Here is a 115,343-nt window from a genome sequence, read left to right on the forward strand (position 1 = left end):
CTGGAATCGCTAGTAATCGCGGATCAGCATGCCGCGGTGAATACGTTCCCGGGCCTTGTACACACCGCCCGTCACACCACGAGAGTTTGCAACACCCGAAGTCGGTGAGGTAACCTTTATGGAGCCAGCCGCCGAAGGTGGGGCAGATGATTGGGGTGAAGTCGTAACAAGGTAGCCGTATCGGAAGGTGCGGCTGGATCACCTCCTTTCTAAGGATATATGGAGCAGCGTACGTTTTTCGTCTTGTTTAGTTTTGAAGGATCATTCCTTCAAACATGTCTCTAGCGAGACAGGATTGTTCTTTGAAAACTAGATAACAATAAGTAATACATTCACATTGAATGCAATGCAAAGTTCATCACACATAGTGATTCTTTCTAAAGTAAGAAATGGTTAAGTTAGAAAGGGCGCACGGTGGATGCCTTGGCACTAGGAGCCGATGAAGGACGGGACGAACACCGATATGCTTCGGGGAGCTGTAAGCAAGCTTTGATCCGGAGATTTCCGAATGGGGAAACCCACTGCTCGTAATGGAGTAGTATCCATACTTGAATACATAGAGTATGAGAAGGCATACCCGGGGAACTGAAACATCTAAGTACCCGGAGGAAGAGAAAGCAAATGCGATTCCCTGAGTAGCGGCGAGCGAAACGGGAACAGCCCAAACCAAGAGGCTTGCCTCTTGGGGTTGTAGGACACTCTATACGGAGTTACAAAGGAACGATATAAGCGAAGAGGTCTGGAAAGGCCCGCCAAAGAAGGTAACAGCCCTGTAACTGAAATGTTGTTCTCTCCAGAGTGGATCCTGAGTACGGCGGAACACGTGAAATTCCGTCGGAATCCGGGAGGACCATCTCCCAAGGCTAAATACTCCCTAGTGACCGATAGTGAACCAGTACCGTGAGGGAAAGGTGAAAAGCACCCCGGAAGGGGAGTGAAATAGATCCTGAAACCGTGTGCCTACAAGTAGTCAGAGCCCGTTAACGGGTGATGGCGTGCCTTTTGTAGAATGAACCGGCGAGTTACGATCCCGTGCAAGGTTAAGCAGAAGATGCGGAGCCGCAGCGAAAGCGAGTCTGAATAGGGCGCATGAGTACGTGGTCGTAGACCCGAAACCAGGTGATCTACCCATGTCCAGGGTGAAGTTCAGGTAACACTGAATGGAGGCCCGAACCCACGCACGTTGAAAAGTGCGGGGATGAGGTGTGGGTAGGGGTGAAATGCCAATCGAACCTGGAGATAGCTGGTTCTCTCCGAAATAGCTTTAGGGCTAGCCTCAAGGTAAGAGTCTCGGAGGTAGAGCACTGATTGGACTAGGGGCCCCTACCGGGTTACCGAATTCAGTCAAACTCCGAATGCCGATGACTTATCCTTGGGAGTCAGACTGCGAGTGATAAGATCCGTAGTCGAAAGGGAAACAGCCCAGACCGCCAGCTAAGGTCCCAAAGTATACGTTAAGTGGAAAAGGATGTGGAGTTGCTTAGACAACCAGGATGTTGGCTTAGAAGCAGCCACCATTTAAAGAGTGCGTAATAGCTCACTGGTCGAGTGACTCTGCGCCGAAAATGTACCGGGGCTAAACGTATCACCGAAGCTGCGGACTGTTCTTACGAACAGTGGTAGGAGAGCGTTCTAAGTGCAGTGAAGTCAGACCGGAAGGACTGGTGGAGCGCTTAGAAGTGAGAATGCCGGTATGAGTAGCGAAAGACGGGTGAGAATCCCGTCCACCGAATGCCTAAGGTTTCCTGAGGAAGGCTCGTCCGCTCAGGGTTAGTCGGGACCTAAGCCGAGGCCGAAAGGCGTAGGCGATGGACAACAGGTTGATATTCCTGTACCACCTCCTCACCATTTGAGCAATGGGGGGACGCAGGAGGATAGGGTAAGCGCGGTATTGGATATCCGCGTCCAAGCAGTTAGGCTGGGAAATAGGCAAATCCGTTTCCCGTGAAGGCTGAGCTGTGATGGCGAGCGAAATTTAGTAGCGAAGTTCCTGATTCCACACTGCCAAGAAAAGCCTCTAGCGAGGTGAGAGGTGCCCGTACCGCAAACCGACACAGGTAGGCGAGGAGAGAATCCTAAGGTGATCGAGAGAACTCTCGTTAAGGAACTCGGCAAAATGACCCCGTAACTTCGGGAGAAGGGGTGCTTCTTAGGGTGTTAAAGCCCCGAGAAGCCGCAGTGAATAGGCCCAGGCGACTGTTTAGCAAAAACACAGGTCTCTGCGAAGCCGTAAGGCGAAGTATAGGGGCTGACGCCTGCCCGGTGCTGGAAGGTTAAGAGGAGCGCTTAGCGTAAGCGAAGGTGCGAATTGAAGCCCCAGTAAACGGCGGCCGTAACTATAACGGTCCTAAGGTAGCGAAATTCCTTGTCGGGTAAGTTCCGACCCGCACGAAAGGCGCAACGATCTGGGCACTGTCTCAACGAGAGACTCGGTGAAATTATAGTACCTGTGAAGATGCAGGTTACCCGCGACAGGACGGAAAGACCCCGTGGAGCTTTACTGCAGCCTGATATTGAATGTTGGTACAGCTTGTACAGGATAGGTAGGAGCCTTGGAAACCGGAGCGCTAGCTTCGGTGGAGGCATCGGTGGGATACTACCCTGGCTGTATTGACCTTCTAACCCGCTGCCCTTATCGGGCAGGGAGACAGTGTCAGGTGGGCAGTTTGACTGGGGCGGTCGCCTCCTAAAATGTAACGGAGGCGCCCAAAGGTTCCCTCAGAATGGTTGGAAATCATTCGCAGAGTGTAAAGGCACAAGGGAGCTTGACTGCGAGACCTACAAGTCGAGCAGGGACGAAAGTCGGGCTTAGTGATCCGGTGGTTCCGCATGGAAGGGCCATCGCTCAACGGATAAAAGCTACCCCGGGGATAACAGGCTTATCTCCCCCAAGAGTCCACATCGACGGGGAGGTTTGGCACCTCGATGTCGGCTCATCGCATCCTGGGGCTGTAGTCGGTCCCAAGGGTTGGGCTGTTCGCCCATTAAAGCGGTACGCGAGCTGGGTTCAGAACGTCGTGAGACAGTTCGGTCCCTATCCGTCGCGGGCGCAGGAAATTTGAGAGGAGCTGTCCTTAGTACGAGAGGACCGGGATGGACGCACCGCTGGTGTACCAGTTGTTCTGCCAAGGGCATCGCTGGGTAGCTATGTGCGGACGGGATAAGTGCTGAAAGCATCTAAGCATGAAGCCCCCCTCAAGATGAGATTTCCCATTCCGCAAGGAAGTAAGATCCCTGAAAGATGATCAGGTTGATAGGTCTGAGGTGGAAGCGTGGTGACACGTGGAGCTGACAGATACTAATAGATCGAGGACTTAACCTATATTCTAATGTGAAAAATGAACATTGTTATCTAGTTTTGAGAGAACATTTTTCAAAAATCTCTTGATTTATTTGTAATACATAGTATAATATCTTTTGTCACTAAATTGTCTGGTGATGATGGCGAAGAGGTCACACCCGTTCCCATACCGAACACGGAAGTTAAGCTCTTCAGCGCCGATGGTAGTTGGGGGTTTCCCCCTGTGAGAGTAGGACATCGCCAGGCTTTCTTCATTCCGCAGTAGCTCAGTGGTAGAGCTATCGGCTGTTAACCGATCGGTCGTAGGTTCGAATCCTACCTGCGGAGCCAATTTGGAGAGCTGTCCGAGTGGCCGAAGGAGCACGATTGGAAATCGTGTAGGCGGTAACCCCGTCTCAAGGGTTCGAATCCCTTGCTCTCCGCCACAATTTACATAATAAAGGGCCCGTTGGTCAAGCGGTTAAGACACCGCCCTTTCACGGCGGTAACACGGGTTCGAATCCCGTACGGGTCACCATTTTTATAGAAATACATACCAGCATTTTATTCGGAGGATTAGCTCAGCTGGGAGAGCATCTGCCTTACAAGCAGAGGGTCGGCGGTTCGAGCCCGTCATCCTCCACCATATCTTTTATATCGTCGCGGGGTGGAGCAGTTCGGTAGCTCGTCGGGCTCATAACCCGAAGGTCGCAGGTTCAAATCCTGCCCCCGCAACCAAATTTATCTTTATTGGTCCGGTAGTTCAGTTGGTTAGAATGCCTGCCTGTCACGCAGGAGGTCGCGGGTTCGAGTCCCGTCCGGACCGCCATTTTTTAAAAAGAATACTTGGCTCGGTAGCTCAGTTGGTAGAGCAACGGACTGAAAATCCGTGTGTCGGCGGTTCGATTCCGTCCCGAGCCACCACTATTTGCCGGTGTAGCTCAATTGGTAGAGCAACTGACTTGTAATCAGTAGGTTGGGGGTTCAAGTCCTCTTGCCGGCACTGTTTTTCAAATGTGGAGGGGTAGCGAAGTGGCTAAACGCGGCGGACTGTAAATCCGCTCCCTCCGGGTTCGGCGGTTCGAATCCGCCCCCCTCCACCATTTTTATTTTCATAGGGGCATAGTTTAACGGTAGAACAGAGGTCTCCAAAACCTCCGGTGTGGGTTCGATTCCTACTGCCCCTGCCAATTATATGATTCATAACATCTATGGCGGTTGTGGCGAAGTGGTTAACGCACCAGATTGTGGCTCTGGCACTCGTGGGTTCGATTCCCATCAATCGCCCCATTTTATTATTGGGCTATAGCCAAGCGGTAAGGCAACGGACTTTGACTCCGTCATGCGTTGGTTCGAATCCAGCTAGCCCAGTTGATATGCGGAAGTAGTTCAGTGGTAGAACACCACCTTGCCAAGGTGGGGGTCGCGGGTTCGAATCCCGTCTTCCGCTCCAATTATGGCGGCATAGCCAAGTGGTAAGGCAGAGGTCTGCAAAACCTTTATCCCCGGTTCAAATCCGGGTGTCGCCTTTTTTGAAAAGACTGCCGGGGTGGTGGAATTGGCAGACACACAGGACTTAAAATCCTGCGGTAGGTGACTACCGTGCCGGTTCAAGTCCGGCCCTCGGCACCATTTTTTATTTATTATAAGTTGCGCTCTTTAATGATCATGCCGGTGTGGCGGAATTGGCAGACGCGCACGACTCAAAATCGTGTTCCTCACGGAGTGCCGGTTCGACCCCGGCCACCGGTATCTAGTTTAAGATATTCTTTATTATCGTCAATTACAGAAGAATTAAGGAATATTAACGTTTAAAACGTCTTTCTACAAATTGTAGGAGGGCGTTTTTTATTTGTTGTTTAGCTGATTTTTCACACGGAAAAATTACTTCAAATCGTGTTCAAAGGAGATTAACTTTTACTTTATTGATGGTTACCTTATGATTAAACTAAAGGGGCAGGACAATTGAAGATGGATTGGATCAATTGTACATAGGAGGTGTTGTAATGATTACGGTTAAAAATGCTGAAAGTTATCTTAAAGATAGCATCGGTGAAGATACCGATGAGATAAATAAGGTTTGGGAAACATTTAAGGCTTTTTCAAAGGAGGCCGTTGAGGGCGAAGAAGATAAAGAAATTTTATTTCAGTGTGGTGTCTATGATTTTACAGGAGAGGAACTATTTCATCTTGATTTTGTACGTCAGTTTACAATTTATGAAGAAGATGATTATTCTCACATGGAACAACTGCACTGTGAATTTTTATTTAAACCAACAAGCGAGTTAAAAAAGTTAAAGGTAGTAGAAGAATGGTCAATGGATTATGACGATATAGATTATTTTTTTCATCATATTGAAAGTATTCATGAGTTTAAAATTCCTTTGACTTTAAAGCCGATAAAATCAGCAATATATCAAGAAGAACTTTAATTCTTATTTCATTAACAGGTGCTTTACTTTAAGAGGGTATACCTTGCCTTTTTGGAATCATTTATCACGGAGTGTCGGTTCGACTCCGGCCACCGGTATCTATTAAAAGTTTGGTTTTTACCGTGAACCCAACGTTTCACCCTCGTGGTGAAACGTTATTTTGTGGTTTAAATGAGTTATTTAGATGAAAATAGAATCCTATTAGAACAGAATGAGCATGTACTACTTTTAACAGAATAAACTTTAGATGATTTGCAACATTTGGTACGATACATTTAACCATATAAGGAAACAGAATGGATTGGCGCATTCACATAAAACAGTGAATTACCTTTGTGTAACTAAATGAATATTTGTGGGTACATGCACATCTTTAGCTGGCATCATCATTGTGACCCAGTTTGGGGGAGAATTTATGAAAAAACAAAATGATCATGAAGAGTTATTGACAGGTGGAAATGTCTCCAACGTATATCGTTCGGGAGATACGGTTCGCAGAGAGGGAAAGTCAGACAATATGAATATACAAAAGCTGCTAAAGCATTTAGAAAAAAAGAATTTCTCCTATGCTCCAACGTTTTTAGGGGTTGATGAAAAAGGTAGAGAGATCTTGTCCTTCATTGAAGGTGTGGCCGGTTATGATCCCTTAAAAGAATACATGTGCTCTCACAATGCTTTAAAAGAAATAGCGAAAATGCTTAGACTGTATCATGATGCTGTTTGTGATTTTCCCATTTCAGACGATTGGGAACGAATGGACAATACGCCTAACAACATAGAGGTTGTGTGCCATAATGATTTTGCGATGTACAATATTATTTTCAAAAATAAAAAGCCAGTGGGAATCATTGATTTTGATGTAGCTGCCCCTGGTCCAAGGCTTTGGGATATTGCATATACTCTCTATACTTGTGTCCCTCTCAGTAGGTTTTTTCGTACTGAAACAGGGGAGGTCGTAAATTATCATACATTAGAGCATGCAGCCCATATAAAGTATAGAGTCAAACTGTTTTTTGAAGCTTATGGTGAGGAAATACCAGAAGATTATGTGGACATGGTGTTACTGCGTTTAGAAGGTCTATGTCAATACATGAAGCGAAAAGCGAGTGAAGGGGATAGAGCTTTTCAAAAAATGATTCATGAGGGGCACCTTGAACATTATCAAAAAGACATACAATTCATTCATGAACACAGAAAAGAATGGATTTGAGGATGCCAAGGGTTTTATAAAAGAAAAAGGACAACTCATCTTTTTACTAGTTTCATGTGGATGTTACAATTGGTTATAATAGTTCAATAGAATGAATGTAAAGAGGCGGAGTTGTTATCTTGCAAACGAAGACGATACTACAGACTATTATTGAAGATGAGCGATCACATGATTATCCGCTTTTTAGACAGTACTGTGTCAGGAAAGAACAGGGTCTGCGTAAAGATGCGTTAAAGGTTCTTCAGTCTTTTGTTGAAGAGATGAATAAGAACGAATTTACAGCACGGCGTTCATTTGTTGCTTGGCTGTTTGATTACATTGAACGTTTTGAGGATGGTCATCATTTGCTTGTGTATCCATTGGTAAATGGGGTGATCCGCCCTGTTCTTCAAGAGTGGGAAAATATTGATCCAATGGATGTGAGACCGTATCGCTGGCAAGGCTTGTTTGTGCATCAGGGGGAAGGGCTGCCCTATTTATTGAAGGCACTAGAGCTGGGAGGCAGCAAAGAGCAGCGAGTGATTGTTCAAATTTGCGAAACCTATTTCTCGGCTTTGTGGTATTCGTTTCATCATATACATGAAGATCTTTATTTAAGCACCTATGAGAAAGATCATGAGCGAATTCAAGGGATTCAAGATGTCATGAAACTGATCGAAGATAAAAAGGTTCAAACCAATGTTGAAAAACTAGCAGTCTACTATAACCAGCTTTTATCGGACTGGAAGGAATTTCAGCAGACGGAGACAAGAGGCTTTGTGAAATGGTGTGCGGATCGTAATAAGCCCTATGAGTGGGTACAGACATTTTACTATCACCGATAGTTGTTTTTCATAAGAAAAAGGCTGGGGTCAACCCTGCCTTTTTTATTTATGCCATATTCTTTCTATTTCTACATGGTCTGCTTTAAAATATTTCAGGATGTAGACATCTGGATTGCTTAGTTGTTCCCACTCCTTGAATCCAATTGCGGGATCGGCGTATTTTAGAAGCAGGCTCATAATATTGCCATGAGTGGCGAATAAAGTATGATCTCTTCCTAATTTTATTTGTTCATAGAGTGCCTCTACAATACGATTCATCGCTTCTTGGCTCGACTCTCCGCCTTCACAGGTCATATGCATGTCCGAAAAACTGAGCTTTAGTTTTTCATACCAATCTTCCATTGGTTTTCTGCTTAACTTACGTTCAGAGAGACGCTTATCAATTTGTACCTTGATCTGTTTGGCATGAGCAAGGGGCTCAGCGGTTTGGATCGCTCGTTTATAAGGACTTGAGATGATCTGATTGAGCTGAATGCCGGAAAAAAGCTGTGCGAGTTCATGCGATTGTGTGATGCCTTGAGTCGTTAAAGACGCATCCTCGGATTGTCCATCTGCTTGACAGTGTCTGACGAAATAATATGTCTTCATAGGGTGTACACCTTCCTCTAAGTATAAAAAAATCATCCAATATTGGATGAGGGTTCACGAAAGTTTAGGTTCTATTTGTTCGTGTCTGCTTCTTTGTATGGATCTATGAGTTTGGAGGTTAGGTCTAAGTTGAACAAAAAATCATCTATGGTGTCTGTGCCAAAGGGAAGGGTGGAAAAATTAATTGGGATGCTGTCTTCTTGCGTATCTGAAGTAATCGGCTGTTTGTGCTGCTTTTTTCTCCAGTTCTTAAACAAGCGCATGTGAGGCCCCCTTTTCTAAAAAAAGATGGATTTATACATAATATACGGGGAGAGTTGTCCGAGCGTCAATTGTTTTCTTCAAAAGGATTTATTACATTTGTACGGAAAGAGCCACAGCTAAGTGCGGATCTTTCCGTGTTTTGACGTGGCACGGTGTATGGCTTGTTGTACCTTTCGTTCGCATCTGATGTTGTATGGCTTCTTATGGAGTTTACTCGTCTTAAATTGACCAATTACACGGCGGACTCCTTGATCATAAATGATCAGCTCTCTGTTCGTTTGATCATTTAATAACGCTTGAAACCAGCTGTGTTTTTTTAGCTGTGCTGCATTCCGTGATATATCTTCTTCATCTACCTGTAGAAAAGGGATATACAGAGCAAGATTGAAGATGTCTAAAATGAATCCCATATCACTAGCCCCCTTCATATCGTTTATTACGTTTAGAAAGGGGAATGGTTCCTTTCAATTGGTTTTAAAAACAATCCCAGTGCATGAACCATTCTTTATTGTCTTTGTCGTAATAGAAATACATCGTGCCGTTATCACCAATCATGAACCGAGGTTTTTCTTCTGAGGCGATTTGTAGCATGAATTCTCCTGACATCTGGTGGGGAGGAGATTGGATGTAAGCTCCGTATCCACCGATTTTTGTGAACGAGTAATTTGAGTAATGCTCGAAGAAATGATCTGTCGCTTCTTCACTTTCATTAACCTCTGATAAGTCAACGTATGACCAAGCTTCCTCCCAGCATGGATAATCCGGTTGTTCCCCTTCGAGCCACTCTATCTGGAAAGGTTTCATTCCTTTCACTTCTTCAGGGGTCTCAGCGATTTCTAATCCTTCCATTGATGAATATTCAATGAGTTTCCAGCCCTCACCGTTTTTGGCGATATCGATCGGAAGGGTTTTCTTGTTGATGAAAATTTGAATCAACTTACATTCATCAAAGCCGTTCATTCCCCCTGGTACTTCGGGTAAATACATTTGTAAAATGGGGATCATAGCTCCATCTTGATCTGCCGGCCACCCTTTATCACGTTGGATGAAAAAATGACCAGCAAACCAGCTGTACTTAGATGGATCAGGGCGAAACCCGCCTATTTTGGCTACAATAGGTGTTTTTCCTAGTTGATTTAATTCGTCAAAAGCTTTGATCTTCATTTATCCATCCCCCATTCTTTAGCCAGCAATGTGTGCATCTTGGAACGTTCCATTCATATTGCCAGAGACAATGATGACATGTCCCCAAAATAAATCTCCGTCATGATAGTAGGCTTCGAATTCTCCATTTGGATAAGCATGGAGGCTTTCAAGTGAGATGCGGCTGATAAATTGATCCGGTGTGATCTCTTTTGAATTTTCAGCGGAGTCGTCTTGTTCCTGCCAATCTTTTGCTAGTTCAATCAGCTGATTTGCTGCATATGACTTCATGGAGGCATCCCATGTCGTCTGCTCTTCTACGAGTTGTCTAGCCGTTTTCAGAGAGTCATTCATTTCTTCCTCTTCTTCAAGATTGAAGTAAAGAAGGCACTCCTCATTGCCCCACTGGATGGTTGTTTCAAATAAGTCTAGTCCTTTCACTAATTCAAAGGTACCCAGCTTGTCATCGTGGTAAAAGATAGGTTGTTGAGCTTCTTCTAATATTTCTTGAAGTTCCTTATCTTCAGTATCTGTATCAACAAGTGAAACGAGCATAAATTCACCTTCACCTTTACGTACTTGAAGTGTGACGATAGATTCTTTATGTAATTGCGCTTGTTTTTCCCGTAATCCCTTTTCATCTGTTAACCAGCACAGTCTCACTTTTTCGGTTATGATGCGGTCTTTTTCCTTCCATGCAATGAGTGGGATTGAAGCAGTCCAAAGAGTTTCTTTTCCTGCTTTTCCTGCGCCGACTCCAGAAGGTCCTGTAACAGCCATGATGTCTATCACTTCTTCTGAGAATCTTTGTTCAAATATGTTGATTTGTTTGTTTGATTTCATAGGATGTCCCCCAGCTTGATTTATTTGATGGAGCTATACCTTTATCACACCGTACATTGGCAGGGGAAATCAAGCTTTTTTTGCTTAAAACTGTTTTTTAGGTTTGTGGTAGCAGAGAGGATACATGGATTGCTGGAGGTTGAGTCACAATAAAAAAGCAAATTGGTTCGGATTTTGTATAAATTTGGCTAAGTGAGTCAAAAAGCCTAGGTGATTCTTCCTTTTCTTTATAATTACTTTGACACGATTAGATGAAAAAAGTAAAGTAGTACTGAGTGATTTACAAAACCTTCATCATTCTCTGAAACATGAAGCGGCAGTAAATTTAATGTAAATGGATATTTTTCCTTTTATTTACTCGTATTTTTTTTGAAACTTATGATGCTTCTTATTCGTTATATTAAAGGAGCACATGTAACCTGCGGAGAAAAGAGCATCGGAATGCTTGGTGCAGAAGATTTACATTTGCAAAATCAATGTAAATTTTTTATGATTTCATTTATATCAGATCGAAAATAAGAAAGAAGAGGTTTTATGAAAAAAATATTTGCGAACAAATATAGCTTTTTTGTTTTGGCTGTCCTTTTATTTTGGGCAAAATCGTACACAGCCTACAAAATGGACTTTAATTTAGGAGTGAAGGGATCTTTTCAAGAGGGTCTTCTCTTATTAAATCCATTCAGTTCAGCCATCGTGTTTTTAGGACTTGCTCTCTTTTTGAAGGGGCGTAAATCGGCCATTGTTTTAATTGTCATTGATTTTATTATGACCGCACTTTTATATGCGAATGTAGCGTACTATCGTTTCTTTGATGATTTTTTAACATTCCCGACAATGAAACAAGCCGGTAATCTTGGGGGAGGTATGACTGGCGGTGTGTTAGCAAGTATTAAGCCGCATGACCTTTTGTACTTCCTTGATATCATCATTTTAATTGCCATTGTCATTTGGAGACCAGAAGTGAAGAAGTTCCAAATGAAAAAAACTTTCGCACTGCTGATTGTGGCTGCAGGTGTTGGACTGTTCTTCGTTAACCTACACTTAGCTGAAAAAGATCGTCCAGAATTATTGACGAGAACATTTGATCATAAGTACATTGTGAAATATTTAGGTGTTTATAACTATGCGATTTATGACGGCGTGCAAACCGCACAAAATGCAACGCAGGTAGCAAATGCGAGTAGTGATGATTTAACGGATGTCGTGAACTATACGACTTCTCACTATGCGAAACCAAATGCAGAATACTTTGGTCAAGCTAAAGGGAAAAACATCATCAAAATCCATTTAGAAAGCTTCCAGTCATTTTTAATTGACTACAAGTTAAATGGAGAAGAAGTGACGCCGTTTTTAAACAAACTAGCTCATGGAAAAGAAGATTTTACGTATTTTGATAACTTCTTCCACCAGACTGGTCAAGGGAAGACTTCTGATGCTGAGCTGATGATGGATAATAGTATGTTTGGCTTACCAGAGGGTGCAGCGTTTGTGACAAAAGGTGAAAATACCTTCCAATCACTTCCTGCCATCTTAGATCAAAAAGCAGGCTATACGAGTGCAGTGCTTCACGGGGATTATAAATCTTTCTGGAACCGTGACACGATTTATAAACATATGGGAATTGATCAATTCTTCGATGCATCTTATTACAACATGGATGAAGAAAACCTTGTAAACATGGGTCTGAAGGATAAACCATTCTTTAAAGAATCAATTCCAATGTTAGAATCAATGAAAAAGCCATTTTATGCACACTTAATGACATTGACCAACCATTATCCATTTAATTTAGATGAGAAAGATGCGACAATCGCTAAGGCAACAACTGGCGATAAAACAGTGGATAATTATTTCCAAACAGCGAGATACTTGGATGAGTCATTAGAACAATTCTTTAAGGACTTGAAAAAATCGGGTCTGTATAAAGACTCATTGATTCTATTATATGGTGATCATAACGGTATTTCTGAGAACCATAACCGTGCAATGAGTGAGATTCAAGGGAAAGAAATTACGCCATATCAAAATGCTCAAAATCAGCGTGTACCGCTCATGATTCGGATCCCTGGGAAACAAGGCGGCGTGAATCATACGTATGGCGGTGAAGTAGACGTGATGCCAACGCTTCTTCACTTACAAGGTATTGATTCAAATGAGTACGTGAATTTTGGAACAGATTTATTCTCTAAGAAGCATGATCAAACTGTTGCATTCCGTAACGGAAACTATGTGACACCAAAATATACCCTTGTAGATAATACGGTCTACGATACAAAAACGGGTAAAGTGGTGAAACAAAACAAAAAGACAGAAACGATTAAAGCCCGTGTTGATAATCAGTTAAGCCTGTCAGATAAAGTACTGTACAGGGATCTTCTTCGATTCCATAAGCTATCTGATTTTAAACCAGTGAATCCATCTGATTATTTCTATGGTAAAACAAACAAAGAGACAGAAGCGGATTCTTCTGCTAACTAACTGAGTTTTGGGCAAGCACAGAAAGGTGCTTGCCTTTTTCTCTCTTACAGCTTGATTTGTTGGCAAAATATGTTTATATTTAGGGAGAAACAAGCGTGGCGTCAGCGATCAGCTGGCGATAACTCATTTTGTCCTAGGGGATTTCAGGAGGAGCTTATGACAACAAATACAAAAACACAAAAAAAGAAATCAGAATTATGGGGCTGGATTAAAGCCATCTTAATCGCATTTATTGCTGTTTTTATCATTCGTAACTTTTTATTCGCACCGTATATTGTAAAGGGGACTTCTATGGAACCGACACTGCATGATACAGAGCGGGTGTTTGTGAATAAAACAGTCGATTACTTCGGCGATTATAAACGCGGACAAATCATTGTTCTTGATGGGGAAGAGCGCAGTACTCACTATGTGAAACGATTGATTGGTTTACCTGGTGATAAAATCGAAATGAAAAATGATCAGCTATATGTAAACGGTCAAAAAGTGGCAGAGCCTTATTTAGCATCAAACAAAAAGAAAGCTGCCGCAGATGGCACCTTGCTGACACCTGATTTTGGTCCTCTTACAGTCCCTAAAGGAAAGTACTTTGTCATGGGTGACAACCGCCAAAACTCAATGGACAGTCGCAACGGTTTAGGTCTTTTTACAAAGAGTGATATTCAAGGGACAACATCATTCGTGTTTTATCCCTTCCAAGATATTCGATTAATCAATCACTAATCAATAAGAAAAAGCACACGCCGGTGTGCTTTTTTTGTTTGGTTAAGACTGGCTTTTTGAAATCGCCTGTTCTAGATCTGCCAGAATATCTTCAATCGCTTCTGTTCCAACAGATAAACGAATAAGTTCTGGTGTTACCCCTGTGGCTTTTTGCTCTGCTTCACTTAATTGCTGATGCGTTGTGCTGGCAGGGTGGATGATGAGTGACTTAGAGTCGCCTACGTTTGCAAGATGTGAGAAAAGCTGAACCGAATCAATGAGTTTTTTTCCTGCGTCTTTGCCACCTTTAATGCCGAATGTGAGGATGGCGCCTTGTCCTTTTGGTAAATAAGTTTGAGCCAGTTCGAAGGATTCATGACCTTCAAGACCTGGATAGCTGACCCATTCTACAAGAGGATGATCTTGTAAAAATTGTGCTGTCTTCAATGCATTTTCACTGTGGCGTTCAAGGCGAAGATGCAATGTTTCTAAGCCTTGCAAGAGTAAAAATGAGTTGAATGGTGATAAAGCCGCCCCTAGATCACGTAAGAGCTGTACACGTGCCTTTGTGATATAAGCCGCTTCGCCAATCGCTTCCGTATACGTCAGGCCATGATAGCTAGGGTCTGGTTCCGTCAGGCCTTTGAACTTATCACTATCACTCCAAGGAAACTTGCCGCTGTCGACGATGACTCCGCCAATGGATGTGCCATGGCCGCCGATGAATTTCGTCGCTGAATGGACAACAATGTCTGCACCAAATTCAATCGGTCTTAACAAATAAGGGCTGGCAAGTGTGTTATCCACAATTAGAGGGATATGGTGCTTGTGTGCAATGGCTGATACGGCTTCAATATGTAAAATGTCGCCTTTTGGATTTCCGATGCTCTCTGCATACACTGCTTTTGTTTTATCTGTAATGGCTGCTTCAAGTTCTTCAAGGTTTGAGGAATCCACAAACTTTACTGTTATTCCAAGCTTTTTCAAGGTATGAGCAAATAAATTATATGTGCCGCCATACAGACTGCTGGAGGATACGATTTCGTCACCAGCTCCTGCAATGTTTAAAATGGAGTAAGTGGTCGCTGCTTGTCCTGAGGAGACAGCAAGTGCACCAATTCCACCTTCAAGCTCAGCGATCCGTTTTTCAAACACATCATTTGTCGGGTTCATAATACGTGAATAAATATTACCGGGTTCCTGAAGTCCGAATAAATTCGCCGCATGCTCACTATCTCTAAAACCGAAAGAGCTTGTTTGGTAAATAGGTACAGCTCTTGAATAGGTGGCTGAATCCAGTTCTTGACCTGCGTGTATTGCTTTTGTTTCTAAACGAAATTGAAGTTCTTCTGACATGTGTGTATCCTCCTTTTGTTAGATAAAACCAACTACTTTAATAAGAAATATTTAATAAGACTATAAATCTTGTTTACTGCCCGGTCAATCATTTTTTAGATAAATCTGAAAAAACAATAAATATAGTTGACATGTCGGAATAGTATGTATTAACATAAGCATACTGAAAATACCAACAAGAATCGCTGATCGGTCAACCGAAGGCTCGTTCACTCAAGCATGAGTGAAGGGCCTTTTTTTATTTTAATCAGGAGGGAAGTTGAAGATGGAGAAAAAGAAAAAACGAAAAAAATACAGAAAACATTTGGATATCACATTAGACATTTTGATTGAGCGAAACAAATATGAGATTTACAGCAATCAAGAACGAATAGAAGCCATTTACGATCGTATTGATGAAAAGCATACAAGGTCGAAATAACTATTTTATAAAATACAGTTGATTTATAGGAATAATATGATTTAGGATGGTGCTAACAACTCAATATGAATAGCTGATCGGACAACACGAAGGCTCTTATCTCTATTTTTGGGATAAGGGCCTTTCTGTGTATCTATCTGATGACAAGAGGAGTGAACTTGCATTGACTATTTCCGTTGATATTGTGGATAAGTCTTTTTGGAAAGACAAACAAACCATTCAAGTGCTTGAAAACGTAAGGTTCACCATCGTTCCTGGTGAATTCGTGACGGTGATTGGTCCGAGCGGTTGCGGGAAAAGTACATTGATGAAGATGATTGGAGGGCTTGATACAGATTATGATGGGCAGATCGTGATAGGAGAAAGGCGTGTGGTAGAACCAGGAATGAAACAGGGCTTTATCTTTCAAGAGCATCGCTTGTTTCCATGGCTGACGGTCGAAGAAAATATCGCTGCCAATTTCAATTTAAAACAGGTGGCTGTTCGCCGCAAAGTGGATGAATTAATTGAAATTGTTCGGTTAAAAGGTTTTGAACACGCCTATCCACATGAGCTTTCAGGCGGGATGTCACAACGTGTTGCTATTGCAAGAGCACTCCTGCGTGATCCGGAGATTTTATTGCTTGATGAACCTTTTGGTGCGCTAGATGCATTTACACGGAAACACTTACAGGATGTGCTGCTGGATATTTGGCAGGAGAAAAGAACAACGATGGTGCTTGTCACTCATGATATTGACGAATCCATTTATTTAGCCAATGAAATTGTGCTGTTACAAGCAAGACCCGGCCGAATTCATAAAATCCTTCCCGTGAACTTACCATTCCCGAGGAATAGAACGTCAACAGCTTTTCAGAGCTTAAGACAAAAGGTGCTTTCAGAATTTGAGAAAACAGATGAGCTGTTACTGACGAATGGCTCAGGAATTTAAGGAGGTCAAATCGAATGAAAAGGCAAAAAAGGATCGTTCTCTTTCTGGGTATCCTCCTTGTATTAGCTGGGTGTGGTCAAGCAGCGAATGGATCAGAAGACAAGCCGAAAGAGGTTCGGATTGGGATTCAGCAAAGTCTAAGCCCACTTCTTTTAGCAAAGGAAAAAGGGTGGTTTGAGCAATCATTTGAAAAAGAAGGTATGAAAGTCAAGTGGGTGGAGTTCCAAAGTGGTCCTCCCCAATTCGAAGGGCTCGCCGCCAATCAATTAGATTTTTCACAGGTTGGTAATTCACCTGTTATAGCTGGTCAGGCAGCAGGTATTGATTTTAAGGAAATTGGTTTATCTCAGGATGGGTTAAAGGCGAATGGGATTTTAGTGAATAAGAACAGTGAGATTCAAAAAGTAGAAGATTTAAAAGGGAAAAAAATCGCCGTTGCCAAAGGAAGCAGTGGTTTTGACTTTTTATACAAAGTATTAGATCAGGCTGGTTTATCTGCAAAGGATGTTCAGATCATTCAGCTTCAGCCGGATGAGGCAATATCTGCGTTTGAAAATGGATCAGTTGATGCTTGGTCGATCTGGGAGCCGTTCTTATCACTTGAAACGATAGAAAAGGGAGCAAAGCTACTGGTTAATGGAGAAGCGACCGATTTATATTCACCTGGATTCACACTTGTCAGAACCAAGTTTGCCGATGAGTACCCTGAACTAGTGGTGCAATTTTTAAAAGTATATGACAAAGCGGTGAAATGGCAGAAAGACCATCAACAGGAAGCCATTACACTTTATGCTCGTTTGAAACAATTAGATCAGAAGGTGGTGACACAAGTATTAAACAATACAGAGCCGCTCAATGAGCCCATTTCTAAGAAGATCATAAACGCCCAGCAGCATACAGCTGATTTTCAATATCAAACAAAGGCGATTCAGCGGAAGATTGATGTCAATCAGGTGGTAGATAATTCGTTTATTGAAAAAATGCTGAAAGAGGAGAAGAGTTGATGAAAGCTGCATCTAACCCAGCCCTTGTGACTAAAACTGAGCGAATGAAGAAAAAAAGGAGAAAAGCTTCATCCTTCATCATGTTAAAAGGACTTGTATTACCTGCTTTACTCATTGCGATTTGGCAGGGAGCTGCTGCTTCCCAAATCGTTTCTTCTACTGTACTACCTGCACCCACTGTCATTGCGGAATCTTTTCGTGAGTTGATTCGTTCCGGTGAGCTGTTTGGCCATCTTTACATCAGTCTCTACAGAGCAATATGCGGGTTTTTACTTGGGGGAGGTTTAGGACTTGCGATGGGTCTGTGTGTCGGTTTTTCTAGGAAAACCGAGCAGTATGTAGATCCGACCTTGCAAATGCTGAGAACAGTTCCTCATTTAGCGGTGACTCCTTTATTTATTCTTTGGTTTGGTTTTGATGAATCAGCGAAAATTTTATTGATTGCACTTGGGGCTTTTTTTCCGATCTATATCAATACTTTTCTAGGAATTCGCAGTGTAGATAACAAGCTGTTCGATGTGGCTCGCGCTTTAGAGTTTAATCTGTATCAAAATATCACAAAGCTCATTTTACCTGCTGCCCTTCCTCATATTCTTCTGGGCGTGAGGCTTTCATTAGGCATTGCCTGGCTTGGTTTAGTGGTGGCTGAATTGATGGGGTCGAGTAGTGGAGTTGGCTACATGATTATGGATGCAAGACAATTCTCGCAAACGGATAAAGTGTTTGTAGGGATTATCATCTTTGCGGTAGTTGGTAAGATGACTGATTCATTTGTACGGCTGTTAGAAAAGCGACTGCTCAAATGGCGCACAAGTTATCAAGGTGAAAAATAACAGGAGGCGATATGATGAATATTCTATGGTTTATTCCAACGCATGGGGATGGGCGTTATTTAGGATCATCGAAAGGGGCAAGACAGGCAGACTATCCGTATTTTAAACAAATTGCTCAAGCTGCCGATCAGCTTGGGTACACAGGGGTCTTGCTGCCTACTGGTAGATCTTGTGAAGATCCATGGCTGACAGCGGCCGCTTTAGCTGCAGAAACAACTCATTTAAAGTTTCTTGTGGCTCTTCGGCCAGGGTTGATGCAGCCGTCTGTTGCTGCTAGAATGACCTCCACATTTGATCGGCTTTCAGGCGGGAGACTGCTGATCAATGTTGTAGCGGGAGGAAGTAAAGAAGAACTTGAAGGAGACGGGCTATTCATTTCTCATGATGAACGCTATGAGGCAACAGAAGAATTTTTGACCATCTGGAAGCGGTTATTGAAAGGAGAGAATGTTCAGTTTCAAGGGAAGCATCTGCAAGCACAAAATGGACGTCTGCTATTTCCACCAGCTCAAACACCACATCCACCCGTTTTTTTTGGAGGATCATCAGAAGCAGGCATTCAAGCCGCTGCAAAACATACAGATGTTTATTTAACTTGGGGCGAGCCGCCTGCACAAGTAAAAGAGAAAATCGCACAAGTGAAAAAGCAGGCTGAAAAGGAAGGAAGAACGGTGAGGTTTGGTATTCGACTTCATGTGATCGTGAGAGAAACGGAAGATGAAGCTTGGCAGGCAGCGGAACATCTGATTCGTCATTTAGATCAAGAGACTATTGATGAGGCGCAAAAGACTTTACAAGGGATGGACTCAGTAGGGCAAAAACGAATGGTTGAATTACATCAAGGGAATAAAGAGAAGCTTGAAATTAGCCCTAATCTTTGGGCAGGCATTGGCTTAGTTAGAGGCGGGGCAGGAACAGCGCTCGTCGGGGACCCGCATACAGTAGCAGAACGTATAATAGAATATCAGTCTCTAGGTATTGATACATTTATCTTTTCTGGTTATCCGCACTTAGAAGAATCTTATTATTTAGCAGAACTTGTTTTCCCGCTTCTCCCATTTAAAAGAAATGGTGATGCAGGACCACACGTTCCTGCTGGTGAAATTATTGGGAACAATTACTTTCCTGATACAGCCTCTGCTGCAAGTTCCTCATAAATGAAAGCAAAGCAGTCATACTTGTGTCGGGCTGCTTTGCTTTTTTTATAGAAAGAGATGCAAGTAAAATGATATGTGCTGTGGAAGAAGGCAAGGGCTTTTTTCCCAACAGAATTTCTTGTATATACATATTTTAAGAGACAAGAGAAGAAGGAAAATATGCTCACTCTTTTGTCGGAATTATCAGTTAATATGTCGTATTTGATGTGATAACAACATATAATTAGGACTTTTATATCTGATATATCGGGGGAATTCTTTCTATCTCAAAAAAATGAAAGATTAAATAGAAGAGATGATGAAAATGAACTATTTGAAAAAAGGCAGAAAAAAGATGGATTTATTGCCAATATTTGGGTCTTGTGGTTCTTATGTTGTGGTGAAAAATAGTAAAAAAGGGATAATTTATACAGTTGAACATGAACAATTGAATAAAAAGTCACATTTTACACGAAAATATGTTCGGTCAAAAATGGGATCTTCTGTTGATGTTTGGAGTGTGACGCCTATGATACGATCATCATAAGCTGGGAGGTGAAAAGTATGACTTATGCAGCGCCGCAAGTTGACTATTCCACTATGGAACCTGCTATTATGGACCAAGCTTGGTTCTTAGTATTTGTTGCTGTCCTTCTTGGATTGGGAGCAACAGTTGTTCTAGGAGCAGCAGTTTGGTGTTTAGCAAACGGCAAGGGTAGCTTTACAGGAGCCGTTCAGTGGGAAAGTGGCTTAAAAGTCCAAATTGAATGTAAGTAGCTATACTTAGGATTCATCTTTTTACTTCTTAGATAAGACACCAGGGCTAAACCGTCTGTGGCGGGCGGTTTAGCCTGATCTGTTTTTAAAGAATATGCAGACACTTGGAGGTTATATGTTTACGATCGAGAATTTAACCAAGACGTATAAAAATAACGTGACTGCTGTCAATGATTTTCATTTAAAAATTGCCCCTCATCAAATCGTTGCTGTGGCTGGACCAAATGGATCCGGTAAAACAACGATGATTAACTGTGTACTCGGCATCATTAAGCATACAGAAGGAACCATTCATATCAAGGACGTCACAAATGATGATCCATCGTTTAAAAAACAAGTCGCCTATGTTCCAGATGATCTGCTGCTCCCTGAAGCATTGACTGGTGCTGAATATTTAGATTTTGTTTCTTCTATGTATGAATGTAAAACAATTCAAAGAAGAAATCAACTAATTGAATTGTTTGATATGGAATCAGCTTTATCAAGACCGATTGAAACCTATTCCCATGGAATGAAAAAAAAGACACAGCTGATTGCTGCCTTTATGCTTGAGAGTCAATTAGTGATCATGGATGAGCCCTTTAGAGGACTTGATATTGAAGCGGTTATAAACACAAAGAAACTGATGAAACGTTATGCCGAGCACCATGGTGCAATCTTGCTTTCAACGCATGATATGCTTTCAGCGGAAGAGCTGTGCCACAAGATCGCCATTATTTCTAAAGGAAATAAAATGGATGAAGGGACGGTTTCAGCCTTAAAAGAAAAGTATCAATCAAGCACATTGGAACAGGTGTTTCTGAAAGCTTCAATGTTAAGTGATAGGGGTGCACATTTTGATGAAATCATTAATCATTTCTAAAATGATGCTTAAAATGTGGCAGCAGGAGATGTATAAGCTCTTTGATACTCAAACGAAGCGAATCATTGTGGTCTTATTCTTTTTGTTTGCAGTCACAATGGGAGCCATCATCGGATACAGTTTTACGGGTGTCTTTATGAAGGCTTTCTTAAATGGAGATGAACGTTCACTTGGGTTGTTGGTTGTGTCGATGGCAATCAATGCATCCATTTTTACAAGCTTGTTATTTGTGCTGATCAAAGTCAGAACACCTGAACAAGATCGTTTTTCTATGCAGCTCAGCTGGTTTCCGCTGTCTACCTTTCAAAAAAGTCTTGGTTACTTCATTCCGATGGTGACAGTCGTGACAGGGCTTGTTTTATTTTTCATCGGGATTTTGCTTTTACCTAATTTTATTGCACAAGGGATCGGTATTTTCTTTATTCTTACATTCTTTTTGATGGTGCTGTTGCAATCGCTCTTTGTCTTAACACTGCTTCAGCTCATTTACAACGTGACTTATTTACTCGTACTAAAATTAAAATTACCGTTGCAAAAGTTTGCAGCGATATTTGTTTTATTAGCGCTAGTTGTAGCGTATGGAATGACACATTTCGACATCAATCAAATACAGCAATCATATGTACAGTTTGATTATCATTTGATGTATTTTACAGCGCCGTTTTTCTTAGCGGCACAAGGGATGTCTCCTGACGGGGTGAATTATGCGATTTTGGTCCTCTTCATCTTATTATCTGCGGGAGGCGCATTTATTTCTCTTGCTTTAATGCCAATTATGGCTGAGAAAAAAGCGTTAACCTTTCTGCACAAGCTACCATTTTCATCTTCGAAAAAGTGGTCACTCATTGTAAAGGAAATAAAGTCACAAGTGAGAAATGAAGAAAATATTTTAAACTTTCTCATCCTCCTTATTGTCATTTTATTTGTCCGTTATCAGTTTGCCTTCCGCTTTGAAGGAGAAGCTTTTTTTGTCTTATGTGCGCTAGCTGGGTTAACAGCTTTTAATTCATTTGGCAATGACAAACGTATGCTTGGGATGTATAAAACGTTTGGTCTAAGGCCGTGGGAAGTGGCTCTTTATAAGTTTCTCGGACTTTTGCTCGTTGGTGTGATCCAAATTGTTTTATTTATGATCACAACACTGACGCTCCCGGATCAGATATGGATCGTGTTGATTGGCGCTGCTGTCTTGTGTAATGCAACGGCTCTCTTTTATGTGGTAGGTATTTTATTACCCCTTGATCGAAATAATCCTTACACAGGTATTTTCTCGTTTGGAGCGCTTATTTTAATCATGATTCCGATTGTATTTATTGGAAACTATGTGATAGGGGAATCGAGTCAAATGCTTCAGTGGCTGCTTGTGGCAGGATTTGAATGTCTGCTCATCTTTGCCATATATAAAGGTTTTTCATGGAGGTATTCACATGATTCAACTTCTTAACAATAAGCTAAAGATTGAGCGGGTGCCGGCACTTGCGCCATATGTGACTTTACAAAAAAGGCATTTGACTGATACGCAGTACGGAAGCTCACTTCCAATTAACGAAAGTGCATATCATATGTTAACGAAAGTGGATGGTCAAAGGACAGAGGCGAGTATTACGGCAGAACTCGCCGATTTGTTTCAGGTCGATGAGTCTGTGATTGCCCGCGATTTTTATCAATTGATGATGGGGCTGAATCAGCATCACTTGCTGTCGATTCATTATCAATCGCCATATCGGACTGTCACAGCCTTCTGTCAATTTTTTAAGCAGTATCAAGTAAAGATGAAAGAGCGGTTTGACTGCACGGGTCATTCATTTCTTCACATATTGGGTACGGCTCTGCTGATGGTGACGCGCAAAATCATCTTTTTCTGGGTGCTCTTTATGATCATGGCGGGAATCGCCTTTTTATTTATTCCTGATCCATCGATTGTAGCCATTGCCATTTATTTTACGATTATTTATTTCGGGTTAATTACTGGAACTGCCTTGCATGAGGCGGCACATGGGTATGCACATCGGAAGTTCGCCGGCCGGGATGGTCCTCAAGGCTTTTTTGCGAGCGATATGATGTCTGTGAAATTTGTGAGGCCTGTTTTAGATCCGTTTCAGAAAAAACAGGTGTGGATTACACTGCTTGGTCCGCTTTTGCCGGGGCTCATTGGCGCAGCCGGAATCATTGTGACTGTTTTATTTCTAAAAGAAAATCCGATTTCGACAGGGTTTTTCATTTTTTCAATCACGTATTTTATTCAATTGCTCTACCTTCTTCCGTTTATGGGGGATGGTAAGTCTATTATGAAGCAGTTATTGCTTGGTGGAATGGGAGGACAACGATCATGAACGTTCAGGCAATGAAACAAGGTGCAATTGTTGGTAGTTTCCTAGGTTTCTTAGGTTTTCCGATGTTGACCATTGGTGTTCTGTTCTATCACTTATTTCAATCAAAAACAAATAATGAATTATTATTTAACAGTCTTGCTTTTGAGATGGAAGGTTCGTCTGCATTTACGTTCCAAATCAAACCAAACTTTTTTATTTATATGGTTGTCATTTTTGCTGTCAGTTTTCTCATTGTGGCATTCCTATCAGCCATGAAACAGAAAAAAGCGAAAGATTAGGAGAATTCTCCTAATCTTTTTTGTATAATCAACCAAATTTTAGTATAATAAAAAATAAAAGTATAAAAGGGGATATCAATGATTAAGAAATGGAGCATTCTTTTATTGACTGTTTTTCTATTAGCAGGATGCGGCGAGAAGGCTGCAGAAACAACAACGACAGAGAAAACGGTCTCTAAAATAGAAACAGAGTCTGACTCTAAAAACCAAGTAACGATTGAAAAAATGAAATTGACAAAGAAAGAAAAAAACTTACTAGAGGCATCAACGACGAATGAAATAGTAGCTCTAACACTTAAAGGATTAACGAAGAATGATAAGAGTATTACTTTTATCGGGAGCCACTACAAAAATGGCCAGCTAGTTGATAAGGAAGCATCTTCTTCGACTTTTACGTTACATCAGGAAGGAACTGACCAAACGATGAATGTACTCTTTCAACTAAGTCATGAGAAAGATATATTCAACTCACAATTTAGCATTTGGTCAGATAAGAAGAATGGCGGAATAACGAAAGCGACGTCAAGCTTTCCATTCAAAGTAAGTGATTATGTCTTCTCTGCACAATCTGAATCTGTTAAAGTCGCTTCAGGAGATAAGGCGCTCATTGCGTACACAGCGGCAATGGGGAAAAATGGCGATGTTCCTATGCTTGATAAAATTGAAAAAAATCCAAAGCAAGCGCTGAAACATATTTCACATGCGTATTTATTTTATATCCAGCTAGACAAATAACTATCGTGATATATATGGAGAATATGAATTTTTTTGACGAAAAATCTTCATATTCTCTTGACGAATTGTTAAGAAAGTTGTAACATAATAAAAGTCAACGCAATGATGTTGTCTTTAAAAGATTGATGCGGGTGTAGTTTAGTGGTAAAACCTCAGCCTTCCAAGCTGATGTCGTGAGTTCGATTCTCATCACCCGCTCCAATACATAATTTTGTTTATAACGCAGTATTTCGTTTCATAGATAAACGAAGTGTTGCGTTTTTTATTATGTCAGTATAATGTAAAAAGCACTGTCACCTACAGTGCTTTTTCAATGAGTTCATATTTACTTTCTCCACCATGTATTTGTATAAACATCTTCGTCAAGGATTGTATAAGTGCCTCACTCTTTTCCCGGGAAATAGATGGTGGGAAGAGAATGATTTGAAGAATGCTTTTTGTGTCTTGAGAAATTTGAGCTTTACTTGCTTGAGAAAATAACCCTTTAAGCTCTGCGCCATCCTGCCATTCAATATGACCAGTTTCATTTTTGGATAATGAAAGAGGCCCTTTCAATTGATCGGCATCTAATGTAAGGATAGGCAAGAAATATTTTAATGAAAAAAATATCGACAAATCCTGTACGGAATTGGTCGAGTCAATAAATTGTTCTTTTTGAATATCAGCAAGAAGCGGAAGAAAGGGAACACCTTCTAGAAGATTCGTCCATTCTTTGATCGCTGGTACTTCTTCCAAAGTTTGATCTTCATATTCAAAAAACAAAGATTCTTGAAACAGGCGTAGTCGACCTTTTAACATTTGAGGGGATTTACCTATCTCAATATGTGAATATTCAATCTGTCCAACATGGATAGACGGGCTTTGAGGTTGGGAAATTTCCATTTGTATCTTCACAGTGACTCACTCCAATCGGTCATGATACACTCGTATTATACTGAAAACAACTGAAGAAACAAAGAAAGGAGGTTTGCAAGGTGATTCATGTTGGACAATTAAAAGAAGAGTTAATTCAATATGCGAACGAAATTGGTGTCGATAAAATTCGATTTGCAAGTGCTGATACATTTGATTCATTAAAGGACCGCCTCATCTTACATGAATCGTTAGGGTATTTGTCCGGTTTTGAAGAGCCTGATATCGAAAAACGAACAAATCCTGCTTTGCTGCTTCCAAAAGCAAAATCAATTGTCGCCATTGCGCTCGCATACCCTTCCAAAATGAAAGATGCTCCCCGAAGTACAAAGGATGCAAGAAGAGGGATTTTTTGCAGGGCTTCATGGGGAACTGATTATCATGTTGTGCTGAAAAAAAAGCTCGACATGCTTGAAGAGTTTTTGCGTAGTAAACACGAAGATATACGGACAAAATCAATGGTGGACACAGGTGAATTGTCTGACCGTGCTGTAGCCGAACGTGCTGGCATTGGCTTTAGTGCAAAGAACTGTATGATTATCACCCCAGAGTTCGGATCTTATGTCTATTTGGCTGAGATGATTACAAATGTTCCATTTGAACCGGATGAGAAAATAGAAGACCAGTGCGGAACTTGTAATAAATGTGTGGATTCATGCCCAACGGGTGCTCTTGTGAATCCAGGCCAGCTCAATTCTCAAAGGTGTATTTCGTTTTTAACACAGACAAAAGGGTTTTTACCTGACGAATTTCGCTCGAAAATAGGGAATCGGTTGTATGGATGTGATACGTGCCAAACGGTTTGCCCAATTAATAAAGGGAAAGACTTTCATCTACATCCTGAAATGGAGCCGGACCCTGAAATTGCAAAGCCGCTCTTAAAGCCACTGCTGACAATCAGCAATCGTGAATTTAAAGAGAAGTATGGTCATGTTTCTGGATCATGGCGAGGGAAAAAGCCTATTCAGCGGAATGCCATTTTGGCACTTGCTCACTTTAAAGATGCATCTGCTTTGCCAGATTTGGTTGACCTGATGCATAAAGATCCAAGACCGGTCATTCGAGGCACGGCTGCTTGGGCAATCGGTAAAATTGGCGATGGTCAGCAGCTTTCAGAACTCGAAAAAGCCCTTGAACGGGAAAGTGATGAAGAAGCAAAACAAGAGATCATCAAAGGGATTGAATTGTTACAAACACCTTTAAATACTAAATAACCTCCCATTGAACATAGAATGAACCAAACAGAGATGTTAAAAAAAGTTTGGTGGTGTCTGTGTGAAACAATTATTAGAACAAACGTTAGAAGACAGACTGGCATATTTATTAAATGGCAGTACGATCAAACAGCCGCAGCTGATGTCTGATGTGGACGCTGTGGAGCGAAAGAAAGAGTTGTTTGCAAGAAGACAAGTTGAGATTGTCAAGGCGAAAGCAAAAGCAAAACTTCTCGATTCAGCTATTCAAGATGATGGAGCTCAGCAAGTACAATATCTCGCGCACCTCACTTATGTCTGTAAGGATATAGACGATTCTTTTTATTTAGAGGAACAGGTTGAGAAAAGAGAAGCGTTTCTTTATAACGACATGCTTGTGAAAGATCGGATGATGTTAGAAGAACGACAAAAGGAAGATCAGGTGGATGAGCGTTTCCAAAATGAAGACCAATTTGGAAGAGCTTTTCACTATGACCGGCGTGCAGCTGTTCAATATGCTGAGACGTATTGGAATAAACGAAATCCAGCCTATAAAAACTTCGAAGATAACTGTACGAATTTTATTTCACAATGTCTAAAAGCAGGGAATGCGCCAACGAGAGGATATCCGAACCGTGGATCTGGCTGGTGGGTTCGTCCACATACGTGGAGCTACAGCTGGACGGTGGCACATTCGATGAAAAATTACTTAGCGAATTCCAAAGCGGGGTTGAGAGCGAAGAAGCTCAAGGAGCCGCAGGAGCTTCAAATAGGTGATGTTATTTGTTACGATTTTGAGGGTGACGGTAGGTATAATCATACAACCATTGTCGTTGATCATGATAAAGGCGGAATGCCTCTTGTGAATGCACAAACGTATGACAGCCGTATGCGTTACTGGTCGTATGAAGATTCAACGGCTTATACACCTAATATTCGTTATACGTTTTTTCACATTTTGGACGATGCTCCGAAGGGTAGTTAATGGTATAATGTTGAGCGGAAAAGAAAATTAGAGGTGAACTTTTTTGGGACTTCATGTCGTTTTATATCAACCAGAAATTCCAGCTAATACTGGAAATATTGCGCGTACATGTGCAGCAACAAATACAACACTTCATCTGATTCGTCCGCTTGGTTTTTCGACAGATGATAAAATGCTGAAGCGTGCAGGACTCGATTATTGGAAATATGCCAATGTCGTCTATCATGATTCATTAGATGAATTGTTTGAGGCTCATCCGAAGGGGCAATTTTTCTATATCACAAAGTTTGGGCAAAAGCCGCATACAACGTTCGATTACTCGCAGCTAGATGAAGACTACTTCTTCGTATTTGGCAGAGAAACGAGTGGCTTGCCAAAAGATTTGATTGAACGGAATATGGATCGCTGTCTACGTTTACCGATGACAGAGCATGTTCGTTCACTGAATCTATCGAATACGGCAGCGATTCTTGTGTATGAGGCGCTTCGCCAGCAGCAATACCGAGATTTGATATAAGAACAAGATAAAAGCCGAGATCCCATCTCGCTTTCAGTGAATATATAAGTGCTGAAAATATGAACGAAATGAAAAAGGATGTTCCGCTGATGGAACATCCTTTTTTTCATTTACCAGGCTTGCCTTCGTAGCCAGCTGTGAAAATGGATACTAAAAACGTAATGATGACGCCCATCATAATGACCGTTCTCATATAAGCTCCCCCTTATCCCTTTGTTCCTTTGCTGCCGGTTTCATATGTTGTGAAGTTCGCCTTGAAAAGCAGGAGATGAAGATCATTTTTCTCCTGTTTTTCCTTTATTATGAAGGGTCTTGCGGATGGTTGTCAATTCAGTTTGCCAATTCGTCATTTTGAAGAACGAAAGCATGTAATAGGACGCCTCCGCATAGATTGTAAAACAGTATCTGATTTCTAGCTTCAATCTTGAAAGAGGAGGTTCATATGGATATTTTAAAGAAAATTGAACAGCACAGAGAAGAAGAGCAGCGACTGAAATGGGAAGGCACCTTCAGCGAATATTTAGATATTATTAAAGAAAATCCACTTGTCGCTCAATCTGCTCATTCTCGCGTTTATCATATGATTAAGGACAGCGGGATTGAAGAGGAGAATGGGGTCAGAACCTACAAATTTTTTGATCAGGAGCTTTTTGGATTAGAGGAATCATTGGAAAGGCTAGTGGAAGAGTATTTTCACCCTGCGGCTAAACGTTTAGATGTCAGAAAGCGTATTTTATTGTTAATGGGGCCAGTCAGCGGCGGGAAATCGACGCTTGTCACAAGGCTGAAAAGAGGGCTGGAAGAGTATTCACTAACAGATCATGGCGCAGTCTATGCGATTAAAGGCTGCCCAATGCATGAAGATCCGCTTCATCTCATTCCGCAAAATCTGCGGGAGGATTTCTATAGAGAATACGGCATACGTGTGCAGGGGAATTTATCACCTTTGAACTTGATGAGGCTGGAAGAGGAATATGGTGGCCGCATTGAGGATGTGAGAGTGGAACGAATCTTTTTCTCAGAGGACAAACGGACCGGCATTGGTACTTTCAGTCCGTCGGATCCTAAATCTCAGGACATTGCTGACTTAACAGGAAGTATTGATTTTTCAACGATTGCTGAATTTGGTTCAGAGTCAGACCCGCGTGCGTACCGGTTTGATGGAGAGCTCAATAAAGCGAACCGTGGAATGATGGAATTTCAGGAGATGTTAAAGTGTGATGAGAAATTTCTATGGCATCTTCTTTCATTAACGCAGGAGGGAAATTTTAAGGCGGGGCGTTTTGCGTTGATTAGTGCGGATGAATTGATTGTTGCACATACGAATGAAACGGAGTATCGGTCATTTATTTCAAATAAAAAGAACGAGGCTTTACACTCAAGAATTATTGTGATGCCGATCCCTTATAATTTAAAGGTGACAGAGGAAGAACGCATTTATCATAAGATGATTTCAGAAAGTGATGTCTCAGATGTTCATATTGCACCGCACACGCTAAAGGTAGCTGCGATGTTCTCTATTTTGACAAGGCTGAAAGAGCCGAAGCGGTCTGATATCGATTTGGTGAAAAAAATGCGACTGTATGATGGCGAAAGTGTCGAAGGTTTCCAATCTGTTGATATTGATGAGATGAAAAAGGAATTTCATGACGAAGGAATGAGCGGAATTGACCCGAGATATGTCATTAACCGCATTTCATCCACTATTATTCGAAAGAACATGGAATCCATCAATGCACTGGATGTCCTCCGTTCCTTAAAAGAAGGACTCGATCAGCATCCATCGATCTCAAGTGAAGATCGGGAACGTTATTTGAATTTTATTTCTGTCGCACGAAAAGAGTATGACGATATGGCGAAGAAGGAAGTTCAAAAGGCATTTGTGTATTCCTATGAGGAGTCTGCGAAAACTCTCATGGATAATTACTTAGATAATGTCGAGGCGTACTGCAATAAAAACAAACTGCGTGATCCGTTAACAGGTGAAGAAATGAATCCTGATGAAAAGCTCATGCGTTCAATTGAGGAACAGATCGGCATTTCTGAAAACGCCAAAAAGGCATTCAGAGAAGAAATCCTTATTCGTATTTCAGCTTATGCGAGAAAGGGCAAACGCTTTGATTATAATTCTCACGAGAGATTACGAGAAGCCATTCAGAAGAAACTATTTGCCGATTTGAAAGATGTCGTGAAAATTACGACATCGACGAAAACGCCGGATGAGCAGCAGTTGAAGAAGGTCAATGAAGTAGTGGCGCGATTGATTGATGAGCATGGCTATAATTCCACAAGTGCAAACGAACTCTTAAAATATGTAGGCAGTCTTCTGAATCGTTAATAAATGAAGGAGGCATTATTGGCGCAAACCAGCACCGGTAATGTCTTTTTTAAAAATCATCGTCATTTCGACGACGGCCAGCATACGATAATGGAATCGATGGGTACAAGAATTGTCCAAAAAGGTGAGGAGGGGGATGGATGTCCCGGCAAGAAAAAAGTCAGTTTATTGTGTCTCAGGAAGACTGGTCCCTCCATCGAAAAGGCTTTGATGACCAGCAGCGTCATCAGAAAAAAGTCAAAGAGGCGATTAAAAACAATTTGCCGGATCTTGTCACAGAGGAAAGCATCATCATGTCTAATGGCAAAGATGTGGTCAAAATTCCGATCCGTTCTTTAGATGAATATAAAATTCGGTACAACTATGATAAAAATAAGCATGTAGGTCAAGGGGATGGAGACAGCCAAGTTGGCGATGTGGTCGCTCGGGATGGATCTGACAGTAAGCAAGGGCAGGGAAAAGGTCAAGGTGCTGGAGATCAAGCCGGTGATGATTATTACGAAGCAGAAGTCTCATTAATGGATTTAGAGGAAGCGCTATTTCGTGAGCTGGAGCTACCAAATCTAAAACAAAAGGAACTTGATGATATCGTTGTCGAGGAAATCGAGTTTAATGATATTCGCAAAACGGGGTTAACCGGTAATATCCATAAAAAACGAACAATGCTGTCAGCATTTAAACGAAATGCCATGACAGGAAGCCCTTCCTTTTATCCCATTTATCCAGAGGATATTAAGTATAAGACGTGGAATGAAGTCACCAAACCAGAATCAAAAGCGGTTGTCCTAGCGATGATGGATACGAGCGGAAGTATGGGGCTTTGGGAAAAATATATGGCGAGAAGCTTTTTCTTTTGGATGACACGTTTCTTGCGGACAAAGTATGAGACAGTCGAGATCGAATTCATTGCCCACCATACAGAGGCGAAGGTCGTAGATGAGGAGCACTTCTTTTCTCGGGGAGAGAGCGGGGGAACCATTTGTTCTTCTGTCTATCGAAAGGCGCTAGAGCTCATAGACGAACGATATCCGCCGTCACGATATAATATTTATCCTTTCCATTTTTCTGATGGTGACAATTTGACCTCAGATAATGCACGGTGCGTGAAGCTCGTTTCTGAAATTATGAAAAAAGCCAATTTATTTTGTTATGGTGAAGTGAATCAATATAATCGGCATTCTACGTTAATGTCAGCATATAAACATATTCAGGATGAGAAATTTAAGCATTATATTTTGAAGCAAAAATCAGACGTTTTTCTCGCATTAAAAAAATTTTTTCAGCAGGAAGAAGTTCTTTCTTAAAGAGAACATTCAAAAAAACCTTTCAGCATAAGGGCTGAAAGGTTTTTTGTGTGGAGAAGGAAGGGATCACCAGAAAAAAAGTAAAACTTTCTCTTTGACATTTCAATTTTCATTTATTAATATTTAATCTTGTTAAATATAAGTTTTTCAAAAAAGATGCCGATTGTCTTTTCTTCTTTTTCTGCTTTTTGCTCATAAGTGAACAATAAGTATAAATGGGCTGCACACCATTTTCAGCGGAGTAGAAAAAGGGGAAACAGGCAGCTCTATGAGCTTGTTTCATAATCTGTCAGATGATGGGCATTCTAAGTTTGCTAAAGCAGATGACACTATATTTTTATACATGAAAGGAGAAACAAAACATGAACAGAGGGCGTTTATTGCTAACGAATATTATTGGCCTTATTGTGATTCTTGCCATTATTGCCGGAGGTGCTTATTACTACTACGAAAGCACAAACTTCGTAAAAACAGATGAAGCAAAAGTGACAGGTGACATGTACCAAATTACAGCGCCGGCAGCTGGACAAATCAAAGGCTGGGACATCAATGAAGGTGACGAAGTGCAAAAAGACAGCACAGTTGCAAAAGTTGAAGGAGAAGCAAAAACAAACATTAAAGCAGTGGCTGATGGCACATTAGTCAAAAAAGAAGTACAAAACAACCAACAAGTGCAGCCTGGGACAGTTCTTGGTGAAACGATTGACCTCAGCAAGCTTTACATTACAGCGAATATTAAAGAAACAGACATTAAGAACATTGAAAAAGGTGACAAAGTGGACATCGTTGTAGACGGCGATCCTGATACAACATTTGAAGGAACAGTTGAACAAATTGGTTATGCAACAAACTCAACATTCAATATGCTGCCAGCAACAAACTCAAGTGGTAACTACACGAAAGTGACACAAAAAGTAGCAGTGAAAATTTCAATTAAAAATCCATCTGACAAAGTACTTCCAGGTATGAATGCTTCTGTCAAAATTTCATCTTAATGATGACTGATATCAAAAAATGAAAGGAGGTTGTCTGAGATGGCAAATCAACCTGCAGCGACAAAACAGGGAGCAGGCTCCTTGTCTTTACTGATCATTTTAATGGCCGGTTTGTTCGTAGCGATTTTAAACCAAACGCTTTTGAACGTAGCCATGCCCCATTTAATGACTGAATTTAATGTGAGTGCGACGACAATTCAGTGGCTTACAACAGGTTACATGCTTGTCAACGGGGTGCTCATTCCGTTATCTGCGTTTTTAATCACACGTTTTGGCCAGCGCAGCTTATTCCTCGTGGCGATGATTTCATTTACACTAGGGACTTTTATTTGCGGTATTGCGCCAAACTTTTCGACGATGCTGATTGGTCGTTTGATTCAGGCAGTCGGTGGCGGTATCTTACAGCCGCTCGTCATGACAACAATCCTTTTTATTTTCCCTCCAGAAAACAGAGGGAAAGGAATGGGGATTTTTGGTCTTGCGATGATGTTTGCGCCAGCTGTCGGACCAACGTTATCTGGTTATATTATTGAACACTATTCATGGCGTATTATGTTTTATGGACTTGTACCAATCGGTGCGATTGTCATTATCGCGGCTTTCTTTATGTTTAAAAATATTGTAGAGCCTAAAAAAATCAAGCTGGACACTCTTGGTGCGATTCTGTCGATCGTTGGTTTTGCTTCGCTTCTATACGGAGTGAGTGAAGCGGGAAGTGATGGTTGGACAGATCCAATCGTTTTATCTACGATTATCATTGGTGCGATTGCGATCATTCTCTTTATTTTCCAACAGCTAAAAGCGGATAATCCGATGCTTGATTTCCGCGTGTTTAAATACAGCATTTTCTCATTATCAAGTGTTATTAACATTATTATTACCGTTGCCTTATACACTGGGATGTTCTTACTACCGATCTACTTGCAGAACCTCGTTGGGTTTACTGCATTGCAATCGGGGCTATTAATGCTTCCAGGGGCACTTGCGATGCTCATTATGTCCCCAATTTCAGGGATCTTGTTTGATAAATTTGGACCTCGTCCACTTGCCATTGTGGGGATGCTGATTACGGTTGTTACCACATACGAGTTTACAAGGCTGACGATTGATACATCTTATAGTCACATTGTGCTCATGTATGCAGTACGTGCTTTTGGTATGTCACTCTTAATGATGCCAGTCATGACTGCTGGGATGAACCAATTACCGCAACATTTAAACAGTCATGGTACAGCGATGTCAAACACACTGAGACAAATCAGTGGTTCGATCGGTACGAGTTTGATCACGACGATTTATACAAATCGCACGACATTCCATTATTCCAATATGGCAGATCAAACGAATACAGCTGATCCGTTCTTTATGAATTCATTCCAGGCGGCTGTCTCTCATGTGATGCACCATATGGGCATGACAGCAGAAGCTGCTCAAAAATATGTGTCGACCCAGCTCTTTACGAAAGCACAAGTTGATTCCAATGTGATGGGCATCAATGATGCTTACATGTGGGTGACATTATTCTGTGCAGCTGGTGTGATTCTCAGCTTGTTCCTGCGAGATGTACGTAAGGATAAAAAGCGAAAAGAAAAGCAGGATAAGAAACAAGAAATGACATTGCTTCCAGCACCTAAGGAAGCAAACCAAGATGCAAGATAAGTGTGGAGGGACCGTACATGAAAATTTATGTCGTATACGATAGTGAAGGTGACCATACAAAAGCACTTGCAGAAGCGATTGCAGCTGGCGCAGGTGAAACAGAGCAAGCTGAAGTGTTCATTGATCATGTGAAAGATGCGGATATCCGCAAGCTTGATCAAATGGATGCAATCATTTGGGGCTGCCCTGGTCACTTTGGTACCATTAGTTCTGGATTAAAGACATGGATTGACCGTCTTGGGTATTTATGGGCAGAAGGAAAACTCATCGATAAAGTCGGTGCCGTTTTCTGTACCACTGCCACAACACACGGCGGTTTAGAAATGACGATGCATAATTTGATTACGCCGATGTTCCATCAAGGGATGCTTGTGGTCGGCCTTCCTGGAAATGTTCCAGAAAATGCGTTATACGGCTCTTATTATGGAGCAGGTGTAACGTGCCCGATTGATTCTGATGAAGTGATTTCTTCAGAAGGCATTGAGCTGGGGAAAGCATTAGGAAGACGTGTAGCATCAGTCACTGCGTCATTTAAGCGATAAGGAGAGGGTTCTTTTGGCGACGATTATTGTAGCGTTAGTAGCTGCTGTTCTAGTCATTATCGGATTAGTAGCGTTCAATGTCAGACACGCTTCGGCCGAGAAGGAAGAGATCAAAGAAGATGTATCGAACCATCCTGACGTGCCGCATAGCGAGCCAGAAGTTGCGGCGAGACCTGTAGAGCCTGAAGTGGAAGAAAAAGCGTCAGAGCCTTCTCAGACAGATGATGCTCCGTCAGGTGATGATTTCTATAGACAGGCGCTTCAAAAGTTTAAGCAGCCAGAACCACCTGTCAAAGAAGAAGAACCAGAGACGAAAATGAATGATGATATGTATCGTTCTGCTTTACAGAAACTAAAGCAGAAGGACAAATAAAAAGAGAACCTCTCGTCAGGTTCTCTTTTTTTTATTGCACAAAAAAACCGCCGGCATAAAAGCCGAGCGGTTTTCCTTCACTCTATAAAGTGCTAAAAGAGCAGATGCTCTTAAATTACGCTTTGTTAACGTTAGCAGCTTGTGGTCCACGGTTACCTTCAACGATTTCGAAAGAAACTGATTGACCTTCTTCTAAAGTTTTGAAGCCTTCGCCTTGGATAGCAGAGAAGTGAACGAATACATCGTCTTGACCTTCTACTTCGATGAATCCGAAACCTTTTTCAGAGTTGAACCATTTTACTTTACCTTCTAACATGAAATTTCCTCCTAAAGCGATCTTAACGCTTAAATTCACTATTCTTGCTCTTACACAAACTTCAAAGACGAAAACTCTTTCAAAACTTTCTTCTTAAAGATGATACGAACAAAAATAATTACCTTTACTTTACCAGTGTTTGCGGGAAAAAACAACTGTTATACGAAAACTTTTTTAAAAATAATTAGCGCTAACAAATTGAGGAAAAAGCCTATGTTAAGTGTTCTCTTTTTCGTCCAGAAAAGCTCACTTGGTTTCTGCCTGACTGCTTCGCTTTATAGAGCTCCTGGTCTGCAATAATCGGTAATTGTTTCATGTTTTCACTTGTTCCTGCATCACAAGCACATCCAATTGACACCGTAATGTGAATCGATGTTCCGTTTTGTAAATAAATTGGCTGATCCGCCATTTTTTTTCGTAAACGTTCCGCAATTTGCCATGTTTTTTCAACGGAACAATTCGGTAAAAGCACAGCAAATTCTTCACCGCCGATTCGCCCAATATAATCAGAGCTTCTTGTGTTTTTAATTAGCCTTGTTCCGATTTCTTTTAAAACGATATCTCCCTCATGATGTCCATACTGATCATTGATGGTTTTGAAATAATCGATGTCTAGATAAATCAAGGACATTTGATGGATAGGTTGCTTTAAGTTCAGAGAAAAAGCATCACTTAATATCTCATCGAATTTCCGTTTATTTAAAACACCAGTTAAAAAGTCATAATGAGCTTGGAATTTATACAAATTTAACATCTGATACGCTTTTGTTTGATGCTCAATGACATAAAAGTTAAATAAACCGGCAATATACGAGAACATCCAATAGGCAGTATGCAGTTCAAACGATCTTTCATTGACGATGATGATAAATAAAATCGTCGCAATGACGTTGCTCATGGTAATAGATAACAGCATTTTTACGACGTGATTGATATGACGCTCAGCAATTAAAAAGGAAGCTGTGGCGATAAATATCATGGAAAAAATATTAATGAAAGAAGCAACATTGGCTTCGATTAATAATCGGCCAATAATGATCACACAGGCTGCAATGAACGTTTGTGCAATGCCTCCATAAAATGCCGTTAAAATAAGGGGGATATGTCTTAAATCGATGATGGCTGGTCCTGCTTTAATAGAGAAAAACATTAAGAGGACACCGAGTAACCCAGAAATCATTCCTTTATAAATTTGTCTGAGCAGGGTGTCTTCCTTTTTCAAAAAATTCTCTTTAAACACAAGCATCAATAAATAATGGAAAGTGACAAGAATTGTTAAATTAATAAAGAGGTCTCTTAGCAAAATAAAATCACCTTTTTAAAATTACTAAAATTTGTTGCAAAAGAAAAGGGGAAACAAGATAATTAATAAAAATTTCACTTATGAGGGGTTTAAAATGAGGAGAAAACAATTTCCAGATCGAACGGACTAGCTTTCTTTTTTTGAAACGTGGCCTGATGAAGGATTTGAACGAGATATGCCCATTGAATATCAAGATCTAACGTTTCGGTTCGAGAATGAGGAAGAGCGATTTGTGGTGACGATGTCTCTTGGAGTACAAGAATTTTCTTTGAAGGCTGTTCGAAAAAAGGACGCATCCGTTTTAGGAGTATATGCCTTTAAAACTGTGCGACATGTAGAAATAAAAAAGGATCGGCAGCATAAAAAAGAGCTGTTGATACTATTAGATGGTATGGAACGGTTTGTTATCACGATCGAAATCACCTTCTTGCCTTCCTTCTGCATCATGGTGAAAGAGCATTTTTCAGGAGAATAAACAGGAGCCTTTCTGAAAAAAAGGCTCCTGTTTTAGTTATTTGTGCTCGATGTCATTGAGCACTTGCTGAATGGATTCATCATCCATTACATTCATGACACTTTCATCAATGTGAAGAGACTGGGCGTAAGACTCTCTCGGCGGTTGATGAGTTTGGTATGTTTTTGATGATGTTTGATGCTGATTTGTTTCATTGGGCTGGACAGCGGTGAATGCCTGCTTGATCATTTGACCTACTTCAGCCGTGCCTTTTGAGTCTTTACGTGAATGTGAATGGGACTCATGACGAGATGACTCATGCTGGTGTTGATCTTTGCCTTTCATCATTGAGGACAAATTCATTTGAGTCATGCTGCTAAGTCTTCTCCGTAATAGTGGTGAAAATAATGCAATGATGGCTGTTGATGCTGCGATCATTGCACCAGTACTCATACCTTTTCTCTTTTTAAACAAACGAATCCCTCCATTTGATCGTGATGATACTTCTTCATCATGTTTAGGATGACCAATCAAGGCTGATTTATGAATTCATTGCTGAAATAGAGGATGTGTGCATAAAAAGTCTGCTGGATGAAAAACCTATGAGCAAAAGGAGGGAATCAATTGATGAATAAGAAATGGATGCTATCTTTATTACTCGTTCCAACATTGATCACTGCTGGGTGTGGAATGAACAACCAAGGCGATGAACGAAGAGGAACAATGAAACGACAGTATGAAAATGTCACATATAAGAACGACAACATGAGACAGGATCAACCAAATGTGCAGACACCTCAGAAGGTGAAAGTGGCAGATAAGGCATCAGAGCTTGTTGCCAACATGTCTGAAGTGAAAACAGCGAACGTACTTGTCACAGGGAAAAATGCATTTGTTGCTGTCGTGCTTGAAGGCAATAAAAGCGGAGATGTAACAGACGATTTGAAAAAGAAAATTTCTGACAAAGTCAAATCGACGGATCAACAAATTGATAATGTGTATGTATCTGCTAATCCAGACTTTGTCGATCGTATGGCAGGGTACGGAAAACGTATTAGAAGTGGAGAACCAATTTCAGGATTCTTCGACGAGTTTACTGAAACGGTTCGACGTGTCTTCCCTGAATCAAAATAGCTACGACAAAAGCCGTATGTCATATGCGGCTTTTTTGTTTGGAACCGCACCTTGCGCACCTGACTGCATAAAGTAAAAAATATATCACCTCTTGTTGATCTTTGTTTTTTCATAGAAAGAGAAAGAGGTTGCAGGATGAATTCAGGTGGGGAGTAAATGAAAGCAAAACCGTCATTAATTCATAAAAAACTTGTAAGCGGAATGATTGCAGCAGGTTTGATTTTTTATGCGTTCACTGCGTACTTGATTTATGTAGCGTTCCAGCTGGCAGAGCAATATCTAGAGCAGCATTCTTCGCCTAAAACGGTCTTAACGGAAGGACTCAATAAGCAAGTCTATGAACATATTCGAATCTACTATGCAGAGGATGAGGGCGCCTTTGTCGATCTGACCATAGAAGCGCTTGAGCAGGCAAAGAAGAGAACGATGTCAGTGTTTCAGTATGAAGCTGATAAACCGTTAGATATTATTTATTTTGATGATAAAGAGACGATTGAGCAATTTGCTGGCATCAAGCATATTACAGGTTTTTATTCTGATGTTGATCATATGATTGGATTATACCCAGATAAACGGGAAGAATTGTTGAAGAAAGAGACACTGCCTTTATACTTTTTCAACACGTTATTCATTCATGAGTATGCCCATTTCGTTTTCTATGAAAAGGTGCATGCATATAAGGTATCTCCAGTCGTCTTTCCCCTTTGGTTCCATGAAGGAACAGCAGAATGGACGGCCTATGATGTGCTGAACGCCACGTCTGAACGGTTTGACGTCATTCCTTTTAAATCTCTTTATTCTGATCAAGACTGGCAAGAATCTCGCACGACGTATGAGACAGATGTTTATTTACAAAGCTACTATATGATCTATGAGCTTGTGCAGCTTTATGGACGAGATGTCATACATGAGATCATGGAGGAAACGGCGAAAACTAGTCGTTTTGATAGAGGGTTTGAACAAGCGACAGGACAACGTCTCACAGATTTTGAAGAGCAATTTAAACTGAATTATCAAAGAAAAAACGGCTGACCTGTAAATAGGTCGGCCGTTGTTTTTATTTAATGAAGCGGTTTTTGCTGATTGACTTTGCTTGGCGGCATCTGCACTTGTCCCTGCATAGGGGCAAATGTAGATGTCATCGCCTGCATATCTTGCGCTGTAAGCTGCGGAACTTGATAATAGCTATGTTTGTTTTGATATAAGAAAATTTCATACGCCATTTCAATAAAGTTCGGGATTTGCGCTGCAAGCACACGTCGTACCACAGGGTTTGTGACCTCTAATGCAGTCATTGAGAGTAATCCAGCATGAGATTTCACGAGACCAAGCATATGTCCTGTAATTCCCGCATCTTTTACATCTTGTAATGACTGATTTGGCTTTTTAGGCTGAGATGGTTTTATTCCGTATGTCACCTGCGTCTGTTCTTTCATCATATAAGTAGATGTTTCTTCACTAGGCTTTTGACCAGTAGAAAAGCAATCTACCGTGACGTTGTACTGGGACAATACAAATTGATATTGTCGATCTAACATGTCGGATAATGCGGGATCTTGGATAAATTGCCGAAAGATCATGTATTGATCCAAAATATTAATGGTCCCTGCCAATACCTCATGTAAATCAAATAACTCATGCCCGCCATGATTGAATTGGGGCTGCTGGGCATGTCCTTGAACGTTTGTCTGCTGATCGTTTTGCATAAAGAATCCTCCTTCTGTTTATACAGTCTGTTTTAATGTGAGGAAGTTTTCCTCCTTTCATGCAAAAAACATTATTTACAATTAGAGGGTTTTCTTCCTTTTTGTCGAAAAAATGTATCAGACGAATGAACATGGGGGTACCAGATGCAGGACAAAATCATTAATCGTTTGATAGAAGACGAACATGTGCAGGCACCAGTGATTGGCATCGGTGTTTCGCCGTTTGAACAGCATCATCTTGAGGCTTTTTTTCAATCATTTCCGCAGGAATTAAATGCCTCTTTTATTGTTGTGCAAAATCATGTGACAGGCGATTGTGTAACTGATTTGGAAGCACTTGTTTTACCGATTGGCTACCGAGCAAAGCCGATTAAGCATGGTGAGAAAGTCATGAAAAATACGATTTATTTTTGTCCGCAGCATGCAGCTGTGACATTGACAGAAGACAAACGGCTACACATAACAGAGCAGCATCCTACGAACAAGGCGTGTGCTGTGAATTCGTTGTTTCAGTCACTTGCCAGTGTGCAAAAGGAAGAGGCCTATGCGATCTTTTTTCAAAAAGGCTATTGTGTAGGAAGTGGTTTGCTTCAAATCGTTGAGCAAGGCGGTACAGCCTTATCGTGCAGTGAGACAAATAGTGGGTTTGATCGTATGTATCATCAAACATTTCAAGACCCTTCTGCACTTGCGTCATATATAGCCAACATCATCAACATTCCGCATACAGATGTTGCAGATCCTGTTTTGATCAGAATGATTGAACGTCTTGAAATGCATAAAGGAATTGCTTTTTCAACCTATGAGAAGCGCAGGCTGCTCTCTGTCATTCAAAAAAGAATGAGGAGTGCGAACCAATCGATCTCCTTATTGTCCGAGTATGATCGTTTATTAGAGAGAGAACCAGATGAGCTTGATCGCCTGCATGTACAGCTTTTAAGCGGAACGACTTCCTTTTTTAGAGATATGGAAGCCTTTCGAGTATGTGAACATCACATCATTCCGTCGATCATTGAAAACACAATGAAAAATGGGAAATCTCGATGCCGCATTTGGATTGCAGGATGTTCTACAGGTGAAGAAGCCTATTCTTTTGCGATGTTATTTTTAGAAGAAATGAAACGAAGACAAGTGTCCATTGAACTTCAAGTGTTTGCAACAGACATCAACCGGAAAGCCATCCAAAGTGCAAGCAAAGGTGTTTATTCGCTTGAGTCTATGGCACGGATGCCAGAAAAATGGAGGGCGCGATATTTCGAAAAAAAAGGTGACGCTTTTATTGTGAAGCAGTCGCTTAGAAAACATATTGTCTTTGCTCCTCACAATTTATTGATTGATTCACCTTTTATCCACCTCGATTTTATCAGTTGCCGAAATGTTCTGATGTACTTCCAGCCAGAAGTACAAAAACGAGTCTTATCTCGATTCCAATATGCACTAAAGGATCAAGGGATGTTGATATTAGGACCGAATGAAAAGGTACCCAATATCCCTCGTTTATTTCATTTGTTAAATGAAAAGTGGAACATTTACACCCACTCAAACGTTCCTAAATACAATGCAGGTCGTACGGAGTTAAAAGAACGAGCTGTCCAATATATGAAAGAAGTAGAGCAGGAGTATGATGCATGTTTCATCATAGACGATTGCGAGCAAATTCTCGCGATATCAAACGGTGCCTATTCTTTCTTAGCGCATGCAGAAGTCTCAGATGAATTATGTGAATATGTAACCCCTGATTATATGAAAGAGATACTAAGTCAAAGCTTTCAAAAGGTGTGGACTGAAGAGACTGAGGTTGTCTTTCAACATGTCCTCATTTCGGAAAATGACAGAAAGCAGTATGCTGATTTTACAGTGAAACATTTTGATCGCCGTTTTAAAGGAGTATACGTCATTCTCATTCGGATGAGTGAGAGAGGAAAAAATCAAAAGAACGGCAGGGACAAAGGGATGTCAGAGCAGAATTCGGTTTATCAACAGCGAATTGTCGATTTAGAAAATGAGCTCAATGAGGTCAAACAAAAGGAGCAAGAAGCAAGGGCTCAATTAAAAGAAAAAAACAAGCAAATAGAAGTGCGCGAGAAAACAAACGAGCATTTTATTAATATCATAAACAACTTAAAGGTGACAAGAGAAGAACTGTACCGGCCGTCTGTGAAGCCGGAACTTGCCACGTTGTTTGTGGACCGGGAAATGAATATTCGCTATCACACTCCTACAGCTGCCTCTTTATTTACTTCAGCTCAAACCCGGCACCAGCAAACTTTTCAGTCGATGGTGAAGAAGCTATCGAAGGAAATGCTCTATCATGATATTCAATCTGTCATTTCAGATAGGCGCGTGATCGAACGTGAAATTGAAACGAACGAAGGAGAACAATTCACGGTTCATATGACGCCTTTCTATGATCAAGATCGCGAGGGAGCAGTGATGACCTGGATCAAAATGACCGAAATGACGAAATTGAAGCAGGCTCTTCATCTTGCGGTGACAGCACTTGATAACAGCCATATTCATATTGTGGTTGCAACAGGAGAAGGTGTCATTCAGTGTGTCAACCAGCGCTTTTGTCAGTTTGTACAGCAGCATGAATATGACTTGATCGGAAAAGATATTTTTTCTGTCTATTATGCGTTGTGTCAATGTGATGATCTAGCGAAACAATGGGACGTGTGTTTAAGAGAAGGCAGCTGGACAGGTGAGTTGTATTTTCAGGACTTATCAGGGCGTGAGCGATGGGAAAGAGTCTCTTTACACCGAATCGATGACCCTGACAAAATGCAGTCTACTGTCATGCGGATTTCAGAGGATATTACAAGTCAAAAACAGTCTGAGAAAATGCTGATGAAGTCTGAAATGCTGTCAGCAGTTGGACAGCTTGCAGCTGGTATTGCCCATGAGATACGTAACCCACTTACGTCGTTAAAAGGCTTTTTACAGCTAATGATTCAAAGTAAAAAGTATCAGAAGGATTATGCCGATGTGATGATGTCAGAGTTTAATCGGCTTGAGTCTATTATTAACGAGTTCCTTGTGCTCTCTAGAAGCAAATCTGTTAAATTTGAACCGGTGAATGTGAATCTTCTGCTCGAAGAAGTCATTATGGTCGTTGAATCTCAGGCGGTCTTAAAAGGAGTGTCGATTCAAAAGAATCTGGCGCCCTCTCTGCCACATATTCAAGGCATTCCAAATGAACTAAAACAAGTGTTCCTTAACATTCTTAAAAATGGAATTGAAGCGATGGATGGAGTAACAGGTGTGATCCAAGTGACTTCATTATTGAAAAACGACCAAATGATGCTGATATTTGAAGACCAAGGAAAGGGCATACCAGAAGACGAGATTGGGAAATTAGGTGAACCTTTTTACACAACGAAAGAAAAAGGCACGGGTCTTGGATTAATGATGACCATTAAGATTATTGAAAGCCATGGCGGTACCATTCGTTTTGAGAGCAAAAGCTTTGAAGGGACACGTGTGATTATTACGTTTCCAAGTAATTGAGATCAGCTTTACATGAAATCCATCCATTCTCAATAATTGCTTTGTACAATAGAAGAGATGAAGTTCAAAGGGGAGAAATCTAATGAAACGTATACAATCCATTCGAATGGTCTGTTGTTTGATTTTGGTGATATTTAGTCTGCAATCTTTACTGCCTAGTATGATGACAGCTGAGGCGTTTTCTTCTTCTGAGAAAAAGGAGACTTTATGGAAACAAACAAAGCCGATGAACATAAAAAAAGCCCGAAAACTGATAGGAGAAACGGTAACGGTGAGCGGAATCGTAACAGCAGATCAATCCGCTATAGGGAATGGGAAACTATCAACATATATTCAAGACAAAACAGCTGGTCTCAATATTTATTCTGCGCAGCCGAAGAATTTTCCAGAACTGAAAGCAGGCATGAAGGTCACGGTGACTGGCAAGGTGACGACTTATAAAGGGCTCGTTGAAATTGTGCCAGATCAAGATCGTCTGAAGATAGATGCTGTGAATCAGCCATTGCCTTCGCCAAAGAAAGTTTCCATTAAACAATTGGAATCGGATCAGGCAAGCAAATATGAAGGAAGATTAGTGAAGGTAAAAGGCTATGTAGAACAAGCGCCAGATCAGCCAGCTGGCGGTGGATACAATGTGGTCATCATCGATAAAAAATATCATAGCACAGTTCTTAGAGTCATGGTTGATACGGGTGCCATTGATCAAGTGAAGACCGGAAAATGGTATGAGTTTACTGGCGTTTTAAGCAGATATGATACGCTGCAAGTACTTCCAAGACACAAAACCGATGTCAAATTGCTGAAGCACCAGCCAAAGCCGCCAAAAATCAAAAAAGAATATGAGGCAACGGTAGATCGTGTTGTGGATGGAGATACCATTCATTTGAAGAAGCCTGTGCTCGGCACAACAAAGGTACGCTTCGTGAATATGGACACACCAGAAACCTACCACCAGCCCAAAAATGAATTAGATCAAAACCAGCTGCGCTTTGGACAAAAAGCGACGGATTATTTAAAAACGCTTCTTTCAAGTGGTGATCGAGTCACATTAAAGATTGGCCCGGAAGCAAAGGATGGATATGGACGTCTTTTAGCTCAAGTCAAAACCAAAAAAGGGCTGAATACGAACCTAGAGCTTGTGAAAAAAGGATATGCCCCTACTTATTTCATTTGGCCTGTTGGAGATGAAAAAGAGTATCGGATGTTCCAGCAAGCAGTGAAAGATGCCAAGGAAAAAGGGCTTGGTATTTGGAATGAAGAAGATCCTCTGCTAGAACAGCCGTTTGAATTTAGAGCACGCGAGCAGAAAAAAGGGCTCACACGTTATGTGGGGGATTCATCTGCAAAAACCTACGTATCACCTGACAGCTGGAATGAGATCGATGTGGATAAACGTATCTTTTTTGCTTCTAAAGAAGAAGCAGAGCAGGCTGGATATCAGGCGTCAGCATCAACCCGTGAAGTTCCATTAACCATTTTAAGCATGAATGATTTACATGGGAAAATTGATCAGCAATATGAGCTGGATGTAAAAGGTGATGGCAGTAAAGGAACATATGGACGGATGGATTATGTGGCGGCTTATATAAAACAAAAGCAAGCTGCGCAAAAAAATACACTGACAGTTCATGCAGGAGATATGATAGGCGGAAGCTCGCCGGTTTCTTCTCTTTTACAAGATGAACCAACCGTTGAACTAATGGAGAACATCGGCTTTGATGTTGGGACTGTCGGCAACCATGAGTTTGATGAAGGTGTAGATGAATTATTGCGCATCTTAAAAGGTGGAGATCACCCGAAAGGCACAAAAGGATACGATGGGCAGAACTTCCCGCTTGTTTGTGCAAACTGCGAATACAAGGACACTGGCAAACCACTTTTACCGGCCTATGAAATCATGGATGTCGAAGGAATTCCTGTGGCTTTTATCGGGGTAGTGACAACATCAGCGGCAGGAATGGTCATGCCAGAAGGAATTAAAGATATTCAATTTACTGATGAAGTCAAAGCTGTCAATGAAGCAACGAAAGAATTAAAGCAAAAAGGGATTAAAGCGATCGCAGTTCTGGCTCATATGACCGCCTCTCAAAATGGTGATACCATTACTGGAGAAAGCGCAAGGCTCGCCAAAGAAGGTGATGACGAAATTGATGTCATTTTCGCTGGCCATAATCACGAAGTGGTCAATGGAGAAATGAATGGAAAATTAATTGTCCAAGCCTTTGAATACGGAAAGGCAATTGGAGAAGTCAATGTCACACTTGACCGGAAAACAAAGGATATTGTCAAAAAGAGTGCAAAGATCCAGTATGTAGACCAGGCTGGTATTGAAAAGGATCAGGAAGCAGCGGACATTTTAGCCCATTACGGAAAAGAAGTGGAGCCGATTATTAGTGAGGTGGTTGGAGAAGCTGGCGTCAAGATGGAAGGTGGCTATTCCAATGATGGTGATACACCACTTGGCAACCTCATTGCGGATGGCATGAGATATTCAATGAAAAGTGACTTTGCCATGATGAATGGCGGCGGTATCAGACAAAATCTCGAAAAAGGACCCATTACTTGGGGAGACCTCTTTAATATTCAGCCATTTGGAAATGTGTTAGTAAAGCTGGACATCAAGGGGAAAGATTTAGTTGATATCATTGAAGCTCAAATATCTCCTCAATTTGGACCGGATTATAGCATTTCAGGCTTTTCTTATTCGTACAATCCGTTAACATATAAAGTAGTCGACTTAAAACTGCCTGATGGTTCTTCCGTTGATTTCGATAAAACGTATACACTCACAGTGAACAACTTCATGGCGACTGCCACTGGAAGTAAGTATGCACCGATTGGGCGGCTAGGGAAAAATCCGGAAACAGGCCCAGAAGATTTAGAAGCAACGGTCGCTTTTGTAAAGAGCTTCGAGGGAGCTTCTATTGTGTATCAAAAAGAGGGCCGAATTCAACAAGCGAAACAAGAAGAAAAGGCAGCAGCAAGCTAAAGAATCATCAGCAAAGACAAAGGAGTTAACGCATGAAAAAATGGCTTGCAGTGATTGTCATGTCAGCGGGAATTGTGGTGCTTGGCTGGGGAATCTGGCAAATGGCTTCTACTCACCTACAAACAGCACATTCTTTAGAGGAAGCAAAAAAGGTCGTAGAAACTGATCAAGGGATGACGAAGGAAAAATTTTCACCTGAAATGGGGAAAGCCTCTGGCATCCTGACCATTCCGAAATTAAAAGCCGATTTGCCGATTGTTGAAGGGACAGATGCGGACGACCTTGCCAAAGGCGTCGGTCATTATAAAGGCAGTTATTACCCTGATCAAAATGGACAAATCGTTTTGTCGGGACACAGGGATACGGTCTTCCGCCGGACTGGTGAACTGGATATTGGGGATCAGCTGAAAATCACTGTACCGTATGGTGAGTTTGTTTATGAAATTACGCATACGAAAATTGTGGATCAGCATGATACATCCATTATTACCTTACAAAATAAAAAAGAAGAGCTTGTGTTAACCACATGCTATCCATTTCATTTTGTCGGCAATGCACCAGAGCGGTACATTATTTATGCGAAAAGAGCATCTGTCTAACGTCAAAAGAGCCTGTATGATCAGGCTCTTTTTCTACATATTGTCCATTAATTCAGCCATATCAGGTGGAAGCGGTGCTTCTATCGTCAGCTTTTCACCTGTGAATGGATGGTTCATGTCTACTTGTTTGGCATGAAGGGCGCATCTGTTTATCAGGTCACGCTTCCCGCCATATAATGTATCGCCAGCTAAAGGATGCCCGAGACTGCTAAGATGGACCCGAATTTGATGCGTTCTGCCTGTTTCTAATCGAAGCTTAACGGCCGTCATCTGTAAACGTTTATTGAGATGGAAGACCTCATAATGAGTCTTGGCGCTTTGACCAGTAGGAGAAACCCTCCTTCTGACGGCATGGTGTTTATCACGTCCAATGGCTGCTTGGATCGTTCCTTTCTTTTTCTTAAACAGTCCTTGTGCGATGGCAAGATACGTTCTGTTAATCGCTTTTTTTGAAAGCATTTGATCGAGTACAGCATGTGCCAACCTGTGTTTGGCAAAAATAACGGTGCCGCTTGTGTCTTGATCCAGCCTATGTATATGTCTGACCCGCTTTTCTTCTCCATTTGCTTGAAAATGGAAAGCGACTAGGTTCGCCAGCGTACCTGTTTGTCCTTTTTCATTTGGATGCGTCGGCCTTCCAGCAGGCTTTTGGACAACTAATAAATGCTCGTCTTCAAAGAGTACCTCTAATTCACCGTATTCTGGCGTCACATCACTTTCTTCCGTCTCAAATAAATCAATGAGAATCTGATCACCTGTACTCACTTTTGCAGCATGGTGGGCAGGTTTTTGATTGAGACGGACTTTTTGGTGCTCCATCCAAAAATGGATAATCGGTTTAGAGGCAGACACTTCGTCTTTTAAAAATTGACTTAAGGAATTGCCATTTTGATGCTCACCTACTTTTAGGGAGAGCGTGTGTCCTTTTATGATCATGATATTCGTCCTCTCTTTGGGTATATATAGGAAACACTTACCTTAGCGAATGACTTTTTTTCTGTGCTATTCTGAATGGAGTAATAACGACAGAGAGGTAGATGCCACGTGAGATTAATGAAAGCTGCGACAGACCTTCAAGAGCAGGCAATTGAAGAAGTATCAAAGGAAATTGAAGATCTTTTATCCCATTCTGTCAATGGAGAAGCGCAGGAAAAACAACCCCCGCTTACATTCATTGATGGTGTGTATAACGGGACAATGGATGATGCTTTTCGTATCTTATCAGGTCTTCAGCTATTACATACCATTATTTTAAAGCCGAAGCGACATATCACAAAACGAGATCGTGAGTTATTTGAACTCAACCGTGAACAAATTAATGCGTGCGGCTTTTCTTTCCCGTTTGATTTAGATGATTTTGCAGGCCGTCACCTTCAAAATGCGTAAAAGTTGGTGTGAACTTCCTTGTTAACTTACAAGGTCGTCGCACATACTATTTTTAAGGGAACGGAGAAACCTTCAAGATCTGTAATACCAATTCCGCTCTTTTTCAACAATGTCTATTCTCCACGAATCGGAGCGCTTGGATCTCTTGCAGAAAGAATCGAACATGACAGGAGCCTGACAAAACGATGCAGGCTCCTTTTATACATAATCATTTTAGCAGACATTCATCTTTGAAAGTCAATTTTATTCACGATATGATAGCAGTATGGAAGATATTTCAGACTTTCGGAAAAAAGGAGTGGCCTCTTTGGTAAAGGCGATTATATTTGATTTTGATGGATTAATTTTAGATACAGAAACACATGAATATGAGGTTCTGCAGGAAATGTTTGCGGAGCATGAATCGGAGCTGCCTCTGTCTGTATGGGGAAATGTGATTGGAACGCAGGCAGGTTTTAAGCCTTTTGAATACTTGGAAGAGCAGTTAGGAAAGACATTAGATCATGAGGCACTCACAGAAGACCGGCGTTCACGTTTTCAAAAGAGAATGAAGGACGAAGCAGCAAGACCTGGTGTAGAAGCTTATTTAGAAGCGGCAAAGGAGCTTGGAATTAAGATTGGACTTGCTTCCAGCTCAGATTATAAATGGGTGTCTGATCACCTGAAAAAAATTGGACTTTTCGATTACTTCGAATGTATCCGCACGTCAGACGATGTGGAAGAAGTGAAACCTCACCCAGAACTTTATTTGCAAACCGCACAATGCTTAGGCGTTGAGCCAAAAGATTGCGTGGCATTTGAGGACTCTGTGAATGGGTCAATCGCTGCCAAACGAGCGGGTATGAAATGTGTCATCGTGCCAAATAAAGTGACGAGCACACTGCAGTTTGAAGAATATGACGCGAGATTAGAATCCATGGCTGAAATCGAATTGCTCCAGCTATTCCATCAGCTTGAAAAAGAGGATCAGTAAGGGGGCAATACATCATGGCAGAAAAACTAGATTTAACGCGATTTGAAAAAAGAATGGTGATTCGAAATATTAGAGAAGAAGATATCGACCGAATCATCGCATTGCAAGAGGTATGCTTTCCAGGCATGGACCCTTGGAAAAAAGAGCACCTTGAAAGCCACCTTGAACATTTCCCAGAAGGCCAGTTCTGTGCGGAATTCGAGGGAGAAATCATTGGCTCATGTTCAAGTTTATTAATTAACTTTGATGAATACGATGATCGTCACACATGGCAGGACATCACAGATGATGGATATATCACAAACCATAATCCAGATGGGATGAATATGTACGGAATTGAAGTAATGGTCAGTCCTGAGTACCGCCGGATGAAAATCGGTCATCGTTTATACGAAGCAAGAAAAGACTTAGCGAGAAGATTAAATTTAAAAAGCATCATCATTGGTGGACGTATCCCGAATTATCATAAATATCAAGAGGAAATGACGCCTCGCCAATATGTAGAGCAAGTCATGCTGCACCAAATTTATGATCCTGTGCTATCTTTTCAGCTGTTAAATGAATTTAGCCTGATGCGGATCAATCCGAATTACTTGCCGGATGATAAAGCTTCCAGCACGTACGCAACGCTAATGGAATGGAACAATGTCGATTATCGCCCGCAATCGAAAAGATATTATAAATCGGCGTTCCCAGTACGTATTTGTGTCATTCAATATGCAATGAAGCAAATTCATTCCTTTGAGGAGTTTATGAATCAAGTGGAGTATTACGTGGATGTGGCATCAGATGCGTCAGCTGACTTTGCCGTTTTCCCGGAAATCTTTACAACCCAGCTTATGTCATATTTAGAAGAGAGATCACCAAGTCTAGCAGTGCAGCGGATCACAGAATATACCGAGGACTACATCAATTTGTTTACAGATCTCTCGGTCAAGTACAACATTAATATCATCGGTGGTTCTCATTTCGTTGAAGAGGAAGGGAAAATCTATAATATCGCCTATTTATTTAGACGTGATGGAACGATTGAAAAGCAATATAAGTTGCATATCACGCCGAATGAAAGAAAATGGTGGGGGATTTCAGCTGGTGACCAAGTCCGGGTATTTGATACGGACTGCGGTAAAATTGCGATCCAAATTTGCTACGATATTGAATTCCCTGAGCTTGCTCGAATTGCAGCTGACAAAGGAGCGAAAATTATTTTCACTCCATTCTGTACAGAAGACCGTCAAGGCTATTTACGAGTGCGTTACTGTGCGCAGGCGAGAGCGGTTGAAAATCAGATATATACGGTCATTTCTGGAACAGTCGGAAACCTTCCGCAAACAGAAAACATGGATGTCCAATATGCACAATCAGCCATCTTTGCACCATCTGATTTTGAATTCGCAAGAGATGGCATTGTAGGGGAATGCAACCCGAATATTGAAATGGTGGTTGTCGGTGATGTCGACTTAGAAATATTAAGAAGGCAGCGTCAAGATGGGACGGTTCGTCAGCTGAAAGACCGAAGAAGAGACGTGTACCATATTGAATATAAGAAATAATCAAAACAAGCGCCCCGCAGTTATGCGAGGCGCTTTTCTGTATGTTTACATTTTCTTTAATGCGAGTGTAGCAAAGTGGGCAATGCTTTTGGCAGCTAAAAATGGAACGTCTGATTTGACAAGAGATTGATAAATCGTTTTTTCTACTTGTTTCCATGTAAGAGCAGGCTCTTCTAAAAGATTTTTTAAATCAGGTCCTACATGCTGGTTGAAAAACTGCTCAAATTGTTCACGTTTTTCTTGTCCGGCAATCACTTCTAATTTTTGTAGCCACTTTTCTTGTTTTTGGAAAGATTGTTCGATGTTTTGTTTAATGGTGTCTGTTGTTGAAGGAAGCTGAAAATCACTTTCTGCTGTCACCTGCTTCGTTTGAATAGATGCAGCATCAGCTGTTTGTGTAATAGGTGAAGCGAATAAAAGGACAGTGGTGGAGAGCATCAAAGATTTTGCGATTGTTTTCATTAAGAAAACCTCCTAGTTCATTTAGTATTGTGCACGAGATTTATTATACATTTTTGTTAAAATAAGGTAATGAGACTTACCGCTTATTTTTTCATGCGACAAAGGGATGCCAAATGAAAAGACGAATATACTGAATGGAAATGATGTTTTACAAAGGGAGAGGGATATGGGGCGACAATCTAAACATCTGTATATCAATTTGCCGGTTAAGCATGTAAATGAGTCAAAGGCTTTCTTTGAACAGCTGGGTTTTGACTTTCAACAAGAACTGACGAATGAACATGCTGCTTGTTTTGTGATGAATGAGACGATCACAGTCATGCTGTTATCACTTAAGCATTTCCAATCCATTTCAGAGAAGGAATTGGTAGATGCCAGAAATGGCGCAGAGGTCATTATCTCTTTACAGGTCGAGACGAGGGAAGAGGTTGATGAGCTTGTAGAGCGTGCGATCGCAGCTGGTGGTTCACCGTTTAAGGAAAAACAAGACCATGATTTCATGTATGGCTGGAGCTTTCAGGATCGTGATGGTCATTTATGGGAAGTGTTTTATATGGATGAGGAGAGAAGCGACCTTTCATAAGGGTGCTTCTTTTTTATTGATGATCAGTGGTATGATAAGAGGGTAAAAAAGAAGGAATTCATCTAGAGAAAAGTAGGTGCTGCATGGAGTTTTTACTTGTCTTAATGCCAGTGTTCGGCATATTCCTTATAGGGTATATTGGGCAGAAGACAATTGGTTTTGATATACATACGCTCTCATCAATGTCTTTATATTTAATGTCACCATTTCTTGCGTTTGAAACCTTTTATCAAAATAAAGTATCGATGGACTATGTGTACTTATCAATATTTGTCGTAGGGCTTTGTCTTTCACTTGTTTTATGTGTCTTCATTTTATCTCGAATTTACGGGTATTCGAATGAAACGTATTGCGCCATGATTTTGTCATCAGCATTTATGAATAATGGAAATTACGGCACGCCTGTTGTCCTTCTTGTTTTTGGAGCAGCTGGTTTAGATATTGCGATTGTGCTAATGGTCCTTCAGCAGCTCGTCATGAGTACGATCGGCATGTATTATGCAGCAAAAGGTGGAGAGGACGCGGGAGACTTGAAGGTCGTTCTAAAAAAAGTGCTGCGTATGCCTGTTGCTTACGGGGCTCTTCTTGGTCTATTATTTCAGCTCATTGACCTTTCATTACCTAAAGAGCTTATGACAGGTGTTCAGCTGGTCGGGGATGCAGCGATACCAACGATTATGCTGATTTTAGGTATGCAGCTCGCAGTGATTTCTTTTAAACAAGTGGATTATCGTAATATTTCCTATGCGGTGCTGCTGAAGCTGTTTATCTCACCACTCATCGCCTTTGGTTTTACGCTTATTTTACCGGTAGATGATTTGGTGAAACAAATTATGATTTTAGTTGCAGCGATGCCGACAGCGGCGAATACAACGCTGATGGCTGTGCAATTTCGAACGAAGCCTGAGTTTGTCTCAAGCACGACGTTTCTCAGTACGATTTTAAGTATTGTGACTTTACCTGTTTTATTATGGATTTTATCCATGCACCCTCTGGGATAGGGGACGGCAAACAAAGGGGGACTTATGAATGAATGTAGATGTTCATTTTCAAGTAAGTGATGTGTTAAAAACGAAGCATTTTACACATGCGAAAGTGTTAGCGGGGGAAAAGGGATTGTTTCGGCAGGTAAAATGGGTACATGTACTTGAAGTGCCTGCTGTAGAGGATTTGTTAAACGGAGGCGAGCTGATCTTAACGACGGCCGCAGGCTTCCATGATCAATTGGAAGTCTTTCAGGCGTTTTTAAGACAGTTGATTGACTCAGGTGCGGCTGGCTTGTGTATTGAATTTGTACCGCTCCGGTTTGATGTGCCAGAAGAACTGATTATTTATGCAGAAGAACGTGATTTTCCGCTTATTTTGTTTACAAAAGAAGTGAAGTTCGTCAATATTACACAGCATCTCCATACGATGATGATTGAGCGTCAGTATCAGATGATGGCGGATTTAGAAACACTGTCGTCCAAGTTGAATGAGCTTTTATTGACTCCTCATCCGCAGATGGATATTTTGGATCAAGTGTATCAGCATGTGAGAGGGATACTACTGCTGATCCCTGTTCAAGGTGAGCCGATTATTTTATGTGATTCTTCCAAACAAACAGAAGAGCTGGTGATGAATTATTTGCAATATGCTTCATTACCAAAAGGATATGAAGTGACGCAAAAACAAGTCCTTGCACTCAAACAAACCTTTGCAGACCTCGTCCTCATTCATCAATCGAACACACTCTCGGAATTTGAACTGCTTGTGATGGATAAAGGAGCGAATGCCCTTGCCCAGCAAACTTTAAGAGAGCTGTATACAGAAGAGCTGAAGAAGACAAAAGAGAATGAATGGCTGCAAAAATGGTTTCATGAAGATCATACAGAAAGAGAGATCATAGAACACCTTGAGGAGACAGAAGGGCTGAAAAAACCGACCGGCTGTGTGGTGATGCTCTTTCAAAAAAACCACCAAATAGAAGAAATCGCAGGGAATCTTTATTTTCTTGTCTCTTGCCGTTCTATTTTTCAGCGTGCTGGTTTCTATTTGATTGTGTACGAGCATCAAGGACAAACCTTATTTATTTTATTGAATACAAGAAAAGTTGAGGACTGGAAAGAGCGTGCAGAAAAAGCGGCAAACGACATCACGCAATTATATGACCGTGAGAAGCCCGGCGAGGCAGTCATCAATTATGGAATCGGTTCATATTGTGAGCAATTTCAACACATGAGAAAAAGTTTTCAAGCAGCGAAAGAAGTGCTGCATTTAAAGAAAGTGATGCCGCAACGGATAAAAAGCCCATTTTATGAAGATTTACATATGCTTCGGTTGATGCCTGTCATGAAAGAAAGCGGGTTATTAGAATGCATGGTGAAAGAGTATTTAGAGCCGGTGATTTTATATGATAAACAAAATAGCGGCAGGCTCTATCAGACGCTGAATATCTTTTTACAGACAAACGGTTCTAAAAAAGAAACCGCAAGCCAGCTCTATATTGTGAGGCAGACGCTTTATCACAGATTGGATAAGCTTCATGCTTTACTTGGTGAGGATATGATGCAAGCGCCAAAACGTCAAGCGCTTGAATTTGCGATCCTTGCTTATGAATTTTTACAGGGGAATCGCCATTAACGGTATATGTTAGATTTTGCCGAGGGATCAAGTAGAGTGTCTCATGGTTCTTTTCAATCAGTTGACGATCTGTCTAATGTAATGTGTCTGGCCCCTTTTTTATAATGAGAGTAACGACACGGGCGGTCTTGTTTCAGTTTCATATGCCTCACTTTTATCCATATAATGAATGGAGAGGTCATATGCAGGACCGGTTTAAGCTTCTTTGATGATGAAAACGGATACATGGGGGCGTGGGAAGATGAAAACACATAACGCACAAGATCTTCAGGCGAAAGATGATCAGTTCATTTGGCATCATATGAAAGGGACAAACAAAGAAAATGAAAGTATGGTGATTCATGAGGCAGAAGGCGCATGGGTGACAGATATTCATGGAAATCGCTATTTAGACGGAATGTCAGGACTATGGTGTGTCAATGCCGGATATGGACGTAAAGAGCTTGCAGAAGCGGCGTATAGGCAATTAAATACGATGCCTTACTACCCACTGACACAAAGCCATGTGCCAGCGATTCAGCTGGCTGAGAAGCTCAATGAATGGCTAGACGGGGACTATGTGATCTTCTTTTCTAACAGTGGTTCTGAAGCGAATGAAGCGGCATTTAAGATTGCCAAACAATATCATGCGCAAAAGGGAGAGAGTACACGAACAAAATTCATTTCCCGATATCGATCGTATCACGGCAATACAGCAGCAGCTCTTGCCGCAACGGGTCAAGCGCAGCGTAAGTACAAATATGAACCGTTAGGACAGGGGTTTATCCATGTCGCACCGCCTGATATGTACCGGCACCCTGAAGATCAAGAGAGCTTGGCAAGTGCTGATGCAATCGATCAAGCAATGACGTGGGAATTAAGTGAGACCATTGCTGGCGTCATCATGGAGCCGATGATTACAGGAGGCGGTATCTTAATGCCGCCAAAAGGATATTTGAAGAAGGTGAAAGAAATCTGTGAAGATCATGGGGCGCTCCTCATTGTGGATGAAGTCATATGCGGCTTTGGCCGGACAGGAAAGCGGTTTGGATTTATGCATGAGGAAGTGAAGCCAGATATCATCACCATGGCAAAAGGGATCACAAGTGGATATTTACCGCTATCTGCAACGTGCGTAAAACGAGACATTTATGAAGCGTATGCAGGAGAAGATACGTATGACAGGCTACGGCATGTGAATACATTTGGCGGTCACCCTGCTTCCTGTGCGGTTGCGCTTGCTAACCTAGAGATCATGGAAAACGAGCAATTAGTGGAGCGGTCACGCACGCTTGGCCAAGACATGCTCGAACGTTTGCAAGAGTTAAAAGAGCATCCATTTGTCGGTGATGTGAGAGGAAAAGGTCTGCTGTTTGGGATTGAGCTTGTGCAGGATCAGGCGTCAAAAAAGCCAGCTGATCCAAGTGTAGTCGGTCAATTGATTGCAGAATGTAAAAAGCGGGGATTGATCATCGGGAAAAATGGCGATACAGTGGCTGGCTATAATAACGTGGCACAGCTCGCACCACCGCTAAATATCACTGATGAAGACGCCTCATTCATTATTCATACTTTAAAAGAAAGCATGGCACAATTATAGCAGAGATTTCTCTGCTTCAGATTGTTGACAAAGGGCTAAAATATTATTTATTTTAGCCCTTTGTCTTCTTTTCAGCGTGATAGAAAATCTTTGCAGCCCTAGGAAGGGTGAGCACCAGCACGCAGGACTGACAAAGAATGCGAGGATTTGCCTACACGCTGTAGCAGAGAGGTTTCTCTGCTTTTTTCTATGCCCTGAAAGGATCAGGTTTTGATCGATTTGCTAGGCTGAATGGTCAATGGGCACACTAGGTGTATTGAAAAAAACATGTGATTCTATTACTGTAAGGAGAAGATAGAACCAATACACACGAGAAGGAGACGGCATATGAGTTTTCATGATCAACCCATTCTACCTGCTGTTCGCAATATGAAGCAATTTGAGGAATTTTTAAAAAGTCCATTTACATATGGGGTCTTACTAGATGTTCATTTAGGGCGGCTTAAGGGCATCATGAATGAGGCGAATGCGCATCATAAAAAAATGTTTGTCCATGTCGATCTCATTCACGGAATCAAACATGATGAGTACGGAACGGAATTTATTTGTCAGGAAATGAAACCAGCTGGCATTATTTCTACTAGGTCTTCTGTCATAGTGAAAGCCAAGCAGAAAAAGGTATATGCCATCCAGCGAATGTTTTTACTTGATACAAGTGCGATGGAAAAAAGCATGGAGTTTGTCGGAAAACATCGTCCAGATTTTATTGAAGTATTGCCGGGTGTCGTGCCAGATTTAATTACAGAAGTGCGCGAAAGAGCTGGAATACCAATATTTGCAGGAGGATTTATCCGAACAAAAGAAGATGTAGAAAGGGCGCTTGCAGCAGGGGCGACAGCTGTCACCACATCGAATACAGAGCTTTGGAAAGCATTCCAAAAGTGAAAAAGATAAAATGTGAAAATTGATTGACAACGTTTTCATCCTCTGATACTATAGCACTAAGTTAATATCATGTGATGGAGAAATGGAGATCCACAACGACGCTTTACTAGGTGACAAATGACCCTGATGTAAAGTATGTTTGTTGTGGATCTTTTTTTCTGTATCTTTTCTACACATTTATAGGGGATGGCAACTGAACCAGAGGAGGAATTTTTCATGACACCATTTTGGGGTGAAGTCGTTGGTACAATGCTTCTGATTATTTTTGGAGGCGGTGTGTGTGCGGCAGTCAGTTTAAAGAAATCGCTCGCTTATCAGTCCGGTTGGATTGTAATCGCTTTCGGATGGGGATTTGCAGTAGCGATTGCAGCTTATGCCACTGGAGGAATCAGCGGTGCACATTTAAACCCGGCGCTGACAATAGGTCTTGCATTAGAAGGAAGTTTTCCTTGGGCTGATGTTCCAATGTATATTGTCGGTCAAATGCTTGGCGCATTACTCGGAGCTATTATTGTCTTCTTACATTACTTACCGCACTGGAAAGCGACAGACGATCCAGGTGCAAAACTAGGCGTATTCTCAACTGGTCCTGCGATTCCGCATACTTTTGCAAACGTGCTCAGTGAAGTCATTGGTACATTTGTATTGGTGGTAGGAATTTTAGCGATTGGTGCAAATAAATTTGCAGACGGAGTCAATCCGTTGATTGTTGGTTTCTTAATTGTTGCGATTGGTCTTTCATTAGGTGGTACAACTGGTTACGCAATTAACCCTGCACGTGATTTAGGTCCAAGAATCGCACATGCCATTCTGCCGATTCCAGGTAAAGGTCCATCAAATTGGAAATATGCTTGGGTTCCTGTTGTTGGTCCAATTTTGGGCGGTGCATTTGGCGGTGTTTTCTATAATGCAGCCTTTAAAGCGAACGTCACACCAGCCTTTTGGATTGTAAGCGTTATTTTAGTTGTGGTATTGTTAGGACTCTATGTTTCTACGAAAAACCAGACAAATGCTGTCAATGAAAGTATGTAAGGGGAGGAAAACACCATGGCAAAAGAAAAATATATTCTCGCATTAGATCAAGGGACAACAAGCTCAAGAGCGATCTTATTTGATCAAGAAGGTAAAATTGCACATACAGCTCAGAAGGAATTCAATCAATATTTTCCGAACCCAGGCTGGGTAGAACACAATGCAAATGAAATTTGGAGCTCTGTTCTATCAGTTATTTCAACTGCTTTAATCGAATCAGGAATTGAAGCAGATCAAATCGCCGGTATCGGAATTACGAACCAGCGTGAGACAGCTGTTGTTTGGGATAAACATACAGGCGCACCTGTTTACAATGCAATTGTTTGGCAGTCACGACAAACATCGGGTATATGTGATGAGCTAAAAGCGCAAGGACACGATGAAACGTTTAGAAATAAAACGGGTCTACTCATTGATGCTTATTTCTCAGGTACTAAAGTGAAATGGATTTTAGACAATGTCGAAGGTGCTCGTGAGAAAGCAGAAAATGGTGACTTGCTGTTTGGCACAATTGATACATGGCTCATTTGGAAAATGACTGGCGGGCAATCACACGTGACAGATTATTCAAATGCATCAAGAACGTTAATGTTCAATATTTACGATCTGAAATGGGATGAAGAACTACTTGATATCTTAGGTGTTCCAGCTTCCATGCTGCCAGACGTCAAACCATCATCACACATTTATGGTGAAACAACAGACTATCACTTCTTCGGTAAAAATATTCCGATTGCAGGAGCGGCAGGAGATCAGCAGTCTGCGTTATTCGGCCAGGCTTGCTTTGAAGAAGGAATGGCGAAGAACACATATGGTACAGGATGTTTCATGTTGATGAATACAGGGGAAAAAGCAATTAAGTCGGATCATGGATTGTTAACGACGATTGCATGGGGCATTGACGGCAAAGTTGAATATGCTTTAGAAGGAAGTATTTTCGTTGCTGGCTCAGCGATCCAGTGGCTGCGTGATGGACTTAGAATGTTTAAAGACTCAAAAGACAGTGAAGCTTATGCTGAGCGCGTTGAGTCAACAGACGGCGTATATGTCGTACCAGCATTCGTTGGTTTAGGCACACCATATTGGGATAGTGATGTCCGAGGCGCTGTATTCGGTTTAACACGCGGCACTTCTAAAGAGCACTTTGTTCGTGCAACGTTAGAATCACTTGCTTATCAAACGAAAGATGTTTTAGATGCGATGGAAAAAGATTCAAACATCTCACTTAAAACATTGCGCGTCGATGGCGGGGCTGTAAAGAATGATTTCTTAATGGGCTTCCAAAGTGATTTGCTCGATGTACCAGTAGAACGTCCAGAAATTAATGAAACGACGGCACTCGGTGCGGCCTATCTTGCGGGAATAGCAGTTGGCTTCTGGAACGACCGTTCAGACATTGCAAAACAATGGAACCTTGACAAGCGCTTTGAACCTAAAATGGAAGAAGACAGCCGTGACTCGTTATACAGCGGGTGGAAAAAGGCTGTAAAAGCAGCTCAAGCTTTCAAATAAACAAAAAGTATGGTATACTTCAAGTAAGTTAATAGAACGGTTGGAGAACTGGAGAGACCGCAAGCACCGAAGTGTAGAAATACGCTTTGGGTGTTTGCGGTCTCTTTTTCTTTACCGTACAACATGGGAGGAACAAGAGATGACTTTTTCTAGCTTAGAAAGAGAACAAATGCTTCAGGACATGACAAAAAAACCATATGATGTGTTTATCATTGGTGGGGGTATTACAGGCGCTGGTACAGCACTTGATGCGGCTTCACGCGGAATGCGTGTCGGTCTTGCGGAAATGCAGGATTTCGCAGCGGGTACGTCTAGCCGCTCAACGAAACTAGTGCACGGTGGACTTCGTTATTTAAAACAATTTGAGGTGAAAATGGTCGCAGAGGTCGGTAAAGAGCGTGCCATCGTATACGAAAACGGTCCTCATGTGACAACGCCAGAATGGATGCTTCTTCCGATGCATAAAGGCGGGACATTCGGTAAGTTTTCAACTTCAATTGGACTTAGAGTATATGACTTTTTAGCTGGCGTTAAGCATAGTGAACGCAGAAGTATGCTAAGTGCGAAAGAAACACTTGCAAAAGAACCGCTTGTGAAAAAGGATGGCTTAAAAGGCGGGGGCTACTATGTTGAATACCGTACAGATGATGCACGCCTGACAATTGAAGTCATGAAAGAGGCTGTGAAATTCGGGGCAGAAGCGGTCAACTATGCGAAAGTAAAAGAATTTATTTATGATAAAGGCAAAGTTGTCGGTGTTGTCATTGAAGATGTCAGAACACAGAAAACATACGATGTATATGCGAAAAAAATCGTCAATGCGACAGGTCCATGGGTCGATCAGCTAAGAGACAAGGACCACTCAAAAGAGGGGAAACATTTACAGCATACAAAAGGAATTCACTTAGTATTTGATCAATCTGTTTTCCCATTAAAACAAGCAATCTACTTTGACACACCTGATAAACGAATGGTCTTTGCGATTCCAAGAGAAGGAAAAACGTACGTGGGAACAACAGATACCGTTTACAAAAAACAGCTGGAACATCCGCGTATGACAAAAGCAGATCGTGATTACGTGATCAAAGCCATTCAATATATGTTCCCAGATCTTAACATTACAGAGAAAGACGTTGAATCTAACTGGGCTGGTCTTCGTCCACTCATTCATGAAGAAGGAAAAGATCCTTCAGAAATTTCTCGTAAAGATGAGGTATGGACATCATCTTCAGGCTTAATTACGATTGCCGGCGGTAAATTAACAGGTTACCGTAAAATGGCTGAACACATTGTGAATCTTGTACGTGATGGACTGAAAGAGGAAACTGGAAAAGATTTCGGACCATGTAAAACGAAACATATGCCAATTTCAGGTGGGCATGTAGGCGGTTCGAAAAATATGGCATCCTTTGTTCAAGCGAAAACGGCAGAAGGAGCATCCGTTGGTTTGACAGAACCGATTGCACAAAAATTAGCTGAGAAATATGGCTCAAACGTCAGCAATGTCTTCAAGCGTGTAGAGCAGCTTCAAGGGGAAGCAGACAAACGAAACATTCCCGCATATGTTTTGGCTGAACTTGTCTATGCGATCGAAGAAGAATTGGCTGTAACACCTGTCGATTTCTTCTTGAGAAGAACAGGCAGCCTATTATTTAATATCAATTGGGCAAAAACGTATGCACAGCCTGTTGTTGACTATATGGCAGATCGTTTTGGCTGGGATGAAGCGACAAAACAGAAACATCAAACTGAATTAGACCGACTATTCCATGAAGCAGTCGTACCGCTTGATGCTGAATAAGTAAAAAGCCGATCGTGTATCGGCTTTTTTTATTTTGTTCATCGTTTTTTCATATGTTCATGATATAACATGACATGAAGGATAATTCCATATAAAATAACAGTAGATGTTATTTTATTGATGATAAGAGCTGGGAGGACGACCATGAGTTGGAATACGAATTATGAGCGTTGGATCAATGAGAAGCACCTGGATACTGAACTAAGGGAATGGCTGGAGGCACATCAAGATGATCATCAAGCGCTTGAAGACTGCTTCTACAAAACCCTTGAGTTTGGTACTGGAGGAATGCGCGGAGAAATTGGTGCTGGAACGAACCGAATGAATGTTTATACTGTTCGAAAAGCATCTGCTGGTCTTGCTGCGTATATTGCAGCACATGGAGAGGATGCAAAAAAAAGAGGTGTCGCCATTGCCTATGATTCACGCCATAAATCTCCTGAATTTGCGATGGAAGCGGCCAAAACACTTGCTTCACATGGCATTCAAACATACGTATTTGACGAACTGCGTCCGACACCAGAACTCTCTTTTGCAGTTCGAGAACTGAATGCCTTTGCAGGGATTGTTGTGACAGCAAGTCACAATCCGCCAGAATATAATGGCTATAAAGTTTATGGAGAAGATGGAGGCCAAATGCCCCCATTTGAAGCAGATCAAGTCATTAAAGAAGTAGATGCCATCGAAAATGAATTAGCCATTTCAGTGGAATCAGAAGAAGTATTGAAGCAAAATGGTTTGATCCGCATGATTGGTGAAGAAATCGATCAAGCGTATATGGAAAAATTAAAAACCATTCGTGTGCACCCTGAGCTTGCAAAAGAAGTCGATGTCAAAGTGGTGTTTACCCCGCTTCACGGGACGGCGAATAAACCTGTCCGAAACGGACTTCAGGCCTTTGGTTATGAGCATGTGACGGTTGTACCTGAACAGGAAAAACCAGATCCGCAATTCTCGACGGTCACATCTCCAAATCCAGAGGAGCATGCCGCTTTTGAATACGCCATCAAGCTTGGCAAAAAGCAAAATGCTGATATGTTGATTGCGACAGATCCAGATGCAGATCGATTAGGTATCGCTGTGAAAAATCACGATGGAGAATTTACCGTTTTGACGGGCAACCAAACAGGCGCCTTACTACTTCATTATTTATTATCTGAAAAACAAAAACTAGGTCAGCTACCGCCTCGCCCCGTTGTGATGAAAACGATTGTGACAAGTGAGCTTGGGCGTGCTGTTGCCTCAGCATTTGGAGCTGACACGATTGATACGCTCACTGGCTTTAAATTTATCGGAGAAAAAATCAAGCAGTTTGAAGAAAGCGGAGAATACACGTTTCAATTCGGCTATGAAGAAAGCTACGGCTATTTGATCGGTGATTTTGCACGAGATAAAGATGCAGTTCAAGCTGCGTTATTAGCAGTTGAAGTCGCAGCCTTTTATAAGAAACAAGGGAAGTCATTATACGATGCGCTTGTTGATATTTTTAAGGAATTTGGATTTTACAGAGAAGGCTTAAAGTCATTAACCTTAAAGGGGAAAGTAGGAGCAGAGCAGATTTCTGCTATTCTTCATACCTTTAGATCAAACCCGCCAGCTTCTATCGCTGGTCAGCGCATTACGATCATTGAGGATTATCAATCAAGTCAAAGGCACCTTGTGGCTGAAAAGAAAGAAGAAACGATTCATCTGCCGGCATCAAACGTCCTGAAATATTTCCTTGAAGATGGCTCATGGTTTTGTTTACGACCTTCTGGTACGGAGCCTAAAGTCAAATTTTATATTGCAGTCAAAGGCACATCGTTAACAGACAGCGAAGAAAAGCTGAAACACTTATCAGAAGAAGTCATGAAAGTCGTCTATGACATTGTGGAAGAAACAGCTAAATAAAACATCACAAAGCCATCATGTCATGCATGATGGCTTTTTCTCAGTCAAAAGGATGAGAAAAAATCATCCTTTTTGAGAAAGAGCCGCACAGATGCTCATGGTATAATCAACATATTGATAAGAGAGGTAGTAAAAGCCGGGGGTACACACGATGGGAGATTACCAAGAAAAAGTCAAAACATTAAAAACGTTAAAAGAAATTGCTGAAAAGCTAAATGAAGGGATGGAAATGAAGGAAACGCTTCATGAAGTGCTTCATATGCTTATGGAAGTGACAGGCTTTCAAACAGCATGGATTTATTTTATAGAAGAAGACGGATCGTATGAACTAATGGCAGAAGTATGCTTACCTGAAGCGTTGGCAAAGGATCGAAAGCAATTGATGTGTCAAAACGATTGCTATTGCATCAACCGCTACACGAAAGGCTCACTGCAATCAGCGACCAATATCATCAATTGTAAACGGATTGAAACGGCGATTGAGCAAAAGCTTGGAGATACAGAAGGAATTACCCATCATGCAACCGTTCCGCTCCAAGCATGTAAGCGTACGTTTGGATTATTAAATGTGGCGGCAAAAGGGAAGGTCACATTTACACAGGAGGAGCTGAATCTGCTTGAAAGTATTGCACTGCAAATTGGTACGGCTATTCAGCGCATGAAGCTTGTGCAAAATGAGCAGCAGCATGCACTTTTAGAAGAACGAAACCGACTTGCGCAGGATTTACACGATTCTGTGAATCAAATGCTGTTTTCCGTGAGTTTGACTGCAAAGGCAGCGCGTCAAATGACAAGTGATCAAAAATTAGGTGAAATGATTGATTTTATTCAGCATTTATCACAAGATGCCCTCATTGAAATGCGATCACTCATCTGGCAGTTAAGACCAAAAGGACTTGAAAAAGGATTTACGACAGCGATTGAAGAGTATGCACAGCTTTTAGGTCTAAATTGTTCATTGTCTTTATCAGGCTGTATGGAAATAGATCATTCAAAGCACGAGACCTTATTTCGCGTATGCCAAGAAGCTCTAAATAATTGCCAAAAGCATGCGGGTGTTGAGAAAGTAGAGGTCAAACTGGAGCAATCAGGAGATACGTTTGGTATGAAAATCATCGATCAGGGAAAGGGATTTCAGTATGATGAACAAATGAGTCTTCCTTCACTTGGATTGAAAGGGATGGCTAAACGTATTCGTAGGGTGGGAGGTACATTATGTATCAACTCTGAGCTAGGGAAAGGAACCACGATTCATGTGAAAGTCCCATTTTCTCAAGAAAGGAAGGGATTGTCATGAGAGTAGTCATTGCAGATGATCATCATATTGTCAGAAAAGGGCTGGTCTTTTTCTTGCAAACCCAGCCAGATGTAGACATCGTTGGTGAAGCATCCAATGGAGAAGAGGCACTACAGGTAGTGAGGCAGACAAAGCCTGACATTGTCTTGATGGATCTCTCTATGCCTGTAATGAATGGGATTGAGGCAACAAAGCAAATGACACTCGACATGCCGGAAGTCCGCATTGTCATCCTGACAAGCTATGCAGATAAGGACTATGTCATCCCTGCTATCCAAGCGGGAGCGAAGGCTTATCAGCTCAAGGATGTAGCACCTGAAAAGCTTCTCACGACAATGATTGAGGTGCAAAATGGTACGTACCAGCTAGATGGTCATATTACAGCGTTTCTTGTCCAGCACCTAACAGAACCTAAAGAGCAAAAATGGACATTGATGAACGAACTGACCAATAGAGAACGTGATGTCTTATTTGAAATCGCAAAAGGGAAAAGTAACAAAGAAATCGCCTCGGCGCTTTTTATTTCTGAAAAGACTGTGAAAACTCACGTGTCTCATGTGTTATCAAAGTTAGAGCTGGCAGATCGAACTCAGGCCGCTCTATATGCGGTAGATTATCAAAAAAATCAGCCGAAAGAGCTGTTGTAAAAGAAGAGCATATACAGTCTATATGAATGGTGGACATTCCAAAAGACTTCATGAGTATTTCTCATGAAGTCTTTTCTTTTTTATGAAAGACGGTTAGTAAAAGGCTGAAAAGAAAACAAAGAGCTAAAATAAAGTTCATTCTAGCCCTATGTCAACAATCTGAAAGGCAGAAAATCAGCCTTTTCCTTTATGTGTACATCGGTTCAGCATATGCTTCAGCAACGGCAGCCTCTGAAGCATGGTCGATATACTGCAGGAGTCCATATAAACATTTTTCAACATCTGCATCGTTCCGGTTAAATTGATACGCATGTAAGAAATGCTCAATACGTTTCGAGAGCAAATCATCTTGCGTACGGACCATAAGAATAAGTAAATTATCCCATTGCGAGCGATGCGTATAATAAAGTGCCTTATCATAATCTGCCACATTCATTAAACCTTCTCCTTTCCCTTGAGAAGTCCTCATTAGTTTGCTCGGATCAGGTCGACTTTTTCAGGGGAAAAGTTGGTGTCTGCATAAACAGGGTACCGGGAATTATAGGCTGAATAAATGCTTGATGTATGAAAAAGAACCAACCAGCAAAACCTAAACAAAATAGACATGAAAGTGAGAATATTGATATCATGCACCCGAAATTATGGATGCTTTTTGCAGCAGGAATTATTTTATTCGGCAGTCTCATGGTTCATCCATCTTCACAAGCAGCCGTGCAGCCGGCAGAGAATTGGGAAAGACTTGCGTATACTGCCTTGCAAGATGAATATGAAGGCGCCGCTTTAAACGATTATCATTACATTGGACGTACACAAGTGAATGAAGATCAAACAAAAGATGTGTTTCGCGTGACCGTGAAGGAAGGCTCCACACGATTTGCAGCACATGCAGAAATTTATTTTCATCCGGTGACGGGGCATTTGATTAGTATTAACGTATTTCGGCTATAAAAAAGCACCTCTTTTAAAAAGAGGTGCTCCAGCTGAAAAGAAGATTTATTTCATGCTTCCTTGAAGATATGAGCGAATATCCACACCGAGTGAATCCGCTAAACGCTGTCCGTAATCTTCATCTGCACGATAGAAGTTACAGATCGCAAGTAATTTCGTTTTTTCATTTACGTCTTTCAAGTCAGCTGTCAGGTTCTTGATCAATGCTTGTTTCTCTTCTTCAGAGTAGCTTCGATATTTTTCTCCAGCTTGTTTGAAATCATTTGGTTTTTCAATTTTTTGTCTCACTATACGGTCACCATGAAGAACGGGTTCACTTTCTTTGTAGTGAGGGTTTTCTTTTGGCTGATCGTCATAACGGTTTGGTTCATAGTTAATATGACCGCTTGGACGAGTTGTTGTCATAAAGCCATCCTGTTGGTTATTGTGAACAGGCGCATAAGGACAGTTCACTGGGATGCGCATGTAGTTTGCACCTAGGCGGTGACGCTGCGTGTCAGGATAAGAGAACAGACGACCTTGAAGCAGTTTGTCTTCAGATGCTTCAATTCCTGGTACTAGGGCACTTGGCGTGAAAGCAGCTTGCTCTGTTTCAGCAAAGAAATTTTCTGGATTGCGGTTCAGTGTCATGCGGCCCACTTTTTGCAGCGGATAATCTTCCTCGCTCCACGTCTTTGTCGGATCACATGGATCATAATCTAGTTCATCATAATCACTGAGCGGCATAAGCTGAACGTAAAGATCCCATGCTGGATAATTTCCTTTTTCAATACGATCATACAAGTCTCTTGTCGCATGCTGGAAGTCGTTTGCTTGAATTTCTGCAGCTTCTTCCATCGATAAATTGCGAATGCCTTCTGATGGTCTCCAGTGGTATTTCACATATTTTGTTTCTCCGTATTTGTTTACCCATCTAAACGTATGAACACCAGAACCGCGCATTTCAGCGTAGTTCGCAGGAATACCTTCGTCAGAGAAGAGCCATGTGAGCATATGAGTGGATTCAGGTGTTAACGTCATAAAATCCCAATAACGGTCAGGATCTTGAATGTTTGTTACAGGATCTGGCTTGAGAGAGTGAACCATATCAGGGAACTTGAGTGCATCACGAATAAAGAAGATCGGCAAGTTGTTCCCAACTAGATCATAGTTGCCTTCTTCTGTATAAAATTTGACAGCGAAACCACGAGGGTCACGTAATGTTTCAGGTGAACCTTTAGGGTGAATAACCGTTGAGAAACGGACAAAAACGTCTGTTTGTTTTCCCTCTTCACTTAAGAAAGCTGCTCTTGTATGTTTCTCCATGCTATTTTCTACTTCAAACACACCATAAGCGCCAGCGCCTCTTGCATGAACAACACGCTCTGGAATACGTTCACGGTCAAAGTGTGCAAGTTTTTCAATCAAATGGTAATCATCAAGAAATGAAGGCCCTCTGTGACCAGCAGTTCTTGAGTTTTGATTATCGCCAACTGGCACGCCTTGATTCGTTGTCAAATTTTTATGATTAGAATTTGTCATTCTTTTTCTCCTCCTGTAAACAAAAATGGTTTCTAGCAATCTATATACCCTAATTATATTGAATCAAACATGATAGTCAATATTTATTTATAATAATTTTAAATAAATTATTATTACAAAGAGGTGAAGAAAAAGACGAAAGAAATAAATTCTTTCGCCTTAGAGCAGAAGCTCTCTTAGAGCATCTTTGTTTTGTGTTAAATCACTTAATGTGTATTGGTCAAGAACGCGTAAATAAGCAGTGAGAGCTTCATGAAGTACGTGCTTTAATGAACAAATCGGGGAGATAATACAGCTGTTTTTCTTCGGATCAAAGCATTCAACCATGACTAAATCATCCTCTGTATAGCGGACAACCTCACCAATATTAATGCTTTCTGGGCTTTTCCCCAGCCTAATCCCACCATTTCTTCCGCGGATCGTTTCTACATAACCACGTTTTCCTAGATGGTAAATGACCTTTGTCAGGTGATTTTTCGAAATGCCATAAATATCGGCAATCTGCTGAATATTTGACAGTTCATTGTTTTCTCTCGAAGCTAAATAAATGAGTACCCTTAATGAGAAATCTGTATAATTCGTAAGTTTCATTTGAACGACCTCTAAACCTAATAGAGTTTTGTATCATCGTAACACATTTTAGACAAAAACTGTTCGAGAAAGTGCTAAATGTGACAACATTTAAAACATGTATTATAAATATTGCTTTTATATGTTGTCTTCCATTACGATAAAGATGTATTTAAAATACATCTTTTTGAAAGAAGGAATAACGATGTTATCCACAGATCAAATGAATGCCATTAAACAATCAGCCCCTCTTCTAAAAGCTGAGGGAACAAAACTTGTGACAGTTTTTTATCAAAATATGATCAGACAGCATCCAGAGCTACTCAATCAGTTTAATAAAACAAATCTCATGAATGGAAGCCAGCCAGAGGCGCTTGCCGCAACACTCTATCAAGCTGCACTGCACATTGACCGCTTGGCAGACTTGCTTCCTGCTGTGAAACAAATTGCCCATAAGCATGTCAGTGTTATGGTGAAAAAAGAGCAGTACCCAATCGTCGGATATCACCTTCTTGAAGCAATGAAAGAGGTATTTGGGTTATCAGAGGAAGATGACACATTGTTGGCTTGGAAGGCTGCATATGACATCATTGCGAATATATTCATCACCATTGAGGCAGAAATGATGGCTGAAAATGTGAAACAAACTGGTGGATGGGCAGATGTCAAACCGTTTATTCTGAAGAAAAAGAAACAAGAATCTCCATCACTCATTTCCTTTTATTTAGTACCAGAGGATGAATCTGAGCTACCAATGTATGAAGCTGGTCAATACATTACGGTGCAGGTAGATATGCCGGGTGAAGCCTATGTATGCAGCAGACAATACAGTTTATCAGATCAATATCACCCATCTTACTATCGCATCACCGTGAAACGAGATGGGCATGTCTCCACATTCCTGCATGATGAAATGAGAGAAGGCGATGTTCTTCACGTCAGTATGCCGCAGGGAATGTTCTGTTTGCAAGATGATACAAAAGAACCTGTTTATTTGATTAGTGCCGGTTCTGGTGTCACACCAATGATTGGTCTAGTGAAAACAGCGTCGCATAACAATCAGCCATTCACGATGATTCATGCAGACAGACTAGAGGATGTAACCGCTTTTGAACAAGAGTATGAACACGTTCTCACTTCATCTCCAGAGGGGCGTATTATCCTTTGTAACGAACAATTTGAAAAGAGTGTAAAGAGTGAGCTGGTTGAGAAGGTGGCTACGCGGATTGACCGACCTTTCCTTCAATCAGTCATTGGTGAAGGAAAAGGCCAATTTTATGTTTGCGGTTCCCCAGCATTTACTCAAGAGATGATCCTTATTCTAAAAGCGATGGACATTCCGGAAGAGAATATCCATTTTGAAGCGTTCGGCGGGCAGTCCATGAAAGAGATGGAAGTCGTCTAAACAACTGGCTGAACATCATGTTTTATTAGGTACGCTCATATATTAGGGATAAGTCCGATGAGGAGGGATGGTTTCCTTGAGCGTATCTGAAAAGCGTCTTTTACAACGAGCCATTGATGAAATTACAGAAATTGCAGAAGGATTTGGTCTGGATTTTTATCCGATGAGGTATGAAATCTGTCCCGCGGAGATTATTTATACATTCGGTGCATATGGCATGCCAACACGATTTAGCCACTGGAGCTTTGGAAAGCAATTTCACAAAATGAAGCTTCATTATGATTTAGGATTAAGCAAAATTTATGAGCTGGTGATTAATTCAAATCCTTGCTATGCCTTTCTCCTTGATAACAATTCGCTTGTTCAAAATAAACTAATTGTGGCTCATGTCTTGGCACACTGCGATTTCTTTAAAAACAACTGCCGTTTCCAAAACACAAAACGAGATATGGTGGAAAGTATGTCAGCGGCAGCAGAGCGAATTAAAGAATATGAACATATCCACGGTACAAAAGAAGTCGAGTCCTTTTTAGATGCTGTATTGGCATTGCAGGAGCATATTGATCCGTCGCTTGTTCGTTCAAAATTAAGCTGGAATCTCGACGATGAAGATGAATATGAAGAGGACAAACCAAAACGTCAAACGCCATATGATGATTTGTGGGGAATGGATGAACCGAAAACACGTGAGAAAAAGAAAACGATCAAGCAATTCCCCCCAAAGCCAGAAAAAGATATTTTGCTCTTTATCGAGGCACACTCCCGGGAGCTAGAGCCTTGGCAGCGGGATGTGCTGACGATGCTGAGAGAGGAAATGCTCTATTTTTGGCCACAGCTAGAAACGAAAATCATGAATGAAGGCTGGGCATCGTATTGGCACCAGCGGATTATGCGTGAACTTGATTTAGATTCAAGTGAATCGATTGAATTTGCCAAATTAAATGCAGGTGTCGTGCAGCCATCTAAGACAGGAATCAATCCTTACTATTTAGGGCTGAAGATTTTTGAAGATATTGAAGAGCGCTACGATCATCCATGCGAGGAATTAAAAAAAGCAGGAGTGACGGAAGGGTCCGGTCGCAGCAAAATGTTTGAAGTGCGAGAAATTGAATCAGACATTTCTTTTATTCGAAATTACTTAACGAAAGACCTTGTGATGAGGGAAGATTTGTACTTGTTTCAAAAGCAGGGGAGAGACTATAAAGTCATTGATAAAGAATGGAAGGCAGTCCGTGATCAGCTAGTCAGCATGAGGGTCAATGGCGGCTTTCCGTATTTGACAGTCATCGATGGTGACTATTTAAAAAACAATGAACTCTATATTAAACATTGGTATGAAGGCATTGAGCTCGATCTCAAATACTTAGAAAAGGTACTTCCATATTTGCATCAGCTATGGGGAAGAAGTGTGCATATCGAGTCAGTTCTTGAAGGAAAAGAAGTGATGTTTTCATACGATGGAAAAGGGGTTCATAGGAAGTATCTCACTTAATGATCAAAAAAGATGTCTACGACTAGACATCTTTTTTTGTGATTAGCACTTTATTGGTTTTTCAGCAGTTTGAAAATGTGTTTCGCTTGATCTGTATTTTCCATGAGCCCTTTTAGCTGCTCACTTGTTGGTCCATAAGCATAAAATGGTACTTCATCCCCTGTATGACCCGATGTGGTCCAGCCTGTATGAGACCTCGTATTGATGACCTTTTCGATGGCATCATCAATTTGAACAGGATCTTTTGTTTCAGCTGCCTTTTGAATAGAGGCGATTTCCTCTTTTGAGAAATCAAGGTCGATGTATTGTTTGAGCGCAGTCTCGACCGTCATACCCCCAACAATTTTGTTTGCAATAAAATCAGGTGTCTTCTTTGCTGCTTTGACAGGCTGATAATCCCAGCTTCCCGAGCCGTCTGCTCCGAAGGAAAGGCCGCCAGTTGAATGATCTGCTGTCGTGATGACTAATGTATTTTTATCCTTTTTTGCGAAACGAATGGCTTCTTCAAATGCTTTTTCAAAATCCTTCATCTCACTCATCGCACTGACAATATCGTGGTCATGTCCAGCCCAGTCAATTTGACTGCCTTCAACCATGAGGAAAAATCCTTTTTTGTTTTTAGACAGCTGTTTGATGGCTGAGGATGTCATGTCTTGCAAAGAAGGGGTCGTTTTATCACGATCAATTGCTTTATCGAGACCACCGTCAGCAAAAATGCCTAACAATTTTTGCTGTTTGTTTTTTTGTAAGTCAGCTTTATTGGTTACGTAACGATAGCCTGCTTTTTGAAATTCTTTCGTCAAATCACGATCTTTTCGGACAAAATCGATCAGTCCTCCGCCAAGCATGACATCGACTGTATGCTGTTTGCCAATTTTCTCATCGAAGAAATCATCAGCAATGGCTGCTGTGTTTTTTCTAGACACATCGTGGGCGGCATACGCAGCAGGTGTCGCATTGGTTAATTCAGATGTGACGACGAGACCAGTAGACTTTCCTTTGCGTTTTGCTTCTTCTAATACTGTTTTTAGTTTTTTGCCATTTTTGTTTACACCAATGGCGTTGTTGTATGTCTTTTGACCAGTTGCCATGGCTGTACCAGCTGCTGCTGAATCAGTAATGTTACTTTTAGAATCATCAGGGTATGTTTTATGCATGCCAGTGAGGTAAGGGTCAAACGCTGTTTGCTTGGAAAGATCACCGTTGTGTTTAAATGAGCGGTAAGTTGAAAGGTAAGGTGTTCCCATGCCATCTCCAATGAGCACGATCACATTTTGTACGTCATTTTTTGGTTTCTTTTTAGCCTCAGCTTTGTCAGCCTGTCCAAATTCAATTCCTGAAAAAATACCAATCGATAACACTGATGCGGCTGCGATTGCAGCTATTTTCGTTTTCGAGCTTTTCAACACACTCATTCATTTTGCCTCCTCATTGTTTATGTATCGCTCTCACGTTTACAATGGTAGAGCAGAAGTGTGGATTCCAAATGACAGCACCGTAAAGTTCACTTTAAAATTGTAAAGGTCCACTTTACATAGAATGAACCAAAAAGAGAAATGAATGTATGATTTATCTATGACAAGATGCATTTGTTTTGTCATGATTGTGTAATAAAAATGAAATAAAAAGAACCCTAAAAAAAAATAATTTTTGCCGAATTAATAAGCATAATGTCGTAGGAAGTCAAGACTATTTCTTCTGGTATTCGATCCTTATAATAGAAAGTAGATAAAAATTCGGATCACGATAGAAACATACAGGAGGAACAAATGAAAAAACAATTGATCACAGCTGCAAGTGCAGTTCTACTTGGGACGACATTATTTGCCGGAGCTGCCTCAGCACAATCAGTAAAGGTTCAAAAAGGTGACTCTCTTTCTGTTCTAGCGAAAAAATACAAAACAACCGTGAGTAAGATTAAATCAGACAATAAGTTGAAATCTAACACGATTTATGTTGGACAAACTTTAAAAGTGAATGGTACTTCTTCAAAAAAGGTAACGAAAACATCAAAAACAACAACAAAAGTAAAAGCGTCTTCAGCGACAGCCACTCATAAAGTTGTCAAAGGTGATACTTTATCTAAAATCGGCAAAAAATATGGAATGACAGTGAAAGAGCTGAAATCGTTAAATAAACTCAAAACAGATCTGATTAAAATTGGACAAAAGCTGAAAGTGAAAAAGACGTCCAAAGTGAAACCAACACCTGTCAAAGAAAAAACAGTTGCTACTTCTTCTTTAAACACGTCTAAACTCGTAGCAGATGCGAAAGCACAAAACGGTACACCATATAAATGGGGTGGAACGACACCGAAAGGCTTTGATTGCAGCGGTTTTATGTGGTATATCATTAACAAACAAACAAAGATTTCAAGACAAACGACTGAAGGTTTTTGGGGATCAATGAAAAGCGTCTCAACACCTAAAGTTGGAGATTTTGTCTTCTTTACAACCTATAAATCTGGCCCATCTCACATGGGTGTCTACCTTGGGAACAACAAGTTTATCCACGCTGCTTCTGATGGTGTGACGATCAGCGATATGACTTCAAGCTATTGGAAGCCAATTTACCTTGGCGCAAAGACATTTGTAAACTAATAATGGATCTTAAGAGACTGCTTACTAGGCAGTCTCTTTTTTTGTATATCGTTTGCGCAGCTAAATCAGTCCTTTATCATAGCTCTCTATGAGTCTAAAGGCTTTTAAATAAGCAAAAGTGAAGACAAGTTATCAAAAGAATAATTTTATTTTCACTTTATAAAAATTATATCAAAAAAGTATAATTTTGTATGTTGTATAATAAATAGAAGAAGCCAAGCTATGATTTGAATAAAGATTGAAGAAAATCTACCCTGATGATTGACAAATATTTTGTTGATAAATAAGAATTTTCACTCTATTTCGAAAAAAAGTGTTTTCGTTTTTTAATTTTCATATATAATAATTTTACGCCACTAATTTATTGCGCTAAATTAAATCTGAATATTCAGAAAATAAAGTGAATTACGAAGTGGTGGCGTCTTTAGACGGATACTAAGTTTTGGGAGTGATGGTATGAGCAATTCGTTGTTTAGAAAGAAGAGCATTTCAGAGCTAATTGCGGCAACACAAGGGGAAAAAGCGTTAAGAAAGGAATTAGGTTCATTTGACTTAACGATGCTTGGTATTGGTGCGATTATCGGTACAGGGATATTTGTTCTGACAGGTACAGGCGCCGTCACAGCAGGACCAGGACTTGTTTTATCATTTGTGATTGCAGGTCTTGCATGTTTATTTGCGGCATTGTCATATGCGGAATTCGCTTCCACAGTGCCAGTATCAGGATCTGTTTATACATTTACGTACGCATCTATGGGAGAATTTTTAGCGTTTATCATTGGCTGGGATTTGATATTAGAATATATGCTAGCCGCTAGTGCCGTTTCAGCAGGCTGGTCAGGCTACTTTGTGTCGTTTTTAAATGGGATAGGGATTCATATACCGGTTGAATTAACAGCAGCACCAGGTGGTTTAAAGGGTCAAGTGACATATTTTAATCTTCCTGCATTTATTATTTTAATGATCATCACCTTCTTGCTGTACTTCGGTATTAAAGAATCAAAACGAGTCAACAACATTATGGTCATTATGAAAATTGCGGTGATTCTGCTCTTTATTTTAGTCGCTGTGAAATATGTAAAACCTGAAAACTGGACACCATTCGTTCCTTTTGGAACTTCAGGCGTGTTAAGTGCAGCAGCTCTCGTATTCTTTGCATTTATCGGATTTGATGCAGTTGCTTCTGCGGCAGAGGAAACAAAAAATCCATCCCGCAACTTGCCAAGAGGAATCATCACTTCCTTATTGATTTGTACCATGTTGTATGTGGTAGTCAGTGCCATCATGACAGGCATTGTTCCATTTATGAACTTTGAGGGAGTATCCCATCCAGTGTCTCTTGTTTTACAAGTAGCCGGTCAAAATTGGGTGGCGGGTATTGTAGATGTTGGGGCGATTTTAGGGATGACCACGGTCATGCTTGTCATGCTGTACGGCCAAACACGTGTCATGTTTGCCATGTCTCGTGATGGCTTGGTACCAAAGGTTCTTTCAAAGGTTCATCCAAAACATAAAACACCTTATATCAATACTCTTTTCTTTGGAACATTGTCAGCATTAATGGGTGGATTCATTCCGCTTGATGAGCTGGCAAGTCTAGTGAACATCGGAACACTTTCAGCTTTCATTTTGATTTCAGTTGCTGTCATTGTCATGAGAAAAACACAGCCTGATTTGCCGAGAGCATTCAGATGCCCCGCAGTCCCGTTCATTCCAATCTTGGCTATTCTATCTTGCGGACTGCTCATTTATAAGCTTGGCACCATCACATTTGTTCGTTTCTTAATCTGGCTTGCCATTGGGCTTGTTGTCTATTTCTTATATTCAAGAAAGCACTCCGAATTAAACAAAAAATAAGAGTGTACAGAAAAAGCCAGTATGACTGGCTCAGCGTGTAGACAAACCTTCGCATTCTTTGTCAGTTCTGCGCGCTGGTGCTCACGAATGTCAAATTCGCTCCGCTCCAGTACTCGTCCTTCATAGACTGCAAAGGTTTTCAGGTCACGCTGAAAAGAAGACAAAGGGCTAAAATAAACAACATTTTAGCCCTTTGTCAACAATCTGAAAGCCAGTCAAGTATGACTGGCTTTTTAGTATTAAAAACCTAATTGAAGATCGACATCAATGGAGACGATCGCATAGACACAAACGATGACAAAAATATTCAGAACGACGCCTAGGAAACCTGGTCCAGTGCGGCCTTTTTTAATGAACAGTTCAATCACACCGAATGGAACTGCGGCCATTGCAAAAGGAAGCATTTGAAACGAATAAAATGTCACATTGCTGATAATGGCGAGGTTCAGCATGAGCAGCGATAAAATAGCGGTGCCGACCGAAATCCAGCCAAACACATTATGCTCTTTAAAAATTCTTACCAATTCCATAATTCCACCTCGCTCACTTTGGCCGTTTTAATGCGTTTTGTCTTCACAAATTTCTCTATTTCTTTAGAAGGACCTGTGACAACAGAACCGTAAACCGTGACACCATTTTGATTGATATAGCGTATTCGGTTAGAGAGGTCAAGTTCAGGTCTGCCAGAGATCGTTTTTGCCCAGGATGGATGCTGGTTGACATAGGCGAGGGCATCTTTGAACTGATCAACCTCTGTTTTTGATGTGTGCTGAAGCTCTTTTAAAAATTCAGAGTCTTTCCCGGGAAAACCGATTGGACGCTGATTTCCACTTAATGAATCTTCTGTTTTGATCGCATTCCAAAGCACTTTCATATCATATTTTTTAGCAAATGAATACACGTCTTTCGGTGTGTATGCTTTGTCATAGGATACATACACTTCACTCACTGTTCCTTCAGGTAGCTTGTCTAGAGTAGTGAGTGTTTGTTTTTTAGATGTATCTGCCTGAGACGAAGGGTGCGTAAAGAAATCCTCCGTATTACGTGCGCTGTCGCCATAATAAGAGATCGTAGGCTGCTTTAATTTATCGAAAAACATTTCGATTTGTTCACTGCCGATGGCTTCTGTTTTATTGCCAATTTGTTTTTGCAGCTTAAGTTCTGTGTTCATACCAAATAGTTTGACTTGCCCTTTTAAATCCTTCATATCAATGGCGACATTCGGTTTTGTTAGGGCGACTGTTACAGCGGCCGTTTCCATAAAATGATTGCCTTTACTGTCTGCTCCGCCAACGCCGTAGTATAGATAACTACCTAGTGTACAAAGCGGTAAAATAATCAATGTAGATATAACAGCAAGCACAGAAATACGTAAATAGGACTTTCTTTTTCCGTATTGTAAAATGGCTTTTTGTTTTTCAGGACTGATGGAGAAGTCTGTCCAATCTGAGTCATTCAGTTCTTGGCTTAAGCGTTTTTCATTTTCTTCCAGCTCTTCTTCAAACGCCATCATTTCTTCCTCGTTCATCTCGCCATTATTATATTGTTCCCATCGCTTATTAAACTCTTCATTCATCATTAACACCTCTGTTATATAGTGCTTTTAGGCGCTGCCTTGCACGAAATAAAACACTTTTAAAATTTGCTTCAGTAATATTCATGACCTTGGATGCTTCTTTGTAATTTAGTTCTTTTAAATAATACAATGTCAACGCTTCCTTGTAGTTATCTGGAAGTTGCTCCAAATACATGTTGAGAACTTCTTTTATTTCAATCTGTTCAGCAGGACTTTGTACAGACGTTTGTAAAAGGCCGCCAATGAGATCATCCGATATGGTCACTTCTTTTTTATGTTTCCTGACATAATCAATAAAAGCATTTCGTGCCACCTGAAATAACCAAGGTTTCACTTTGCTATGGTCGTAGGAATGAATATGTATATAAGCACGCATAAAGGTTTCCTGCAATAAGTCCTCTGCCAAATGTTTGTCTTTTGTCATGGAGAGCAGAAACCTGTAAACATCGTTCATATACATTTGATAAATTTCATCGATCGTCACTGATTTTTCTCCCCTCTATGTTATACACGCATAAGAAAGGCATAAAGTTGCACGAAACTTCTCATAGGCCGTACATTACTCATCTCTTTCGCCGAATCAAAATCATTTCTCCTTATCATAGCGAAATTTGCATCATTTATAAAGTGTTTTCAATAGAACAAATCAGGAAAAAAACTCAAAAAACGACAATTTTGGACACATTTCTTCCTCTATTCTCTCCTAAAAACACATACTTGAATACAGAAGGAGCGGTCATCTTAAGTGAAAAGATGATTTTAGTGAACCGTCTCTATTTTATCAACAGGAGAAAATTTTTAGTACCAGGTAATAAAAAATTTGTTATAATAGAAACAAATCCTTCATTCTTCAAACAAAGGAAGTGCACTATGTATAAATTTTCAGGCTATACCGTCAAAGCATTTTTTGCTCTCCGAGGCGGAATCAAAGTATATCAAAAAGAGAATCTGCCAACAGACCGGGGGTTTGTCATTGCTTGTACGCATGAGGGTTTTGTGGATGTTCTTGCATTAGGCGCAGGAATTCTTCCGTTTGAGATCCACTACATGGCGAAAAAAGAATTGTTTGCAAATAAATGGATCGGCGGATTTTTAAAGAAGATTCATGCTTTTCCAGTTGATCGAGAGAATCCTGGGCCAAGCAGTATTAAAACGCCCATTAAATTATTAAAAGAGGGGAAAATCGTTGGAATTTTTCCAAGCGGAACACGTACAACAGAAGATGTTCCTTTAAAAAGAGGGGCCGTTACGATTGCGCAGCTCGGCAAATCACCAATCGTTCCAGCAGCGTACAAAGGACCTTCTAATGCAAAAAGCCTTTTTAAGAAGGGGAAAATGCGCTTAATTATTGGTGAACCGATTGAGCTGTCTGAATTTGATCATCTGCCGCCAAAAGAAAGATTAGGTGCGATGACAGAAGTATTAAACACAAGAATCAAAGAACTTGAAGCTAAGTTAATCGAAAAGGGATAAAGAAAACGACCACTTGCTAAGGCAAGGGTCGTTTTTTTCTTAAGAAGCGCCTTCTTCAGCTGCTTCTAATAGTTGTTCGTTTAGTTTTTTGACTTCGATGTATGCCACATGGTGTCCATCGACTTCATTAATGATAAATTCATAGCCTTGTTCACGAATCGCGTCATTTTTCTCGACTTCATATTTTTGTGTAAGGAACCAGCCGCCGATTGTGTCGACTTCTTCGTTATCAAGCTGAATACCTAGTAGCAGGTTAACTTGATCTACAAGGACCTTTCCATCAAAGATGTAGTGGTCTTCTCCCAATTTACGCACTTCGTTGATTTCATCAATATCGAATTCATCACGAATCTCACCGACGATTTCTTCAAGGATGTCTTCAACTGTTACAAGTCCTGCTGTACCGCCATATTCATCTGATAAAATGGCCATGTGTACTCGCTCACGCTGCATTTTAAGCAGTAGATCATGAACAGGAACCGTTTCAATTACATGAATAATTGGGTTTACAAAATGTTCGATCGTATCACTTGTGGAACATTCACCACTAATACATGCAGTGAGTACTTCTTTAATATTCACAACACCGATAATGTTGTCTTTATCGCCATCTTCAATTGGATAACGTGTATATTTCTCGACCTTGGTCACTTTCAGCATTTCCTCAATCGTAATATCATGCGGGAAGCTGACAACTTCGGTACGAGGAATCATAATTTCTTTCGCCAGACGGTCATCAAATTCAAAAATTTTATTCACATATTTGAATTCAGACTGGTTAATCTCGCCGCTTTTATAGCTCTCTGATAAAATAATCCGCAATTCTTCTTCAGAGTGCGCCATGTCATGCTCAGAAACTTGCTGAAGACCGAACGCTTTTGTTAACAAACGAGCAGATCCATTTAATACCCAGATAAAAGGGAACATCACTTTGTAAAAAATCATAAGCGGTCTAGCAAATAGAAGGGACACTTGCTCAGCCTTTTGAATGGCGAGTGTTTTTGGTGCAAGCTCTCCAACCACGACGTGTAAAAACGTCATAATACTAAACGCAATAATAAAAGTGACAATAGAACTAGCTGATTGAGGAATGGACAGCTCTACAAATAGTGGAGCAAGCATATGCGCAATTGTTTCTTCCCCTAACCAACCAATACCAAGGGCGGTAATGGTAATACCGAGCTGACAGGCCGACAGATACTCATCAAGGTGAGTCGTGACATGCTTGACAGCAACTGCTGTTTTATTACCTTCTGCGATTAACTGATCAATTCTTGAGCTTCTTAAGCGAATGATCGCAAACTCTGATGCAACGAAAAATGCGGTTAAAGCTATAAGCAAAGCAACTATGAGTAAATTCACTATGTCCAATTAAGGCCTTCGTTCTGACTTTGAGAACGAAGGTAACACCTCCTGTTTAGTAAAAATTTTAACTTAACAGCAGTAAAAATGATTGGACAGCCGTCATTTTTTCAGGAGTAAGCTGCTCTTTTAGTTTTTCACGTTGTTCTGGCTGAAGCTGCTTACAACGTGCCAAAATGCGGTCCATATGCTCATTCATCCGATCGATATCAGAGGTTAAATGGACAAGTTCATCAGGATCTTCCTTTTGAGAAGGGAATTGTTCATCTAATCTGGATTTGATGTCAGAAAGAGCCAATCTCTGCTGTTTGCAAAGAACGATTAATTGTAATCGTTTTAAAGCATGTTCATCGTAATAACGATAATTAGAGCAAGATCTAACAGGCGCAAGCAACCCTAGATTCGTATAATAATCTACAGTTCGTTTCGTCACCTGTGCAATCTGTGCTAGTTCACCAATACGATACTTTTTCTCAGCCCCATCTGAACATCTCCTCCTAACCGTCACGTTATAGTTTATGAAAATAGTTTAATATAATTCGAGTCTGAAATACAAGATAATTGTTCAGATTTCCTGCCAATATGAAGAAACAAAGGGCATTTCCATCAATTTAGGTTGTCATCTCTAAAATACTGTAGCGATACAGGAATTTTCAGATTATTTATGGTAAGATAAAATGAATACCGTTTCATATATATGTAGAGAGACGGATTTTACGTGAACCGGAGGTGGTTAAGTGGGGCCCTCAAAGTAGTCTTATTTAATCAGTTAACCGTTTTGCAAAAGACAACATCATCAATCAGGAGGTGACTCCTTGTTCTTCTAAGAAAGAGCAAGGTTAAATGGACGATATTGTTAATCTGAGTATAGTCGGAGTTTTGATTGCTTTAACAGCTTTCTTTGTTGCATCTGAATTTGCCATTGTAAAGGTGAGAAGTTCAAGAATTAATCAGCTTGTTGCCGAAGGGTCCAAAAAGGCTATCATGGCGAAAAAGGTGACATCAAGGCTAGATGAATATTTGTCAGCCTGCCAGCTCGGTATTACAGTGACATCCCTTGGTTTAGGGTGGATCGGTAAACCGGCAGTAAAAGAACTTTTAGTTCGAGGTTTTGGTTTGACAAACATTCCTGATTCAGCAATCAGCCTGATCTCAGCAACACTTGCGTTCTCTATTATTACCTTTTTGCATGTAGTTGTTGGCGAGCTTGCACCAAAAACACTTGCCATACAAAAGGCAGAAAAAATGACGCTTTGGCTGTCAGGACCGCTGCATGCATTTTATATCCTTATGTACCCTTTTATTTATGTGTTGAACGGGTCAGCCCGTGTACTAACGAAAATGATGGGCATCGATATGGGGTCTGAAAAAGAACATTCCCATTCCGAAGAGGAATTAAAGATTTTATTATCTGAAAGCTTAAAAAATGGGGAAATCAACTCATCAGAGTATAATTATATGAACAAGATATTCGATTTTGATAATCGAATCGCAAGAGAAATTATGATACCGCGAAGAGAAATTTGTGCGATTCCAGAAGATATGCCGTTAGACGAAATACTGGCGATCATGACAAAGGAAAAGTACACACGCTTCCCAGTGTTTTCAGGGGATAAAGACCATGTCATTGGCATGCTCAACAAAAAGCAGCTCTTTGCAGATATTGTGTATCAAGGAGAAAAAGATCAACTGAAGCTTCAAGATTATATTTATCCAGTGATTGAAGTGATTGACACGATTCCAATTCAAGAGCTTCTCGTCAAAATGCAGCGCGATCGAATGCATATGGCGATTTTAACGGATGAATATGGCGGGACATCTGGACTTGTCACAACGGAGGATATTTTAGAAGAGATTGTTGGAGACATTCGAGATGAATTCGATGAAGATGAGCAGCCGGTCATTCAAAAGAGAGCGGAGCATCATTATATATTAGATGGAAAAGTGAGATTAGAGGAAGTTCAAGATTTGATCGAAATGTCATATCATGATGAAGAAATTGATACGATAGGCGGGCTAATCTTAAATGAGAACATTGATATCCGAGAAGGACAATCCATTTATCTTGATGATATTCGGATGAAGGTCTTGGAGATGGATGGACGCTATGTGAAAAAGATCGACCTGAAAAAAGGCGTCACATCATCAGAAAAAGAAAATACACGAACAGGGCTTGATATAAAAGAGCCACTGTTAGTAAATGAAATGACCTTGAGCGAAAAATAAGCTCAAGGTTTTTTTTAGGTATTTAGCCTCTTTTTTAAGAATGTATGTTCGTATATAATAAGAACAAACGTTCGTAAAAGGGGGATGGACATGCTCTGGTATGAAACAGCAAGTATCACGGAGAAAAAAACCTCAATGAAACGTATTGAGTTTCATTTAAAAAATTTCAAGAACTATCAAGCGGCCATTTTAAATATTGAAAGACAGCTTGAAAAGCGAAGTTCTCTCCAACATCATCATATGGCACGTCAAAAATTAGAAGAGCAGAAAAGTCAGTATGAACTGATTGTTGCTTGTATTGAAACGGCTTTAAAAGAATTGGATGAAATAGAGCAGCAGCTCATTGATTATAAGTATTTTCGAGATTGGCGCATGGCAAAATGTGCAATCGAAATCGGCTATAGTGAGAAGACACTATTTTTAATGAAGCGCCAGCTGATGGATCAACTGCTCATCAGCCTAGCTGCCATCACAGATATTTAAAACAGAAGTTGTCCTATTTGATAAAACGCCGCAAAAAGGCATAAAGAGCCGATAATTGTCACAAGTAAATAGGCAGCAAGCTTTCCTATTTGGCGCTGCATTAGCATCGTCGCAGATTCTACACTAAACGTAGAGAATGTGGTAAAGCCGCCAAAAAAACCGGTTCCTATGATCACTAGCAGTGGATGATTGGACGTTACAGCGCCTGTGAGAAAACCTAAACCGGCTGCACCTAATAAATTAATGAAAATAATACTGTACGGGAAAAGGGCATGGGATGGAGTTTTCTGGATTGTTTGGCTGATGAAGAAACGACATGCACTGCCGATCCCTCCAGCTACAGCTGTATAAAAAACAATCATTTATTTGCTTCCTTTCTGCTGCTTATTTTGATGAAAGAGCCGTTCTGCAAGGATCAGGCCAGCTAAAGCAGCGGCTACTCCAGCAATGACTGAGAGCAGGATGTACATCATACTTAAATTGAACTGCCCTGCCTGTAACAGAAGAACTGTCTCTTTAGAAAAGGTGGACATGGTCGTAAACCCGCCGCAAAACCCTGTTCCAATCAAAGCAGCAAGATATTTTTTCCCTTTCTGAAATAGAAAGTATCCTGTCGCAAAACCAAGAAGTAGGCTGCCGGAAATGTTTTCAATCATCGTTGCATAGGGGAATGTCTGGCTGATGACGGTTTGGCTTAGTTCATATCTGCAAAGTGTACCAATCAATCCACCGATAAAAACGGCGAAATAAGTTTTCATCTGCATCATTTCTCCTTTTGAAAAAATAGCGGGTTATCCGTTACCACACCATCAATTGGGTATTTTTTGATTCGATCCGCTGTTTTTTGATCTTTTACAGTCCATATGAATACTTCCATTCCGAATGAATGAATACGATCTATCCACCATTTATTGATCATCGTTTTCTTCATATTAAGACAATTTGCAAACGAGCTGTATGTCGTTAACTTTCGTTTCGTTAGTTTAAATGCATCAGGCTTTATAATCAAAGCTGTGCGAAGAGAAGGGGCGAACGCTTTGATTCTTTGCAGTGCATGAACATCAAAAGATTGAATGATGATATGACGAGAATAGGCAAACCGATTGATGATGCGGGCAACTGCCTTTTCGATTCCTATCTGCCGTTTTGGGTGTTTGATCTCGATCAATATCCCAATCCGCTGACTGTATCTTTCAAGAATTTCTTGTAATGTTGGAATTCGTTCATTCGTATACTGTTGGTCAAACCAGCTTCCTGCGTCCAGTTTTTTCAACTGATCAAGTGTATAACTTTTGACTAAGCCGTTTCCGTTCGTCGTTCGATCAACGGTATCATCATGGATGACGACGACGTGCTGATCCATTGTCATTTGTACATCTAATTCAATATAATCTGCTCCTTGCTCGACAGCTACATCAAACGCAGCGATTGTATTTTCTGGGGCGGCGCTTGATGACCCTCTATGTGCGATAATATACACTTGCTCCAGCTCCCTGATATAAGTTCTGGTCTTATCATATCAAATGCTTTGGTTGTTTTCCTTCTTTACTATATGGAGAAGAAGAGCGCCGTATTATCATGGAACCTCATGTACCGAAAAAACTTGATGTATCATTTTGAAAAGTTACAGGAATAGAGCAAGCTTTGATTGAGTAAACCTGAATTACATCAATTTTTCTTCGATCAATTTTGTCCAAATCGTCAGCGTTCGTCAAAATATTAGTGCTTTCGTCATGTTGACTGAAAATTCTGGTGTTTTATAATGATGAAAAGGAGGCGAGATGATTGGGTAAAGGGAGAATTAGAGTGGAAGAACGTATTAAGGCCGAAACGGATGCTGAAATGTTTAAAGCGACTCTCCTTGATCAGGCTCAGAAGAAAAAGTAGTTTGCTGCCCGTCGATATGTCTCAAGCCAAAATTTCATAATTGAACATCATGCCTCGGGATAGGTCCCGAGGCTTTTTATATAGAGGTCAGACATTTAAGAGAGGACATAAACGAAGGTTATATTATAAACTAGAGAGGATTGTTTTAAAGGAGAGAGACAGAGATGTTTACACAAAAATGGATGGATACATATTTTACAGTCGATATTGCGATCCAAATAGGCATTAGCCTTTGTATTTTATTGCTTTTTTTATTACTTCGAAAAGTATTTACGAAATACTTGTTTCACCTGCTCTTTAAACTGACAAACCGGTCTAAAACCGAAGTCATTAACCAAATTGTCGTGGCGTTTGAAAAACCTGCGAGGCTGTTTTTTGTGGCACTAGGTTTATATTTTGCGTTAAGACAAGCCCCATACTTTGAGCACCATATGGATGTCATTGTCAAATTGTATAGATCCTCTATTATTTTGATGCTGACGTGGGGACTGTGTAATCTAACCGCAGCTTCTTCTTTCTTATTTCAAAAAGTGAATTCAAAATTTGAATTAGAAATGGATGATATTTTAGCGCCATTTTTATCAAAGGTTCTTCGTTTTATTATTATTGCACTGAGTATTAGCGTCATTGCACAAGAGTTTAATTATGATGTGAACGGACTTGTGGCAGGGCTTGGTCTAGGTGGTCTTGCTTTTGCGCTCGCTGCGCAGGATACAGTGGCGAACTTTTTTGGAGGAATTGTGATTATTACAGAGAAGCCTTTTACAATGGGCGATTTTGTAGAGACTCCAAGTGTACTTGGGACTGTAGAGGACATTACCTTCCGAAGCACAAAATTTAGAACACCTGCTGAAGCTGTGGTGACCGTGCCAAATTCGACCCTTTCAAAGGAGCCAATCACAAATTGGACGAGAATGAATAAACGTCAAATTACGTTCTCCGTTCGCGTATCGTACAATACACCGAAGGAAAACATTGATAAGTGCATCAAACGTCTGAAGCAAATGCTTTATGAGCATGATGGGGTTCATAAGGAAACGATTATGGTGAATTTCGATGTGCTGGCAGACAGCTATTTAAACTTATTCTTTAACTTTTATACAAACACAACGGCTTGGTCTGAAAACCTGGATATTAAGCAGGATATTAATTATCGCATTATTGATATTTTCCATGAAGAAGGGGTAGAATTTGCTTTCCCTGGACAGACCATTTATATGAAACAAAAAGGTGAGAAACAGCTCGGTGAATAAAGGAGGAATGGTGGTTGGATCAAACAAAAGTGGCAGCGCTAAGAGAGAGATTATCAAAGGCCTCACATATTACAGTCCTTTCAGGTGCTGGGATGAGCACAGAATCGGGAATTCCCGATTTTAGATCAACGGGTGGACTATGGACAGAAGATACTTCTCGCATGGAGGCAATGAGCCGGTCTTACTTTTTATCACATCCTCATCAATTTTGGCCGAAATTCAAAGAATTGTTTCAAATGAAGATGAGTGGAGAGTACGAGCCAAACGCTGGACATGCTTTTTTAGCCAATTTAGAAAAGCAAGGAAAACGCGTGGATATTTTCACGCAAAATATCGATGGTCTGCATAAAAAAGCGGGAAGCCAGCATGTGTATGAACTGCATGGTTCCATTCAAACAGCTACATGTCCATCATGCGGGTCAACATACGAACTGCCTTATTTATTACAAGAAGAGGTACCGGTTTGTGAGCGGATTTCATCAGACGGCCGCACATGTGGACGAGTACTTAAAACAGATGTTGTCCTTTTTGGAGACATGGTGAAGCACTTTGATCAAGTGGAGAAATCGCTCCAGCAAACGGACATGCTACTCGTCATGGGAACTTCCTTAGAAGTGGCACCAGCCCGATATATTCCAGAAGATGCTGCTCATCATCCTTCCATCTTTAAGGTCATGATGAATTTAAGTGAAACGGAATTCGATCCGCTGTTTGATCTTGTCTTTCACGAACGAATTGGCGAGCTTGTGAATGCTTTATAAATCATAAAAAACCCGCATCTAACAGGTGCGGGTTTGCTTTATTGCTGTAGTGGCTTCATTGTTTCATCAAGGACTTCAAACGTGTAGCCCTTCGCCTTTAATTGTGTGATCAGACTGTTTAAGTATTTTGCGGTAGCTGGCTGATCATGCATTAAGATGATTTTTGGCTCTTTCGGGTACTTGGTTTCAAGCACTTGCAGCTGATTTAATACTTCTGGTACATATTTTGAGCTTTTATATTTCCAGTCAAGACTGTCAATGGTCCAGTCCCAGTATACAAAGCCTTTTTGTTTTAAACGTGTTTTTTGCTGGTCTGTTAAGTTTGGAGAACTGCCATAAGGTGTTCTCACAAGATGTGTATATTCACCAGTAACAGAAGCCAATATACGTTGATCTTCTTTCATCTCATTTACAGGAGAATCACTTTTTTGATAAAAGCGTTTCACATCATGCGTAATGCCATGAAGTCCTAGTTGATGACCTTCTTGATGAAGTCTTTTCACAGCTGCTGGGTGTTCTTTGATTTGCGGCCCGAGCATAAAGAATGTGGCCTTCACTTGCTGTGATTTTAGCACATCTAACAGCTGATTTGATGTAGCAGAAGGGCCATCATCAAAGGTCAAAAAGATCGTTTGATCCGTTACATGTTTGTTTGGATTGATCTTAAAATGTGCATCTAATGTTTTTGGCGAATCATCTTTTGGTTTCAGACTTGTACTTGTGTCTCGAAATGGACTGCTCGCAGACACTTCATTCGGTTGATCTGCTGCCTGCATATTGGTTTTAGATATATCCCAAATGAAAAAAAGGATCAATGTCAGAATGACTAGACCAATTGCCTTTGAGAGCAGCATCGTGTTTGAAGGTGTCTGTTTTTTCGTAACCCGTTGCATTACAATCGCTCCAATAAATCAGTAGTTTGTGTCGAATCATGTAGTGGATTCTGTCTTTTTTCGCTGTTTTTTGTCGTGCTCATATGGAGTAAGTATACAGGAAAAAAGAGCCTATGAATATAGAAGATGCTAAAAAATTGGAATCTTTTTGGTTATGAATCTATATTTGTTACAATAGAAGGTTATCCAGTCAAATGGATATGAAATAATTCTGAATAATCATTGAAACGTTTACATTTATCCGCTAAGATAGCATCAGATTCAACCATTAAGCAAAGCGAAGGGGAGATTCCATATGAAAGTATTGTACAATGGGGATTTTATTGAAAAAAAAGATGCACATGTTGATATTGAAGACAGAGGCTATCAATTTGGCGACGGAGTCTATGAGGTCATCCGCGTATATAATGGGACTTTGTTTACATTAAAAGAGCATACTGAGCGTCTATTCAAGAGTGCAAAGGAAATCGGCATTCATCTGCAAGGTACAGTATCCGATATGGAAGAGAATTTGAAGAAGCTAGTCGCAGATAATCAAGTGATTGATGGCGGCGTGTATATTCAAGTCACGCGAGGCGTCGCACCTCGTAAACATCAATATGGTGCACTTACCCCTCAGATTACGGCATATACATTTCAAGTGAAAAAGCCTATTCAAGAGCAGACAGCTGGTGCGAAAGCTCTATTGTCTGAAGATCTTCGCTGGTTAAGATGTGATATTAAAAGCTTAAACCTTTTATATAACGTCATGGAAAAGCAGAAAGCGTCAGAAGCTGGTGCGTTTGAAGCGATTTTAATAAGAGACGGCTTTGTGACAGAGGGGACGTCCTCGAATGTGTATGCCGTCATTGACGGTGTCATTCGTACACACCCAGCAAATAACCTGATTTTAAACGGCATTACACGTAGAAAGCTACTAGAGGTTTGTCAGGAAGAAGGATGTCGTGTGGAAGAAACCCGCATGAGTAAAGACGAACTTTTGCATGCACAGGAAATTTTCATTAGTTCAACGACAGCTGAAGTGATTCCAATTGTAGAGATAGATGGTCAGCAAGTTGGGAAAGGTGTTCCAGGGGAGATCACGAAGCGTGTACAGGAAGGGTTCCAGAAAAAAATTAAGCATGAAAGCGAAGCATCTATTTCTTCATAAAAAGAAAAAGGCTGTAAACATTGGTTTACAGCCTTTTGTGATTTATATTTATTTCACGATCAGTACAGGTATATCTGATTTGGACGATAACTTTTCACTCACACTGCCAAAGAGCATTTTTTTCAATCTGCTCTGGTCACGTGCTCCCATGACGATGAGGTCTGCTGAAATCTTTTCAGCGTATTCGATAATCGCTTCTGCAGGCTCCCCTTCAACAATTTCAATCGCAGCTTCAAACTGCTCTTCATTTAACAGCATTCTTGCTTCTGCAACGACCTCTTCTGTATGGTCTTCAAAAATCAAGGGACTTTGCTGTTCATCATGAGGTACATACACAGGGGGTGTTTGAAGGTCTGCCATGCCGCCTCCGATATAAGCGCCGCCAGTCATTGGGCGAGGTGCATCAAACACCTGTCTGCTGGATTTCCCATCATGAGCGTAGGCAACGGTCAGCTTGGCATTCAATGTTTTGGCTAAAGCGATTGCCTTCTTTAATGCTTTCTTACTGTCTTCATGTCCATCAAACGCAACGACCATCCGATCAGCTTGAAACAATGTCCTCATTCCTTTCAAAAGGAGTCTATACGTTCATGGTATACCCGATATCTGAAAAAGATACACATAAAGGGTGTGAACTTTTTGTTAGAAAATTTCATTTATTGAAAAATATTTATTGACAAAATGGTGACAGCCACTATAAGATAAAAAAAGATTCAAGAGCCAAAAGGAGGAAATGTCATGTGCAACATCATTGGAAGAATGAAATCAAACTGCATGAATGGGTTGATTCACGTGACAATTACACCTTCATTGGTCATTGAAAAGGGACTCGTATGTTCCAATTGATCGGATGAATCAAGGCGTATGTTGCGTATTTGTCAACATGCGCCTTTTTATCATGTATAAAAGAGGCGTACCAGTCAGCTGGTTGCCTCTTTTTTTGTTGTATACATTTCGTATCTCGAAATAATGGAATGCATCAACAACTAAATGAAGAGGAGTGAAAGCATGTGAACATGCCAAAGGCAAGACAAATGACAAAAGCTCAAAAAACGAAACAAGGTGACAATCAGGAAAATATAGAAAGCGGCTAGCTTTAAAAGGAGAGACAAACATGTTTTCAGTATTTGTGAAATTAGGCTGGTTCTTTAAACAAGAGTGGAGGCGCTATACAATCGCCATTACGCTGCTGCTCATTGTGAATGTGCTTGAAATGCTGCCACCGAGGTATCTAGGTCAAGCAGTTGATGACATTCGGTCTGGTCAATTTACAACATCTAGTATCTTATTTTACGTAACCATTTTTTGCTTACTTGGTGTCAGTGTCTATGCACTCACCTACTTTTGGATGTATCAATTATTTGGCGGCGCAAATGTCATGGAGCGTGTGATGCGCGGGAAATTAATGCGCCACTTACTTAAGATGACACCTACCTTTTATGAAAAGAAAAAAACCGGAAATCTAATGGCGCTAGGTACAAATGATTTGAATGCTGTGGCTTTAACAACAGGATTTGGCGTTTTAACATTAGTCGATTCCACTGCTTACATGCTGATGATCTTTTTTACGATGGGGTTGACGATCAGCTGGAAATTAACTTTAATGGCCATTATTCCGATGCCGCTGATGGCGATTTTGATAGCGTTTTATGGCAGTAAAATTCATGAACGCTTTACAGTTGCTCAAGATGCATTTGGTGATATGAATGATCGTGTATTAGAATCAGTTGCCGGCGTTCGGGTGATCCGTTCTTTTGTACAGGAAAAACAAGATGTGAATCGCTTTCGAGAAATGACAGACGATGTCTTTCAAAAAAATATGCGTGTGGCGATCATTGATTCATTGTTTGAGCCGACGGTGAAATTGCTTGTGGGGATCAGTTATTTAATCGGTATCGGTTACGGCGCATATCTTGTGTTCCAAAGTGATTTAACCATTGGTGAGCTTGTCGCATTTAACGTCTATCTGGGGATGATGATCTGGCCAATGTTTGCCATTGGTGAATTGATTAATATCATGCAAAGAGGAAATGCCTCATTAGACCGGTTGAATCATACACTCAGTTATCAACCGGATGTAACTGACGCAGCCAAGCCAAAAAGATTACAAGAGCCTGGCGATATTCAATTTGAACATGTGACATTTAGATATCCAACTTCCTCTAAAGATAATCTAACGGATGTCTCCTTTACTGTACGAAAAGGGCAAACGATTGGTATTACAGGAAAAACGGGAAGTGGAAAAACAACGATTGTCAAACAGCTTCTTCGTCAGTATCCGACAGGTGATGGGAAGATCTTACTTTCAGGTGTTCCAATTGAGGACATTGAATTGGATCAACTGTTCCAATGGATTGGCTATGTTCCACAAGATCATGTCCTTTTCTCAAAAAGTGTAGAAGAGAATATGCGTTTCGGTCATAGAGACGCGAGAGAAGCTGAATTAGCACAAGCGATTAAAGATGCTTACTTTGAAAAGGATTTGCGCCTTTTACCAGAAGGCTTGGAAACCATGGTTGGAGAAAAGGGAGTGGCGCTGTCAGGAGGACAGAAGCAGCGGATTTCCATTGCCCGTGCTTTATTAATTGATCCAGACATTTTGATTTTGGATGATTCGTTATCTGCAGTTGATGCAAAAACAGAAACGGCTATTTTAGAGAATTTAAGACAAAATCGTCATGGAAAAACGACATTTATTACAACCCACCGTCTATCAGCTGTAGAGCATGCGGATCTCATTCTTGTCATGGAAGAAGGATGTATTGTTCAAAAGGGAACCCATCAAGCGCTTATTCAGCAAGATGGATGGTATAAAGAGCAATTTCTGCGTCAGCAGCTGACAAATCAGCTGGAAGGAGGGGATGAGGCATGACAACAGGAAGAAGACTTCTTGCCTATGCACTCCTATATAAAAAAGTATTGTCTGTTGCTTTGATCTTTCTGATCATTGCAGTTGGTGCTGAGTTGACAGGACCTTTCATTGGGAAAAAAATGATTGATGATCATATTTTAGGTGTAGAAAAACCGTATGTTGAGGTAAATGAAAAAACAGATAAAACGGTTTATTACCAGGGAAATAACTATATAAGAAGTGACCGGCTACAGAATCAAAATGAAGCTGGAAAGCAAATCAATGTCGTGCAAGTCGGATTTGGGTACTATTTTGTGAATGAACCGATTCGATTTGACGGGAGCCGGACAATAAAAGGGGATCAGCTCACCATTGAAAATGGGAGCGAGCGTGAGACGTATCAGGTACAGCGTTTATCCAAAGAGGAAATCTTTGCTTTTTATCAGCCGGAAATCAGTGGTTTGGTACAGCTTGTTCTATTTTATTTTGGGATGCTCGTCATTGCGATATTCTTTCAATATGGGCAGCACTATTTACTCCAGCGTATTGCAAATCGCATTATTCAAAAAATGCGAGTGGACGTATTTGAACATATCCAAACGCTTCCGATTCGGTATTTTGATAATTTACCGGCTGGAAAGGTTGTCGCGCGGATTACGAATGACACAGAAACCATTCGTGATTTATATGTAACAGTACTCGCTAATTTCGTCACAAGTGCCATTTACATGGTTGGAATTTATATCGCCATGTTCTTATTAAATGTGAAGCTGGCGCTTATTTGTTTAGTGGCTGTTCCGATTATTTTCCTATGGTCGATGACTTACCGAAAGTTTGCGTCGGTTTACAATCACCGCATTCGTTCCATCATTAGTGAAATTAATGCCAAGCTAAATGAAGCCATTCAAGGAATGACGATCATTCAGGCGTTTCGACATGAACAAGCAACGAAAGAAGAGTTTGATGAGCTGAATAACAATCACTTTCGATATCAGCGAAAGATGCTTCATTTAAATTCACTGCTCTCACATAACTTGGTGAATCTGCTTCGGAACTTAGCATATGTCGCACTCATTTGGTATTTTGGCGGCGCGTCCTTAAGTGCGACGGGCATTGTGTCGATTGGGGTGCTCTATGCATTTGTCGATTATTTAAATCGTTTGTTCCAGCCGATTACAGGCATTGTGAATCAATTCTCTAGATTAGAATTAGCCAGGGTTTCATCTGAACGGGTCTTTCGATTATTAGATGAGCCTGGTACTGAAGTGGAAGAACCGGTTCAGAAGAAAATCGAGGGGCACGTTCAATTTCAGGATGTTACCTTTGCGTATAATGAAGGGAAAAATGTATTAAAGAACATCACCTTTGAGGCGAAAAAAGGTCAGACGGTGGCACTCGTTGGACATACCGGTTCTGGGAAAAGTTCGATCATGAATTTGCTGCTGCGTTTTTATGATATTCAGCATGGGGACATCCTCATTGATGGAGAAAGCATCTATGATCAGTCGCGCCAAACGCTGCGTAAGCAAATGGGCATTGTACTTCAAGATCCTTATTTGTTCTCTGGAACGATTGCATCCAATGTCAGTTTAGGAAATGAAGACATTAAAAGAGAAACGATTGAAACATCGTTAAAGCAAGTGGGCGCAGCAGAACTATTAAAGCATTTGCCTGAAGGTTTTGATGAACCAGTTGTTGAAAAGGGGAGTACTCTTTCCTCTGGGGAGCGTCAATTGATTTCATTTGCCCGTGCACTGGCATACGATCCAGCGATCTTAATTCTAGATGAAGCGACGGCTAACATTGATACAGAAACAGAAGCCATCATTCAGCGGGCACTAGATGTCGTCAAAGAAGGACGAACCACTTTTGTCATTGCACACCGATTATCTACTATTAAGAAAGCTGACATGATTTTGGTGTTAGAAAAGGGTGAGATTGTCGAACGCGGCAGCCACGAAGAGCTCATGGAGCAAAGCGGACTGTATGCGCAAATGTACGAATTACAAAAGGGAGCTGTGACGAGCAGCTGATAGGATAAGCAGCAAAAGCCTCTTTCAATTTGAAAGAGGCTTTTTCATGGCAATGAAAAAAGTCGAGGCTTCATGATATGATCTCGACTTTTACTGGTTGTATATCATTTACACGAACTAAATGGTCAATAAGCGATACCGACGCGTTGATGCACAAATTCCTTTGAGTTTAACTGCTGATACAAAAAGTGTGCGGTATCTTCAACTGAAATTTTCTGTCCATCTATAGGGAGAAAATTCTTTTCATAGCGATATGACCGTGTCACTTCTCCATCTGGTAAATAGGTTGGGCAAATGATTGTCCAATCTAGTTCAGTTGATTGAAGAATTTCAAATGCTTTGGCATGTTCTTTAGCAGCTCGGGAAGTGGTTCGCCTTGATTCATTTGTTTCAAAGCGGTAAAGCTCAGGCTGCCGCCTTGCTTTTAAAATCCCCGCAGTGCCAATCGTTATAATTCTTGATGTTCCTGTTTGCTTCATGGCTTGTACGATATGCTCCATTGAAACAGATAAAGTATCATCACCATCTGTTGATAGACAGCTCACGACAATATCTGATCCTTTAATCGTTTCAAGGACATCCTCTTGATTTCTGGAATTGCCGGTGACTTGAAACATACCCGCAAGCATTTCTTCCCGGTTTGTCCGAATTAACGAGCGAACCATGTAACGATCATCTTCTTTTACGAAACGAAGAAATGCTTGTCCTACACGTCCATGAGCACCGAAAAGAGCTATTTTCATCTGATCGATCCCTCCACTACATACTATAAGTGAAAAGAACTTAAAATGGTACAGTTTTATGTCATGCTTTTTTTATAAAGATGAAAGGACCGAATACTATGAGCATATTCACATAATAGAGAGAGACCAACAAATTGTAGAAGTTCAAAATTCACACCTGAAATAATGTCCATGAAGATCCGCTCCTTTCTAATACATCATATGAATTCAAAAGGAATCGGTGAGGGATAAAACCAAAAAAAGAAGACACCATAAGAGGTGCCTTCTATGATCCAGATATGAAATTAAGCTTTTGTTCCGCCAAGGTTTTGCTGAGCGTAAGATACAAGACGTTTCGTGATTTCTCCACCAACTGAACCGTTAGCACGAGCTGTTGTTTCTGCTCCAAGGTTTACACCAAACTCAGAAGCGATTTCGTATTTCATTTGATCGATTGCTTGCGCTGCTCCAGGAACTAGTAATTGATTTGAACTATTAGAATTTGCCATGATGTGAATCTCCTTTTTATATATGATTTTTTTGGTTGGGTTTGCTGGAGTCGCACCAGCGAAATGACCAAGTCATTTGCCACTTGGCGAAACCCAATGCGGTAACTGCTTTGTACTAAATATTATGGTTCGCATCGAAAAAAACATACGGAAAAAGAACATGGTAAATGTTGTTTTCACATACAAAAAACCACCACCCAATGGTGATGGTTTGTGGAACGTCTTCTTATTCAGCTGAGCGGATGCGGAGCTCAGTCTCTGTATCAAAGAAGTGCGCTTTATTCATATCAATGGCAAGAGGGATCGTCTGACCTGCCTGAATATCTGTGCGAGAATCAACACGTGCAATAAACGTTTGACCAGCGAGAGAAGAATAAAGCATCGTTTCGGCTCCCATTAATTCAGCCACTTCTACGTTTGCTTCAATTTTTGTTCCTTCAGAAGCCTCTATAAACACAGGCTCATCATGGAAATCTTCTGGTCTGATGCCTAGAATCACATCTTTTCCGATATAGCCCTGACTGCGTAATACTTTCATTTTTCCTTCTGGTACACGAATGTGCGTATTCCCAATGGCAATGGCTCCGTCAGACAGTTTTCCTGTAAAAAAGTTCATCGCTGGAGAGCCAATAAATCCTCCTACAAAGACATTCTCTGGGTTTTCATACACATCCTTTGGTGCGCCAACCTGCTGAATAAAGCCATCTTTCATGACAACAAGCCGAGTAGCCATTGTCATAGCTTCTGTTTGATCGTGTGTGACATAGATGAATGTCGTCTGCAGCCGCTGATGAAGTTTAGAAATTTCGGCACGCATCTGAACTCGAAGTTTAGCATCTAAATTAGAGAGAGGTTCATCCAAAAGAAAGACTTTTGCATCTCGCACAATGGCCCTTCCAAGTGCAACACGCTGTCTTTGACCTCCAGACAATGCCTTAGGTTTTCGATCTAAGTATTGTTCAAGTCCTAATATTTTTGCAGCGTTTCGTACCCGCTCATCAATTTCTGCTTTAGGAAATTTTCGAAGCTTTAATCCAAAAGCCATATTATCGTACACATTCATATGAGGGTATAAGGCATAGTTTTGGAAAACCATCGCAATATCCCGATCTTTTGGTGCCACATCATTCATTCGCTTGCCGTCTAATAGAAAATCCCCTTGTGAAATTTCTTCAAGGCCTGCAATCATGCGGAGAGTTGTTGATTTTCCGCACCCAGATGGACCAACAAACACAATAAATTCTTTATCCTCAATATGTAGATTAAAGTTATCTACTGCTGTTACTTTGTTATCGTACACTTTATAAATTTGATTTAGCATCATTTCAGCCATAGGTGGTAGCCTCCCAGTCTTTTTTGAAAGCGCTTTACTTATAAATGAAGTGTATAAAAAGGAAGGGTGTCTGTAAATGGACAACGTGCACAACATCTTATTTTCATTTTTAGGCAAGGTGCTCATGATAGGATCATTTAAGAAAGATCGAGAAGATTCATCATGAAATAAGCAGCTGACGCTTCTTGAAAATGCCGTATATCTAGCCCTGTCCGTTCAATAAATTTATCAATCCGATACTGAAGGCTGTTTCGATGAACATATAACGCTTTTGCTGCCTGCGATGCATTTAAATTACACTGCATATAGGTCGTGAGAGTCCGGTAAACGTCCCGATCAAAGATTGTTTCTATAAATGCATCTGAAATAGCGGCAGAAACCATGTCTGTATCATGGCGAATGAAAGCAGGTAGACATTGATAAAATGTTGCAACCCCTGACCTAAGTTTTCCTTGCTTCAGATGCCATAAAAAGAGCTGATGTTCATTTAATAATCTCATTTTTAAATTTCCATTCGGCAAATGCAGCTGTCCTTGCATGAAGACAACGTCTGTTAAAAAATCACTTGTGATGGCTTGAGACAAATCATGTAGCTGTTCAAGTTGACCATTTTCTGATGTAGCATTTGTTTGAATGAGCATAGCTGTTTCAGTGCCTGTCCATATGAAATGAATATGTTCGAGGCTGCTGTTCACAGCCTCTTTTATTTGCTGCCTTTGTTCTGCTTGGTGCTCCATTTTAAAAAAATGAACACGGACAGATTGATCAATGGTGATTGATTTGTTTTCAAAGAGATAGCTGTACCATTTCTGTTCTTCTTCCGTCTCCTGCGTATGAGGTACATCAATTGGTGTGAGGAATGAATTGAGAAGAAGCGTTTCTCTTTCTGTTAGCTCCGTTTTGTTTACTCCGAAAATTTCGCCTTCGTCTGTTTGATACCAGAGAATTTGTTTATCATTTGTTGGTGAACTGATGATATGGTGTCCGTAAACAAGTTTTAGTTTTTCTAACATGGCGAGGCTCCTTAAACAGTTTAATCATACACATGGAATAGCATTAATTCGTGGATTTCTTCTTTTAAGGTTGGTTCAACTTCATGAGGCGGAAGCTGAGAGCCCCATTCAATATCACCCGTTTTGTGATAAATGCCTTCATAGTGTGAACCATTATGAAAAAAGGATATTTTCCAGCCAGGTAATTGCGCTTTTTTAAAGAGAGGTTTCCATTGAAAATGAGAAATCATATCATCATTGCCTCCTTGCTTTTATTGATGAAACAATAAATACACACGACAATCCGGAAACAACCTTGAACTTGGTTTTATTGTATCTCATCTGATGAAAAGAGCATAGGGAAAGCACAGATTTCAGAGACATGAAAAGAAAACATCAGTAGGCGTTTGCATGGTCTATAGGAGTAAGAGCCATTTGTGTTAGGTAAGATGCGTATTCAACGATTCTTTTCCCAATCAGCCATTCTGAGTTTTTCAATGGTGCATGCAGAAAAATCTCGCGGCCTGGACGAGAATTGGCTTCAAACATCCAGATAGCACCCAAGTGATCAATACCTAAGTCAAAGCCAATTTCCCCAATCAGACCAGGCATTTTTTCATCTATCACACGACTAAGTGCTAGGGCAGTATCAGAGAGCTCTTGCAAAATCTTCAAACGTTTCTCTGCATCAGGAAAGATATCATACAGTGTTTTTACTGAACCACCATGCAGTTGATGGGTTGTGACAGTGTGATCTCCTGAAACTTTTCCAGCAACGGCTGTAACAGTCCAATGACCATACTTATTTTTATTCGTATGAATTCTGAAATCCAGTGGTTGATTGTCTATTTGAAGAAGCTCAATGCCTTGTTGTGCAATCAAGTCTTGCATTGCACAATCTTTTCGCAGTTTTTTCACGAAATGGTCTACAGAATGATATGAAGTGGATTTCCCTTTATTTGAGCAGACAGTGATCCCGTTTTCCGTCTTCTTTAACTGATAAATACCGTCTCCGTGACTGCCGTTTGTTGGTTTTAAATAAATGACATGATGCAGATGAAGGAGTGTTTCTATTTTAATTAAAGCATCAAAAGGATCTAATCGTATGGAATGTGGTAAGAAAAAGCTTGTTTTTTCATCTGTTAATAGCTGTTCATGAATGTCCCATTTATTAAAAAAATAAGGGTTGAACCAAGGGATATCGTAGTCTTGAATGAGTTTTCGTTTTGTTTCTTGAATGAATGCCGACTGAGCAGCCTTTCTATTAGGCAGCCGGTCATAAACAACGGATGGGAGGGGCATCTGCTTTTTTACCCAGCGCTCCTCTTGGTAAAGCAAACCGTCTACTATTCCTTTATCCCAATCGATAGAATGAGTACCAAAAAGATATGCAAAACCAGCATGCTGCCTGCAAGATTGCAGCAGTTTTATAAAATAGGAAGATCTTGCGCCTAAAGGTGCTGTATTTTGTTCGAATCCTGCAGTGAAAATGCCGATGAGAGGTCCTATATAGAGTGTATGTTGAACTAATATGACATCAGCTTTCGTTTTGTATGGAATGAGTAAAGCGCGATAAAGGTCTTCTGATAATAAAATCCTTTGTGATTGATGATGATAGGAAATGGTGAAATCATCTACTAAACAAGAACCTAAAGCAATAGATAAAATTGCCCCCTGCTCTTTAAACTGAGCAGGGAGATGTACTGTTTTTTCACTTGCTGAATGAGGAGCGATGATGTAGCGTTTTCTCTTCATAAGGAACCTCCTTTTCTTCAGCCATCATCGATTTGGCATGTTCAAGTATGGTCTGAATCAATTGATTCTCCCTCTCAGGGTAAGCTTTTAAAAAAGAGGATCGTCCTGGCTTTGATCTTACATTTGAGATGAAAAGTCTGCCTTCATTTGTATGAAGCAAGTCTATAGCGAATTCAATACACGGTGAGAAAGTTTTGTCTATAAACGCTGGAAGAGATGACTGAATGGAGGCAACATCATCTAACAGCAGCTCCTTGATGTGTGGCTTTAATGAGTTTAAATAGTGATCAAAGGCTACCACATGAATGGAATTTTGTGTATTGCTTAAAAGGCTGTTTTCTACTGATGGTTTTGTATGAATCCCCATGCTATTCCATTGATTTTGTGAATTTTTTATAAGAAAAATCCTAATTTCATTGAAAATAACGTCTTTTTGATCATTCGTGTTAAAAAATTGAAGGAAAGATCGGCCGATATACTTTTTGCACCAACGCTCAACCTCTTCTGAATGTGAAAAGGTGATGATTTGCTTAGCGTTTAGCTGCACAGTAATGAGTGATTTGTCTCTTAAAGAAATGAAGCAAGAGGGTGCTGCGTGCTGTTGAGAAAGCGGCTGTATTTTACAATATCCGCCCTTTCTGACCAAGTTGAGAAGGTCTGAAGGCTCTGTCAATAGAGAGCAGACAGGTAAGTATGGTTGTAAAGAAGGGAGGAGACGGAGCTGCTCGAATAGCCGCATTTTATTTGAAATTCCAGTATTCAAAAAAACGGTTTTTGGATACTTTTTTAACCAATTCATGATAGGTTTTGCTTTTTTTGATTGTGCGTCATGCTGATAAAGACAACGATCATAAATCAAGTCAGGAATCTGAAATTCTGACGCTTCAAATCCTTTGCCAGTCTTAAATTTTTGACCGTGAATGATATTTGAAGCAGGCTTTAAATCTAGAGGTGAAAAACGAACAACTTCTAAATCAAAAGAAGAGGCTGCTTTGGCAAGCTGAAGTGTGAATGCCTCTTCATGCTTCGGAGAAAGAGTGACAATGCCGAGCGTTGACGTCATGAAACAACACCTACTTTTCAAATTCTTTTTTTAACATCTGAAAAACACTTTTTGTTGATTTTACATAAACTTGGCGTTCCTATATCATTACGACAGATCGTTGTCTCATATGTCACATTGAATGCTTCATTTGCTTGGGCTCTTGACAACAACTATAATACGTATAGATAAAAACAATAAACTTCAGGTGTTGTTTGAAAGGTAGATGACGACTTTGGATATATTCACAACGTTTATCTTTATGATTGTGATAGGTGCAGTGATAGGGGCAGCAACAAACCATCTCGCAATTAAAATGCTCTTTCGTCCGTATAAGCCATATTATTTATTTGGGAAGCAGCTCCCATTTACACCAGGTCTTATTCCTAAAAGGAGAGATGAAGTAGCCAAGCAGGTTGGCGTCATGGTGATGGAGCATTTACTAACGCCAGAGGGTATTCAAAAACGATTTGAATCATCGGAGGCAAGGCAAGAGATATTGCAGACAGTGCACCGATATATTGATAAAGGTGCTGATATGGAAATGACGGTTTTCTCCATGTTAGAAAGATACGGTTTTTCACAGGCTGACGTTAAAGCTGACGCATGGCTTCATCAGTGGACTGATCATAAGCTCCACTCACTGCTTGAAAAGTATGATCAGCAAACGTTGTCTGAGCTGCTGCCACAGGATGTAGAAAATAAGCTTGCATCCAAAATTCCAGATGCCGCAGATTATATTTTAAAGAGAGGCATTCATTATTTTGAAAGTGATGAGGGAAAAGCAAGACTCGGTCATATGATAGATGATTTCTTAAAAGAACGAGGAATGCTTGGCAGTATGGTCCAAATGTTTTTAGGGAATTCAAGCTTAATTGATCGCGTACATCCTGAAATGATGAAGTTCTTAAAGAATGCAGAGACAAAAAGGTTTTTATCAGATTTACTTGTTCAAGAATGGGACAAGGTAAAGCAATTTTCTTTACATGAGCTTGATAAAAAATGGAATGTGAAAGAGCTTCTATTTAGTGTGAAAAAGCAATTGCTTTCACATTTTTCTACAAAGGTGCTGTTAGATAGACCAGTAGGAGTTTACATCAGTGCAGTAGCGGATGATCTTAAGACCAAATTTGCTCCGTCTCTCATTGATAAAGGGATTGAAGCCGCATCTAATGCGCTTGAGGGACTGCTCGCAAAGCTCCAATTTGAAGAAATTATTCGTGAACAAATTGAACTTTTCCCGCTTGAAAAAATGGAAGAGCTTGTGATCAGCATATCTAATAAGGAGCTGAAGATGATCACATTTTTAGGCGGTCTTTTAGGTGGATTGATCGGTGCTGTCCAAGCGATTTTTGTCACCTTATTCTAAGGCAAGATCGAGAAATTTCGATGAATTTATTGTATATATGTGAAACGAAAGCCATAGTTTGTTATAGTGGAGTGGTGTCCGCCGATCCATATCGGTGATAACGGATAGAAAGGAGACATAACATGTCTGTAAATCTTTATGATGTTGCATATGACCTTGAAAAAGCACTGCGTCATAGCGAAGAATATTCAGCGTTAAGAAATCTTTATGATGAGGTAAATGGGGATGAGTCCTCTAAAAGAATGTTTGAGAACTTCCGTGACATTCAAGTAAACCTTCAGCAAAAACAAATGACTGGGCAAGAGATTACACAAGAAGAAGTAGAGCAAGCGCAAAAAACGGTTGCACTTGTGCAGCAGCACGATAAAATCTCTCAGTTGATGGAAGCAGAACAACGCGTAAGTGTTCTCATCGGTGAATTAAATAAAATTATCATGAAGCCTCTTGAAGAGCTTTATGGAAATGCAGAAGAAAATTAATTGAAAGGGCGATCATATTCGCCCTTTTTTTCATTCATATCGCCACTTGTATATCTTTAAAAAAAGGGTTGTCGAAGCTCGTAAATTCTGCGATAATACTTATTGAAAGTGCTTTCAAAAAGCGCTATCGTGATGAATTGGGTGCGTTCCACTTTGGATTTACGGCGATGAGCCAAATGAGAGAGAAGCGCTTCTGGGAGAAAAGCAAAGCATAAGGGGATATGATATAAGCAATGCTTTGGTGTGTGAAAGATGAGGGGATCATGGGGAGCTTCATCACGCCATTGTTACGCATCCAAACCATACATAAAAAAAAGCCTAGGGGTAGGCTTTTTTTATTTGCGATTAGACATAAAACAAGGGCTGCTTCAACTGCATGTTCTAAAGCGATAAGCTAGGGCATATCCTCATCGTAAGTACAGTCATCAAGAAGGGGGATGCCTCAGTGTCAAAAAAGCTACTTGCACTCAATATAGATGGAACGTTACTTCGTTCCAATGGGAAAATCCATTCCGCTACAAAAGAAGCTGTGGAATATGTTAAGAAAAAAGGGGTTTACGTGACGATTGTCACCAACCGTCATTTTCGATCCGCGCAAAAAATTGCCAAGGCGTTGAAAATACCGACTTCAACTCTTGTGACGCATAGTGGTGCATTTATCGCTGATAAGCTTGATGAGCCGCTCCATGTGAAGAAATTAACGGAAGAGAAAACATTTAATCTTGTGCAGATCCTTGAAAGCTTTGATTGTAATGTTCGCTTGTTACATGAAAAATTCTCAATCGGCAATCGGAAAAAAACACAGTCTCAATTGATGGGAAAAACGTTGATTCATCCGTCTGATCCCATTTTCTATCCCGTTCAATTTGTTGAATCATTAAGTGATATGCTCATGGATGAACCGGTTAGCACACCTGTCATTGAAGTGTATTCGACGGCAGCACTTCAGCCTGAAATCCACACAACCATTCAACAAGCATTCCCATCTGTTGATCTGATTAAGATCAGTGATGAGAAAATGAACATTGTATGCAAAGGGGTATCGAAAGAGGCAGGACTTTCTCTTTTAACCTCAGCATTAGGTTTTACATTAGAAGATACGGTCGTGATCGGTCACGGGACAGACGACATCCCGATGCTTGAGTTAGCTGGCTTAGGCGTTGCGATGGGGAATGCACCTCATTCGGTCAAACGTAAAGCCGATTGGGTGACACGTTCTCATGATGAACAGGGTGTTGCTTATATGATCAAAGAATACTTTAGAATGCAGCAAAGGGAAGGTTTTTTACATCAATTTGATATTAAACGATAATATAATGAAGGCCCTGTCTATTAAGAAATGGCAGGGCCTTCGTCTGTTCTCTTCATTGCTTTTCCTAGATGAATTTTGTAAAATGAAACAAGTTTGAAGATAAAGGTGATACGATGCGAATTTTAGTTAAAGGGCTGTCTGATGAACGATTTCATCGACCGCTTGTCAATATAGCCAATTTATTTGAAGAAGATAGTGAAGTGCTGTTTGATTCCGGTGAAGCAAACGATGGCCTAGTGATGGTGTTTGATTGGAAAGAAAATGGCGGTATGGTGGAGGCTTCTGGCCATATTGCTGGATCAGATATGACGAGTCGTTTTACAAGAGAGATGCCAGAGAGCTTGAATGAAAAAGAGCGCTGGAAGCAAATCAAAAACACTGTGTTGTCTGTTTATTTACATCTGCTTCAGGAATATACAGGAATGACGCAAAAATGGGGGATTCTTACGGGGATACGCCCTACGAAATTACTTCATAAGATGCTAAGAGAAGGCATGACAAAGGAAGAAGCACATGCAGCGTTAAAGCGCGATTACTTGATTCATGATGAAAAGATCCATTTGATGCAGGAGATTGTTGATCGTCAAATCAAAGCTATTCCAGATCTGTACGATCTACAGGAGGAAGTGAGTATTTATATCGGTATTCCTTTCTGTCCAACAAAATGTGCTTATTGCACGTTCCCTGCTTATGCCATTCAAGGACAAGCTGGAAGAGTGGGAACGTTTCTTTTTGGGCTGCATTATGAGATGCAAAAAATGGGCGAATGGTTAAAGGAACATGGGATTAAAGTGACGACTGTTTATTTTGGCGGAGGTACTCCAACGAGTATTACAGCAGAAGAAATGGATTTGCTGTATGAGGAGATGTATCGCTCTTTTCCAGATGTGAAACATATTCGGGAAGTCACTGTAGAAGCGGGACGACCTGATACGATTTCACCTGATAAGCTGGAAGTGCTCAACCGTTATCATATTGACCGGATTAGTATCAATCCGCAATCATATGAGAATGAAACATTGAAAGCGATTGGCCGGCACCATAGTGTGGAAGAAACGATTGAAAAGTATCATTTATCAAGGCAGTATGGCATGAATAATATTAACATGGACTTAATCATCGGGCTGCCAGGAGAAGGGCTAAAGGAATTCCAACATTCCTTGTACAAGACAGAAGAACTGAAGCCCGAATCTTTAACGGTGCATACACTTTCCTTTAAGAGAGCGTCTGAAATGACCCGCAATAAGGAAAAGTATCAAGTGGCAGACCGAGAAGAGATCACACGTATGATGGATGAAGCGGTTGCTTGGACAAAGGAACATGACTATCATCCGTACTATTTATACAGACAAAAAAACATTTTAGGGAATCTCGAAAATGTCGGGTATTCGTTAGATGGACAGGAAAGTTTGTATAATATTATCATCATGGAAGAGGTGCAGACGATCATTGGCATCGGATGCGGTGCTGCGAGTAAATTCATTGATCCGCGAACTGGAAAAATTACGCAATATGCCAATCCAAAAGATCCAAAGTCTTATAATGATCGTTATGAGCACTATACGGAAGAGAAGATTCAATTCCTTGAGTCATTATTTGTTTCTCACATGTAAACACTGCGGTGACGCAGTGTTTTTTTCATTTGTAAAAGGGTATATAGGGGGTAAAAAGATAAAGCAGGTGTACATATGATGGATGTGATCGGAATTGGGATTGGGCCAGCAAATTTAGGATTGGCCGCTTTATTAGAGGAGTATGAAGATGTGACATGCTGTTTTTTTGAACAGGAAACCGAATTTGCTTGGCATCCTGGTATGCTCATCAAAGGAACAGACTTACAAGTTTCCTTTCTAGCGGACCTTGTGACAATGGCTAATCCAAGGAGCAAGTATACATTTTTAAATTATTTACATGAATCAAACAGGCTTCACCGCTTTTATACATTTGAACAATTTGATATCCCCCGGAGAGAATTCAATGAGTATTTATCATGGGTTGCAGGTGAATTAGATAGCTGTCAGTTCGGGATGAAGGTGGAAGAAGTGACCGACTGTGAAGACGGGTATCTTGTAAAAGTTCGGCGGTTGAAAGATGGGGCGCTTTCTGAATATCGTGCAAAACATGTCGTTCTTGGAACGGGAAGCAAGCCGATGATTCCTGTCGATGTGCCAGAAGCTGCGTTGCCGCATGTGACCCATAGCAGCCGTTATGTGGATCAACAAAAAGAACTTCATGAAGCTGAAACGGTGGCGGTGATTGGTTCAGGTCAGAGTGCAGCTGAAATTTTCTTAGACCTGCTTCAGCATCAGAAGAAAGGACAGAAGCTTTCATGGTTTACACGTTCAAGTGAATTTAGAGAGCTAGAGACAGCGGAGCTTGGTCAGGAGCTATTTACACCTAAGTATGTTGAATATTTTCATTCCCTTCCTTATGAAGAACGGATGAACACATTGCCTAGACTGGCAGGATTAAGGAATGGCATAGATGCATCGACGCTTTCTCGTATTTATCAGGAATTGTACCATCGCTCCGTTTCAGGAGAAGAGCCTTCTGTACTCATTCAGCCAATGACTGAGCTTGAAGCGATACATATGGAGGATGAGCAGCAGTTAGAGCTGCATTTGAAACAATGGCAACTGAAGAAAGAAAAGAAAATCACAGCCGATCATGTGGTATTGGCTACAGGATATACGCCTAATATTCCGGAATGGTTTAGCGCATATGAACCATTGATTGAATGGGAGAGCGATAAGCATTTTAAAGTGACAGACGACTTCAGGCTTGTGTTTAAAGACAAACGGTCTCATCATTTCTTTACATTCACGAACCTCGATCACTCTCATGGAACAGCGGCGACCAATTTAAAACTATCGATCTACCGCAATCAGAAAGTCATCCGAACCATTCGCGGGGATACGAAAGAACAAGTGAAGCAAGAAACGGCATTTCAGCAATTTGAATAGATATAAAAAAAGGGCCCCAGCACAGGGCCCTTTTCAATTAAATGGTTGTTTCTCTTTTTACTTTTGGTTTTTCAGTTTTCCATTTGAAGATTTTGTTTAGGATTTGATAGATACGCTTTGATTCTTTCGTCACTAGCGGTCCTAAAATCGCAAGGATTAATACATATAATGCAGCAAATGGCTTCAATGTAGCGGCAAGCCCGCCTGCAATCCCAAGTTCGGCTACAATGATGGAAAACTCTCCTCTTGATACGATGGTTAATCCAATATTAGAAGAAGCTTTATGAGAGAAACCGGCTCTTCTTCCAGCAAACATCCCGGCGGTGAAGTTCCCAATTAAGGTAAGAATGACAGCGCCGATCGCAAGCCAGAAGGCATCTCCTAATGTAAATGGATCAATACTTAATCCGAAGCTGAAGAAGAACATGGCGCCAAAGAAATCTCTAAAAGGAACAACGAGATGTTCAATGCGGTCTGAGTGCTCTGTTTCTGAAAACACAAGACCGAGTAAGAGAGCGCCAATGGCCTCTGCGACATGAATCGTCTCTGAAAAACCAGCCACGAAGAACAAAGCGGCAAAAATGACAATGATAAATACTTCATTTGAACGGATATCGAATAGTTTGTTTAATAGTTTTGGCAGCTTACGTGCGATGATAAAGAAAATCATCATGTAACCAAAAGCGATTAAAATAGATAATAAGGCACCGCCAACGGACGTGGCATCTCCAAGGACAAGACCGGATACGACAGATAAATAGACGGCGAGAAAAATATCCTCAAACATAATAATCCCAAGAATTAACTCTGTTTCAGGGTTCGCTGTCCGTTTTAAATCGACAAGGACTTTGGCGACAATGGCGCTGGATGAAATGGTGATAACGCCTGCCATAATGAGAACTTCAAGGAATCCAAAGCCTGTGATAAACCCATAAAGCAATCCTAAGCTAAAGTTGATCAAAATATAAATAGATCCGCCGACTGCAATGGATTTACCCGATTTTATGAGTTTGCCGACAGAGAACTCAAGCCCAAGGTAGAATAGAAGGAACAGGACACCCATTCTACCAAAAAACGAAATAATCTCGGTGCTCTCGATAAACTTCAAATCAATGATCCCGATTGTTGGTGCATGCGGACCAACAATCATCCCGAGGACAATGAGAAAAGGAATGATAGAAAATTTAATTTTATTGGCGATTAAGCTGGCAATGGCGATGAGAATAAGCGCCGTTCCAACTTCAAAGACTAAATGATCCATTCATCACTCTCCCCCTCTAGAAAGAAAATCACGTATCAATCGCTTCAAGTGTTTTCTTTCGCCTGAAATGACCATCGTATCATTTGCTTGAATAATCGAATCGGCACCGGGGTTGAGTAATTTTTCATTTGTATGTTTAATGATCGCAATGACGGTGACTTCATAATTTTGTCTCACATCTAAATCGCCGAGTGTATGTCCAACCGCTTTTGCGTCTTTTTCTACCTTAAACCATTCAATGATCAAATCATTGAATGCCATTTCAATCGTTTCAAGTGCTTGCGGCTTATACACCATACCGCCAATAATGGCCGCAATTTGCCGGGCTTCAGCATCATCGAGAGAAATGGTGGACAGTATTTCATCTGGATCTTCATCGTCGAAACGATAAATCTCCCGTCTGCCATCATCATGAATCACAATCGTCATCTTTTCTCTATTTCTCGTTTCAATTTCAAATTTCTTTCCAATCCCAGGAAGATCATTTTCTTTAATGTTCATTTTATCCCTCCGAATATGATAGGTTTTGTTTTTCATATAGTGAGTACGGATGAAATAAAATGAATCAGTCGAGGTAATTTGATTGGTACATAATGGGGATTGCACACTTCATTTCTAAAAAACATAAATCAATAGATAACGCTGTGGTTGATGCAAGCTTTACAAGAAAAGCTTTTGAAGCGCCCATTGATAACCTCTGTTTTAACAGAAGAGATGCGGCATGTTTTTTTGAAAACGGAGGTGTCTTCACAGCATTGATTTCTTCATCATAAATCGATGGAGAAATCAGGCTCGGTGTGCTCGCTTCTGCTTGTGAAGCAAAAACGACATTTGAAAAGGGAGAAAACATGACGATGCAGCTAATCAATATACATATGGAACTTCTTATCAATCATTCTCCCCCTTTCATATGATGTTTTATTTCTTATTTTACTATATAAAAATATATTTCTCGTTTCAACAATTATGCTTATTTTAGTATCAGTTGATCTTGAAATTTTTTGTGTAGAGGAAAAGGAATTGCTTGATGGAAATTGAAGTAAGTGATGAGCTTGAAAAGAAAGAGGGGGAATGGATGATGACATATATCAATTGTCAGGTAGATGGGGATATTTTTGAAATCGTTTTCAATAGGCCTGAAGCGTATAATTCGTTTCATGTTGACATGTTTGCTGAATTGAAGGAAGCGTGTGATACAGCGAGTGAGAGCAGTGCGAAAATTGTTGTACTCAAGGGGATGGGCAAAGGGTTTTCAGCAGGCGGAGATATTGGCATGATGCTAAAGCAAGATCGTGAAGAAGATTTTCATCGCGTGATGGATCTGATCGAGGGAATTACACTTTCTTTAGCCAGTATGAAAAAAGTGACGATTGCACTTGTCCACGGGGCAGCGGCTGGTCTTGCTTTTAGCTTTGCCCTTAGCTGTGACTATTTGTTTATGCATCAAGATGCTAAACTTGCCATGAACTTTAATGGAATCGGGTTAATCCCAGATGGCGGAGGGCATTTTTTCCTCACCAAAAGAGTTAGTGAACAAACCGCTAAACAATTGATTTGGAGCGGGCAAAAGCTGCCGGCTGAAGAAGCGCTCAAGCTTCGCCTTGCAGACGGCGTGTTTCAAGATGAGGTAGATACTTATCAGAAAGCGTGCGTCAAGCCATTTTTAAATATGCCACTTCAAGCCTTTGTTGAAACAAAGATGATTTATTTTCAGCAGTCAGAATCACAGCTGTTAGCCGTTCTTCAAAAAGAGCGTGCTGCACAAGCTAGACTGAGACAAAGCCGTGATCATCAGGAGGGTGTTCAAGCGTTTTTGGAAAAAAGACGTCCTGTGTTTCATTAAATAGAAGAATGAATGGCCGGCGGATGCCGGCTTTTTTAACGTTCAAATAAAAGAAGTTTACCTGCATCATTGACGAGCCGGTGAGAATGCTTTGTGTATTGTTGTTCGATTAAACGATGACGTCCTAATTCTTTTGCTTTTTCATCACTATCTGTGGTGATTTTTTCGTTTAATAAGGTTTCACCTGACGAATCAAATACAGTCAAATAGTAGGTTTTCTCCATCTCTGATCTTCCCTTTCTTCTTGTTTTTTAATGAATTATACAAGGAGGAAGTTAAAACCTCTTTTTTTACCCCTAAAAATGTGTTTTTTAGAATAAGAGCGATAGAACGTGCATTCGTAAAAACGGCGTGATAAAATATGGACAACTACAGTAACGTACAAGGAGATAGACGTTTGACGAAGCTCACTTTTATTCATGCCGCAGATCTTCATTTAGATAGTCCGTTTGCGGGAATGTCCAATATACCGAACCGAATTTTTAAGAGGTTGAAAGAAAGTACATTTCAAAGTGCCAAGAACATGTTTGAACTTGCAATTGATCGAGAAGTAGACTTTATGCTGCTTAGCGGAGATCTATTTGACGAATCGAATCGCAGCCTAAAAGCACAGCTTTTTTTAAGAAATCAGTTTCTTCAGCTACAATCACACGGGATTGAAGTGTTTGTTATTTATGGTAATCATGATCATTTAGGTGGTGAATGGACACCAATTGAGTGGCCAGAGAATGTTCACGTTTTTTTGAGCAGTACGCCAAGTGAGCAAGCCTTTTATAGAGATGGTCAGCTTGTGGCAAGTATTTACGGGTTCAGCTACAAAGAGCGAGCTGTCCATGAAAATATGACACCTTATTATGAAAAAACAACAGATGCCCCCTATCATATTGCCATGCTTCACGGCACATTAGCAGGTCAAGAAGGGCATGATGCGTATGCACCATTTCAGCTTCAGCAGCTTCTAGCGCGGGATTTTGATTATTGGGCGCTTGGACATATTCATAAGCGGACTCTTCTGCATGAAGACCCAATGGTGATCTATCCTGGAAACGTGCAAGGAAGACATATAAAAGAAACAGGAGAGAAAGGCTGTTATGTCGTTTACCTATCTGAAGATGCTCAAAGAGCGGAGTTTATGAGCTGTTCAGATGTCATCTTTGAGACATTGACAATAGATATCACACATACCGCTCATATGACCGATCTTGTGACACTTGTGGACAAAAAGATGAGTGGACTGAAAGAGAGAGGTGTTCCTCATTTTGTGAAAATCGTACTAACTGGCGATGCTCCTGCTTATATGGAGCTCACGCAGCTTGAAGTGCTTGAGGAGCTGATGGCTGTTCTTCATGAACAGGAGGAAGATGAAGACTTGTTCGTTTGGGTGATGTCGATTGACTGCCGGACACATGAAGATGCCGTCTATCCAGAAGATTCTTTTTTGACAGAACTAACAGCAGAAATTGCCGAGTTTGATGCGTATGATGAGCTGCTTTCACCGATCAAGCGTCATCCAACCTATAGAAAGGCAGGAAGAGCTTTTACAAAAGAGGACGAGATCGATATTAAAGAAGAGGCACAAAGGCTGCTGGCAGAACAGCTGAAGCATTTATGAGAAAAGGAGAGGCATGATGAAAATACGTTCACTCCATATTGCGAATTTCGGGAAATTTTCCAATCAAACCTTCCACTTTTCTGATGACGGTTTTCAGTTAGTTTATGGCCTGAATGAATCGGGGAAAACGACATTGAAGGCGTTTATTGAATCGATATTATTTGGTTTTTCCAAAAGCCATATGTATAAGCCAAAGCATGGCTCATTTTATGGCGGGTCTCTTACATGTTTAGATGAGGAATTAGGTGTGATTCATATTGAAAGAACATCTGATCATGGCGGACAAGCTCAGGTGTTGCTGCCAAATGGTGAAGTGAAAGATGAAGCGTTTCTACATGCGATGTTAAAGGGAACGGATCGCAGATTATACCAATCGATCTATTCTTTTGACGTGTTTGGTCTGCAAAATGTACAAGCATTAAATCAAGATCAAATAGGGGAATTTCTACTCTTTTCAAGTTTGTTTGGCTCAGATGCGGCATCCAAAATGGACAGCAGGTTACTAAAACAGCAGGAGCAGCTTTTTAAACCGAATGGACGTAAGCCTGAATTAAATCAGCAGCTTGATCATGTAAAAGAGCTGTCAAGTAAGTTGAAACAGGCCAAATTGGTAGAAAGTCGTTATACTGCAAAGAAAAAAGAACAAGCTGAATTAACCGAGAAGGTAGAAATGCTTCAGCATGCAATGAGACAGACTGAAGAAGAGATTCAGCTTTTGACTGAACATATTCGACTTTATCCTATGATAGAAAAAAAGATAGAGTTAAAAAAAGATTTGGCTAGTTATCCAGAACGAGTCAAACGGTTTAGACCGGAAACCGCGCATGAACTTGATAAATTAGAATCACACCTTCACCCAAAAAAGGCGCAAGTGACGGCACTGAAACAAAAATTAGATCATTTGCAAACGTCGCTCACGCAAGTTCAGCCACTCTATGACAAGGATACGGTATTGGAGATGAAGCGAGTCATAGCTGAATCATCTGATGCTGAACTTGTGAAGAAACGCTTAGCAGAAGGGAAAACAGAGCAGAATTCTTTGAAACAAAAAATAGAAGAAGCATCAGCGAAGCTGAAGTGGCAGCGTCCAATCAAGCTTGACCAGCTGGATGATTCACTTGACTTTGAGTGGGAATTAAAAGAGGCTGTGAGCCAATACGTTCGTTTAATGGATAGGAAAACGCAGCTCGATGACCGGTTTGATCATGCAAGACATGAGCTAGAAGAAGCGGAAACCGCTCTAAAAGGATTAAAGGAACAGCCCGTTAAAGAGCAAGATGCAGAAGATGTCAGGGGCACAAGGGCTACAGTGAAACAGAAGCATTCCAGAGTGTGGTTATTCCCGCTGATGTTCGTGCTATGTGCTATCATTCTCACGGTCTTATTCGTTTTAGCAGAGAGCTGGGTGACGTTACTGTTTGCAGGATTTTCCGTATTTATCTTGATTGCTATTTATCCAGTGCTTAAACAGACTCAGATGAAGGAAGCAAACGACAGTAACGCCTATCATTCTTTTCAAGTTCAAACAGCTTCAGCTGAAACGCTAGTGAAGCAAAAGGAGCTTTTATACGAAAGAATGATACAGCAGTATGAAGACTGGGAGCGGGAACTGGAACCTGTACAGCAGCAAGTAGAAGATATGAGAAGGCAGCTGGGTTTGTCCTCAGAGCTCTCATTCCTTGTGGAAGCTTTCCATATCCTGAAACAATTAAAAGCGAATACAGCGGCATATGAGGCGCTTAACAAGGAAATAGAGATGCTCACACAGCAGCAATCGACCTACGAGCAAAGAGTTTCAGCGCTCATGAGTCTCCTTCAAAGAAAAGAAGGGACCATTCAAGAGAATATCTCAGCCTTTCAAGAGATATTGAAAGATGAGGAAAAAAGAGAAAAAGAATGTCAGACATTGCACGTATCCATTCAACATGTAGAGCAGCAGCTGACAACATTAGAAGGAGAAGTTCAATATTATGAAAAACAAACGGACGAGCTTTTTCGAAAAGTAGAAGCAGCGTCAAAAGAAGATTATCATGTCCTATCTCATCTATCCAAAGAATACCGTGAGCGGCTGTACAATTTGCAGCAGCTGAACCAAGAGCTGCACAAAAGCGGTTATATAGATGAGGAAGAGGTCATTGTCCGTAAAGGTTTACGCACCCTTGAGGAGCAGTGTGCACAAGCAAAAAAACGTCTGAATGAATTGCAAGAGAATGTGACGAATATGAAAAAACGCTTGGCAGAATTAGCAGTAGAAATACGCCAAATAGAAGCATCAGGTACAGTGTCTGATTTGACTCATCAGCTTGCTGTAGAGCAGGAGCAGGCAAAGCATCTAGCGAAAAAATGGGCGGCTATTCAGCTCGTTCGTTCCGTCATTCGAGAGAAACTCAATGAGCATAAAGAAACGAGGCTACCAGCACTCCTCCAAACAGCTTCCCGATTTATTCAGCCGTTAACGAATGATCGATATGAAGTGATTTTATTTTCTGCCGAAGATGACCGGCTGATTGTGAAACGGAGGGATGGACGCCTATTCCGCCCGGAGGAGCTTTCACAAGCAACATGTGAGCAAATTTATCTCTCGATTCGTTTTGCACTTGCTTTGTCCCACCAGCAAGATTGTCAGCTCCCATTTATGATGGATGACAGTTTCGTTCACTTTGATCATGTCCGTCTAGACAGGGTGCTGGAGCTGATGAATGAACTCACTCGTTTTGAAACACAGCTGTTTTATTTCACTTGTCATCATTATATGAAACAAGCAGCGGAAGACGGGCAGATTACGAGTTTAGTAGTGGAATGATTGACAAATTATGACTTATGTTATACTTATATGAGCAGAAACATGGAAGGAGCATTTATTGAATGGCTAAAGGGATCATGACCTATGACGTCGGCGAACAAGTTGACCTGCATTTATTAATTAAATCATCTACTAAAGGGATTGCGAGTAATGGCAAACCATTTTTAACGTTAATTCTTCAAGATCAAAGTGGAGATATTGAGGCGAAGCTATGGGATGCAAAGCAGAATGATGAACTCACATATGCCGCGCAAACCATTGTGAAGGTAGTAGGTGATATTCATCATTATCGCGGAAGGAATCAGCTGAAGCTTAGGAATATACGTCCTGTTGCTGAAAACGAGCAAATCCGCATTGATGATTTTCTAGAAACAGCTCCTATTCCAAAGCACGATATGATGGATACCATCATGCAATATATTTTTGATATGAAAAACCCTAATATTCAGCGTGTCACAAGACATTTGCTGAAGAAATATGGACAGGAATTCGCTGATTACCCAGCAGCTACGAAAAACCATCACGAGTTTGTTTCGGGTCTTGCCTATCACGTGGTATCGATGCTTCATTTAGCGAAATCCATTGTTGATCTATACCCATCACTAGATCGAGATCTTTTATATTCAGGGATCATTCTACATGATTTAGGGAAAGTCAAAGAGCTTTCGGGTCCTGTCTCCACCACATATACAGTAGAAGGGAACTTAATTGGCCACATTTCTATTATGGTGACAGAAATTGCGAAAGCCGCAGAGGAGCTTGGCATTGATTCTGAGGAAATTCTGATTCTGCAGCATTTAGTGCTGAGTCATCATGGAAAAGGGGAGTGGGGCAGTCCTAAACCACCAATGGTGAAGGAAGCCGAAATTCTCCACTATATAGATAATTTAGATGCAAAAATGAACATGATGGATCGTGCGCTTGAGCATGTGAAGCCAGGAGAATATACAGAGCGTATTTTTGCACTAGAGAATCGTTCGTTTTATAAACCAACCTTTCACAATGAATCATCATGATAAAACGCCCGTTTGATGCGGGCGTTTTTTTTCATAACTTGTCTTCTTTTCGCATAAGCATGTAACACAAAGGAAGAGAGATTAGTCCTGAAAAAGGAGGGGAAGACAATGTTATTTTTTCCATGGTGGGTATATGCATGTATCATTGGTATTATTTTTTGTGCCTATAAATTAATGACGACAGCCAAAGAGGAGCAAGAGATTGATCAATCCTTTATTGAAAAAGAGGGAGAAATCTTTATCGAACGAATGGAGCAGGAGAGAGAGCGTAGACGTCAAGGACAGCAAATGAAACGATCACAGGAAACGGCGAAGCATGAGGACCATTCGATTGCATAATCAATAAGAATAAAAAAACCCCTCTACAAGTTCATGTAGAGGGGTTTTTCGTTCATTATTGGTTTGTTGTTTGTTGTGTGGTTTGCTCAGATTTTTCTTTGAATGTATTTTCAAGTTCTTTATCTTTTACTTTCACATCAGCATCTTTCACCAATTTGTTTAAGATCGTCTGAA

107 protein-coding genes, 17 tRNA genes, 3 rRNA genes and 1 pseudogene (2 of these 128 running past the window's edge) are annotated in these 115,343 nt (G+C 40.8%); 89 read left to right on the top strand and 39 right to left on the bottom strand.

Features of this window, described 5'->3' with window-relative positions:
• From NSQ11_RS04375 to NSQ11_RS04480, 22 genes are all read left to right on the top strand, one after another.
• Window positions 1-209 (top strand): 16S ribosomal RNA (locus tag NSQ11_RS04375); it begins 1,340 nt to the left of the window's first position.
• 182 nt (window positions 210-391) lie between these two features.
• Window positions 392-3,322 (top strand): 23S ribosomal RNA (locus tag NSQ11_RS04380).
• A gap of 109 nt (window positions 3,323-3,431) precedes the next feature.
• Window positions 3,432-3,547 (top strand): 5S ribosomal RNA (gene rrf / locus NSQ11_RS04385).
• The 16S, 23S and 5S rRNA genes sit together here with 16 tRNA genes alongside, the layout of an rRNA operon.
• Before the next feature lie 9 nt (window positions 3,548-3,556).
• Window positions 3,557-3,631: transfer RNA gene (locus tag NSQ11_RS04390), tRNA-Asn, on the top strand.
• Between the two features lie 4 nt (window positions 3,632-3,635).
• Window positions 3,636-3,726, top strand: a tRNA-Ser gene (locus NSQ11_RS04395).
• A 17-nt stretch (window positions 3,727-3,743) separates the two neighbouring features.
• Window positions 3,744-3,818 (top strand) — tRNA-Glu (locus NSQ11_RS04400).
• Between the two features lie 32 nt (window positions 3,819-3,850).
• Window positions 3,851-3,926: transfer RNA gene (locus NSQ11_RS04405), tRNA-Val, on the top strand.
• A 15-nt stretch (window positions 3,927-3,941) separates the two neighbouring features.
• A tRNA-Met gene (locus tag NSQ11_RS04410) sits at window positions 3,942-4,018 on the top strand.
• A gap of 14 nt (window positions 4,019-4,032) precedes the next feature.
• Window positions 4,033-4,109, top strand: a tRNA-Asp gene (locus NSQ11_RS04415).
• 19 nt (window positions 4,110-4,128) lie between these two features.
• Window positions 4,129-4,204 (top strand) — tRNA-Phe (locus NSQ11_RS04420).
• Window positions 4,205-4,210: 6 nt separating this feature from the next.
• Window positions 4,211-4,283 (top strand) — tRNA-Thr (locus NSQ11_RS04425).
• 15 nt (window positions 4,284-4,298) lie between these two features.
• Window positions 4,299-4,383: transfer RNA gene (locus tag NSQ11_RS04430), tRNA-Tyr, on the top strand.
• A gap of 13 nt (window positions 4,384-4,396) precedes the next feature.
• Window positions 4,397-4,470: transfer RNA gene (locus NSQ11_RS04435), tRNA-Trp, on the top strand.
• Window positions 4,471-4,494: 24 nt separating this feature from the next.
• Window positions 4,495-4,570: transfer RNA gene (locus NSQ11_RS04440), tRNA-His, on the top strand.
• 9 nt (window positions 4,571-4,579) lie between these two features.
• Window positions 4,580-4,651, top strand: a tRNA-Gln gene (locus NSQ11_RS04445).
• A gap of 7 nt (window positions 4,652-4,658) precedes the next feature.
• Window positions 4,659-4,733, top strand: a tRNA-Gly gene (locus tag NSQ11_RS04450).
• Window positions 4,734-4,738: 5 nt separating this feature from the next.
• Window positions 4,739-4,809, top strand: a tRNA-Cys gene (locus NSQ11_RS04455).
• Between the two features lie 14 nt (window positions 4,810-4,823).
• A tRNA-Leu gene (locus NSQ11_RS04460) sits at window positions 4,824-4,912 on the top strand.
• Window positions 4,913-4,950: 38 nt separating this feature from the next.
• Window positions 4,951-5,032 (top strand) — tRNA-Leu (locus tag NSQ11_RS04465).
• A 254-nt stretch (window positions 5,033-5,286) separates the two neighbouring features.
• Complete coding sequence (locus tag NSQ11_RS04470) at window positions 5,287-5,712, top strand: hypothetical protein (protein WP_019743955.1); 426 nt, start codon at window positions 5,287-5,289, stop codon at window positions 5,710-5,712.
• 415 nt (window positions 5,713-6,127) lie between these two features.
• The gene (locus NSQ11_RS04475) at window positions 6,128-6,922 is read left to right on the top strand and encodes a phosphotransferase (protein ID WP_342501283.1); all 795 of its coding nucleotides are present in this window, start codon (window positions 6,128-6,130) and stop codon (window positions 6,920-6,922) included.
• 119 nt (window positions 6,923-7,041) lie between these two features.
• The gene (locus NSQ11_RS04480) at window positions 7,042-7,746 is read left to right on the top strand and encodes a hypothetical protein (RefSeq protein WP_342494586.1); all 705 of its coding nucleotides are present in this window, start codon (window positions 7,042-7,044) and stop codon (window positions 7,744-7,746) included.
• Window positions 7,747-7,788: 42 nt separating this feature from the next.
• Here the strand turns inward: NSQ11_RS04480 and NSQ11_RS04485 are convergent, their stop codons facing one another.
• From NSQ11_RS04485 to NSQ11_RS04505, 5 genes are all read right to left on the bottom strand, one after another.
• Complete coding sequence (locus tag NSQ11_RS04485; protein WP_342494587.1) at window positions 7,789-8,334, bottom strand: histidine phosphatase family protein; 546 nt, start codon at window positions 8,332-8,334, stop codon at window positions 7,789-7,791.
• Window positions 8,335-8,405: 71 nt separating this feature from the next.
• The gene (locus NSQ11_RS04490) at window positions 8,406-8,597 is read right to left on the bottom strand and encodes a hypothetical protein (protein WP_024719924.1); all 192 of its coding nucleotides are present in this window, start codon (window positions 8,595-8,597) and stop codon (window positions 8,406-8,408) included.
• Between the two features lie 117 nt (window positions 8,598-8,714).
• Window positions 8,715-9,008: a hypothetical protein gene (locus NSQ11_RS04495; protein ID WP_342494588.1), complete on the bottom strand. Its 294-nt coding sequence runs from the start codon at window positions 9,006-9,008 to the stop codon at window positions 8,715-8,717.
• Window positions 9,009-9,072: 64 nt separating this feature from the next.
• Window positions 9,073-9,762 (bottom strand): DUF1963 domain-containing protein, encoded by a 690-nt coding sequence (locus tag NSQ11_RS04500; RefSeq protein ID WP_148780310.1) that lies wholly within the window; start codon window positions 9,760-9,762, stop codon window positions 9,073-9,075.
• Window positions 9,763-9,780: 18 nt separating this feature from the next.
• The gene (locus NSQ11_RS04505; RefSeq protein ID WP_281215836.1) at window positions 9,781-10,584 is read right to left on the bottom strand and encodes a DUF2262 domain-containing protein; all 804 of its coding nucleotides are present in this window, start codon (window positions 10,582-10,584) and stop codon (window positions 9,781-9,783) included.
• A 534-nt stretch (window positions 10,585-11,118) separates the two neighbouring features.
• Here NSQ11_RS04505 and NSQ11_RS04510 point away from each other — a divergent pair.
• Window positions 11,119-13,062: an LTA synthase family protein gene (locus NSQ11_RS04510; RefSeq protein ID WP_342501284.1), complete on the top strand. Its 1,944-nt coding sequence runs from the start codon at window positions 11,119-11,121 to the stop codon at window positions 13,060-13,062.
• Between the two features lie 156 nt (window positions 13,063-13,218).
• Window positions 13,219-13,785, top strand: coding sequence for a signal peptidase I (gene lepB, locus NSQ11_RS04515; RefSeq protein WP_019743962.1), 567 nt, complete (start codon window positions 13,219-13,221; stop codon window positions 13,783-13,785).
• A 42-nt stretch (window positions 13,786-13,827) separates the two neighbouring features.
• Here lepB and NSQ11_RS04520 read toward each other — a convergent pair whose 3' ends face one another.
• Window positions 13,828-15,120 (bottom strand): homocysteine synthase, encoded by a 1,293-nt coding sequence (locus tag NSQ11_RS04520; protein WP_008349114.1) that lies wholly within the window; start codon window positions 15,118-15,120, stop codon window positions 13,828-13,830.
• Window positions 15,121-15,385: 265 nt separating this feature from the next.
• Between NSQ11_RS04520 and NSQ11_RS04525 the strand changes: the two genes are divergently transcribed.
• From NSQ11_RS04525 to NSQ11_RS04580, 12 genes are all read left to right on the top strand, one after another.
• Window positions 15,386-15,541 (top strand): FbpB family small basic protein, encoded by a 156-nt coding sequence (locus NSQ11_RS04525; protein WP_019743964.1) that lies wholly within the window; start codon window positions 15,386-15,388, stop codon window positions 15,539-15,541.
• A 163-nt stretch (window positions 15,542-15,704) separates the two neighbouring features.
• Window positions 15,705-16,472 (top strand): ABC transporter ATP-binding protein, encoded by a 768-nt coding sequence (locus NSQ11_RS04530; RefSeq protein WP_035392611.1) that lies wholly within the window; start codon window positions 15,705-15,707, stop codon window positions 16,470-16,472.
• A 14-nt stretch (window positions 16,473-16,486) separates the two neighbouring features.
• Window positions 16,487-17,476 carry an aliphatic sulfonate ABC transporter substrate-binding protein gene (locus tag NSQ11_RS04535; protein WP_035392610.1) on the top strand — a complete coding sequence of 330 codons (990 nt, stop codon included), beginning with the start codon at window positions 16,487-16,489 and terminating at the stop codon, window positions 17,474-17,476.
• A 44-nt stretch (window positions 17,477-17,520) separates the two neighbouring features.
• Complete coding sequence (locus NSQ11_RS04540) at window positions 17,521-18,309, top strand: ABC transporter permease (protein ID WP_225310416.1); 789 nt, start codon at window positions 17,521-17,523, stop codon at window positions 18,307-18,309.
• A gap of 14 nt (window positions 18,310-18,323) precedes the next feature.
• On the top strand, window positions 18,324-19,466 hold the full coding sequence (gene ssuD / locus NSQ11_RS04545; RefSeq protein ID WP_017360383.1) for an FMNH2-dependent alkanesulfonate monooxygenase: 1,143 nt from the start codon (window positions 18,324-18,326) through the stop codon (window positions 19,464-19,466).
• 543 nt (window positions 19,467-20,009) lie between these two features.
• Window positions 20,010-20,222 carry a hypothetical protein gene (locus NSQ11_RS04550; protein WP_003211695.1) on the top strand — a complete coding sequence of 71 codons (213 nt, stop codon included), beginning with the start codon at window positions 20,010-20,012 and terminating at the stop codon, window positions 20,220-20,222.
• A gap of 115 nt (window positions 20,223-20,337) precedes the next feature.
• Entirely contained in the window at window positions 20,338-21,084 is a 747-nt protein-coding gene (locus NSQ11_RS04555) for an ABC transporter ATP-binding protein (protein ID WP_008349096.1), read from the top strand.
• A complete protein-coding gene (locus NSQ11_RS04560) occupies window positions 21,062-22,528 on the top strand; it encodes a hypothetical protein (RefSeq protein ID WP_061418478.1) in 1,467 nt (488 codons plus the stop codon). The genes NSQ11_RS04555 and NSQ11_RS04560 overlap by 23 nt, the downstream gene beginning before the upstream one ends.
• The gene (locus NSQ11_RS04565) at window positions 22,512-23,417 is read left to right on the top strand and encodes a PqqD family protein (RefSeq protein ID WP_017366900.1); all 906 of its coding nucleotides are present in this window, start codon (window positions 22,512-22,514) and stop codon (window positions 23,415-23,417) included. The genes NSQ11_RS04560 and NSQ11_RS04565 overlap by 17 nt, the downstream gene beginning before the upstream one ends.
• Window positions 23,414-23,695 (top strand): hypothetical protein, encoded by a 282-nt coding sequence (locus NSQ11_RS04570; RefSeq protein WP_008349089.1) that lies wholly within the window; start codon window positions 23,414-23,416, stop codon window positions 23,693-23,695. Before NSQ11_RS04565 ends, NSQ11_RS04570 begins: the two co-directional genes overlap by 4 nt.
• 78 nt (window positions 23,696-23,773) lie before the next feature.
• A complete protein-coding gene (locus tag NSQ11_RS04575) occupies window positions 23,774-24,430 on the top strand; it encodes a hypothetical protein (RefSeq protein WP_098681062.1) in 657 nt (218 codons plus the stop codon).
• Window positions 24,431-24,557: 127 nt separating this feature from the next.
• A tRNA-Gly gene (locus NSQ11_RS04580) sits at window positions 24,558-24,631 on the top strand.
• Between the two features lie 96 nt (window positions 24,632-24,727).
• Here NSQ11_RS04580 and NSQ11_RS04585 read toward each other — a convergent pair.
• Window positions 24,728-25,324, bottom strand: a complete 597-nt coding sequence (locus NSQ11_RS04585; RefSeq protein WP_017360378.1) for a hypothetical protein — start codon at window positions 25,322-25,324, stop codon at window positions 24,728-24,730.
• Window positions 25,325-25,407: 83 nt separating this feature from the next.
• On the opposite strand from NSQ11_RS04585, the gene queG reads away from it, so the two are divergent.
• From queG to NSQ11_RS04630, 9 genes are all read left to right on the top strand, one after another.
• Window positions 25,408-26,556, top strand: a complete 1,149-nt coding sequence (gene queG, locus NSQ11_RS04590) for a tRNA epoxyqueuosine(34) reductase QueG (protein WP_041093435.1) — start codon at window positions 25,408-25,410, stop codon at window positions 26,554-26,556.
• Between the two features lie 61 nt (window positions 26,557-26,617).
• A complete protein-coding gene (locus tag NSQ11_RS04595) occupies window positions 26,618-27,520 on the top strand; it encodes an amidase domain-containing protein (protein ID WP_017360376.1) in 903 nt (300 codons plus the stop codon).
• A 43-nt stretch (window positions 27,521-27,563) separates the two neighbouring features.
• A complete protein-coding gene (gene trmL / locus NSQ11_RS04600; RefSeq protein WP_003211950.1) occupies window positions 27,564-28,037 on the top strand; it encodes a tRNA (uridine(34)/cytosine(34)/5-carboxymethylaminomethyluridine(34)-2'-O)-methyltransferase TrmL in 474 nt (157 codons plus the stop codon).
• A 442-nt stretch (window positions 28,038-28,479) separates the two neighbouring features.
• Window positions 28,480-30,375, top strand: a complete 1,896-nt coding sequence (locus NSQ11_RS04605) for a PrkA family serine protein kinase (RefSeq protein WP_017360374.1) — start codon at window positions 28,480-28,482, stop codon at window positions 30,373-30,375.
• 140 nt (window positions 30,376-30,515) lie between these two features.
• Entirely contained in the window at window positions 30,516-31,679 is a 1,164-nt protein-coding gene (yhbH, locus tag NSQ11_RS04610; protein ID WP_007497035.1) for a sporulation protein YhbH, read from the top strand.
• A 362-nt stretch (window positions 31,680-32,041) separates the two neighbouring features.
• Window positions 32,042-32,674 (top strand): HlyD family efflux transporter periplasmic adaptor subunit, encoded by a 633-nt coding sequence (locus NSQ11_RS04615; protein ID WP_007497037.1) that lies wholly within the window; start codon window positions 32,042-32,044, stop codon window positions 32,672-32,674.
• Between the two features lie 39 nt (window positions 32,675-32,713).
• The gene (locus tag NSQ11_RS04620; RefSeq protein WP_061418487.1) at window positions 32,714-34,333 is read left to right on the top strand and encodes a DHA2 family efflux MFS transporter permease subunit; all 1,620 of its coding nucleotides are present in this window, start codon (window positions 32,714-32,716) and stop codon (window positions 34,331-34,333) included.
• A 17-nt stretch (window positions 34,334-34,350) separates the two neighbouring features.
• A complete protein-coding gene (locus NSQ11_RS04625; RefSeq protein ID WP_007497041.1) occupies window positions 34,351-34,875 on the top strand; it encodes a flavodoxin family protein in 525 nt (174 codons plus the stop codon).
• Between the two features lie 13 nt (window positions 34,876-34,888).
• Window positions 34,889-35,248: a hypothetical protein gene (locus tag NSQ11_RS04630; protein WP_017360371.1), complete on the top strand. Its 360-nt coding sequence runs from the start codon at window positions 34,889-34,891 to the stop codon at window positions 35,246-35,248.
• Between the two features lie 115 nt (window positions 35,249-35,363).
• Here NSQ11_RS04630 and cspB read toward each other — a convergent pair whose 3' ends face one another.
• Both cspB and NSQ11_RS04640 read right to left on the bottom strand, forming a co-directional pair.
• Entirely contained in the window at window positions 35,364-35,564 is a 201-nt protein-coding gene (gene cspB / locus NSQ11_RS04635) for a cold shock-like protein CspB (RefSeq protein ID WP_008349061.1), read from the bottom strand.
• Window positions 35,565-35,775: 211 nt separating this feature from the next.
• Window positions 35,776-36,867 (bottom strand): diguanylate cyclase, encoded by a 1,092-nt coding sequence (locus NSQ11_RS04640; protein ID WP_144740626.1) that lies wholly within the window; start codon window positions 36,865-36,867, stop codon window positions 35,776-35,778.
• Window positions 36,868-36,961: 94 nt separating this feature from the next.
• Between NSQ11_RS04640 and NSQ11_RS04645 the strand changes: the two are divergent.
• Window positions 36,962-37,342, top strand: a pseudogene (locus NSQ11_RS04645) (hypothetical protein).
• A gap of 36 nt (window positions 37,343-37,378) precedes the next feature.
• Here the strand turns inward: NSQ11_RS04645 and NSQ11_RS04650 are convergent.
• On the bottom strand, window positions 37,379-37,795 hold the full coding sequence (locus NSQ11_RS04650; protein WP_025206997.1) for a hypothetical protein: 417 nt from the start codon (window positions 37,793-37,795) through the stop codon (window positions 37,379-37,381).
• Between the two features lie 153 nt (window positions 37,796-37,948).
• Here NSQ11_RS04650 and NSQ11_RS04655 point away from each other — a divergent pair, with 153 nt between their 5' ends.
• Both NSQ11_RS04655 and NSQ11_RS04660 read left to right on the top strand, forming a co-directional pair.
• Window positions 37,949-38,455: a YhcN/YlaJ family sporulation lipoprotein gene (locus NSQ11_RS04655; protein ID WP_008349054.1), complete on the top strand. Its 507-nt coding sequence runs from the start codon at window positions 37,949-37,951 to the stop codon at window positions 38,453-38,455.
• A gap of 156 nt (window positions 38,456-38,611) precedes the next feature.
• On the top strand, window positions 38,612-39,487 hold the full coding sequence (locus tag NSQ11_RS04660; RefSeq protein WP_342501285.1) for a hypothetical protein: 876 nt from the start codon (window positions 38,612-38,614) through the stop codon (window positions 39,485-39,487).
• 29 nt (window positions 39,488-39,516) lie between these two features.
• Here NSQ11_RS04660 and NSQ11_RS04665 read toward each other — a convergent pair whose 3' ends face one another.
• On the bottom strand, window positions 39,517-40,161 hold the full coding sequence (locus NSQ11_RS04665; protein WP_251185308.1) for a spore coat protein: 645 nt from the start codon (window positions 40,159-40,161) through the stop codon (window positions 39,517-39,519).
• 144 nt (window positions 40,162-40,305) lie between these two features.
• On the opposite strand from NSQ11_RS04665, the gene NSQ11_RS04670 reads away from it, so the two are divergent.
• From NSQ11_RS04670 to NSQ11_RS04680, 3 genes are all read left to right on the top strand, one after another.
• The gene (locus tag NSQ11_RS04670) at window positions 40,306-43,668 is read left to right on the top strand and encodes a CheR family methyltransferase (RefSeq protein ID WP_251185309.1); all 3,363 of its coding nucleotides are present in this window, start codon (window positions 40,306-40,308) and stop codon (window positions 43,666-43,668) included.
• Window positions 43,669-43,750: 82 nt separating this feature from the next.
• Entirely contained in the window at window positions 43,751-46,657 is a 2,907-nt protein-coding gene (locus NSQ11_RS04675; RefSeq protein WP_052321071.1) for a 5'-nucleotidase C-terminal domain-containing protein, read from the top strand.
• Window positions 46,658-46,689: 32 nt separating this feature from the next.
• Window positions 46,690-47,256 carry a class D sortase gene (locus tag NSQ11_RS04680; protein ID WP_024719945.1) on the top strand — a complete coding sequence of 189 codons (567 nt, stop codon included), beginning with the start codon at window positions 46,690-46,692 and terminating at the stop codon, window positions 47,254-47,256.
• A gap of 33 nt (window positions 47,257-47,289) precedes the next feature.
• Here NSQ11_RS04680 and NSQ11_RS04685 read toward each other — a convergent pair whose 3' ends face one another.
• Window positions 47,290-48,192, bottom strand: coding sequence for an RluA family pseudouridine synthase (locus NSQ11_RS04685; protein ID WP_048003244.1), 903 nt, complete (start codon window positions 48,190-48,192; stop codon window positions 47,290-47,292).
• A 108-nt stretch (window positions 48,193-48,300) separates the two neighbouring features.
• On the opposite strand from NSQ11_RS04685, the gene NSQ11_RS04690 reads away from it, so the two are divergent.
• The 3 genes from NSQ11_RS04690 to NSQ11_RS04700 all read left to right on the top strand — a co-directional run bounded on the left by NSQ11_RS04690 (window position 48,301) and on the right by NSQ11_RS04700 (window position 51,168).
• Window positions 48,301-48,642 (top strand): DUF5365 family protein, encoded by a 342-nt coding sequence (locus tag NSQ11_RS04690; protein WP_048003243.1) that lies wholly within the window; start codon window positions 48,301-48,303, stop codon window positions 48,640-48,642.
• Window positions 48,643-48,949: 307 nt separating this feature from the next.
• A complete protein-coding gene (locus NSQ11_RS04695) occupies window positions 48,950-49,615 on the top strand; it encodes an HAD family hydrolase (RefSeq protein WP_017360360.1) in 666 nt (221 codons plus the stop codon).
• 14 nt (window positions 49,616-49,629) lie between these two features.
• On the top strand, window positions 49,630-51,168 hold the full coding sequence (locus tag NSQ11_RS04700) for a bifunctional GNAT family N-acetyltransferase/carbon-nitrogen hydrolase family protein (RefSeq protein ID WP_007497061.1): 1,539 nt from the start codon (window positions 49,630-49,632) through the stop codon (window positions 51,166-51,168).
• A gap of 45 nt (window positions 51,169-51,213) precedes the next feature.
• On the opposite strand, the gene NSQ11_RS04705 is transcribed toward NSQ11_RS04700, so the two are convergent.
• The gene (locus NSQ11_RS04705; protein WP_025207006.1) at window positions 51,214-51,630 is read right to left on the bottom strand and encodes a hypothetical protein; all 417 of its coding nucleotides are present in this window, start codon (window positions 51,628-51,630) and stop codon (window positions 51,214-51,216) included.
• 166 nt (window positions 51,631-51,796) lie between these two features.
• On the opposite strand from NSQ11_RS04705, the gene NSQ11_RS04710 reads away from it, so the two are divergent.
• The 11 genes from NSQ11_RS04710 to NSQ11_RS04760 all read left to right on the top strand — a co-directional run bounded on the left by NSQ11_RS04710 (window position 51,797) and on the right by NSQ11_RS04760 (window position 65,478).
• The gene (locus NSQ11_RS04710) at window positions 51,797-52,213 is read left to right on the top strand and encodes a VOC family protein (RefSeq protein ID WP_008349030.1); all 417 of its coding nucleotides are present in this window, start codon (window positions 51,797-51,799) and stop codon (window positions 52,211-52,213) included.
• 83 nt (window positions 52,214-52,296) lie between these two features.
• A complete protein-coding gene (locus NSQ11_RS04715) occupies window positions 52,297-53,214 on the top strand; it encodes an AEC family transporter (protein ID WP_007497064.1) in 918 nt (305 codons plus the stop codon).
• 28 nt (window positions 53,215-53,242) lie between these two features.
• Complete coding sequence (locus tag NSQ11_RS04720; RefSeq protein WP_017360358.1) at window positions 53,243-54,835, top strand: PucR family transcriptional regulator; 1,593 nt, start codon at window positions 53,243-53,245, stop codon at window positions 54,833-54,835.
• A 241-nt stretch (window positions 54,836-55,076) separates the two neighbouring features.
• Complete coding sequence (locus tag NSQ11_RS04725; RefSeq protein ID WP_017360357.1) at window positions 55,077-56,414, top strand: aspartate aminotransferase family protein; 1,338 nt, start codon at window positions 55,077-55,079, stop codon at window positions 56,412-56,414.
• 327 nt (window positions 56,415-56,741) lie between these two features.
• Window positions 56,742-57,299 (top strand): glycerol-3-phosphate responsive antiterminator, encoded by a 558-nt coding sequence (locus NSQ11_RS04730; protein ID WP_017360356.1) that lies wholly within the window; start codon window positions 56,742-56,744, stop codon window positions 57,297-57,299.
• 216 nt (window positions 57,300-57,515) lie between these two features.
• A complete protein-coding gene (locus NSQ11_RS04735) occupies window positions 57,516-58,331 on the top strand; it encodes an MIP/aquaporin family protein (protein WP_008349011.1) in 816 nt (271 codons plus the stop codon).
• A gap of 15 nt (window positions 58,332-58,346) precedes the next feature.
• A complete protein-coding gene (gene glpK / locus NSQ11_RS04740; RefSeq protein WP_007497075.1) occupies window positions 58,347-59,843 on the top strand; it encodes a glycerol kinase GlpK in 1,497 nt (498 codons plus the stop codon).
• A 139-nt stretch (window positions 59,844-59,982) separates the two neighbouring features.
• Window positions 59,983-61,644 (top strand): glycerol-3-phosphate dehydrogenase, encoded by a 1,662-nt coding sequence (gene glpD / locus NSQ11_RS04745; RefSeq protein WP_341109169.1) that lies wholly within the window; start codon window positions 59,983-59,985, stop codon window positions 61,642-61,644.
• 144 nt (window positions 61,645-61,788) lie between these two features.
• On the top strand, window positions 61,789-63,534 hold the full coding sequence (locus NSQ11_RS04750) for a phospho-sugar mutase (RefSeq protein WP_341109170.1): 1,746 nt from the start codon (window positions 61,789-61,791) through the stop codon (window positions 63,532-63,534).
• A gap of 151 nt (window positions 63,535-63,685) precedes the next feature.
• Window positions 63,686-64,831 carry a GAF domain-containing sensor histidine kinase gene (locus NSQ11_RS04755; RefSeq protein ID WP_048001775.1) on the top strand — a complete coding sequence of 382 codons (1,146 nt, stop codon included), beginning with the start codon at window positions 63,686-63,688 and terminating at the stop codon, window positions 64,829-64,831.
• Window positions 64,828-65,478, top strand: coding sequence for a response regulator transcription factor (locus tag NSQ11_RS04760; RefSeq protein WP_342501286.1), 651 nt, complete (start codon window positions 64,828-64,830; stop codon window positions 65,476-65,478). The genes NSQ11_RS04755 and NSQ11_RS04760 overlap by 4 nt, the downstream gene beginning before the upstream one ends.
• 187 nt (window positions 65,479-65,665) lie before the next feature.
• On the opposite strand, the gene NSQ11_RS04765 is transcribed toward NSQ11_RS04760, so the two are convergent.
• Complete coding sequence (locus NSQ11_RS04765; protein ID WP_008349000.1) at window positions 65,666-65,914, bottom strand: YhdB family protein; 249 nt, start codon at window positions 65,912-65,914, stop codon at window positions 65,666-65,668.
• Between the two features lie 128 nt (window positions 65,915-66,042).
• On the opposite strand from NSQ11_RS04765, the gene NSQ11_RS04770 reads away from it, so the two are divergent.
• Window positions 66,043-66,426, top strand: a complete 384-nt coding sequence (locus NSQ11_RS04770; protein ID WP_041091806.1) for a YqzG/YhdC family protein — start codon at window positions 66,043-66,045, stop codon at window positions 66,424-66,426.
• A 45-nt stretch (window positions 66,427-66,471) separates the two neighbouring features.
• Here the strand turns inward: NSQ11_RS04770 and NSQ11_RS04775 are convergent, their stop codons facing one another.
• Window positions 66,472-67,947 (bottom strand): catalase, encoded by a 1,476-nt coding sequence (locus tag NSQ11_RS04775; protein WP_144716556.1) that lies wholly within the window; start codon window positions 67,945-67,947, stop codon window positions 66,472-66,474.
• Between the two features lie 159 nt (window positions 67,948-68,106).
• Window positions 68,107-68,538, bottom strand: a complete 432-nt coding sequence (locus NSQ11_RS04780) for an Rrf2 family transcriptional regulator (RefSeq protein WP_007497090.1) — start codon at window positions 68,536-68,538, stop codon at window positions 68,107-68,109.
• 184 nt (window positions 68,539-68,722) lie between these two features.
• Here NSQ11_RS04780 and NSQ11_RS04785 point away from each other — a divergent pair, with 184 nt between their 5' ends.
• Together NSQ11_RS04785 and NSQ11_RS04790 are read left to right on the top strand one after the other, a co-directional pair.
• Window positions 68,723-69,922, top strand: a complete 1,200-nt coding sequence (locus NSQ11_RS04785) for a globin domain-containing protein (protein WP_079920240.1) — start codon at window positions 68,723-68,725, stop codon at window positions 69,920-69,922.
• A gap of 76 nt (window positions 69,923-69,998) precedes the next feature.
• The gene (locus NSQ11_RS04790; protein ID WP_046527365.1) at window positions 69,999-71,414 is read left to right on the top strand and encodes a SpoVR family protein; all 1,416 of its coding nucleotides are present in this window, start codon (window positions 69,999-70,001) and stop codon (window positions 71,412-71,414) included.
• A 50-nt stretch (window positions 71,415-71,464) separates the two neighbouring features.
• Here the strand turns inward: NSQ11_RS04790 and NSQ11_RS04795 are convergent, their stop codons facing one another.
• On the bottom strand, window positions 71,465-72,829 hold the full coding sequence (locus NSQ11_RS04795; RefSeq protein ID WP_008348991.1) for an alkaline phosphatase: 1,365 nt from the start codon (window positions 72,827-72,829) through the stop codon (window positions 71,465-71,467).
• Window positions 72,830-73,183: 354 nt separating this feature from the next.
• Between NSQ11_RS04795 and NSQ11_RS04800 the strand changes: the two genes are divergently transcribed.
• A complete protein-coding gene (locus NSQ11_RS04800) occupies window positions 73,184-74,014 on the top strand; it encodes a C40 family peptidase (RefSeq protein WP_008348987.1) in 831 nt (276 codons plus the stop codon).
• 456 nt (window positions 74,015-74,470) lie between these two features.
• Window positions 74,471-75,871, top strand: a complete 1,401-nt coding sequence (locus tag NSQ11_RS04805; RefSeq protein WP_025207016.1) for an amino acid permease — start codon at window positions 74,471-74,473, stop codon at window positions 75,869-75,871.
• Window positions 75,872-76,110: 239 nt separating this feature from the next.
• Here NSQ11_RS04805 and NSQ11_RS04810 read toward each other — a convergent pair whose 3' ends face one another.
• From NSQ11_RS04810 to NSQ11_RS04820, 3 genes are read right to left on the bottom strand one after another with little or no spacing between them, the layout of a single operon-like run.
• Window positions 76,111-76,401 (bottom strand): hypothetical protein, encoded by a 291-nt coding sequence (locus NSQ11_RS04810; RefSeq protein WP_008348984.1) that lies wholly within the window; start codon window positions 76,399-76,401, stop codon window positions 76,111-76,113.
• Entirely contained in the window at window positions 76,389-77,447 is a 1,059-nt protein-coding gene (locus NSQ11_RS04815; protein WP_024719964.1) for an anti-sigma factor, read from the bottom strand. Before NSQ11_RS04815 ends, NSQ11_RS04810 begins: the two co-directional genes overlap by 13 nt.
• The gene (locus NSQ11_RS04820; RefSeq protein WP_008348979.1) at window positions 77,440-77,931 is read right to left on the bottom strand and encodes a sigma-70 family RNA polymerase sigma factor; all 492 of its coding nucleotides are present in this window, start codon (window positions 77,929-77,931) and stop codon (window positions 77,440-77,442) included. Before NSQ11_RS04820 ends, NSQ11_RS04815 begins: the two co-directional genes overlap by 8 nt.
• Before the next feature lie 386 nt (window positions 77,932-78,317).
• Here NSQ11_RS04820 and NSQ11_RS04825 point away from each other — a divergent pair, with 386 nt between their 5' ends.
• Window positions 78,318-78,920, top strand: a complete 603-nt coding sequence (locus NSQ11_RS04825) for a 1-acyl-sn-glycerol-3-phosphate acyltransferase (RefSeq protein ID WP_017360344.1) — start codon at window positions 78,318-78,320, stop codon at window positions 78,918-78,920.
• Window positions 78,921-78,959: 39 nt separating this feature from the next.
• On the opposite strand, the gene NSQ11_RS04830 is transcribed toward NSQ11_RS04825, so the two are convergent.
• Together NSQ11_RS04830 and NSQ11_RS04835 are read right to left on the bottom strand one after the other, a co-directional pair.
• Complete coding sequence (locus NSQ11_RS04830; RefSeq protein ID WP_008348975.1) at window positions 78,960-80,291, bottom strand: hemolysin family protein; 1,332 nt, start codon at window positions 80,289-80,291, stop codon at window positions 78,960-78,962.
• 58 nt (window positions 80,292-80,349) lie between these two features.
• Entirely contained in the window at window positions 80,350-80,790 is a 441-nt protein-coding gene (locus NSQ11_RS04835) for a MerR family transcriptional regulator (protein ID WP_008348973.1), read from the bottom strand.
• Between the two features lie 335 nt (window positions 80,791-81,125).
• On the opposite strand from NSQ11_RS04835, the gene NSQ11_RS04840 reads away from it, so the two are divergent.
• Window positions 81,126-82,508 (top strand): hemolysin family protein, encoded by a 1,383-nt coding sequence (locus NSQ11_RS04840; protein WP_017360343.1) that lies wholly within the window; start codon window positions 81,126-81,128, stop codon window positions 82,506-82,508.
• 90 nt (window positions 82,509-82,598) lie between these two features.
• On the top strand, window positions 82,599-82,991 hold the full coding sequence (locus tag NSQ11_RS04845) for a hypothetical protein (RefSeq protein ID WP_017360342.1): 393 nt from the start codon (window positions 82,599-82,601) through the stop codon (window positions 82,989-82,991).
• Here the strand turns inward: NSQ11_RS04845 and NSQ11_RS04850 are convergent.
• The 3 genes from NSQ11_RS04850 to NSQ11_RS04860 are packed head-to-tail and all read right to left on the bottom strand — an operon-like array spanning window position 82,988 to window position 84,471.
• Window positions 82,988-83,353, bottom strand: coding sequence for a CrcB family protein (locus tag NSQ11_RS04850; protein WP_017360341.1), 366 nt, complete (start codon window positions 83,351-83,353; stop codon window positions 82,988-82,990). The two genes, NSQ11_RS04845 and NSQ11_RS04850, sit on opposite strands and share 4 nt — an antisense overlap.
• Complete coding sequence (gene crcB, locus NSQ11_RS04855; RefSeq protein ID WP_017360340.1) at window positions 83,354-83,755, bottom strand: fluoride efflux transporter CrcB; 402 nt, start codon at window positions 83,753-83,755, stop codon at window positions 83,354-83,356.
• A complete protein-coding gene (locus tag NSQ11_RS04860; RefSeq protein ID WP_017360339.1) occupies window positions 83,755-84,471 on the bottom strand; it encodes a glycerophosphodiester phosphodiesterase family protein in 717 nt (238 codons plus the stop codon). Before NSQ11_RS04860 ends, crcB begins: the two co-directional genes overlap by 1 nt.
• A gap of 305 nt (window positions 84,472-84,776) precedes the next feature.
• Between NSQ11_RS04860 and NSQ11_RS04865 the strand changes: the two genes are divergently transcribed.
• From NSQ11_RS04865 to NSQ11_RS04875, 3 genes are all read left to right on the top strand, one after another.
• The gene (locus NSQ11_RS04865; RefSeq protein WP_017360338.1) at window positions 84,777-84,878 is read left to right on the top strand and encodes a YhdX family protein; all 102 of its coding nucleotides are present in this window, start codon (window positions 84,777-84,779) and stop codon (window positions 84,876-84,878) included.
• A gap of 164 nt (window positions 84,879-85,042) precedes the next feature.
• Window positions 85,043-86,131 carry a mechanosensitive ion channel family protein gene (locus NSQ11_RS04870; protein ID WP_017360337.1) on the top strand — a complete coding sequence of 363 codons (1,089 nt, stop codon included), beginning with the start codon at window positions 85,043-85,045 and terminating at the stop codon, window positions 86,129-86,131.
• 14 nt (window positions 86,132-86,145) lie between these two features.
• Window positions 86,146-86,892: an NAD-dependent protein deacylase gene (locus NSQ11_RS04875; protein WP_017360336.1), complete on the top strand. Its 747-nt coding sequence runs from the start codon at window positions 86,146-86,148 to the stop codon at window positions 86,890-86,892.
• Window positions 86,893-86,930: 38 nt separating this feature from the next.
• Here the strand turns inward: NSQ11_RS04875 and NSQ11_RS04880 are convergent, their stop codons facing one another.
• Window positions 86,931-87,785: a polysaccharide deacetylase family protein gene (locus NSQ11_RS04880; RefSeq protein WP_017360335.1), complete on the bottom strand. Its 855-nt coding sequence runs from the start codon at window positions 87,783-87,785 to the stop codon at window positions 86,931-86,933.
• Between the two features lie 295 nt (window positions 87,786-88,080).
• Between NSQ11_RS04880 and dat the strand changes: the two genes are divergently transcribed.
• On the top strand, window positions 88,081-88,935 hold the full coding sequence (dat, locus tag NSQ11_RS04885; protein WP_017360334.1) for a D-amino-acid transaminase: 855 nt from the start codon (window positions 88,081-88,083) through the stop codon (window positions 88,933-88,935).
• A 48-nt stretch (window positions 88,936-88,983) separates the two neighbouring features.
• Here the strand turns inward: dat and NSQ11_RS04890 are convergent, their stop codons facing one another.
• Window positions 88,984-89,490, bottom strand: a complete 507-nt coding sequence (locus tag NSQ11_RS04890; RefSeq protein WP_017360333.1) for a universal stress protein — start codon at window positions 89,488-89,490, stop codon at window positions 88,984-88,986.
• 559 nt (window positions 89,491-90,049) lie between these two features.
• Here NSQ11_RS04890 and NSQ11_RS04895 point away from each other — a divergent pair.
• On the top strand, window positions 90,050-91,807 hold the full coding sequence (locus NSQ11_RS04895) for an ABC transporter transmembrane domain-containing protein (RefSeq protein WP_017360331.1): 1,758 nt from the start codon (window positions 90,050-90,052) through the stop codon (window positions 91,805-91,807).
• A complete protein-coding gene (locus NSQ11_RS04900) occupies window positions 91,804-93,819 on the top strand; it encodes an ABC transporter ATP-binding protein (RefSeq protein WP_017360330.1) in 2,016 nt (671 codons plus the stop codon). Before NSQ11_RS04895 ends, NSQ11_RS04900 begins: the two co-directional genes overlap by 4 nt.
• 125 nt (window positions 93,820-93,944) lie before the next feature.
• On the opposite strand, the gene NSQ11_RS04905 is transcribed toward NSQ11_RS04900, so the two are convergent.
• The 7 genes from NSQ11_RS04905 to NSQ11_RS04935 form a co-directional block, all read right to left on the bottom strand.
• The gene (locus tag NSQ11_RS04905) at window positions 93,945-94,562 is read right to left on the bottom strand and encodes an NAD(P)H-binding protein (RefSeq protein WP_017360329.1); all 618 of its coding nucleotides are present in this window, start codon (window positions 94,560-94,562) and stop codon (window positions 93,945-93,947) included.
• A gap of 284 nt (window positions 94,563-94,846) precedes the next feature.
• A complete protein-coding gene (locus NSQ11_RS04910) occupies window positions 94,847-95,050 on the bottom strand; it encodes an alpha/beta-type small acid-soluble spore protein (RefSeq protein WP_008348940.1) in 204 nt (67 codons plus the stop codon).
• Between the two features lie 226 nt (window positions 95,051-95,276).
• A complete protein-coding gene (gene ugpC / locus NSQ11_RS04915) occupies window positions 95,277-96,383 on the bottom strand; it encodes a sn-glycerol-3-phosphate ABC transporter ATP-binding protein UgpC (protein WP_024719977.1) in 1,107 nt (368 codons plus the stop codon).
• 137 nt (window positions 96,384-96,520) lie between these two features.
• Complete coding sequence (locus NSQ11_RS04920; protein ID WP_017360327.1) at window positions 96,521-97,396, bottom strand: helix-turn-helix domain-containing protein; 876 nt, start codon at window positions 97,394-97,396, stop codon at window positions 96,521-96,523.
• 20 nt (window positions 97,397-97,416) lie between these two features.
• A complete protein-coding gene (locus NSQ11_RS04925) occupies window positions 97,417-97,626 on the bottom strand; it encodes a YheE family protein (protein WP_008348933.1) in 210 nt (69 codons plus the stop codon).
• 145 nt (window positions 97,627-97,771) lie between these two features.
• A complete protein-coding gene (locus NSQ11_RS04930; RefSeq protein WP_046343082.1) occupies window positions 97,772-99,130 on the bottom strand; it encodes a YheC/YheD family protein in 1,359 nt (452 codons plus the stop codon).
• Complete coding sequence (locus NSQ11_RS04935) at window positions 99,087-100,193, bottom strand: YheC/YheD family protein (protein WP_135227145.1); 1,107 nt, start codon at window positions 100,191-100,193, stop codon at window positions 99,087-99,089. Before NSQ11_RS04935 ends, NSQ11_RS04930 begins: the two co-directional genes overlap by 44 nt.
• Before the next feature lie 214 nt (window positions 100,194-100,407).
• Here NSQ11_RS04935 and NSQ11_RS04940 point away from each other — a divergent pair, with 214 nt between their 5' ends.
• The 5 genes from NSQ11_RS04940 to NSQ11_RS04960 all read left to right on the top strand — a co-directional run bounded on the left by NSQ11_RS04940 (window position 100,408) and on the right by NSQ11_RS04960 (window position 106,295).
• Window positions 100,408-101,541 carry a DUF445 family protein gene (locus NSQ11_RS04940; RefSeq protein ID WP_017360325.1) on the top strand — a complete coding sequence of 378 codons (1,134 nt, stop codon included), beginning with the start codon at window positions 100,408-100,410 and terminating at the stop codon, window positions 101,539-101,541.
• A 122-nt stretch (window positions 101,542-101,663) separates the two neighbouring features.
• Window positions 101,664-102,020: a YlbF family regulator gene (locus NSQ11_RS04945; protein WP_007497132.1), complete on the top strand. Its 357-nt coding sequence runs from the start codon at window positions 101,664-101,666 to the stop codon at window positions 102,018-102,020.
• A gap of 445 nt (window positions 102,021-102,465) precedes the next feature.
• On the top strand, window positions 102,466-103,332 hold the full coding sequence (locus NSQ11_RS04950; RefSeq protein WP_008348923.1) for a Cof-type HAD-IIB family hydrolase: 867 nt from the start codon (window positions 102,466-102,468) through the stop codon (window positions 103,330-103,332).
• A gap of 113 nt (window positions 103,333-103,445) precedes the next feature.
• Entirely contained in the window at window positions 103,446-104,945 is a 1,500-nt protein-coding gene (locus NSQ11_RS04955) for a coproporphyrinogen III oxidase (protein WP_081114748.1), read from the top strand.
• Between the two features lie 75 nt (window positions 104,946-105,020).
• A complete protein-coding gene (locus NSQ11_RS04960; RefSeq protein WP_342501287.1) occupies window positions 105,021-106,295 on the top strand; it encodes a SidA/IucD/PvdA family monooxygenase in 1,275 nt (424 codons plus the stop codon).
• A gap of 37 nt (window positions 106,296-106,332) precedes the next feature.
• Here the strand turns inward: NSQ11_RS04960 and NSQ11_RS04965 are convergent, their stop codons facing one another.
• From NSQ11_RS04965 to NSQ11_RS04975, 3 genes are all read right to left on the bottom strand, one after another.
• Window positions 106,333-107,556, bottom strand: a complete 1,224-nt coding sequence (locus NSQ11_RS04965) for a cation:proton antiporter (protein ID WP_007497140.1) — start codon at window positions 107,554-107,556, stop codon at window positions 106,333-106,335.
• 3 nt (window positions 107,557-107,559) lie between these two features.
• Window positions 107,560-108,057: a cation:proton antiporter regulatory subunit gene (locus NSQ11_RS04970; RefSeq protein ID WP_008348915.1), complete on the bottom strand. Its 498-nt coding sequence runs from the start codon at window positions 108,055-108,057 to the stop codon at window positions 107,560-107,562.
• Between the two features lie 64 nt (window positions 108,058-108,121).
• The gene (locus NSQ11_RS04975; RefSeq protein ID WP_025207030.1) at window positions 108,122-108,448 is read right to left on the bottom strand and encodes a hypothetical protein; all 327 of its coding nucleotides are present in this window, start codon (window positions 108,446-108,448) and stop codon (window positions 108,122-108,124) included.
• A 135-nt stretch (window positions 108,449-108,583) separates the two neighbouring features.
• Between NSQ11_RS04975 and NSQ11_RS04980 the strand changes: the two genes are divergently transcribed.
• Entirely contained in the window at window positions 108,584-109,399 is an 816-nt protein-coding gene (locus NSQ11_RS04980) for an enoyl-CoA hydratase (protein ID WP_080688154.1), read from the top strand.
• Between the two features lie 35 nt (window positions 109,400-109,434).
• Here the strand turns inward: NSQ11_RS04980 and NSQ11_RS04985 are convergent, their stop codons facing one another.
• A complete protein-coding gene (locus NSQ11_RS04985; protein ID WP_024719988.1) occupies window positions 109,435-109,623 on the bottom strand; it encodes a YhzD family protein in 189 nt (62 codons plus the stop codon).
• Window positions 109,624-109,796: 173 nt separating this feature from the next.
• Between NSQ11_RS04985 and NSQ11_RS04990 the strand changes: the two genes are divergently transcribed.
• From NSQ11_RS04990 to NSQ11_RS05005, 4 genes are all read left to right on the top strand, one after another.
• Entirely contained in the window at window positions 109,797-111,011 is a 1,215-nt protein-coding gene (locus NSQ11_RS04990) for a DNA repair exonuclease (protein ID WP_048001731.1), read from the top strand.
• Window positions 111,012-111,027: 16 nt separating this feature from the next.
• Window positions 111,028-113,814 carry an AAA family ATPase gene (locus NSQ11_RS04995; protein ID WP_048001730.1) on the top strand — a complete coding sequence of 929 codons (2,787 nt, stop codon included), beginning with the start codon at window positions 111,028-111,030 and terminating at the stop codon, window positions 113,812-113,814.
• Window positions 113,815-113,876: 62 nt separating this feature from the next.
• A complete protein-coding gene (yhaM, locus tag NSQ11_RS05000; protein WP_007497151.1) occupies window positions 113,877-114,830 on the top strand; it encodes a 3'-5' exoribonuclease YhaM in 954 nt (317 codons plus the stop codon).
• A gap of 108 nt (window positions 114,831-114,938) precedes the next feature.
• Window positions 114,939-115,169 carry a sporulation YhaL family protein gene (locus NSQ11_RS05005; protein ID WP_017360318.1) on the top strand — a complete coding sequence of 77 codons (231 nt, stop codon included), beginning with the start codon at window positions 114,939-114,941 and terminating at the stop codon, window positions 115,167-115,169.
• A gap of 55 nt (window positions 115,170-115,224) precedes the next feature.
• Here the strand turns inward: NSQ11_RS05005 and NSQ11_RS05010 are convergent, their stop codons facing one another.
• On the bottom strand, window positions 115,225-115,343 hold the 3' portion of the coding sequence (locus tag NSQ11_RS05010) for a peptidylprolyl isomerase (RefSeq protein ID WP_007497153.1). The gene runs 757 nt beyond the window's last position; the window shows 119 of its 876 coding nt (coding positions 758-876); its start codon lies off the right edge, out of view; it ends in the stop codon at window positions 115,225-115,227.

It is taken from the genome of Bacillus sp. FSL W7-1582, from assembly GCF_038593325.1.
In the GTDB taxonomy this organism is placed as follows: Bacteria; Bacillota; Bacilli; order Bacillales; family Bacillaceae; genus Bacillus; species Bacillus altitudinis.

Coding starts and splice junctions, on each gene's coding strand:
- NSQ11_RS04470 (WP_019743955.1), top strand. CDS start 5,287: ATGATTACGGTTAAAAATGCTGAAAGTTATCTTAAAGATAGCATCGGT.
- NSQ11_RS04475 (WP_342501283.1), top strand. CDS start 6,128: ATGAAAAAACAAAATGATCATGAAGAGTTATTGACAGGTGGAAATGTC.
- NSQ11_RS04485 (WP_342494587.1), bottom strand. CDS start 8,334: ATGAAGACATATTATTTCGTCAGACACTGTCAAGCAGATGGACAATCC.
- NSQ11_RS04490 (WP_024719924.1), bottom strand. CDS start 8,597: ATGCGCTTGTTTAAGAACTGGAGAAAAAAGCAGCACAAACAGCCGATT.
- NSQ11_RS04495 (WP_342494588.1), bottom strand. CDS start 9,008: ATGGGATTCATTTTAGACATCTTCAATCTTGCTCTGTATATCCCTTTT.
- NSQ11_RS04500 (WP_148780310.1), bottom strand. CDS start 9,762: ATGAAGATCAAAGCTTTTGACGAATTAAATCAACTAGGAAAAACACCT.
- NSQ11_RS04505 (WP_281215836.1), bottom strand. CDS start 10,584: ATGAAATCAAACAAACAAATCAACATATTTGAACAAAGATTCTCAGAA.
- NSQ11_RS04510 (WP_342501284.1), top strand. CDS start 11,119: ATGAAAAAAATATTTGCGAACAAATATAGCTTTTTTGTTTTGGCTGTC.
- lepB (WP_019743962.1), top strand. CDS start 13,219: ATGACAACAAATACAAAAACACAAAAAAAGAAATCAGAATTATGGGGC.
- NSQ11_RS04520 (WP_008349114.1), bottom strand. CDS start 15,120: ATGTCAGAAGAACTTCAATTTCGTTTAGAAACAAAAGCAATACACGCA.
- NSQ11_RS04525 (WP_019743964.1), top strand. CDS start 15,386: ATGGAGAAAAAGAAAAAACGAAAAAAATACAGAAAACATTTGGATATC.
- NSQ11_RS04535 (WP_035392610.1), top strand. CDS start 16,487: ATGAAAAGGCAAAAAAGGATCGTTCTCTTTCTGGGTATCCTCCTTGTA.
- NSQ11_RS04540 (WP_225310416.1), top strand. CDS start 17,521: ATGAAGAAAAAAAGGAGAAAAGCTTCATCCTTCATCATGTTAAAAGGA.
- ssuD (WP_017360383.1), top strand. CDS start 18,324: ATGAATATTCTATGGTTTATTCCAACGCATGGGGATGGGCGTTATTTA.
- NSQ11_RS04550 (WP_003211695.1), top strand. CDS start 20,010: ATGACTTATGCAGCGCCGCAAGTTGACTATTCCACTATGGAACCTGCT.
- NSQ11_RS04555 (WP_008349096.1), top strand. CDS start 20,338: ATGTTTACGATCGAGAATTTAACCAAGACGTATAAAAATAACGTGACT.
- NSQ11_RS04560 (WP_061418478.1), top strand. CDS start 21,062: ATGAAATCATTAATCATTTCTAAAATGATGCTTAAAATGTGGCAGCAG.
- NSQ11_RS04565 (WP_017366900.1), top strand. CDS start 22,512: ATGATTCAACTTCTTAACAATAAGCTAAAGATTGAGCGGGTGCCGGCA.
- NSQ11_RS04570 (WP_008349089.1), top strand. CDS start 23,414: ATGAACGTTCAGGCAATGAAACAAGGTGCAATTGTTGGTAGTTTCCTA.
- NSQ11_RS04575 (WP_098681062.1), top strand. CDS start 23,774: ATGATTAAGAAATGGAGCATTCTTTTATTGACTGTTTTTCTATTAGCA.
- NSQ11_RS04605 (WP_017360374.1), top strand. CDS start 28,480: ATGGATATTTTAAAGAAAATTGAACAGCACAGAGAAGAAGAGCAGCGA.
- yhbH (WP_007497035.1), top strand. CDS start 30,516: ATGTCCCGGCAAGAAAAAAGTCAGTTTATTGTGTCTCAGGAAGACTGG.
- NSQ11_RS04615 (WP_007497037.1), top strand. CDS start 32,042: ATGAACAGAGGGCGTTTATTGCTAACGAATATTATTGGCCTTATTGTG.
- NSQ11_RS04620 (WP_061418487.1), top strand. CDS start 32,714: ATGGCAAATCAACCTGCAGCGACAAAACAGGGAGCAGGCTCCTTGTCT.
- NSQ11_RS04625 (WP_007497041.1), top strand. CDS start 34,351: ATGAAAATTTATGTCGTATACGATAGTGAAGGTGACCATACAAAAGCA.
- cspB (WP_008349061.1), bottom strand. CDS start 35,564: ATGTTAGAAGGTAAAGTAAAATGGTTCAACTCTGAAAAAGGTTTCGGA.
- NSQ11_RS04655 (WP_008349054.1), top strand. CDS start 37,949: ATGAATAAGAAATGGATGCTATCTTTATTACTCGTTCCAACATTGATC.
- NSQ11_RS04660 (WP_342501285.1), top strand. CDS start 38,612: ATGAAAGCAAAACCGTCATTAATTCATAAAAAACTTGTAAGCGGAATG.
- NSQ11_RS04665 (WP_251185308.1), bottom strand. CDS start 40,161: ATGCAAAACGATCAGCAGACAAACGTTCAAGGACATGCCCAGCAGCCC.
- NSQ11_RS04670 (WP_251185309.1), top strand. CDS start 40,306: ATGCAGGACAAAATCATTAATCGTTTGATAGAAGACGAACATGTGCAG.
- NSQ11_RS04675 (WP_052321071.1), top strand. CDS start 43,751: ATGAAACGTATACAATCCATTCGAATGGTCTGTTGTTTGATTTTGGTG.
- NSQ11_RS04680 (WP_024719945.1), top strand. CDS start 46,690: ATGAAAAAATGGCTTGCAGTGATTGTCATGTCAGCGGGAATTGTGGTG.
- NSQ11_RS04685 (WP_048003244.1), bottom strand. CDS start 48,192: ATGATCATAAAAGGACACACGCTCTCCCTAAAAGTAGGTGAGCATCAA.
- NSQ11_RS04700 (WP_007497061.1), top strand. CDS start 49,630: ATGGCAGAAAAACTAGATTTAACGCGATTTGAAAAAAGAATGGTGATT.
- NSQ11_RS04705 (WP_025207006.1), bottom strand. CDS start 51,630: ATGAAAACAATCGCAAAATCTTTGATGCTCTCCACCACTGTCCTTTTA.
- NSQ11_RS04710 (WP_008349030.1), top strand. CDS start 51,797: ATGGGGCGACAATCTAAACATCTGTATATCAATTTGCCGGTTAAGCAT.
- NSQ11_RS04715 (WP_007497064.1), top strand. CDS start 52,297: ATGGAGTTTTTACTTGTCTTAATGCCAGTGTTCGGCATATTCCTTATA.
- NSQ11_RS04720 (WP_017360358.1), top strand. CDS start 53,243: ATGAATGTAGATGTTCATTTTCAAGTAAGTGATGTGTTAAAAACGAAG.
- NSQ11_RS04725 (WP_017360357.1), top strand. CDS start 55,077: ATGAAAACACATAACGCACAAGATCTTCAGGCGAAAGATGATCAGTTC.
- NSQ11_RS04730 (WP_017360356.1), top strand. CDS start 56,742: ATGAGTTTTCATGATCAACCCATTCTACCTGCTGTTCGCAATATGAAG.
- NSQ11_RS04735 (WP_008349011.1), top strand. CDS start 57,516: ATGACACCATTTTGGGGTGAAGTCGTTGGTACAATGCTTCTGATTATT.
- glpK (WP_007497075.1), top strand. CDS start 58,347: ATGGCAAAAGAAAAATATATTCTCGCATTAGATCAAGGGACAACAAGC.
- glpD (WP_341109169.1), top strand. CDS start 59,983: ATGACTTTTTCTAGCTTAGAAAGAGAACAAATGCTTCAGGACATGACA.
- NSQ11_RS04750 (WP_341109170.1), top strand. CDS start 61,789: ATGAGTTGGAATACGAATTATGAGCGTTGGATCAATGAGAAGCACCTG.
- NSQ11_RS04755 (WP_048001775.1), top strand. CDS start 63,686: ATGGGAGATTACCAAGAAAAAGTCAAAACATTAAAAACGTTAAAAGAA.
- NSQ11_RS04760 (WP_342501286.1), top strand. CDS start 64,828: ATGAGAGTAGTCATTGCAGATGATCATCATATTGTCAGAAAAGGGCTG.
- NSQ11_RS04765 (WP_008349000.1), bottom strand. CDS start 65,914: ATGAATGTGGCAGATTATGATAAGGCACTTTATTATACGCATCGCTCG.
- NSQ11_RS04770 (WP_041091806.1), top strand. CDS start 66,043: ATGAAAAAGAACCAACCAGCAAAACCTAAACAAAATAGACATGAAAGT.
- NSQ11_RS04775 (WP_144716556.1), bottom strand. CDS start 67,947: ATGACAAATTCTAATCATAAAAATTTGACAACGAATCAAGGCGTGCCA.
- NSQ11_RS04780 (WP_007497090.1), bottom strand. CDS start 68,538: ATGAAACTTACGAATTATACAGATTTCTCATTAAGGGTACTCATTTAT.
- NSQ11_RS04785 (WP_079920240.1), top strand. CDS start 68,723: ATGTTATCCACAGATCAAATGAATGCCATTAAACAATCAGCCCCTCTT.
- NSQ11_RS04795 (WP_008348991.1), bottom strand. CDS start 72,829: ATGAGTGTGTTGAAAAGCTCGAAAACGAAAATAGCTGCAATCGCAGCC.
- NSQ11_RS04800 (WP_008348987.1), top strand. CDS start 73,184: ATGAAAAAACAATTGATCACAGCTGCAAGTGCAGTTCTACTTGGGACG.
- NSQ11_RS04805 (WP_025207016.1), top strand. CDS start 74,471: ATGAGCAATTCGTTGTTTAGAAAGAAGAGCATTTCAGAGCTAATTGCG.
- NSQ11_RS04810 (WP_008348984.1), bottom strand. CDS start 76,401: ATGGAATTGGTAAGAATTTTTAAAGAGCATAATGTGTTTGGCTGGATT.
- NSQ11_RS04815 (WP_024719964.1), bottom strand. CDS start 77,447: ATGAATGAAGAGTTTAATAAGCGATGGGAACAATATAATAATGGCGAG.
- NSQ11_RS04825 (WP_017360344.1), top strand. CDS start 78,318: ATGTATAAATTTTCAGGCTATACCGTCAAAGCATTTTTTGCTCTCCGA.
- NSQ11_RS04840 (WP_017360343.1), top strand. CDS start 81,126: ATGGACGATATTGTTAATCTGAGTATAGTCGGAGTTTTGATTGCTTTA.
- NSQ11_RS04845 (WP_017360342.1), top strand. CDS start 82,599: ATGCTCTGGTATGAAACAGCAAGTATCACGGAGAAAAAAACCTCAATG.
- NSQ11_RS04850 (WP_017360341.1), bottom strand. CDS start 83,353: ATGATTGTTTTTTATACAGCTGTAGCTGGAGGGATCGGCAGTGCATGT.
- crcB (WP_017360340.1), bottom strand. CDS start 83,755: ATGCAGATGAAAACTTATTTCGCCGTTTTTATCGGTGGATTGATTGGT.
- NSQ11_RS04870 (WP_017360337.1), top strand. CDS start 85,043: ATGTTTACACAAAAATGGATGGATACATATTTTACAGTCGATATTGCG.
- NSQ11_RS04880 (WP_017360335.1), bottom strand. CDS start 87,785: ATGCAACGGGTTACGAAAAAACAGACACCTTCAAACACGATGCTGCTC.
- dat (WP_017360334.1), top strand. CDS start 88,081: ATGAAAGTATTGTACAATGGGGATTTTATTGAAAAAAAAGATGCACAT.
- NSQ11_RS04895 (WP_017360331.1), top strand. CDS start 90,050: ATGTTTTCAGTATTTGTGAAATTAGGCTGGTTCTTTAAACAAGAGTGG.
- NSQ11_RS04900 (WP_017360330.1), top strand. CDS start 91,804: ATGACAACAGGAAGAAGACTTCTTGCCTATGCACTCCTATATAAAAAA.
- NSQ11_RS04905 (WP_017360329.1), bottom strand. CDS start 94,562: ATGAAAATAGCTCTTTTCGGTGCTCATGGACGTGTAGGACAAGCATTT.
- NSQ11_RS04910 (WP_008348940.1), bottom strand. CDS start 95,050: ATGGCAAATTCTAATAGTTCAAATCAATTACTAGTTCCTGGAGCAGCG.
- ugpC (WP_024719977.1), bottom strand. CDS start 96,383: ATGGCTGAAATGATGCTAAATCAAATTTATAAAGTGTACGATAACAAA.
- NSQ11_RS04920 (WP_017360327.1), bottom strand. CDS start 97,396: ATGTTAGAAAAACTAAAACTTGTTTACGGACACCATATCATCAGTTCA.
- NSQ11_RS04925 (WP_008348933.1), bottom strand. CDS start 97,626: ATGATTTCTCATTTTCAATGGAAACCTCTCTTTAAAAAAGCGCAATTA.
- NSQ11_RS04930 (WP_046343082.1), bottom strand. CDS start 99,130: ATGAAGAGAAAACGCTACATCATCGCTCCTCATTCAGCAAGTGAAAAA.
- NSQ11_RS04935 (WP_135227145.1), bottom strand. CDS start 100,193: ATGACGTCAACGCTCGGCATTGTCACTCTTTCTCCGAAGCATGAAGAG.
- NSQ11_RS04945 (WP_007497132.1), top strand. CDS start 101,664: ATGTCTGTAAATCTTTATGATGTTGCATATGACCTTGAAAAAGCACTG.
- NSQ11_RS04955 (WP_081114748.1), top strand. CDS start 103,446: ATGCGAATTTTAGTTAAAGGGCTGTCTGATGAACGATTTCATCGACCG.
- NSQ11_RS04960 (WP_342501287.1), top strand. CDS start 105,021: ATGATGGATGTGATCGGAATTGGGATTGGGCCAGCAAATTTAGGATTG.
- NSQ11_RS04965 (WP_007497140.1), bottom strand. CDS start 107,556: ATGGATCATTTAGTCTTTGAAGTTGGAACGGCGCTTATTCTCATCGCC.
- NSQ11_RS04970 (WP_008348915.1), bottom strand. CDS start 108,057: ATGAACATTAAAGAAAATGATCTTCCTGGGATTGGAAAGAAATTTGAA.
- NSQ11_RS04980 (WP_080688154.1), top strand. CDS start 108,584: ATGGAAATTGAAGTAAGTGATGAGCTTGAAAAGAAAGAGGGGGAATGG.
- NSQ11_RS04985 (WP_024719988.1), bottom strand. CDS start 109,623: ATGGAGAAAACCTACTATTTGACTGTATTTGATTCGTCAGGTGAAACC.
- NSQ11_RS04995 (WP_048001730.1), top strand. CDS start 111,028: ATGAAAATACGTTCACTCCATATTGCGAATTTCGGGAAATTTTCCAAT.
- yhaM (WP_007497151.1), top strand. CDS start 113,877: ATGGCTAAAGGGATCATGACCTATGACGTCGGCGAACAAGTTGACCTG.
- NSQ11_RS05005 (WP_017360318.1), top strand. CDS start 114,939: ATGTTATTTTTTCCATGGTGGGTATATGCATGTATCATTGGTATTATT.